Source organism: Marinobacter sp. LQ44, assembly GCF_001447155.2.
Classification (GTDB): domain Bacteria; phylum Pseudomonadota; class Gammaproteobacteria; order Pseudomonadales; family Oleiphilaceae; genus Marinobacter.
Map to the genome: position 1 here is coordinate 3260765 of NZ_CP014754.1, position 115343 is coordinate 3376107.

Annotated in this window: 96 protein-coding genes, 2 tRNA genes, 2 rRNA genes and 1 riboswitch (2 of these 101 running past the window's edge); of the genes, 71 read left to right on the forward strand and 29 right to left on the reverse strand. The window is 56.5% G+C overall.

All coding sequences use genetic code 11. From position 1 onward, the window contains the following. The 5 genes in view from ASQ50_RS15000 to ASQ50_RS15020 are tightly spaced (at most 35 nt apart) and all read left to right on the forward strand, a layout consistent with a single transcriptional unit that may run on beyond the window. Window positions 1-357: the final stretch of a DUF6492 family protein gene (locus tag ASQ50_RS15000; RefSeq protein ID WP_058090048.1), read on the forward strand. It extends 594 nt beyond the left edge of the window; only the last 357 of its 951 coding nucleotides appear in the window; the start codon falls outside the window, past its left edge; the stop codon is at window positions 355-357. A 24-nt stretch (window positions 358-381) separates the two neighbouring features. Next, window positions 382-1644 (forward strand): O-antigen ligase family protein, encoded by a 1263-nt coding sequence (locus ASQ50_RS15005; protein WP_197492696.1) that lies wholly within the window; start codon window positions 382-384, stop codon window positions 1642-1644. Next, a complete protein-coding gene (locus ASQ50_RS15010) occupies window positions 1634-2548 on the forward strand; it encodes a glycosyltransferase family 2 protein (protein ID WP_058090050.1) in 915 nt (304 codons plus the stop codon). Before ASQ50_RS15005 ends, ASQ50_RS15010 begins: the two co-directional genes overlap by 11 nt. 35 nt (window positions 2549-2583) lie before the next feature. Next, complete coding sequence (locus tag ASQ50_RS15015; RefSeq protein ID WP_082888500.1) at window positions 2584-3357, forward strand: glycosyltransferase family 25 protein; 774 nt, start codon at window positions 2584-2586, stop codon at window positions 3355-3357. Window positions 3358-3392: 35 nt separating this feature from the next. Continuing rightward, window positions 3393-4121 (forward strand): glycosyltransferase family 32 protein, encoded by a 729-nt coding sequence (locus tag ASQ50_RS15020; protein ID WP_156510026.1) that lies wholly within the window; start codon window positions 3393-3395, stop codon window positions 4119-4121. Here ASQ50_RS15020 and ASQ50_RS15025 read toward each other — a convergent pair. The 4 genes from ASQ50_RS15025 to ASQ50_RS15040 form a co-directional block, all read right to left on the reverse strand. Beyond that, window positions 4118-5032 carry a glycosyltransferase family 2 protein gene (locus tag ASQ50_RS15025; RefSeq protein ID WP_058090053.1) on the reverse strand — a complete coding sequence of 305 codons (915 nt, stop codon included), beginning with the start codon at window positions 5030-5032 and terminating at the stop codon, window positions 4118-4120. The two genes, ASQ50_RS15020 and ASQ50_RS15025, sit on opposite strands and share 4 nt — an antisense overlap. Then, window positions 5029-5859 carry a glycosyltransferase family 2 protein gene (locus ASQ50_RS15030; protein WP_264754022.1) on the reverse strand — a complete coding sequence of 277 codons (831 nt, stop codon included), beginning with the start codon at window positions 5857-5859 and terminating at the stop codon, window positions 5029-5031. Before ASQ50_RS15030 ends, ASQ50_RS15025 begins: the two co-directional genes overlap by 4 nt. A gap of 42 nt (window positions 5860-5901) precedes the next feature. Beyond that, the gene (locus ASQ50_RS15035; RefSeq protein ID WP_058090055.1) at window positions 5902-6408 is read right to left on the reverse strand and encodes a sulfatase-like hydrolase/transferase; all 507 of its coding nucleotides are present in this window, start codon (window positions 6406-6408) and stop codon (window positions 5902-5904) included. 175 nt (window positions 6409-6583) lie between these two features. Then, the gene (locus tag ASQ50_RS15040) at window positions 6584-8005 is read right to left on the reverse strand and encodes a mannose-1-phosphate guanylyltransferase/mannose-6-phosphate isomerase (protein ID WP_058090096.1); all 1422 of its coding nucleotides are present in this window, start codon (window positions 8003-8005) and stop codon (window positions 6584-6586) included. Window positions 8006-8127: 122 nt separating this feature from the next. On the opposite strand from ASQ50_RS15040, the gene ASQ50_RS15045 reads away from it, so the two are divergent. After that, window positions 8128-8937, forward strand: coding sequence for a glycosyltransferase family 2 protein (locus tag ASQ50_RS15045; RefSeq protein WP_058090056.1), 810 nt, complete (start codon window positions 8128-8130; stop codon window positions 8935-8937). Here the strand turns inward: ASQ50_RS15045 and ASQ50_RS15050 are convergent. From ASQ50_RS15050 to lpxL, 4 genes are read right to left on the reverse strand one after another with little or no spacing between them, the layout of a single operon-like run. Further along, window positions 8913-9920, reverse strand: a complete 1008-nt coding sequence (locus ASQ50_RS15050) for a glycosyltransferase (protein WP_058090057.1) — start codon at window positions 9918-9920, stop codon at window positions 8913-8915. The genes ASQ50_RS15045 and ASQ50_RS15050 overlap by 25 nt on opposite strands. Beyond that, a complete protein-coding gene (locus tag ASQ50_RS15055; protein ID WP_058090058.1) occupies window positions 9917-11032 on the reverse strand; it encodes a glycosyltransferase family 4 protein in 1116 nt (371 codons plus the stop codon). Before ASQ50_RS15055 ends, ASQ50_RS15050 begins: the two co-directional genes overlap by 4 nt. After that, window positions 11029-11991: a mitochondrial fission ELM1 family protein gene (locus ASQ50_RS15060; protein ID WP_058090059.1), complete on the reverse strand. Its 963-nt coding sequence runs from the start codon at window positions 11989-11991 to the stop codon at window positions 11029-11031. Before ASQ50_RS15060 ends, ASQ50_RS15055 begins: the two co-directional genes overlap by 4 nt. Before the next feature lie 3 nt (window positions 11992-11994). Beyond that, window positions 11995-12951, reverse strand: a complete 957-nt coding sequence (lpxL, locus tag ASQ50_RS15065; RefSeq protein ID WP_076657227.1) for an LpxL/LpxP family Kdo(2)-lipid IV(A) lauroyl/palmitoleoyl acyltransferase — start codon at window positions 12949-12951, stop codon at window positions 11995-11997. Between the two features lie 102 nt (window positions 12952-13053). Between lpxL and waaA the strand changes: the two genes are divergently transcribed. Then, window positions 13054-14307 (forward strand): lipid IV(A) 3-deoxy-D-manno-octulosonic acid transferase, encoded by a 1254-nt coding sequence (waaA, locus tag ASQ50_RS15070; RefSeq protein WP_058090060.1) that lies wholly within the window; start codon window positions 13054-13056, stop codon window positions 14305-14307. Between the two features lie 43 nt (window positions 14308-14350). Here the strand turns inward: waaA and ASQ50_RS15075 are convergent, their stop codons facing one another. Then, window positions 14351-15754 carry a TolC family outer membrane protein gene (locus ASQ50_RS15075; protein WP_058090061.1) on the reverse strand — a complete coding sequence of 468 codons (1404 nt, stop codon included), beginning with the start codon at window positions 15752-15754 and terminating at the stop codon, window positions 14351-14353. 138 nt (window positions 15755-15892) lie between these two features. After that, a riboswitch (TPP riboswitch) is annotated at window positions 15893-16006 on the forward strand. Window positions 16007-16087: 81 nt separating this feature from the next. Between ASQ50_RS15075 and thiC the strand changes: the two genes are divergently transcribed. The 4 genes from thiC (at window position 16088) to cpdA (ending at window position 20548) form a co-directional block, all read left to right on the forward strand. After that, a complete protein-coding gene (gene thiC, locus ASQ50_RS15080; RefSeq protein WP_058090062.1) occupies window positions 16088-17965 on the forward strand; it encodes a phosphomethylpyrimidine synthase ThiC in 1878 nt (625 codons plus the stop codon). Between the two features lie 459 nt (window positions 17966-18424). Next, a complete protein-coding gene (locus ASQ50_RS15085; RefSeq protein ID WP_058090063.1) occupies window positions 18425-19045 on the forward strand; it encodes an NUDIX domain-containing protein in 621 nt (206 codons plus the stop codon). Then, window positions 19042-19527 (forward strand): DUF1249 domain-containing protein, encoded by a 486-nt coding sequence (locus tag ASQ50_RS15090; RefSeq protein ID WP_058090064.1) that lies wholly within the window; start codon window positions 19042-19044, stop codon window positions 19525-19527. The genes ASQ50_RS15085 and ASQ50_RS15090 overlap by 4 nt, the downstream gene beginning before the upstream one ends. Window positions 19528-19741: 214 nt before the next feature. Next, window positions 19742-20548 (forward strand): 3',5'-cyclic-AMP phosphodiesterase, encoded by an 807-nt coding sequence (cpdA, locus tag ASQ50_RS15095; RefSeq protein ID WP_058090065.1) that lies wholly within the window; start codon window positions 19742-19744, stop codon window positions 20546-20548. An 84-nt stretch (window positions 20549-20632) separates the two neighbouring features. Here the strand turns inward: cpdA and metE are convergent, their stop codons facing one another. Next, window positions 20633-22903 (reverse strand): 5-methyltetrahydropteroyltriglutamate--homocysteine S-methyltransferase, encoded by a 2271-nt coding sequence (metE, locus tag ASQ50_RS15100; RefSeq protein WP_058090066.1) that lies wholly within the window; start codon window positions 22901-22903, stop codon window positions 20633-20635. A gap of 114 nt (window positions 22904-23017) precedes the next feature. On the opposite strand from metE, the gene ASQ50_RS15105 reads away from it, so the two are divergent. The 3 genes from ASQ50_RS15105 (at window position 23018) to ASQ50_RS15115 (ending at window position 25723) form a co-directional block, all read left to right on the forward strand. Further along, window positions 23018-23908 (forward strand): LysR family transcriptional regulator, encoded by an 891-nt coding sequence (locus tag ASQ50_RS15105; RefSeq protein ID WP_058090067.1) that lies wholly within the window; start codon window positions 23018-23020, stop codon window positions 23906-23908. A gap of 48 nt (window positions 23909-23956) precedes the next feature. After that, window positions 23957-24349, forward strand: a complete 393-nt coding sequence (gene gcvH / locus ASQ50_RS15110) for a glycine cleavage system protein GcvH (protein WP_058090068.1) — start codon at window positions 23957-23959, stop codon at window positions 24347-24349. A gap of 177 nt (window positions 24350-24526) precedes the next feature. Then, window positions 24527-25723 carry a class I SAM-dependent rRNA methyltransferase gene (locus ASQ50_RS15115; protein ID WP_058090069.1) on the forward strand — a complete coding sequence of 399 codons (1197 nt, stop codon included), beginning with the start codon at window positions 24527-24529 and terminating at the stop codon, window positions 25721-25723. 166 nt (window positions 25724-25889) lie between these two features. Here the strand turns inward: ASQ50_RS15115 and ASQ50_RS15120 are convergent, their stop codons facing one another. Further along, entirely contained in the window at window positions 25890-26546 is a 657-nt protein-coding gene (locus ASQ50_RS15120; RefSeq protein WP_058090070.1) for an HAD family hydrolase, read from the reverse strand. A gap of 170 nt (window positions 26547-26716) precedes the next feature. On the opposite strand from ASQ50_RS15120, the gene ASQ50_RS15125 reads away from it, so the two are divergent. The 3 genes from ASQ50_RS15125 to ASQ50_RS15135 all read left to right on the forward strand — a co-directional run bounded on the left by ASQ50_RS15125 (window position 26717) and on the right by ASQ50_RS15135 (window position 30898). Beyond that, complete coding sequence (locus tag ASQ50_RS15125) at window positions 26717-27247, forward strand: RNA pyrophosphohydrolase (protein WP_058090071.1); 531 nt, start codon at window positions 26717-26719, stop codon at window positions 27245-27247. Window positions 27248-27259: 12 nt separating this feature from the next. Then, window positions 27260-29566 (forward strand): phosphoenolpyruvate--protein phosphotransferase, encoded by a 2307-nt coding sequence (gene ptsP, locus ASQ50_RS15130; RefSeq protein ID WP_058090072.1) that lies wholly within the window; start codon window positions 27260-27262, stop codon window positions 29564-29566. A gap of 90 nt (window positions 29567-29656) precedes the next feature. Continuing rightward, window positions 29657-30898 carry a patatin-like phospholipase family protein gene (locus ASQ50_RS15135; RefSeq protein ID WP_058090073.1) on the forward strand — a complete coding sequence of 414 codons (1242 nt, stop codon included), beginning with the start codon at window positions 29657-29659 and terminating at the stop codon, window positions 30896-30898. Between the two features lie 72 nt (window positions 30899-30970). Here the strand turns inward: ASQ50_RS15135 and hslU are convergent, their stop codons facing one another. From hslU to ASQ50_RS15160, 5 genes are all read right to left on the reverse strand, one after another. Continuing rightward, on the reverse strand, window positions 30971-32302 hold the full coding sequence (gene hslU / locus ASQ50_RS15140; protein WP_058090074.1) for an HslU--HslV peptidase ATPase subunit: 1332 nt from the start codon (window positions 32300-32302) through the stop codon (window positions 30971-30973). Window positions 32303-32313: 11 nt separating this feature from the next. Further along, a complete protein-coding gene (gene hslV / locus ASQ50_RS15145; RefSeq protein ID WP_058090075.1) occupies window positions 32314-32844 on the reverse strand; it encodes an ATP-dependent protease subunit HslV in 531 nt (176 codons plus the stop codon). Between the two features lie 200 nt (window positions 32845-33044). Further along, complete coding sequence (locus ASQ50_RS15150; protein ID WP_058090076.1) at window positions 33045-33692, reverse strand: SPOR domain-containing protein; 648 nt, start codon at window positions 33690-33692, stop codon at window positions 33045-33047. A gap of 7 nt (window positions 33693-33699) precedes the next feature. Then, entirely contained in the window at window positions 33700-35385 is a 1686-nt protein-coding gene (argS, locus tag ASQ50_RS15155; protein WP_058090077.1) for an arginine--tRNA ligase, read from the reverse strand. A gap of 120 nt (window positions 35386-35505) precedes the next feature. Further along, the gene (locus ASQ50_RS15160; protein ID WP_058090078.1) at window positions 35506-37671 is read right to left on the reverse strand and encodes a primosomal protein N'; all 2166 of its coding nucleotides are present in this window, start codon (window positions 37669-37671) and stop codon (window positions 35506-35508) included. Between the two features lie 233 nt (window positions 37672-37904). Here ASQ50_RS15160 and rpmE point away from each other — a divergent pair, with 233 nt between their 5' ends. After that, complete coding sequence (gene rpmE, locus ASQ50_RS15165) at window positions 37905-38126, forward strand: 50S ribosomal protein L31 (protein WP_058090079.1); 222 nt, start codon at window positions 37905-37907, stop codon at window positions 38124-38126. A 216-nt stretch (window positions 38127-38342) separates the two neighbouring features. Further along, the gene (locus tag ASQ50_RS15170; protein WP_058090080.1) at window positions 38343-39608 is read left to right on the forward strand and encodes a malic enzyme-like NAD(P)-binding protein; all 1266 of its coding nucleotides are present in this window, start codon (window positions 38343-38345) and stop codon (window positions 39606-39608) included. A gap of 92 nt (window positions 39609-39700) precedes the next feature. Here the strand turns inward: ASQ50_RS15170 and ASQ50_RS15175 are convergent, their stop codons facing one another. Then, window positions 39701-42229: a penicillin-binding protein 1A gene (locus tag ASQ50_RS15175; RefSeq protein WP_058090081.1), complete on the reverse strand. Its 2529-nt coding sequence runs from the start codon at window positions 42227-42229 to the stop codon at window positions 39701-39703. A 238-nt stretch (window positions 42230-42467) separates the two neighbouring features. On the opposite strand from ASQ50_RS15175, the gene ASQ50_RS15180 reads away from it, so the two are divergent. From ASQ50_RS15180 to ASQ50_RS15235, 12 genes are all read left to right on the forward strand, one after another. Beyond that, complete coding sequence (locus ASQ50_RS15180; protein WP_058090082.1) at window positions 42468-43532, forward strand: pilus assembly protein PilM; 1065 nt, start codon at window positions 42468-42470, stop codon at window positions 43530-43532. Continuing rightward, complete coding sequence (locus ASQ50_RS15185; RefSeq protein WP_058090083.1) at window positions 43532-44095, forward strand: PilN domain-containing protein; 564 nt, start codon at window positions 43532-43534, stop codon at window positions 44093-44095. The genes ASQ50_RS15180 and ASQ50_RS15185 overlap by 1 nt, the downstream gene beginning before the upstream one ends. Beyond that, a complete protein-coding gene (locus tag ASQ50_RS15190; protein WP_058090084.1) occupies window positions 44095-44706 on the forward strand; it encodes a type 4a pilus biogenesis protein PilO in 612 nt (203 codons plus the stop codon). The genes ASQ50_RS15185 and ASQ50_RS15190 overlap by 1 nt, the downstream gene beginning before the upstream one ends. 2 nt (window positions 44707-44708) lie before the next feature. Beyond that, entirely contained in the window at window positions 44709-45251 is a 543-nt protein-coding gene (locus ASQ50_RS15195) for a pilus assembly protein PilP (RefSeq protein ID WP_058090085.1), read from the forward strand. Between the two features lie 69 nt (window positions 45252-45320). Beyond that, entirely contained in the window at window positions 45321-47375 is a 2055-nt protein-coding gene (gene pilQ, locus ASQ50_RS15200) for a type IV pilus secretin PilQ (RefSeq protein WP_227513186.1), read from the forward strand. A gap of 123 nt (window positions 47376-47498) precedes the next feature. Then, window positions 47499-48083: a shikimate kinase AroK gene (aroK, locus tag ASQ50_RS15205; RefSeq protein WP_058090087.1), complete on the forward strand. Its 585-nt coding sequence runs from the start codon at window positions 47499-47501 to the stop codon at window positions 48081-48083. Continuing rightward, window positions 48058-49146: a 3-dehydroquinate synthase gene (gene aroB, locus ASQ50_RS15210; RefSeq protein ID WP_058090088.1), complete on the forward strand. Its 1089-nt coding sequence runs from the start codon at window positions 48058-48060 to the stop codon at window positions 49144-49146. Before aroK ends, aroB begins: the two co-directional genes overlap by 26 nt. Window positions 49147-49189: 43 nt before the next feature. Then, window positions 49190-50701 (forward strand): AAA family ATPase, encoded by a 1512-nt coding sequence (locus ASQ50_RS15215; RefSeq protein WP_068351559.1) that lies wholly within the window; start codon window positions 49190-49192, stop codon window positions 50699-50701. A gap of 177 nt (window positions 50702-50878) precedes the next feature. After that, complete coding sequence (gene gltB, locus ASQ50_RS15220) at window positions 50879-55327, forward strand: glutamate synthase large subunit (protein ID WP_058091269.1); 4449 nt, start codon at window positions 50879-50881, stop codon at window positions 55325-55327. A 78-nt stretch (window positions 55328-55405) separates the two neighbouring features. After that, entirely contained in the window at window positions 55406-56824 is a 1419-nt protein-coding gene (locus ASQ50_RS15225; RefSeq protein WP_058091270.1) for an FAD-dependent oxidoreductase, read from the forward strand. A 125-nt stretch (window positions 56825-56949) separates the two neighbouring features. Continuing rightward, window positions 56950-58014: a uroporphyrinogen decarboxylase gene (gene hemE / locus ASQ50_RS15230; RefSeq protein ID WP_058091271.1), complete on the forward strand. Its 1065-nt coding sequence runs from the start codon at window positions 56950-56952 to the stop codon at window positions 58012-58014. A 313-nt stretch (window positions 58015-58327) separates the two neighbouring features. Continuing rightward, window positions 58328-58696 (forward strand): PilZ domain-containing protein, encoded by a 369-nt coding sequence (locus tag ASQ50_RS15235; protein WP_058091272.1) that lies wholly within the window; start codon window positions 58328-58330, stop codon window positions 58694-58696. 7 nt (window positions 58697-58703) lie between these two features. On the opposite strand, the gene radA is transcribed toward ASQ50_RS15235, so the two are convergent. Continuing rightward, window positions 58704-60080, reverse strand: a complete 1377-nt coding sequence (gene radA, locus ASQ50_RS15240; RefSeq protein WP_058091273.1) for a DNA repair protein RadA — start codon at window positions 60078-60080, stop codon at window positions 58704-58706. 72 nt (window positions 60081-60152) lie between these two features. After that, complete coding sequence (gene ettA, locus ASQ50_RS15245; RefSeq protein WP_058091274.1) at window positions 60153-61814, reverse strand: energy-dependent translational throttle protein EttA; 1662 nt, start codon at window positions 61812-61814, stop codon at window positions 60153-60155. Window positions 61815-62210: 396 nt separating this feature from the next. Between ettA and glyA the strand changes: the two genes are divergently transcribed. From glyA to ASQ50_RS15285, 8 genes are all read left to right on the forward strand, one after another. Beyond that, a complete protein-coding gene (gene glyA, locus ASQ50_RS15250; protein ID WP_058091275.1) occupies window positions 62211-63464 on the forward strand; it encodes a serine hydroxymethyltransferase in 1254 nt (417 codons plus the stop codon). Between the two features lie 75 nt (window positions 63465-63539). After that, a complete protein-coding gene (gene nrdR, locus ASQ50_RS15255; RefSeq protein ID WP_058091276.1) occupies window positions 63540-64058 on the forward strand; it encodes a transcriptional regulator NrdR in 519 nt (172 codons plus the stop codon). Then, the gene (ribD, locus tag ASQ50_RS15260; RefSeq protein WP_058091277.1) at window positions 64055-65170 is read left to right on the forward strand and encodes a bifunctional diaminohydroxyphosphoribosylaminopyrimidine deaminase/5-amino-6-(5-phosphoribosylamino)uracil reductase RibD; all 1116 of its coding nucleotides are present in this window, start codon (window positions 64055-64057) and stop codon (window positions 65168-65170) included. The genes nrdR and ribD overlap by 4 nt, the downstream gene beginning before the upstream one ends. A 62-nt stretch (window positions 65171-65232) precedes the next feature. Further along, the gene (ribBA, locus tag ASQ50_RS15265; RefSeq protein WP_058091278.1) at window positions 65233-66348 is read left to right on the forward strand and encodes a bifunctional 3,4-dihydroxy-2-butanone-4-phosphate synthase/GTP cyclohydrolase II; all 1116 of its coding nucleotides are present in this window, start codon (window positions 65233-65235) and stop codon (window positions 66346-66348) included. A 48-nt stretch (window positions 66349-66396) separates the two neighbouring features. Next, window positions 66397-66873, forward strand: coding sequence for a 6,7-dimethyl-8-ribityllumazine synthase (ribE, locus tag ASQ50_RS15270; protein ID WP_058091279.1), 477 nt, complete (start codon window positions 66397-66399; stop codon window positions 66871-66873). After that, a complete protein-coding gene (nusB, locus tag ASQ50_RS15275; protein ID WP_058091280.1) occupies window positions 66873-67349 on the forward strand; it encodes a transcription antitermination factor NusB in 477 nt (158 codons plus the stop codon). Before ribE ends, nusB begins: the two co-directional genes overlap by 1 nt. A 3-nt stretch (window positions 67350-67352) precedes the next feature. Then, window positions 67353-68303 carry a thiamine-phosphate kinase gene (gene thiL / locus ASQ50_RS15280; protein ID WP_058091281.1) on the forward strand — a complete coding sequence of 317 codons (951 nt, stop codon included), beginning with the start codon at window positions 67353-67355 and terminating at the stop codon, window positions 68301-68303. A 14-nt stretch (window positions 68304-68317) separates the two neighbouring features. Then, entirely contained in the window at window positions 68318-68827 is a 510-nt protein-coding gene (locus ASQ50_RS15285) for a phosphatidylglycerophosphatase A (protein WP_058091320.1), read from the forward strand. 49 nt (window positions 68828-68876) lie between these two features. Here ASQ50_RS15285 and ASQ50_RS15290 read toward each other — a convergent pair whose 3' ends face one another. Continuing rightward, a complete protein-coding gene (locus ASQ50_RS15290) occupies window positions 68877-69080 on the reverse strand; it encodes a DUF6316 family protein (protein WP_058091282.1) in 204 nt (67 codons plus the stop codon). 262 nt (window positions 69081-69342) lie between these two features. On the opposite strand from ASQ50_RS15290, the gene ASQ50_RS15295 reads away from it, so the two are divergent. After that, on the forward strand, window positions 69343-69993 hold the full coding sequence (locus tag ASQ50_RS15295) for a DUF2057 family protein (RefSeq protein ID WP_058091283.1): 651 nt from the start codon (window positions 69343-69345) through the stop codon (window positions 69991-69993). Between the two features lie 37 nt (window positions 69994-70030). Here the strand turns inward: ASQ50_RS15295 and ASQ50_RS15300 are convergent, their stop codons facing one another. Both ASQ50_RS15300 and ASQ50_RS15305 read right to left on the reverse strand, forming a co-directional pair. After that, complete coding sequence (locus ASQ50_RS15300) at window positions 70031-71557, reverse strand: WS/DGAT/MGAT family O-acyltransferase (protein ID WP_058091284.1); 1527 nt, start codon at window positions 71555-71557, stop codon at window positions 70031-70033. A 92-nt stretch (window positions 71558-71649) separates the two neighbouring features. Then, window positions 71650-72564 (reverse strand): LysR substrate-binding domain-containing protein, encoded by a 915-nt coding sequence (locus ASQ50_RS15305; RefSeq protein ID WP_058091285.1) that lies wholly within the window; start codon window positions 72562-72564, stop codon window positions 71650-71652. Between the two features lie 189 nt (window positions 72565-72753). On the opposite strand from ASQ50_RS15305, the gene ASQ50_RS15310 reads away from it, so the two are divergent. Next, window positions 72754-73740: a glutathione S-transferase family protein gene (locus ASQ50_RS15310; protein WP_058091286.1), complete on the forward strand. Its 987-nt coding sequence runs from the start codon at window positions 72754-72756 to the stop codon at window positions 73738-73740. 46 nt (window positions 73741-73786) lie between these two features. On the opposite strand, the gene ispB is transcribed toward ASQ50_RS15310, so the two are convergent. Beyond that, window positions 73787-74755: an octaprenyl diphosphate synthase gene (gene ispB, locus ASQ50_RS15315; RefSeq protein ID WP_058091287.1), complete on the reverse strand. Its 969-nt coding sequence runs from the start codon at window positions 74753-74755 to the stop codon at window positions 73787-73789. A 241-nt stretch (window positions 74756-74996) separates the two neighbouring features. On the opposite strand from ispB, the gene rplU reads away from it, so the two are divergent. The 4 genes from rplU (at window position 74997) to proB (ending at window position 78089) form a co-directional block, all read left to right on the forward strand. Beyond that, on the forward strand, window positions 74997-75308 hold the full coding sequence (gene rplU / locus ASQ50_RS15320) for a 50S ribosomal protein L21 (protein ID WP_058091288.1): 312 nt from the start codon (window positions 74997-74999) through the stop codon (window positions 75306-75308). A 35-nt stretch (window positions 75309-75343) separates the two neighbouring features. After that, window positions 75344-75604, forward strand: coding sequence for a 50S ribosomal protein L27 (gene rpmA / locus ASQ50_RS15325; RefSeq protein WP_058091289.1), 261 nt, complete (start codon window positions 75344-75346; stop codon window positions 75602-75604). Between the two features lie 136 nt (window positions 75605-75740). Continuing rightward, window positions 75741-76934, forward strand: coding sequence for an Obg family GTPase CgtA (gene cgtA / locus ASQ50_RS15330; protein WP_058091290.1), 1194 nt, complete (start codon window positions 75741-75743; stop codon window positions 76932-76934). A gap of 30 nt (window positions 76935-76964) precedes the next feature. After that, window positions 76965-78089: a glutamate 5-kinase gene (gene proB, locus ASQ50_RS15335; protein ID WP_058091291.1), complete on the forward strand. Its 1125-nt coding sequence runs from the start codon at window positions 76965-76967 to the stop codon at window positions 78087-78089. Window positions 78090-78158: 69 nt separating this feature from the next. Here the strand turns inward: proB and rpsT are convergent, their stop codons facing one another. Continuing rightward, window positions 78159-78428 carry a 30S ribosomal protein S20 gene (gene rpsT, locus ASQ50_RS15340; protein ID WP_058091292.1) on the reverse strand — a complete coding sequence of 90 codons (270 nt, stop codon included), beginning with the start codon at window positions 78426-78428 and terminating at the stop codon, window positions 78159-78161. 270 nt (window positions 78429-78698) lie between these two features. On the opposite strand from rpsT, the gene murJ reads away from it, so the two are divergent. The 12 genes from murJ to ASQ50_RS21670 all read left to right on the forward strand — a co-directional run bounded on the left by murJ (window position 78699) and on the right by ASQ50_RS21670 (window position 93382). Beyond that, window positions 78699-80288 (forward strand): murein biosynthesis integral membrane protein MurJ, encoded by a 1590-nt coding sequence (gene murJ / locus ASQ50_RS15345; RefSeq protein WP_076657229.1) that lies wholly within the window; start codon window positions 78699-78701, stop codon window positions 80286-80288. A gap of 122 nt (window positions 80289-80410) precedes the next feature. Continuing rightward, on the forward strand, window positions 80411-81379 hold the full coding sequence (ribF, locus tag ASQ50_RS15350) for a bifunctional riboflavin kinase/FAD synthetase (RefSeq protein WP_058091294.1): 969 nt from the start codon (window positions 80411-80413) through the stop codon (window positions 81377-81379). A gap of 34 nt (window positions 81380-81413) precedes the next feature. Beyond that, window positions 81414-84233, forward strand: a complete 2820-nt coding sequence (gene ileS / locus ASQ50_RS15355) for an isoleucine--tRNA ligase (protein WP_058091295.1) — start codon at window positions 81414-81416, stop codon at window positions 84231-84233. Next, window positions 84233-84757, forward strand: a complete 525-nt coding sequence (gene lspA / locus ASQ50_RS15360) for a signal peptidase II (protein WP_058091296.1) — start codon at window positions 84233-84235, stop codon at window positions 84755-84757. The genes ileS and lspA overlap by 1 nt, the downstream gene beginning before the upstream one ends. Window positions 84758-84762: 5 nt before the next feature. Continuing rightward, window positions 84763-85215, forward strand: a complete 453-nt coding sequence (fkpB, locus tag ASQ50_RS15365) for an FKBP-type peptidyl-prolyl cis-trans isomerase (protein WP_058091297.1) — start codon at window positions 84763-84765, stop codon at window positions 85213-85215. Window positions 85216-85405: 190 nt separating this feature from the next. Continuing rightward, complete coding sequence (gene ispH / locus ASQ50_RS15370) at window positions 85406-86356, forward strand: 4-hydroxy-3-methylbut-2-enyl diphosphate reductase (RefSeq protein ID WP_058091298.1); 951 nt, start codon at window positions 85406-85408, stop codon at window positions 86354-86356. A 128-nt stretch (window positions 86357-86484) separates the two neighbouring features. After that, window positions 86485-87003: a GspH/FimT family pseudopilin gene (locus tag ASQ50_RS15375; RefSeq protein WP_058091299.1), complete on the forward strand. Its 519-nt coding sequence runs from the start codon at window positions 86485-86487 to the stop codon at window positions 87001-87003. Window positions 87004-87015: 12 nt separating this feature from the next. After that, window positions 87016-87477, forward strand: coding sequence for a type IV pilus modification protein PilV (gene pilV / locus ASQ50_RS15380; RefSeq protein ID WP_058091300.1), 462 nt, complete (start codon window positions 87016-87018; stop codon window positions 87475-87477). Continuing rightward, a complete protein-coding gene (locus tag ASQ50_RS15385) occupies window positions 87477-88565 on the forward strand; it encodes a PilW family protein (protein WP_058091301.1) in 1089 nt (362 codons plus the stop codon). Before pilV ends, ASQ50_RS15385 begins: the two co-directional genes overlap by 1 nt. Next, window positions 88562-89161 carry a PilX N-terminal domain-containing pilus assembly protein gene (locus ASQ50_RS15390; RefSeq protein WP_058091302.1) on the forward strand — a complete coding sequence of 200 codons (600 nt, stop codon included), beginning with the start codon at window positions 88562-88564 and terminating at the stop codon, window positions 89159-89161. Before ASQ50_RS15385 ends, ASQ50_RS15390 begins: the two co-directional genes overlap by 4 nt. A gap of 32 nt (window positions 89162-89193) precedes the next feature. Continuing rightward, window positions 89194-92895, forward strand: a complete 3702-nt coding sequence (locus ASQ50_RS15395; RefSeq protein WP_058091303.1) for a pilus assembly protein — start codon at window positions 89194-89196, stop codon at window positions 92893-92895. Window positions 92896-92908: 13 nt separating this feature from the next. Next, the gene (locus tag ASQ50_RS21670; protein ID WP_058091304.1) at window positions 92909-93382 is read left to right on the forward strand and encodes a type IV pilin protein; all 474 of its coding nucleotides are present in this window, start codon (window positions 92909-92911) and stop codon (window positions 93380-93382) included. Window positions 93383-93392: 10 nt separating this feature from the next. Here the strand turns inward: ASQ50_RS21670 and ASQ50_RS15405 are convergent, their stop codons facing one another. Genes ASQ50_RS15405 through ASQ50_RS15415 form a run of 3 tightly spaced genes read right to left on the reverse strand, consistent with a single transcriptional unit; the run spans window position 93393 to window position 97097 of the window. After that, on the reverse strand, window positions 93393-93953 hold the full coding sequence (locus ASQ50_RS15405; RefSeq protein ID WP_058091305.1) for a GspH/FimT family protein: 561 nt from the start codon (window positions 93951-93953) through the stop codon (window positions 93393-93395). Between the two features lie 57 nt (window positions 93954-94010). Next, window positions 94011-95396, reverse strand: a complete 1386-nt coding sequence (locus ASQ50_RS15410) for a sigma-54-dependent transcriptional regulator (protein ID WP_058091306.1) — start codon at window positions 95394-95396, stop codon at window positions 94011-94013. A gap of 54 nt (window positions 95397-95450) precedes the next feature. Further along, window positions 95451-97097: a sensor histidine kinase gene (locus tag ASQ50_RS15415; protein WP_058091307.1), complete on the reverse strand. Its 1647-nt coding sequence runs from the start codon at window positions 97095-97097 to the stop codon at window positions 95451-95453. Window positions 97098-97190: 93 nt separating this feature from the next. Between ASQ50_RS15415 and ASQ50_RS15420 the strand changes: the two genes are divergently transcribed. Further along, window positions 97191-98855 (forward strand): NAD+ synthase, encoded by a 1665-nt coding sequence (locus ASQ50_RS15420; protein WP_058091308.1) that lies wholly within the window; start codon window positions 97191-97193, stop codon window positions 98853-98855. Between the two features lie 66 nt (window positions 98856-98921). Here ASQ50_RS15420 and ASQ50_RS15425 read toward each other — a convergent pair whose 3' ends face one another. Further along, window positions 98922-99755: an outer membrane protein assembly factor BamD gene (locus tag ASQ50_RS15425; protein ID WP_058091309.1), complete on the reverse strand. Its 834-nt coding sequence runs from the start codon at window positions 99753-99755 to the stop codon at window positions 98922-98924. A 63-nt stretch (window positions 99756-99818) separates the two neighbouring features. On the opposite strand from ASQ50_RS15425, the gene rluD reads away from it, so the two are divergent. The 3 genes from rluD (at window position 99819) to clpB (ending at window position 104461) form a co-directional block, all read left to right on the forward strand. Continuing rightward, the gene (rluD, locus tag ASQ50_RS15430) at window positions 99819-100796 is read left to right on the forward strand and encodes a 23S rRNA pseudouridine(1911/1915/1917) synthase RluD (RefSeq protein WP_058091310.1); all 978 of its coding nucleotides are present in this window, start codon (window positions 99819-99821) and stop codon (window positions 100794-100796) included. After that, window positions 100786-101544, forward strand: a complete 759-nt coding sequence (gene pgeF / locus ASQ50_RS15435; protein WP_058091311.1) for a peptidoglycan editing factor PgeF — start codon at window positions 100786-100788, stop codon at window positions 101542-101544. The genes rluD and pgeF overlap by 11 nt, the downstream gene beginning before the upstream one ends. 340 nt (window positions 101545-101884) lie before the next feature. After that, window positions 101885-104461 carry an ATP-dependent chaperone ClpB gene (gene clpB, locus ASQ50_RS15440; protein ID WP_058091312.1) on the forward strand — a complete coding sequence of 859 codons (2577 nt, stop codon included), beginning with the start codon at window positions 101885-101887 and terminating at the stop codon, window positions 104459-104461. Window positions 104462-104537: 76 nt separating this feature from the next. Here clpB and ASQ50_RS15445 read toward each other — a convergent pair whose 3' ends face one another. Beyond that, entirely contained in the window at window positions 104538-105017 is a 480-nt protein-coding gene (locus ASQ50_RS15445; protein ID WP_058091313.1) for a DUF4124 domain-containing protein, read from the reverse strand. A gap of 470 nt (window positions 105018-105487) precedes the next feature. On the opposite strand from ASQ50_RS15445, the gene ASQ50_RS15450 reads away from it, so the two are divergent. The 10 genes from ASQ50_RS15450 to ASQ50_RS15495 all read left to right on the forward strand — a co-directional run. After that, window positions 105488-107206, forward strand: a complete 1719-nt coding sequence (locus ASQ50_RS15450) for an acetolactate synthase 3 large subunit (protein ID WP_058091314.1) — start codon at window positions 105488-105490, stop codon at window positions 107204-107206. Window positions 107207-107208: 2 nt separating this feature from the next. Then, the gene (gene ilvN, locus ASQ50_RS15455) at window positions 107209-107700 is read left to right on the forward strand and encodes an acetolactate synthase small subunit (RefSeq protein ID WP_058091315.1); all 492 of its coding nucleotides are present in this window, start codon (window positions 107209-107211) and stop codon (window positions 107698-107700) included. A 63-nt stretch (window positions 107701-107763) separates the two neighbouring features. Next, a complete protein-coding gene (gene ilvC / locus ASQ50_RS15460) occupies window positions 107764-108780 on the forward strand; it encodes a ketol-acid reductoisomerase (protein ID WP_058091316.1) in 1017 nt (338 codons plus the stop codon). 91 nt (window positions 108781-108871) lie between these two features. Then, window positions 108872-109699 carry a CDP-diacylglycerol--serine O-phosphatidyltransferase gene (pssA, locus tag ASQ50_RS15465; protein WP_058091317.1) on the forward strand — a complete coding sequence of 276 codons (828 nt, stop codon included), beginning with the start codon at window positions 108872-108874 and terminating at the stop codon, window positions 109697-109699. Between the two features lie 84 nt (window positions 109700-109783). After that, window positions 109784-110755, forward strand: a complete 972-nt coding sequence (gene msrP, locus ASQ50_RS15470; RefSeq protein WP_058091318.1) for a protein-methionine-sulfoxide reductase catalytic subunit MsrP — start codon at window positions 109784-109786, stop codon at window positions 110753-110755. Next, the gene (locus ASQ50_RS15475) at window positions 110755-111378 is read left to right on the forward strand and encodes a sulfite oxidase heme-binding subunit YedZ (RefSeq protein ID WP_058091319.1); all 624 of its coding nucleotides are present in this window, start codon (window positions 110755-110757) and stop codon (window positions 111376-111378) included. Before msrP ends, ASQ50_RS15475 begins: the two co-directional genes overlap by 1 nt. Window positions 111379-111791: 413 nt before the next feature. Continuing rightward, window positions 111792-113332: ribosomal RNA gene (locus ASQ50_RS15480) — 16S ribosomal RNA — on the forward strand. 240 nt (window positions 113333-113572) lie between these two features. Beyond that, window positions 113573-113649, forward strand: a tRNA-Ile gene (locus ASQ50_RS15485). Window positions 113650-113773: 124 nt separating this feature from the next. Next, a tRNA-Ala gene (locus ASQ50_RS15490) sits at window positions 113774-113849 on the forward strand. Window positions 113850-114193: 344 nt separating this feature from the next. Beyond that, a 23S ribosomal RNA gene (locus ASQ50_RS15495) occupies window positions 114194-115343 on the forward strand (it continues 1742 nt past the right edge of the window). The 16S and 23S rRNA genes sit together here with 2 tRNA genes alongside, the layout of an rRNA operon.

Sequence of the window (115343 nt, forward strand, 5' to 3'; positions counted from 1 at the left end):
TTTGTTTTTGATCAGAGGCTTTTGCGTGCGGCCCTGAATTTTCTGGAGAGGGGTAGCAGAAAACGTTGGTGGCAGGTGCTTCTGGATCAACCTCCGAGAAGGTGGTCCGAATTCGGCTACTACAAAGCGTTTCTGGCGTGTCAGTGCGACGCCAGTGAGGTCGAATGGCGTAACCCAGTATCAAGTCGTTACATATTTGATACCAGCGATCCTGAAAAGGTTATTCACGCGGTGACCTCGATGCGTGGGGATCTAGGCGTGCACTACATTACGATTCATTCGCAGGCTAGTGGGCGAGAGAGTTGGGCGCCCAGTGCTTATATAGATCCTTTGATTCGTCAATTGCAGGCGGGCTGACGACCTATGCAGGGTGTTGTAGACATGGGACAGGTTTCAAGTGACCGTGAAATGACGGCTGTATGGTTTGGTCGATTGGGGTTTCTGTTCGGTATCTGGCTTTTCTTAAGCGTATCTGCGCCTGAGGTGGTATTCAGAACCTTTTTTCACGCTTTGATCTTACCTCTCACCGCATACCTGGCTTTGCAGAGGCGGGATCTGGTTGATCTGAAAGAGCCGTTTATCGCTGTTTTCGTCCTTTTCTGTACCTATATGTCTGTTTCTACATGGTTTGTGGGGAATGGTCCTGTTAAGGATGACTGGCAGGCGTCACGTTGGGGCGTTGAAGCGGCCTTTGGCATGCTCGCATTTCGCCTGTGGATGTCCAGTATCGTTCGTTACAGAAAGGTATGGGGATATGTATTTTTGTGTGCGGCACTACTCGGTTCTCTGGCAGGCCTGGCAACTCTTCCGTTGCCTGAGTTTGGGGGCTTGCGGACGAGTGGTTTGGGTATGTTGGAGCATCCTATTCAAGGTGCGTCGATAGCGATTGTGCTCATGGCAATTGGCTTGTTTATCTTGTTGCATAGAAATGAGCCAATACAGCCCGCCGAAGTGTTTTTCGCTGTTCTGGTGATCGTTGCTACCTGCGTCTTTGTGATAATGACCAAAAGTCGGGCTCCCATTCTGACAATGTGCGCCTATTTGACGTTTTTTGTTTTTGTCCTCGGGGCCAGATTCCGCCCGCACCTAACCGCATTTTGTGTTGTCTTTGCGGGAGCCCTAATCGTAGTAAGTGTTCAGTCACTCGTGGGATTTGAACTCTTGGTTGAACAACTATTCAAGAGAGGCGATGCACATCGCTTTGATATTTGGGAGGCTTACGCATCTTACCCGCCCGAGTCTCTCTGGTTTGGCAACGGTGCGGGAATGGACTTCAAGTTGATGGATGCCTCGCGTCAGTTTCTTGAACCTTTGGGGCTTGATATATCCCATCCGCACAATATCTGGCTTGGGGTTTGGGCTGAAACGGGTTTTATTGGCGTTGCATTCCAGCTTGCCTTATTGGGATTGCCGGCGCTTTGGGCTATTAAGGCGCCAATCAGTCCCCTGGTAAAAATGCATTTGTTGGCGCTTCTTGCACTCTTTGTGATGCTCACCTTCACGGATGAATACACCTTGCTGATTTCGATGCACCCAATCTGGTTGATTGGTTGGCTTCCTTTGGTTTTTGTGTGGTCATGGGCCTGTTCTGCTCATGCTGGGGTTAAGAAACATAACAGGGCTGGGGAGGCTTATGTCCAATAACCGAATAGCCGTGTGTATCTTTTCGTTCAATCGAGGGAAATTTCTCCGAAATTGTGTTGAGTCGATTCTACGATGCATCCCGGACGCAGACATTGCCATTTTTGATGACAACAGCACTGACTCCGAAACCTGCGAGTATCTGAACACTATTTCGGACGCCTGTGAGGTAATCAAACCGGAGAAAGAGGGCAGCATTAAGCATGGCGGTCTCTATCATAATATGAACTCGGCGCTTACACGGTTTCAGAGTCGTCGCCTTGTTTGTTTTCTTCAGGATGATACGCAAGTTGTTCGACCTATATCGCCAGAAGAATTGACCTCTCTGGATAAGCTGTTTGACGATACGGAAGGTCTTGGGTTTATTCATCCTTGCTTCATTCGAGGTGTCGACCTGACGAAACGGCCGATAACACCATTACAGGGGCCATCAGCCGAATTTTTCTTCAGGAAGGACACGGGGCAGAGTGCAGGTATCCACTACTCTGATCTGGTTGTTTTTCGTCCGGAGAGACTTATCGGGGCAGGCTGGCAATTCAAGCAGTCCGAACCTGCCAATGACCAACAGGCAAAGTCGCTTTTCGGGATGATGGCGTACATGTGGCTGCCTTTCGCAATGTGGCTGCCTGAAGTTCCTGCATATCGGGGAAAGAATAAAACCTTGGGACTGAAGCTCGCAGAGCGTAAGAAGCGTGTGGGTTTCTATCCATTTCGGATTTGGTCTGAGGGGCGGGCAAAAGAAATCAGATCTGTACCCGACCAAAAGTTGCCCGTGGCCGAGGAATTTCTTGAGTGTACTCCCAAAGATCCACCCAAGCCCTGGACCTATAATCCATTAACGGGATTGCGGTTTTATAAGCAGCTCAACAATCTTGAGGTTGCTCTTAGGCGATGGTTTAAGCACTAGTTTTTGGCGCGGGTTAGTTTCTCTTTAGGAATAGTATGATGAATGATCAGCCTGAAATAATTGTCATCAGCCTTCTCAGGGCGGTTGAGCGCCGAGAAGCGATTAAGGCACAGTTTTCGCACCTGGGCGTAGACTTTCGCTTCTTCGATGCTGTGGATGGCAAGAAAGGACATGAGCTGTTTTCAAGGTTCGATGCACGGAAGGCGAAGCGTATTGGAGAAATTCCGCTTACTGCAGGACATTTGGGCTGCTATGCCAGTCACTATCTGGTGTGGCAGCGCTGCTCTGAGTCCAACAAGCCGATCATTGTTCTGGAGGATGACGCACAAATTTTTGAGGAATCATTTCTGCGGTTTCTCGGTGTTTGCCCAGCTCTTCCAGAGACTATTGAGTGTGTCAGGCTGTTTGACAGCAGATCCAGGAACACGGAAAGGTTAAGAGTCTTTGATCAAAACGGCGTAACGGTTTGCAAGTTTCTCAGGGGGCATAAAAGCGCCACCGGATACTTTTTAAGGCCTTCTGCAGCAAGAAAATTTTTACAGTACGCGGACACCTGGGCCGAGCCAGTTGATATTGAAATGGATCAGTTTTGGGACAACGGTGTCGAATGCTTTGGTGTTGAGCAAGCGTGCGTGACCAACAACCCGGAATTTGAGTCTGCTATCGACACCGGCTTTAATACCAGAGACTTGAGAAAAGGTTTGATGCGGCTTCGCTGGCGTTGGTATTTGATCAAGGGGAAAATTCGTAGGGAGATTCATAATTTCAAATTCAGGAAATCGCTGAATTTGGGCCAGAAGAAATCTTAGCGGCAGGCTTGGCATGGCCGAGTAGGTGGTTTGAATTGTCTTATATTCCAAAATGCTTTCACTTTATTTGGGTGGGTGATGAAAGTCGTCGCCCAGATGCCTGTTTTGAAACGTGGCGGTCATTGAATCCCGAATTTTCATTGAAAGTGTGGGGGAATCGGGAATACGATGAATTTCCATGGCGAACCAAACGACACATGGATGCGATGTGGAAAACAGGGCAGCTTTTCGGCGTGGCAGACTTGATGCGATGGGAAATACTTTTTAATGAGGGAGGTTTTGCTCTGGATGCTGATTCAATAGCCCTTTCTCCTTTGCCAGACTGGTTGTTTGATTGCACCGCATTTGCGTGCTGGGAAAATGAACTGATTTCGCCGGGCCTAATTGCTAACGGTTATTTTGCCTCCCGCCCTGGTGATCGATTGATTGGGCAACTACTGGAAAAGTTCCTTTCCAGCAAGTACTTGGCAAGCAAGTTTGTCTGGTACAAGTTGAAACATAAACCAGTTGCTGCTTGGAAAACCGTTGGTCCGAGAGTTTTGACCGAGACGGTTCGAGAAATGGGTTATAGTGACTTAACGGTTCTTCCAAGCCATTTTTTTTGCCCGAGGCATCTAAGCGGAGAAACCTATAGAGGATCGGGACCTGTCTTCTGCGACCAACTATTTGCAAGTAGTCGGCCTAACGGTTATCAAGAGCTAAAGTTAAATCAAGAAACTGCAGAATCATTGATCGCCATGGCACGAGAGCGCTTGGGGCGCTAATCTAAATTTTGCCGGATTTGCTTGATGAAAGCCTCGATTTTCGCCAGTTTTCGGAGAAGCCGATACCGCCTTAAGGGATCATAAATCCATGGTGATTTAAGGCCTTTTACTCTCACTGTCAGGAAGTCTTCCGCGATTGGAACCTGATCTGTTGGCCTGCTACGCAACCTTTGTATTGCTGACTCATCCATTATGTTGAAGGGATAAAAACCCGCCTTATTGACGATTTCAGCAAGCCGGAATGTGAAGCTTTTTTTCTTGTTTCGGTAAGCAGGCGGATTGGGTAGCCACATAGCAAACGGTGCAAAAAGGTAACCCATTTCCAGGAAATTCTGTTTTGCCTGTTGTTCGTTCTCAAATTCCCCCGGCACAAATTTCCAGTCAACTGAACGCAAACGGTCGCTCCTGGTTACGGAGATGTCGGAATAGTAAACGCCTGCCACTTGTTTATTGCTGCGGTGCTCGCAGACGTAAACGTCACGATCATCGCGATATATAAATCGATCCAGCGTCCGCTGACGAGTAATTCGTTTCTGGAAGACGGGTGCAAGAAATCCTGCATTCGGGAATTGGTCAAACTGGTTGTTCAGAAATTCCAGATCCTGATCATCAATAGGTCGTATTAGCTGCGTATCATCCTGGAGAAAGCATATCAGTGTGACTTCTTCCAAGGAGTCAACAGCTCTCTGCATGTTCGTATAGAGAGCCCCGTGCTGGTCGCCGGATTTTTTATCATCTCTGGTGCGCACTTCGTGCTTTTCCGCAATCTCGCCAAGAATCTGAATAGTCTCAGGATCATTGCTGGCGTCGTCATAGATTATGATGCGATGTTTCGGGGCGCAGATTTCAATTGATTCGACACAGTTCCGTAGGTGAGGCCCGCGATTGTAGGAGAAAACGAAAAATATCAAGAGATGGCTCCTTTTCGGGGCTCGCTGATGTGTAAATTGATACCATGTGGCGTTTGAGTGATGCCTTGGTTTTCAACTCGGATTCTGTGCTCCTTGTTCGCCCTGACAGTATCAGGATCAACATACCCCCTTGCATGATCGAGATGAATAACAATTGCGTTATACCTCACATGTTTCGGTTTGATGCCCAGATTAACCAACCGAACTCCAAATTCTCTGTCTTCACCGCCATAGGCCATGGTTTCATCAAAGCCGTTAACTGCAAGCACATCTTTTTTCCACACCGATCCATTGGAGCCTTTGAAGCGGCAGCGTGTTGGGGTTAGGGTGTTGAACAATCGGGCCTTCCAGCCACGAGCAGTTAGCTTGCTGTTCTTGTACGTGGAACCAAGTCCATGCGCTTTGAGCCATTCGAGTTCGAAACACCGCCCGGCCAGAATGTCTTCACGCGTTATCGCTTTGCTCGTCTCCATGGGCAGCTTGTGGTAGCCGCCTGACAGGTAATAGCCAGGCGCAGCTTCGGTTGCATGTACCTCAAGAAAGTCTTTGCGAGGAATACAGTCGCCATCGGTGAATACCAGATATTCTGCCTGAGCTTTGAGTACCGCCTTATTCAGGATTCGGCACTTCTGAAAACCGTCATCCTCCTGCCATACATGGGTTATCGTGAGACCGGTTTCATCTCTCATGCGATCAATAAGCTGACGTGTTTCATCTTTTGAACCATCATCAGCAATGATGATCTCAAAATCCTTATGGGTTTGTGCGCTGTATCCCCACAGGACTTTTTCTAGCCACTCAGGTGAGTTGTAGGTGCTGATGATCACAGAAAGCTTCATAAGTAGTGTTCGCGTACCTTGATATGACAGTTATTCATAAAACCGAGATAACTCCTCCAGAACCCGAAGGGCTATAGAGGGCTTGAGCTCATAATTCCGGACCGGTTCCAAACTCCGGCTTACCACATCAACATTACCAGAAGCATGGGTAACGACGGCGAGCTCTTTCGTCAAAAGCGCATAGTCCATATAACTATGGGCTATGCTCCATGGACGTTCTTGAGGTTCGAACAAGCCATTTCCGGTTGCGTAATGGCTTGGGTCTGGGCTCTGACAACCCAGCAAGTCACCCATAAGCGTTGGGGCTATATCGAAATTCTCGGTTCTGTAATCAATTCGTTGTGCCGGTTTGCCGGGCCAGTGTACCACCATTGGCACCCTAAGCTGATAGTCGCCGAAGTTGCTGCCATGTCCCCAGTAATTTTTCCCATAGTCGTTAAACTCCTGGCCGTGGTCGCCGGTAATCATAACGACGGTGTCATCAAGCAGGTCTCGGCTCATAAGGTCGTCAAGAACGCGGCCGATCAAATTGTCCACAGGCCGCTCTTTGCGTGGAATGATTGATACGGCGCATGGTGTCTCGAACTCCGGTAATTTATGGGGTGGCATACCAAAAGCCCGATATTACCGATTTTTTGTTAGGTAGCTAAGTCAGTGCTTTCCGCTAACGCGCGCCTCTTCCCTTGGCAATCAATGTATGTGCAAAGTTGCGTTAGCCTCTGCCGTAAACATCTTCGAGTCGAACGATGTCATCTTCACCGAGGTAAGAGCCAGACTGCACTTCGATTAGGTCAAGATCGATCACGCCGGGATTTTCCAGTGAGTGGATCTGGCCTACCGGAATGTAGGTAGACTGGTTTTCGGTCACCAGGTAGGTTTTTTCCCCATTGGTGACTTTGGCCGTGCCACTAACGACAATCCAGTGTTCAGCCCGGTGGTGATGCATCTGTACCGAAAGCTTGGCGCCTGGTTTAACGGTGATGCGTTTTACTTGAAAGCGCTTGCCGTTGTCGATGGAGTCGTAAACGCCCCAGGGACGGTAAACCTCCCGGTGATTCAGATGTTCGTGTCGCCCATCGCCTTTGATGCGCTCGACCACCTTTTTAACGTCCTGAACTTTGTCTTTATGGGCGACCAGCAGGGCATCTTTAGTTTCGATGATCACCAGATCCTTTACCCCGACGGTTGCAACCAGTCGGCTTTCTGCCCTCACCAGGGTGCTCTCGGTATCGTGAGCGATGACATCGCCGCCAAAGCTGTTGCCGTTGGTGTCTTTCTCTGACACTTCCCAGAGTGCAGACCATGAGCCAATGTCGCTCCAGCCTGCATCCAGCGAGACTACTACGGCGTTGCTGGTTTTTTCCATGACCGCGTAATCAATAGAGTCCTCCGGGCACTCCCCAAATATGCTCTCGTTAATACGGGTGAAGTGGAGGTCTTCATTGGCGTCATCTACCGCCGCCTGGCAGATGGCGAGAATCTCCGGGCGATACTTCTGGAGCTCCGCGAGATATTGACGCGCACCGAACATGAACATACCGCTGTTCCAGAGGTAGTCGCCAGAAGCAAAGTAGCCCTGGGCAGTATCCAGGACGGGTTTTTCAACAAACCGGTTAACGCTGTAGCTACCTGATTCGAGTGCCTGACCTTGCTGAATGTAGCCGTAACCGGTTTCGGCATGGCTTGGCACAATTCCGAAGGTGACAAGATTGCCTTGTTGCGCCAGCGGAACCGCTTTTTGTATACCTTGCTGAAAGGCGGTGACATCCTGGATCAGGTGGTCAGCCGCAAGCACCAGCATTAGCGGGTCGGCAGAGTCGTCACCAACAGCTTTGGTAAGTTGCAGGGCAGCCAGAGCAATGGCTGGCGCGGTGTTGCGCCCGCATGGTTCCAGGATGATTCGCGCATCTTTATAGCCTGCCTGGCGCATTTGTTCTGCAGCGAGAAAGCGATGTTCTTCGTTGCATATCAATAACGGATCTGCTGACTCCATACCGTCCAGTCGGGTAACCGTGAGTTGCAGCATGGACAAACGATCATCCGTCAGTTTCAGAAACTGTTTTGGGTTCAGTTGCCTGGACAGCGGCCAAAGGCGAGAGCCGGTGCCTCCGGCCATAATGACGGGATGAATCATGTAATTGCTCCAAACGAAGGTTTCGGTCAGCATTGGCCCTTATAATTCGCAAAATACTATCACAAGAGTTTTCGCTCTGTAGTGTTTCGGTCTGAGTGGAATCAACCTTACAGGCATTATTGATGAAGCTACCGTTATCGGTTTATTACATCACACTCAATGAGGAGCAGAGGCTGCCGGAATCTCTTGAGAAGGTTCGGGGTTGGGTCGATGAGATTATTGTTGTTGATTCAGGTAGCACGGACCATACGCGGGAAGTAGCGGAGGCTGCTGGCGCTCGTGTTGTCCATAGAGAATGGGAAGGGTTTGCTGTTCAGAAATCGTTTGCCGAATCTTTGTGCAGCAATGACTGGGTGCTCAACCTGGACGCTGATGAAGTGCTCTCTGATAAACTCGTTGGGTCAATCAAAAAGCAGTTTTCTGACTCGATTCCTTCGGACATCGCCGGGTTCAGCTTTCGTTGGAAGGTTCGTCCGCCAATGCCTGGGCACCCCTTTCGCCATGACAAGACGCACCTTTTACTGCGCCTTTACCATACAAGCAGGGCGGGCTTTGTTTCCGAAAAACACAGTATCCATGACCGGCCAAAGCCCCATACAGGTCGCGTTGTTCGCCTTAAGGGCGATGTCTATCACAAGACGCTGATATCACTTGAGCAGTTGGAAAAGAAGTATTGCAAGATGTCGTCGGACCAAGCTTGCCATCTCGTGGTCAAGGGGCGGAATATATCCGCCATCCGGCTGTATTCGGAATTCCCGGTCAAATTCCTCCGATATTATTTCTTGCACCGCCAGATTCTGAATGGCTGGTTTGGCTTCAGTGTTTCGATTACGGCAGCCAATCGCAATTTTATGCGATTGGCCAAGGCAAAGGAGTTGCAGATGATTGAACGCCTGGAAGGTAAGGCTCAAGGCTCCAGACAGTCACGGTAGACCCTGACAGTATTTTTTGTCATTGCGTCTACGGACAGTTCTGCCTGGGCCCGTGTTCTGGCCGATGCCTGAGCGTTGTAAGCGCTGGCTAGGTTGATATTGAGGTGATCGGCAAATTCCTCGGATGATGCATTAGTTGGAATCACGAAATCGCCTGGAAGAAATTCGTTTGCAATGGGTACATCCGTTGCCACAACGGGTTTATCAGACTGCAATGCTTCTGCAAAGACGTAGGAAAAACCTTCCCGCCGTGACGAAATGACGACGGCGTCTACAGCGCTCATTAATTCCGGAATGTTTGTAACGTGGCCGAGAAGCTTGACTCTTCCGCTCAGGTTCAGGCGGTGGATTTGTTCGTCGAGGTTTTTGAAATTTGGGCCAGAACCGGCGATCAGCAACGTTCCTTTAACGTGCTGAAAGGCTTCAATTAGCCGGTCGAAGCCCTTTGCAGCGACCAATCTTCCGACTGAGAGCCACACTGGCTTAACATCGCCCGAGCTAATTGCACCGGCTGGTGAAGCGTGTGCCTGAGTGTCGAGGCCGTTGTATACGACCGTAACATTTGAATGGCCAATGTCGCGGGCGAGCGCGTTGCTAACGGCGATCATACGGCAAAAACGCAAAGGGTTGGGGTACCTTTTTTTGAAATTATGGATGGTTGCTATAAAGACTGTTTTCTTGAAGAGGGGGCTGATTCGCTGAACGATGTGGGCTGCCTTGCTACCTTGTGCATGCACGACATCAAACCGATATTCCCGGAGGATACGAGCAACCCGAAAGTAAGTTGCTACGGAGTGCCTGGATAAACGAGAGTTGATTGGCAACCGGGTAATATTGGCGTCCAGAGCCTGAAGATGTTCCGGAGCTGCCATGCAAAACACCTGAATGCCAGAGCTGGCGAGCCCGTTTGCAAGTTCTGAATAATGTTTTTCCATTCCGCCTTTTGCAGTCCCGGGCGATACCATGAACAACAATACCTTCACGATTGATTACCCTTGAGCTGGATTGTATGCTCATAAATCCCCAAAGTCCCCTCCGTCTGCGCCCTCAACAAAAACCGCTCTGGCAACTCAATCTCCGGCCGGGGCTTATCCAGCAATCCCAGCACCGCACTGGCAAACGCGCCGGTGTCGTCCGGCGTCACCAGTCCGTCCCGAAAGCATGCCTGCAGCGTTTCCGCCGCACCGCCCCGGTTGTAGGCCACCACTGGCGTGCCGGACGCCAGGGCTTCGGTCACCGTGCGTCCGAAGGGTTCCGGCTTGGTGGACATGTGGCAAACCACATCAGCGAACAGATACAGGTTGGTCATGTCGTTGCGCTGGCCGAGGAATGTGACTTTATCGGTCAGGCCTAGCCGGCTGCGCTCTTTTTCAAGCTCCTGCAGGAATCGTTCTTTTCCCGGTTCGGCCCCGCCCACGATGATGCCGTGACAATCCGGTCGCTGGCGCACAATGCGGGCCATGGCTTCAAGGTAGTCCAGTTGGCCTTTCCAGCGGGAAATGCGGCCGGGCATCATAATGATTTTCTTGCCGGCCAGCTGGGGGAAGCGGGACAGGAGGATGTCCAGCCACTGGTCGTTGATGGCCCGGTTACGAAAGGCGTCGATGTCGACGCCGCGCTGGATCACCGTCAGCTTGTCTTCCGCTACCTCGAAATTCTTCAACACGTAATCCCGCACGCAATTGGAGACGGCAATGATCTGGTTCGCCCTGGTCATGATGGCGCTGTAGGGATTGACGGAATACATACCGTGAAAGGTCGAGACAACGGCGGGCTGTTGGTCGGCAGGCAGGGTCTTCAGGGCCAGGTGGATAATCCATGCGGGCATGCGTGAGCGGACATGAACAATGTCAGGCCGCAGCTCCTGCAACAGCTTGCGCATGGGCAGAATCTGCCCGAAAGACGCGGGCGTTTTCCGGTGGATTGGCATGTGGATGTGGGTTGACCCCTGGCCGCGAACCTGTTCCGCCATCGGGCCGCCGTTGGAAACTACATAGGATTGATGACCACGCTTGACCAGTTCTGCGGCGAACTCCACGGTGCCTCGCTCCACGCCGCCACTGTAGAGTGCCGGAAGAGCCTGGAGAATCTTCATTGCTTGGCCTCCTTTCCTGATTTTTGAAAAGCAGCCAAATAGTTACCCGCCACCCATCGGGCGGCCCGGTCGGCTTCCCAGAGTCGTTCATGCCTTTCTGCCTGTTCGGCCATCACGCTGGCATGGTCTGCCCAGTGGGCAATCAGCCCCCGCTCTGTCAGGCGTTTTACTCCGTTCGCCACGCGGCTGTTGGCACGCGCATTCAGGTTCAGCAGGCCGGTGGGCACGCCGGAAGTGGCGGCTTCGCACACCATGGAAATGCTGTCCGGCGTTACCCAGACCGCGCGGGAAGCAGCGAGCTGGTGGCTGAGCCAGTCATCGTGGGTACGGGTGTGATGCACTACGGAGATTTTCGGGCTCTGCAATTCGGCCAGCCGATCGGTGGTGCTTTCTGGTGTGCGCCGGGAATCGGTGATGGTCCAGCGCCACTGAGGGTAGCGGGCTATCAGGTCGCTTATCTGATTCAGAATGGCATCTTCGTCCCAATCGAAATGTTCCGAATGCCCACCCACCAGGATCAGGGCTTCCGGTTTGCGGGTTAGCCGGGCGAGGGGTGTGATGGTGTTGATCACGCCTTCGGTGTGCAGGATGTTGTTAGCAGGCTTTACCTCGTCATGGGCCGGGATAATCGCGCCATCTACCCAGCCCAGTGGGAAGGCCGGTTTCATCAGTACCAGGGTTTTGGCCTTGCCCAGGCGCCGAAGTGCCAGTAATAAACGGTGAGTGCCGGTGCCTGCGGCGACCATCAGGTCTGGTTTGGGCAGTGCCGTATCCATGGCAGGGGCCACACCCAGAAGGGCTCGCCAAAGAGGTACCGGGTATTCGTCGGCACTGACCCAGTAGAGCGCCGCGCCAGTCAGCACCCGCAGGCGGTTGCCCAGCCCTTTGAGCTGGTTCTTGTGGCCGGGCTTGTTGTCTGTCAGCAGCCAGACAACCGGTGCTTGCGCTTGATTGCTCACGGGTTATTCCTTGCGCTTGCGCCCGTAAAAGCCGGGGTCGTCGCGGTCGGGGCGGGTTTTAAAGCGCCGGTGCATCCACAGGTATTGGTCCGGCGCTTTGCGAATCTCCTGCTCGATGATGGCGTTGATCCGGGTTGCATCGTCCAGGTCGTCACCGCTTGGGAAGTTCTCAAGGGCGGGGTGGAAATAGATGTCATAGCCGGGCTTGTCATCGCGGCGAAAATGGCTGAAGGGCACGACTTTGCAGCCGCTGCGTTCGGCAATTCGCGAAGTGGCTGTGATGGTACCGGTGGGAATGCCGAAGAACGGGGCAAACACGATGTCCTTACGGCCGTAGTCCTGATCTGTCGCATACCACACGGCGCGATTTTTCTTGAGGCTACGGAACAGGCCGCGCAGGTCGCGGGCACCTAGCACGGTGCCATAGCGCCGGCCCCGGGCCCTGGTCATCACGGCATTCATCAAAGGGTTGTTGTGATCACGCTGCATAACGTCAGCTTCTATGTATTCGGTGACCAGGCTGCCACCCAGGTCGAGCGTGCTGTAATGGCCGCCCAATAGCAGCACGCCCTTGCCGGCTTCCAGCGCTTTCTCGAAATGCTCGATGCCGTGAATGCGGGTCATGCCGGTCAGCTTGGCCGGGTCCCGGAACCAGGCAATGCCCAGTTCCATCAGACCAATACCATTGGCGATAAAGGCATTACGTACCAGGGCCGCCTGTTGCTGTTCATTCAACTCCGGAAAGCACAGGCGAATGTTGACCTCGGTGATATGCCGGCGGCTCTTGGCCAGTTTCCAGGCCAGCAATCCCACCATCTTGCCCAGCCACCATTGAAACCGGATGGGCAGTTGGGCAACCAGCCACATCACGCCAATACCCAGCCAGGTTGGCCACCAGCGAGGATGACGGTAAGCTGAGTAGTCGGTATTCCTTGGAAGTTTGCGGTACTTCTTTTTCAAAATCGTGAATCCTGCATCGACAAACGTTTAGCCCGGGGGCAAGATGCAACCCCTCGACATTTTTCGTCCTATGATAACGCACTGTTTTGCCGGGAGTCCTGCGTGTTCCAGTTTATCTATTCCCTGCTGATTCGCCTGGCGCTGCCGTTTATTCTCATCCGGCTTTGGTGGCAGGGCCGCAAGGCGCCGGCGCTCAGGCAGGACTGGCAGCATCGCCTGGGCCATGTGCCTTCCATACCCGGGCCCGTCATCTGGGTGCATGCGGTCTCCGTGGGCGAGACCATCGCCGCCGGCCCCATGGTGCGTCGACTGCTGGCGCGCAATCTCGGTGCCACCATTCTAATGACGGCCATGACGGACACAGGCCTGGCCCAGGCCCGGAAAATGTTCGGTAACAGGGTAACCTATGCCTACGCGCCATACGACACACCCGGCGCTATTCGTCGATTTCTTGGCAATATCAATCCGCGCATCCTGGTCATTATGGAAACCGAGATCTGGCCCAACATGATCAGCCAGTGCCGCCGCAAAAACGTGCCGGTGTTTCTGATCAATGCCAGGCTGTCGGAGCGCTCTGCCCGGGGGTACGAGCGGGTCAGGGGGTTGGCGGCGCCGATCATGAAAAGCATCACCTGGGTGGCGGCCCAGGCAGAACCGGATGCAGAACGCTTTCGGCGCATTGGTGTTGCCGCAAGCCACGTCGAGGTGACGGGCAGTGTGAAGTTCGATGTCGACATTCCGGAGGATGTCCGGCTTGCCTCTGAACGTTTTCGTACCACGCTTGGCCCCCGCCCGGTCTGGATCGCCGGCAGCACACACAGCGGTGAGGATGAACAGCTGCTTCAGGCTCACCGATTGGTGCTTGACGCACACCCTGATGCCCTGTTGATTATTGTACCGCGCCACCCGGAACGCTTTGACACCGTAGCGGTCATGGCGCAGGAGCTGGGCTTTCAGGTTGCACGGCGATCTCAGGGGCAGGGGGTCGGGGGCGTGCAGGTTTATCTGGCCGATACCATGGGGGAGCTGATGATGCTCTACGGAGCCAGCGACCTTGCCTTTGTAGGTGGTTCACTGATCGAACGGGGCGGTCACAATCCGCTGGAGCCGGCAGCCTGGGGGATTCCATTGTTTTCCGGGCCTCATGTGTTCAATTTTGAGACCATCTACGAACGGTTGTTGGCAGACCAGGGGGTGCAGTTGGTTCAGGGGGCAGACGACCTGGCTCGGGCGATCAATCTATTGTTTGCCAACCCGGTGGAACGCAAAGCCTATGGAGAGCGGGCGCTGGCGGTGGTTAACAAAAACCGGGGCGCATTAGACCGGGTGGTTGAGGGGATTATCGAAAGGCTGTGATTCCGGGGCAGTCGCCACCGGAATCACACGGACGACGGCGCCATTACTGCGTTGGGTCGTCCAGAGTCAGATCTTCTTCTGCCAGAGCTTCGATGCCCCTGGCGTTGGCGCTGAGCCAGTTGTTCAGTTCAATCAGGTCTTGCGGGCTCAGAGTGCCTGCCGCCTGTTTCAGCTGTAACGTGTTGATCACGTAATCGTAACGGGCATTGGCATAATCCCGAAGGGCCACGTAATACGCCCGCTCGGCATCCAGCACTTCCACAATGTTCCGGGTTCCCACATCGTAACCGGCACGGGTCGCGTCCAGCGCACTGCGGCGGGAGATGATGGTCTGCTCCAGAGCCGAGGCGGTTTCAACGTTATTGTTTACGGTCAGGTACAGGCTGCGTGTATTTACCCGAACATCCCGGCGCGTTGTGTTCAGGTCTTCCTGAGCGGCGGTAACCAGCGAGCGCTGCTGGCGCACGCCGGCTTGTGTGCCACCGCCCATGTAGAGTGGAACATTCAGCTCAAGGCCAATCACGCCTTGTGTGCCTTCCTGCTGAGTATTCTTGGCTCCATCCAGTTCAGACTTGCCATAAGACGCAAACAGGTCAAGCGTGGGGAGGTGGCCGGATTTCGCAACCTTCAGGTTGGCTTCATTGGCATTCAGCTGATACAGCGCAGACTGGATAACCCAGTTCTGCTCGAGCGCGGTGTTTTCCCAGGCGGAAGGGTCCATCGGCTCCGGTCGGCCAAGCGGGAAGTTCTCGCGCAGGTTTTCCAGATCCTCTGCATATTCGCCAGTCAAACGCGCCAGTTGTTCACGGGCAACGTTGAGCTGGTTTTCAGCGGCGATGCGCTGACTTTTACTGTCATCGTAACTGGCGCGGGCCTCATAGACCTCGGTGATGGCAATCAGGCCGACATCAAAGCGTTCCTGAGCCTGCTCGTATTGCCGCTGAATGGCTGCTTCGGTGGCGCGTGCGGTTGTCACCGTATCCTGGGCACGCAGCACGTTGAAGTAAGCGGTGGCGACGTCCAGAATCAGCTGCTGTTGGGCCAGGTTGTACTGAGCCTGGGCGGCTTCGGTCTGGAACTGGCTGGCTTCGTAGCTGAACCAGTCTTGAGCCCGGAACAGTGGCTGGGTCAGCTCGACGCCGTAGCGGTAGGTTCGATAACTGTCTCCCGCGAAGAGTTGCCGCGTCAGCTCATCGGCGTTTGCCCCCCCGGGTATATTCCTGGGCTTGAAACGTGTGTAGCTTGCTGACCCAACCGCCGAGATTTTGGGCAGCAGGGCGCTCTTGCTGACATCGCTGGTTGCCTGCTGGGCCTGGAACTGTGCCATGGCAGAGGCAATGCCCGAATCGTAAGATAGCGCTTTCTCGTAGGTTTCCATCAGATCCAGAGAAAAGGCAGGCTGGGCTGCGAGCAGGGTGATCAATCCTGGAAGTAGACGTTTCTTCATTGTTTCTCCTGAAAAACTAACTCCGGGAATCTGCCCGGCAATGACCCAAAGGTATTGGTTGACCATTATGGACAATAATCAGTCCGGCCTCTACACTTGCATAGCTCAACCATTTTGTGAGCAAAACAAAATACTTATCGCGTCTTGACGGGGTGCCGAATTGCCAGAATATGGCGATCGGCTGAGATTGCAACGCAGAACCCGCGACCTGATCCGGATAATACCGGCGTAGGAATTAAGACCATATGAACCGCGTCAACATGCCTTTGGTGGCATCTTGTCGTAACTCCGTCATACGCGACCCGACACCATCAGCCTCAACGGGAGCAGATCATGACGGACTTGCCAGCTTACCTCAGCGACTCCGCGAAAGTGGACTCCGCAGCAATCAAACCATTACCAAGCTCACGAAAAATATACGTGCAGGGTAGCCGACCCGATCTGCGCGTGCCTATGCGGGAAATTACTGTGGGAGACACTCCCACGGAAATGGGCGGCGAAAAGAACCCGCCGGTCGTTGTGTACGACACTTCCGGGCCTTACACCGACCCTGAGGCCTCCATTGACCTGAGAAAAGGCCTGCCGCCGGTTCGCGCCAACTGGATTGCCGAGAGGGGCGATGTGGAGCAGCTGGACGGTTACACCTCCGAATTCACCCGTCGCCGGATGAAAGACCCGCAGCTCGACCCGTTGCGTTTTATGGATGAGCGTAAACCCCTGCGGGCGAAGCCGGGTAAAAACGTGTCCCAGATGCACTACGCCCGCCAGGGCATCATCACCCCGGAGATGGAATACATCGCCATCCGGGAGAACATGAAATTGCAGGAAGCCCGCGAAAATGGCCTGCTGGCGGACCAGCACCCAGGCCAGTCTTTCGGTGCCAATCTGCCACCAGAGATCACCCCCGAGTTTGTTCGCGACGAAGTGGCCCGGGGCCGGGCGATTATTCCCGCCAACATCAACCACCCGGAAACAGAGCCGATGATCATCGGCCGTAACTTCCTGGTGAAGATCAACGGTAATATCGGCAACTCGGCGGTCACCTCGTCCATCGAAGACGAAGTCGAGAAACTGACCTGGGGTATCCGCTGGGGTTCCGACACGGTGATGGACCTGTCCACCGGCAAGAATATCCACGAAACCCGCGAGTGGATTATCCGCAACTCGCCGGTTCCCATCGGAACCGTGCCGATATACCAGGCCTTGGAAAAAGTCGGCGGCGTGGCCGAAGACCTGACCTGGGAAATCTTCCGGGACACGTTAATTGAACAGGCAGAGCAGGGCGTGGACTACTTCACCATCCACGCCGGCGTGCGGCTCCATCACGTGCCACTGACCGCGAAACGCACTACGGGGATCGTGTCGCGCGGCGGCTCAATCATGGCCAAATGGTGCCTGGCTCACCATAAAGAAAGCTTCCTGTATGAGCACTTTGAAGACATTTGCGAAATCATGAAGGCCTATGACGTGTCCTTCAGCCTCGGCGACGGACTGCGCCCCGGTTCTATCGCGGATGCCAACGACGCCGCCCAGTTCGGCGAACTGGAAACCCTGGGCGAGCTCACCAAAATTGCCTGGAAGCACGACGTCCAGTGCATGATCGAAGGCCCGGGCCATGTGCCCATGCATCTGATCAAAGAGAACATGGATAAGCAGCTGGAATGCTGTGACGAGGCTCCGTTCTATACCCTTGGGCCGCTGATCACCGACATTGCTCCGGGCTATGATCACATTACCTCTGGCATTGGCGCGGCCATGATCGGCTGGTTCGGCTGTGCCATGCTTTGCTACGTCACCCCGAAGGAGCACCTGGGGCTGCCGAACAAGGATGATGTAAAAACCGGCATCATCACCTACAAAATTGCCGCCCACGCTGCCGATCTGGCCAAGGGCCATCCGGGGGCCCAGATCCGCGATAACGCCTTGTCCAAGGCCCGTTTCGAGTTCCGTTGGGAAGACCAGTTCAACCTCGGCCTGGACCCGGATACCGCCCGCGCTTTCCACGACGAGACCCTGCCCAAGGAATCGGCGAAAGTGGCTCACTTCTGCTCCATGTGTGGGCCGAAGTTCTGTTCCATGAAAATCTCGCAGGAAGTAAGGGATTACGCGGCAGAGCAGGGAATCGACGAAGTTTCGGCGATTGATGCCGGGATGCAGGCCAAATCGCGGGAGTTCGTGGAGTCCGGCTCCAAGCTTTACGACAAGGTCTGACTTTGGCGCTCTAGATCGCCTTAGCCTGCTGGTTAGGCGTTGTGAGTCGGGGTGGGGGTGCCGTTCAGGAGACGCCTCAAGACGTCCCTGTGCGGCTTGGGCTCCGCCATCCCTGGCTCCGCACACTCCTGAACGGCACCCCCACCCCAACTCTCTTGGGCTTTGGCAGTAATCGCTCCCAAGAGGGCGTCAGGCAATGTTGGGGCGTGTCGCACAAGCGTCGGCTGCAGGCGTTGGGTATTGCTTTCCAAAACTGTGCGGAGCCAGGGATGGCGGAGCCCAAGCGCCCCATGGATGGGCCGAAGGAGCGTGTTTTGGAAAGCAATACCCAACGACTGCGATGCACCAACCTGAGCAGGCTAGGGCCAGAACCAAACCATTACGCCAGCCGTAAGACACTTGCACCCAAGCAACCCCAAAGGCTATCGTTCCAAGCCGAACACCAAACCGGAAACACGAATGCCGAAGCCGTTCCAGTTCAACGCCAGCGACGTCACCGTCGAAAAACGCGAAACCGTCTTTCAGGGCTTTTTCCGCATGGACAAGCTCTGGCTGACCCACCCGCGCTTTGACGGCCGCGACATGCCCACCTTCACCCGCGAACTTTTCGTTCGGGGCGACGCCACCTGCGTGCTCCCCTACGACCCGGAACGGGACGAAGTCGTGCTGCTGGAACAGTTTCGCCTCGGCGCTCTGGGCCGTAACCAGTCGCCCTGGTTGCTGGAGCTCGTGGCCGGCATGAACGAAGACGGCGAAAGCCCGGAAGACGTGGCCCAACGCGAAGGGCAGGAAGAAGCCGGGCTGAGTTTCAGCCGGCTGGACAAAATTTGCGATTACCTGGTCTCGCCTGGCGGCACCACCGAAATGATTCACCTCTACTGTGGCCAGGTCAGTACGGCCGAGGCGGGTGGAGTTTTCGGCGTGGAGCATGAACATGAAGACATTCTCAGCCACGTGGTCAGCGCTGAAGAGTGCTTCGCCATGATTGCCGATGGCCGCATCAACAACGCTGCCGCCATCATCGCTATCCAATGGCTGCAGCTGAACCGGGACAGGCTGCGCCGGGAGTGGCGGGCATGACCGAGTGGGTAAAACGGCCCAAGCCGTATGTGCCGGATCTGCGTCAGTTGGGTGCGCTGTGTGATGGCAACTACCAGCGCCTGCGCAAACTGCGCCAGTTGGAGGCTGGTGGTAAGCCCGTTTGCGAGTTTGAGCTGCACCGGGAAAACCAGTATTTGGGCCGGGTGCGCATCGAAGTGCTGCAAACCGCAAAGTTCACCGAAACCCTGTTACTCGAGCAAGTGCATAACAGTGGCCGGTGGCTGAACAACCCGCAAATGACGGTGCGTGTATACCATGACGCGCTCATGGCTGAAGTGATCAGTTGCTACCGGCAGCGCCAGATTGCGCCGGTAAACGACTACCCGAACCGGTTCATGCACCATCCGGATGAGAAAATTCAGGTGAACGGTTTCCTGGCCGACTGGCTGGATTACTGCTTGCGCTTTGGTCACTTGCCCTTGGAGCATGCCGCCTGGTCTGCAGGCGAAGGTTGCGACTGAGTTCGTTGTCTCTGTCATGAACTGCGCCACAGTGCGCTGAAAGTCTGACTTGCTCCCGGCTTTGCCTGCGCCATAGTTGTCAAAAACTGCAAAATCTTTGTGGTGGCGGGCCAGAATGTGACCTACCTTCCATTTAAAACTGATAAAACGGAACGCAGCCGTCGTACACTTGTATGAAATATCAAACGGTTGCACTCAAGACAACAGGCCCTGAATGACCATTGCGCATACTGCTCACCCCCTGAAGGTATTGCAGCTGACCGACCCGCACCTGATGGCGTCGGCAGATGGCGCGTTGCTTGGGGTCAATACCCGGGACAGCCTGGCGGCGGTCATTAATGAAGTATTGCGCAACCACGGCCAGCCGGACCTGATTCTCGCGACCGGTGACCTTACCCAAGACGCTTCGCCTGAGGCGTATCGTTATTTCGGCGAGCAACTAAAAGCGTTTAACTGTCCCGCGCTCTGGATTGCCGGCAATCACGACGACTCCGAATTGTTGGCCTCTATCGCAGCGGAGTTTCAGGCGGACCGAAAACAGGTCGTGGAGGGCGGCTGGCATTTTGTCATGCTGGACTCTTCCGTCCACGGCAAGGTGTTCGGTGAACTTTCGCAGGCGGAGCTTTCCTTTCTGGATGATGCGCTGTCGCAGCAACCGGAACTACCCACCATGGTGTGCCTGCACCACCATCCAGTAGACATTGGTTCCGACTGGATGGAAAAAATAGGCCTGAAAAACCGCGATGCCTTCTGGCGGGTGATCGACAGGCACCCGCACGTGAAAGTTGTACTCTGGGGTCATATTCATCAGGATCTCCAACAGCAGCGCAATGGTGTGCAGTTGCTGGCGACCCCTTCCACGTGCATTCAGTTCGCCACTGGCTCCAGCAAATTTGCCGTGGAGCCACTGGCGCCCGGTTACCGCTGGCTCGAACTTGAGGCTTCCGGGGACTACTCCACGGAAGTATGCCGGGCCAATGAGTTCAAGTTCGATCTGGACGAGAAGAGTACCGGTTACTAGCCATTCAATATGTCCCTATATATTCCCAATGGCCGGCACGTTGGCCGGTTTTCGAATATATAGGGACAACACAGTGCGCGAATGTCAGGCCCGCAAAGCCTGGGCCGCTGCCACCATCGTCTCCAGCGCTGGCGTCACTTCCTCCCATTTCCGGGTTTTCAAGCCGCAGTCCGGGTTGATCCACAATCTGTCTGCCGGGATGCGCTCTGCCGCCAGGGTCATCAGATTGATGATATGTTGCTTGTCCGGAATGTTGGGGGAGTGAATATCGTACACGCCCGGGCCAATGTCGTTCGGGTATTCAAAGTTCCGGAAAGCATCCAGCAACTCCATGTCAGACCGCGAGGTCTCGATGGTGATCACGTCGGCATCCATGTGGGCGATGGCCTCGATGATGTCGTTGAACTCCGAATAACACATGTGGGTGTGAATCTGGGTGCTGTCGTCCACGCCATTGGCGGCGATGCGGAAGCTGTTAATCGCCCAGTCCAGGTACGTTGCCCAGTCTGATTGGCGCAGGGGCAAGCCTTCCCGCAACGCGGCTTCGTCTATCTGGATGATGTTCACGCCGGCCTTTTCCAGGTCCTGTACCTCTTCACGAATGGCCAGGGCCAGTTGCAGGCAGGAGTCTTTCCTTGGCTGATCGTCCCGCACGAAGGACCAGTTCAGAATGGTCACCGGGCCGGTCAGCATGCCTTTTACCGGCTTGTCGGTGAGGGATTGGGCAAAACGAATCCAGTCCACCGTCATCGCCGCTGGCCGGCGGATATCCCCAAACAGGATGGGCGGTTTTACACAGCGGGAGCCGTAGGATTGCACCCAGCCGAAGCGGGTAAAGGCATAGCCTTCCAGCTGCTCACCGAAGTATTCCACCATGTCGTTACGCTCTGGCTCACCATGAACCAGCACGTCCAGTCCCAGCTTTTCCTGCTCTTCGATGCAGCGAGCAATTTCTGCCTGCATCTGCTCGGTGTACTGTGTGTTGCTTAACTCACCCTTGCGGAACTGCAACCGCGCCTGGCGGATTTCCGGGGTTTGCGGGAAGGAGCCAATGGTGGTGGTCGGGAAGGCCGGCAAGTTCAGAATCTGCCGTTGCCTGGCGATGCGCTGGGGGTAGGGGCTTTGACGGTTGCCCAGTTCCTGCGTCACTGCGGCGATGGCACGGCGAACCTCCGGGTTGATAACACGGTCGGAGTTCTGGCGGCTGTCAATGGCCCGCTGGTTTGCGGCCAGCTCGGCGCGAACGCTGGCGCGGCCTTCGTTCAGGGCCTTCGCCAGCGTGCTCAGCTCATCAAGTTTTTGCACGGCAAAGGCCAGCCAGCTGCGGATTTCAGTATCCAGCTCCTGCTCACGATCCAGGTCTACCGGTACATGCAGCAGCGAGCAGGACGGCGCCAGCCACAGGCGGTCGGCCAGTTTCTCACTCAGCGGCTCCAGCCACTCCAATATGGCGTTCAGGTCGGATTTCCAGATGTTACGGCCGTTGATGACACCAAGGGAAAGCACCTTATGGCTGGGCAGCCAATCTGCCACGCGGCTGACTTCAGCAGGGGCGCTCACAGCATCGATGTGCAGCCCGGCCACCGGCAATTCGCAAGCCAGTTGCAGGTTATCCCGGAGCTCTCCGAAATAGGTAGCCAGCAGCAGCTTCGGGCGATTGGCCTTTAACTGGTGATAGGCCAGGTTGAACGCATAGCGCCAGTTGGCGTCCAAATCGGTCACCAGGGCCGGTTCATCAATCTGCACCCATTCGGCACCGGCATCGGCCAGGGCTTCCAGTAGCTGCGAGTAGACTGGCAGCAGGCGCTCCAGCAAATCCAGGCGATTACTTCCATCGGAGGTTTTGCCCAACCACAGGTAAGTAACGGGCCCAATGATCACTGGCTTGGCATTAACGCCCTGTTCCCGTGCTTCAGCCAATTGGGCCAGAAGGCGTTCGGGATTCAGCTCGAACCGGGTGTTGGCATGCAGCTCCGGAACGATGTAGTGGTAGTTGGTATCGAACCACTTAGTCATTTCGCCAGCGGCAGTGGCGCAGCAGGGGCTATCGTTGGCGCCCCGGCCCCGGGCGGCACGGAAGTAGGCGTCCAGTTCCGAGCCTTCTTTGTCTTTGGCCCGTGCTGGCAGGTTGCCGAGGGTGACGGACATATCCAATACCTGGTCGTAAAGGGAAAATTCGCCTATCGGCGCATAGTCCAGCCCGGCTTGCTGCTGCCAGTGGCGCCGGCGCAGGTCGGCGGCTGTGATGGCTAATTCTTGCTCGGTCTGCCGGCCAGCCCAGCAGGCTTCCAGTGCGAATTTCAGCTCCCTCTGGCCGCCAATGCGGGGGAAGCCCAGGTTGTGAGTGATTGCCATGATTGAATCCTTGAATTCCGTGGTTTGTTAAAGGCCTTCAAGATTAGGTGGGTGATGGCATGAATAAAAATGGTATTATTTCACCTATTCATGAGAATAATTCACGGGTTGGCCATGATTGAACGACATCACCTGGAGATATTGCGAGCGGTGGAGCGCCATGGCTCGTTGACGGCGGCAGCGGAACAGTTGCACCTGACTCAATCCGCGCTGTCCCATGCGGTTCGCAAGTTGGAGCAGCAACTTGGCACGCCGGTCTGGCTGAGGGAGGGCCGGCAACTGAGGTTTACCCAGGCGGGCAGTCAGCTATTGGGATTGGCGAACCGCCTGTTGCCTCAGTTTGAACATGCGGAAATGCAGGTTCGCCAGATTGCCAGGGGCCAGCGCGGGAGCCTTCGTGTGGGAATGGAGTGCCATCCTTGCTATCAATGGCTTCTGAAGGTAGTGGGTCCTTACTTAAAGCATTGGCCGGATGTGGATGTGGATGTAAAGCAGGAATTCCAGTTCGGCGGTATGGGGGCGCTGTTCGGCCATGACATCGATCTTCTGGTAACACCAGATCCGCTGCACAAGCCGGGGGTATGTTTTGAGCCGGTGTTCGACTACGAGCAGGTGTTGGTGGTGCCGGAAGGTCACGCGCTGGCGGGCAAGGCGTGGGTAGAGCCTCACCAATTGGAGAAAGAAACCCTGATTACCTACCCGGTGGCGGTGGAGCGGCTGGATATTTTTACCCGGTTCTTCCTGCCGGCCCACTGCGCGCCCGCCCGGCACAAGACCATCGAAACCACTGATATCATGTTGCAGATGGTGGCTGCGGGCCGGGGAGTGAGTGCGTTGCCACGCTGGCTGGTGGACGAATACGCCAGAAACCTGCCAATCACTGCGCTGAAACTGGGTAAAGAAGGTATGCCCAAGCAGATTTTTCTGGGCTTCCGGGAGCGGGATGAATCGGTGGATTACCTTGCCGAGTTTGTGAAGTTGGCGCGTGAGGTTCGCTGGGGCTAGGATCTTCGGTTAAACTGCGCGAAAAATTTCAACAGGACACACAAAATCATGAGCGATATTCCTGCAGATCTGAAATACATCGAAACTCATCAGTGGGTTCGGGTGGATGCCGATGGCACAGCCACCGTGGGGATTACCGATTTTGCCCAGGAGCAGTTGGGTGATGTGGTTTATATCGGTGTGCCGGAGGTTGGTGCGACGGTGAACGGTGGCGAGGAGGCCGGTGTGGCTGAATCGGTGAAGTCGGCTTCGGATGTGTTTAGTCCGGTGACTGGTGAGGTTATCGAGATTAATGAGAAGCTTGAAGACGAGCCGGAGATTGTGAACGAAGATCCTTATGGCGATGGTTGGATGTTCAAGGTGAAGCTGGCCGACAAAGGCGAGCTGGATGGCCTGATGGATGCCGCAGCTTACGGTGAGCACGTCGCTGCTGCCGAGTGATTTTTGCAGTAGTGCAAGTCGCGGTTCCGGGGGCGCTTCCCGAAACACGCTGTGAATACGTCCTTGTACGCTCTGCTCCGCCATCCATGGCTCCGCAAGGTTTCGGGAAGCGCCCCCGGAACCGCGCCCCCAACGCTGTGCAAATGGCCCTACCGACAAAATTCAGGTGATTAATTGATGGATTTTCCTGTTCTCTACCTGCGCAAGGGCGCAGAACGCCGTCTCCGTGCCGGCCACTTGTGGGTCTACAGTAACGAGGTGGATACCCAGCGTAGCCCGCTGCCAGGGTTTGAGCCCGGTTCGCAGGTGCAGGTGCGTGCTTCGAACGACAAGCCCATGGGTGTCGCCTTTGTGAACCCCCATGCCCTGATCTGTGGGCGTTTGATCAGTCGGGATGCGGACCATGGCATGACGCCTAAGCGGTTGACTGACCGTATGGAGGCAGCGCTGAGTCTTCGGGAGCGGTTGTTTGCCAAGCCTTTCTATCGCTGGGTGTTTGGTGACAGTGACGGGTTGTCTGGCCTGGTGGTGGATCGGTTTGATGATGTCGTGGTGGTGCAGATTTCCACCGCGGGCATGGAGCAGATGAAGGATGCCATTGTGCGTGCCGTTCAGCGGTTGGCTCATGCCCGGGTTATTGTGCTGAAGAACGACGGCAAGATGCGCAAGGTTGAGGGGCTGGATGCTTACGTGGAATTTGCCCATGGTCCGGAAGCGGACACGCTGCTGGTGGAGGAGAACGGTGCTCGCTTTGAGGTGCCGTTGGCCGGTGGTCAGAAAACCGGCTGGTTCTATGATCATCGTATGAATCGGCAACGCCTGCAGGCCTACGCGCCCGGCAAGAAAGTGCTGGATGTGTTCAGTTACGTGGGCGGTTGGGGGATTCAGGCCGCCTGTGCCGGGGCATGCCAGGTGACCTGTGTGGATGCTTCATCATCGGCGGTGGATGCAGTGCATCACAACGCCAAGCTGAACGGGCTGGAGAATGTGGACACCATTGAAGGCGATGCCTTTGATGCCCTGAAAGCCCTGGCGGACGAGAAAGAGAAGTTCGACATTGTGGTGCTGGACCCACCGGCACTCATTCCCCGCCGTCGTGACCAGAAAGCGGGGGAACAAGCTTATGCCCGGTTAAATCAGCTGGGTTTGCGGTTGCTTGAGCGGGACGGCCTGCTGGTGTCGGCGTCTTGCTCCATGCATTTGTCCCAGGAAAAGTTGATCGACATTATCCGTGGCAGCGGCCGCAAGATTGACCGGTTTGTGCAGCTACTGGAGCAGGGGCACCAGGCACCGGATCATCCGATCGTGCCGGGGATTCCGGAGACGGACTACATTAAGTCCTGCTTTGTACGGTCGCTGACCGGGTTTTTCTGAGGGTCTTAAAGGGTCTGTCCCCGAATGGGGACTGACCCATCTTGGACTCCAGCACCATTGTTTAAGGGTCTGTCCCCGCATGGGGACTGACCCATCTTGGACTCCAGTACCAAGGTTCGATCTGGGTGCCGAAGACGGGCAAAAGTGGGTCAGACCCCGTTCGGGGTCAGACCCTTAAAGACATAACCTTCCAGCCATTCTCCAAAGCCGTCTTCTCCAGCGTCGGATCCGGATCGACCGCCACCGGGTTCTCCACCCTCCGCAGCAGCGGCAAGTCGTTATGTGAGTCGCTGTAGAACCAGGCGCCCTCCAGGCTCTCACCGTGCGCGGCCAGCCAGTCGTTCAGTCGTTCCACTTTGCCGTCCTGAAAACTCGGTGTGCCCGCCACTTCACCGGTGAACTTGCCGTTGACCAGCTCGGGTTCGGTGGCAATCAGGTGCTCAATGCCCAGCAGTTCGGCGATTGGCTCGGTGATGAAGCGGTTGGTGGCGGTGATGATCATCAGGGTATGGCCTTGCTCGCGGTGATCATCCAGCAGTTTCTTGGCTTTTTCCTGCATCATGGGCTGCACTTTCTTGGCCATGAAGGCTTCGCGCCAGCGTTCCAGTTCGTCCATGTTGTGCCGGGTCAGTGGCGCCAGGACAAAGCGCTGATAGTGGAATACGTCGAGCTCTCCGTTCAGATACTCTTCGTAAAAGCGGTCATTGGCGCGCTTGTACTCTTCGGCGTCCACCATGCCCTCTTCCACCAGAAATTCACCCCAGGCGTGGTCGCTGTCACCGTTCAGCAAGGTGTTGTCCAGATCAAATATTGCGAGCGTCAAGCCGTTTCCTCCCATTGTGACGGGCTCTGAAGCAGGAGCCACAGTCTACCATGACCTGCCGCTAACGGCTCCGTTTGCCGAAGCCTTGGGATTCTGTAAGAATGAGAGCAACTTGGACAATTTTCGCCGGTTAAAACTTAACCGGTGCCGACTTTAATGAGGACTGTGCCGTGATCGACTCAGACGGTTTCAGACCCAACGTCGGAATCATTCTGGCCAACCACAGGGGAGAGGTTCTCTGGGCAAAGCGAATAGGGCAGGACTCCTGGCAGTTTCCACAAGGTGGTATCAAGCACGACGAATCACCGGAGGATGCGCTTTATCGGGAGCTTGGAGAGGAAATCGGCCTGAGTGCCAGCGATGTGGAAATCATCAGCTGCACCCGGGGCTGGCTGCGTTACCGGCTTCCGAGGAGGATGGTACGCCATAACTCGCACCCCGTTTGTGTGGGGCAAAAACAGAAATGGTTCCTGCTGAGGATGATGTCGCCAGACGCGCATGTGCGCGTGGATGATACCGATTCACCGGAATTCGACGGGTGGCAGTGGGTAAACTACTGGTATCCGTTAGGACAAGTAGTTTCATTCAAGAGAGAAGTGTATAGGCGCGCGCTGAGAGAACTGGCTCCCAGACTGTTCCACAACATGGAACAGTGGCAACGGAGTGAGCAGAACCGGCGTTTGAAGGAACACCAGAAATGACGGACTGACTCCATGCTGAGCATCCTGCGAAGTCTAGTACAAGAGGTAAACAGCGCCCGCGATTTGCAGGAGGCGCTGGATATCATTGTCTCGCGGGTGCAGAAAGCCATGAATACCGAGGTCTGCTCCGTCTATCTGTTAGATCCGGCGTCCAACCGCTACATCCTGATGGCTACCGAGGGTCTTTACAAAGACTCTGTTGGCAAGGTCAGTCTTGCTTATTCTGAGGGCCTGGTGGGCCTGGTGGGCTCCCGTGAGGAGCCTATCAACCTTGAAGATGCCCCTGCCCATCCCCGCTATCGTTACTTCCCGGAGACGGGTGAGGAACGCTTCCGTTCATTTCTGGGTGTGCCCATCATTCACCACCGCCGGGTGCTGGGCGTGCTGGTGGTTCAGCAGCGGGAGAGCTCCCGCTGTTTTGACGAGGGCGAAGAAGCCTTTCTGGTCACGGTCTCGGCCCAGCTGGCGGGTGTCATTGCCCACAGTGAGGCCACCGGGGTCATCAGTGGCTTGTCGTTGACCGGGGAAGAAACCCAGGATGTCAGTTTCAATGGTGTGCCGGGCTCGCCTGGTGTTGCTATTGGTACGGGTGTGGTGGTGTATCCGTCCGCCGATCTGGACGTGGTGCCGGAGAAACCGACCGAGAACATCGAGCAGGAACTGGCGCTGTTCCAGTCTGCCGTGCAGGCCGTTCGGGAAGACATCGAGCGGGTAGCGAGCCGCCTGGCCTCGCAACTGCGCCCCGAAGAACAGGCCCTGTTTGACGTTTACCTGCGGATGCTGGATGACGGTGCCCTGCCAGGCGAAGTGGCCATCAAAATTCGCGAAGGCATCTGGGCTCAGGGTGCTTTGAAACAGGTGGTGCAACAGTACATCCGTCATTTCGAGATGATGGATGATCTTTACCTGCAAGAGCGGGTGGTGGATATCCGGGATCTCGGCCGGCGGCTGCTGTCCCACATGCAGGAAGGCGAGCAAAAGCTTCAGGAATACCCGGAACACACGGTACTGGTCAGTGAAGAACTGACGCCGGCCATGCTGGGCGAAGTGCCAAAAGGGCAGCTGGTGGGCCTGGTGTCCGTCAAAGGGTCCAGTAACTCCCATGTGGCCATACTGGCCCGCGCCATGGGTGTGCCCACGGTGATGGGGCTGGTGGATATTCCGGTCAACCAGCTGGATGGCCGCGAACTGGTGGTGGACGGCTTTGAAGGGCAGATTTTTGCGTCGCCGTCATCGGATCTTCGCGCTTTCTACCAGGCCATCTGTGAGGAAGAAGACGAACTGATCCGTGGGCTTGAGGTGCTGCGGGACAAGCCCTGCGAAACCACCGATGGCCATCGGGTATCACTGCTGGTAAATACCGGCCTGATGACCGATGTGGTGCGCTCGCTGTCTCACGGGGCCGAGGGCATTGGCCTGTATCGCACCGAAGTGCCGTTCATGATCAAGGACCGCTTCCCCTCCGAGCAGGAGCAGCGGGAGTATTACCGGGAACAACTGGAAGCCTTTGCGCCCAACCCGGTGACCATGCGTACTCTGGACATCGGTGGTGACAAAGCCCTGACCTATTTCCCGATTGAGGAGGAAAACCCCTTCCTTGGTTGGCGGGGCATCCGGGTTACTCTGGACCACCCCGAGATCTTTCTTGTTCAGGTGCGGGCCATGCTGAAGGCCAGCGAAGGCCTGAACAATCTGCAGATCATGCTGCCGATGATCAGCAACATTTCCGAGGTGGAGGAATCCCTGCACCTGATTTACCGGGTTTATCACGAAGTGCGCGAAGAGGGCTACGACATCCACATGCCCAAAGTGGGCGTGATGGTGGAAGTGCCGGCGGCCGTTTACCAGATTCGTGAACTGGCTGAGCGCGTGGACTTTCTCTCGGTGGGTTCCAACGACCTGACGCAATACCTGTTGGCGGTAGATCGCAACAACCCACGTGTTGCCCAGCTTTACCATTCCTATCATCCAGCCGTGTTGCAGGCGTTGGTGCGCATTGCCCAGGATGCCCACTCCGTGGGTAAGCCGGTGGGCATCTGTGGCGAGCTGGCCGGCGACCCGGGTGGCGCGTTGCTGTTAATGGCGATGGGCTATGATTCCCTGTCGATGAACGCGGCCAGTCTGCCGAAGGTGAAATCCGTTATCCGCAGCATTGATAGGGAGTGGGCTGTCCAGTTGCTGGAAGATGTTCTGCTGCTGGATTCCCCCCACGTGATCAAGAGCTGTGTCGACCTGGCCCTGCGTAATGCAGGGTTTGGCCGGTATTTGCGACCGGTGAAGTCCTCCAGCGCTGCGATGGCAGAGCAGGCGGTGTCCTGAGCGACTGTGACAGTAATAGGGTGCGTACTCTAAAATCCGTTGATAGGTTAGTAACGTAATTCTTACTGCAGTACCTACGAAGGACAGGCTATGACCAAAGCGACCGAGCTCAAGCCAGCACCGCGCATTGGCCTCGCCCTTGGGGGCGGTGGGCCACTGGGTGGCATTTATGAGATCGGAGCGCTAAGGGCGCTTGATGAAGCCCTGGATGGCCTGGATTTCAATAACATCGATGTTTATGTTGGGGTTAACTCCGGTTCTTTTGTGGCCGCCAACCTGGCCAATCAGATGACCACGGCCCAGTTGTGTCGTATCTTCGTGCGCAATGAAGCCGAGGTTCACCCGTTCCACCCGGAAGTCTTTTATCGCCCTGCGTTTCGGGAGATTGGTCGTCGCTTGCTGGCGGTTCCGGGTTTGCTGTCTTCCGCTGTCAGCCGTTTTATCAATAACCCCTACGACCAGAGCCTGCTGGAAGCCTTGACCATTCTGGCCCAGGCCGCGCCAGCCGGGTTGTTTGATAATGAGGGGCTGCACGAATACCTGCGGCGGGCGTTTACCATGCTTGGCCGCACCAACGATTTCCGTCAGCTAAAGCGTAGCCTGTACGTGGTGGCTGCGGATGTGGAGAGCACGGAAGCGGTGTGCTTTGGCGCACCGGGGTACGACCACGTACCCATTTCCAAGGCGGTCCAGGCCAGCACGGCTTCGCCGGGGCTGTATGTGCCAGTCGACATCGATGGTCGATACTATGTAGACGGCACCTTACGTAAGGGGCTGCATGCCTCGGTTGCCTTCGAAGACGGCGCCGATATGGTGCTGGCGGTGAACCCTCAGGTGCCTATTGATGCCAGTGCAGCGGTGCGTGCAGGCACCATGAAGCCGGGCGACCTCACACGTTCCGGCATGCCCAACCTGTTGTCCCAGACGTACCGCACCATGGTTTACTCACGGATGCAGTCCGGCATTGCCCAGTACGGCCGTGACTACCCGGACAAAGACATCCTGCTGTTCGAGCCCACCCGGGACGACGCCAAACTGTTCTTCTCCAATGTGTTCAGCTTCCAGAGCCGGCGGATGGTGTGTGAGCACGCCTATCAGATGACCCGCCGAGACCTGCTGAACCGGGCCGATGAGCTGGAGCCAAAGCTGCTCAAGTATGGCATTAAGCTGCGCCGGGATCGCCTGGAAGACGAACAGCGCACCATCAGTACCAGCCTGTATGGCGAAATGCTGCCTCTTTATGTGGCCAAGGGGCGCAAGAAGCAGGCGGAGAAGGGCAAGTTAGCCGCAAGTATCGGCAGTGTGACTCATTTGTTCTCGAAAGCCCAGTAAGTAAACGCCAGGGTACAAAAAAGGCCGGATGCGTTAAACACATCCGGCCTTTTCAGTGTCGGGCGAAGCCGGTTACAGAATATACCGGCTCAGGTCCTCGTCTTCAGACAATTCGCCCAGCTTCTCATCTACGTACTCCGCAGTAATCTCGAAGCCATCCGTTACCTTGTCACCGGCATCGAACGACAGGCTTTCAAGCAAGCGTTCCAGCACCGTATGCAGGCGACGGGCACCGATATTCTCGGTGGTTTCGTTCACCTTGAACGCCACCTCCGCGATCCGCGCGATAGCATCTTCGCTGAAGTTGAGCTTCACACCTTCGGTGCCCATCAGGGCTTCGTATTGCTGTACCAGAGAGGCATCTGGTTCGGTCAGGATGCGTTTGAAGTCGTCCGGTGTCAGCGCCTGGAGTTCAACCCGGATTGGCAAGCGGCCCTGCAGTTCCGGGATCAGGTCTGAAGGCTTGGACAGGTGGAAGGCGCCGGAGGCGATAAACAGAATGTGATCGGTGCGCACCGCGCCATACTTGGTGCTGACGGTACTGCCTTCAATCAACGGCAGCAAATCCCGCTGCACGCCCTCGCGGGAGACATCCGATGAGGTGTTCTCCGAGCGCTTGGCGACTTTGTCGATCTCATCAATGAACACAATGCCATTCTGCTCGACCGCATCAATGGCCTTGTGCTTGATTTCTTCCTCATTGACCAGCTTGGCGGCTTCCTCGTCCTTGACCTGCTTCATGGCATCCGCCACTTTCATCTTGCGTGTCTTGCGCTTGTCAGATGACAGGTTGGAGAACATGCTCTGAAGTTGATTGGTCATCTCCTCCATGCCAGGAGGGGCCATGATCTCAACGCCGGCGCCGCCACTGCGCACTTCAATCTCGATTTCCTTGTCATCCAGCTCACCTTCCCGCAATTTCTTGCGGAACATCTGGCGGGTGGCGGAATCGTTACTGGCGCGCTGGCTGTTTTCGTTGAAATCCCGGGCTGGTGGCAGCAAGGCATCCAGAATACGGTCCTCGGCGGCATCCAGGGCACGGTTCTCGTGGCGTTTCATCTCCTTCTCGCGGAGCAGTTTCACCGCCATATCCGCCAGGTCCCGGATGATGGATTCCACATCCCGGCCCACGTAGCCCACCTCGGTGAACTTGGTGGCTTCCACCTTCAGGAAGGGCGCATCCGCCAGCTTGGCCAGGCGTCGGGCAATCTCAGTTTTACCCACGCCGGTGGGGCCAATCATCAAAATGTTCTTGGGGGTGATTTCGTCACGCAGGCTGCTGTCCAGCTGCATACGGCGCCAGCGGTTGCGCAGGGCAATGGCTACGGCACGCTTGGCTTCATCCTGACCCACGATGTGTTTATTGAGCTCGTGGACAATCTCACGGGGAGTCATTGCAGACATGGTCGCTCCGGTCAGTCTTTGAAGGACAGCACTTCCAGAGTGCGGTTCTGATTGGTGTAAATGCAGATATCACCGGCGATCTCGAGCGCCTTTTCGGCGATTTCATGCGCACTCAGGTCGGTATTTTCAAGCAGCGCACGAGCCGAGGCCTGGGCAAACGGGCCACCGGAGCCAATGGCAATCAGTCCTTGTTCAGGCTCGATGACATCGCCATTGCCTGTAATGATCAGCGAGGCGGTTTTATCGGCCACGGCCAGCAGGGCTTCCAGCTTTCGCAGTGCGCGATCGGTACGCCAGTCTTTGGCAAGCTCTACCGCAGCGCGGGTCAGATTACCCTGGTGCTTCTCCAGCTGCGCTTCAAAGCGTTCAAACAGGGTAAACGCATCGGCGGTACCACCGGCAAACCCGGCAATCACCTGACCGTTATAGAGCCGGCGAACTTTACGGGCATTGCCTTTCATGACGGTATTGCCCAGAGAAACCTGGCCATCGCCGCCCATGGCGACTTCATCGTCCCTACGGACGGAAACTATGGTGGTCATTTTGGCTCCAGTTGCCTGATGTAAAAGTGTCTTGGAGCTTTATGGAGGCTTCTGGCGGGAATTCAAGAGGGCTGGCTTGAGGTGGAGGACAGGTTTGCGGGGGTGCTTTTCAAAACACGCTGTGAGTTAGGGGTCTGACCCCTTGGGGTCAGACCCCACTTTGGAATCCAAGGGAGTTATATCTGGATGGGCTCAGTAGCCTAACCTTCTTTCGGTATCTTCCGAACCAGCGGCTGAATATTGATGGTAACCAGCTTATCCACCGCCGCATTCATCTGGCTGCGAGACTCAAACGGCCCCACATTCACTCGATACCACACGCTGCCACTTTCCAGATCAATACGCTGAACCTGCGCCCGCAAACCCTGGAATGCGATCTGAGCCCGCTGCCGTTCGGCATCCGCCTGACTGCGGAAAGACCCGGACTGAACAATGTAGTTGAAGTCCTGCTGAGCAGGGTTAGGGGAGTACTCCTGAACGGTGGGGGGCACCACTTCCGATTCCGGCAACATATCGTAGAACCGGAAATTCTGCTCCCGGGGCCGGCTTTGCTCCTGCTTGGCGGTGCTGGGCGCGGGTGTTTTTGGCTCGGCAGACTGCTGTGCGGGTTGGCTCGGCCTGGCGGATTCCTGGCCTGTAGGCAGCGTGTTGAGATACACGATAAAGCCGACAAAACCACCCACCGCAGCCAGAGACAGAATCCATTTGAACGACAGCGCCCCATGCTGGGAGTGCGATGGCGCACTCCGCTTGGCGGGAGAAGCTTTACGGGGCTTCGGCGCGGGCTTTCTGGACGAGGCCGCTCCTTTTCCCGCGGGCCGGTCTTTCTTGGCGTAGTCTCTGGCCATGGTCTGTTTACATCTCCTCTGGCGCGCTAACGCCCAGCAAATCCAGGCCGTTGGCAATTACCTGGCGCACGGCTAGATAAAGGCTGACACGGGCATCCCGCAGGGCGGTGTCTTCAATCAACACCTTGTGGGCGTTGTAATAGGTGTGGAACTGGCCGGCCAGCTCACGCAGGTAATGGGTGAGGTGGTGCGGCTCCCGCTGGGCGGCGGAGTTGGCAATCAGCTCCGGGTATTTTGCCAGTTGGTTGGCCAGCTCTTTCTCTTCGTCCAGGGTTAACAGGCTGAGATCGCCAACACATTCGTTCATGCCCCGCTGTACGCCTTCCGCTGCCAGCTTACGCAATACGCTGCAAATACGGGCATGGGCATACTGAATGTAATACACCGGGTTTTCATTGGTCTGGGAGCGGGCCAGGTCGATATCGAAGGTCAACTGGGAATCGACACGGCGCGCAGCCAGGAAGAAACGGGTGGCATCGCGGCCGACTTCGTCGATCAGGTCCCGTACGGTGACGTAGCTGCCGGCGCGCTTGGAGATTTTCACTTCCTGGCCGGAGCGGGTCACCATCACCATCTGGTGCAGAACGTAGTCCGGCCAGCCCTGGGGGATGCCGGCTTTCAGTGCCTGCAGGCCGGCACGCACGCGGGTGACGGTGGAGTGGTGATCTGCACCCTGTTCGTTGATCACGGTGGTAAAGCCACGTTGCCACTTGTCCAGATGGTAGGCCACATCCGGCAGGAAGTAGGTATAGCCGCCATCCTTTTTACGCATAACGCGGTCTTTGTCATCGCCGAACTCGGTGGTTTTTAGCCACATGGCGCCATCTTGCTCGTAGGTGTAGCCGTTGGCTTTCAGGCGCTCAACGGTGGCTTCCACCTTGCCGTCCTCGTAAAGGGACGATTCCAGGAAATACACATCGAACTGAACGCCAAAGGCTTTCAGGTCCAGGTCCTGCTCCCGGCGCAGGTAGGCGACCGCGAATTCGCGGATGGCGTCCTGGTCTTCCGGATCGGCCTTGGCGGTCACTTCCCGGTCGTCGGCAATCACGGTTTCGCCGGCCAGGTAGGCGTTGGCCACATCGACAATGTAATCGCCCCGGTAGCCGTCTTCCGGCCAGCTTTCGTGCTCAGGTGTCAGGCCTTTCACCCGGGCCTGAACCGACAGCGCCAGGTTGTTGATCTGGGCGCCGGCATCGTTGTAGTAAAACTCCCGGGTAACGTCGTAGCCGTTGGCTTCCAGCAGGCGGCACAGGCAGTCGCCAATGGCGGCACCGCGGCCGTGGCCCACGTGCAGCGGGCCGGTGGGGTTGGCGGAAACAAACTCCACCTGCACCTTTTCACCCTTGCCCGAGTTGTTGCGGCCAAACTGCTCTGCTTCATCCAGGATGGTGTTCACAATGCCGAAGGCGCTGGCGGTGCTCATGAAAAAGTTAATAAAGCCCGGCCCGGCAATCTCTACCTTCTCCACGGCCGCGCTTTCCGGCAACGCCGCTACCAGTGCTTCCGCCAGTTTTCGCGGCGGGCAGCCGGCAGCTTTCGAGGCCACCAGGGCAATGTTGCAGGCGTAGTCGCCGTGGGATTTGTCCTTGGTGTTGCCCACCTGCGGGGTAAAGGCCTGGTCTGCCGGCAGGGTGCCTTCAGACTGCAGGGCCGCCAGTGCGGACTGGAGAAGCTCGGATACGGTCTCTTTCATGCGTCAGATGACTCGGTTTTCAGGAGAATGGGTACAGGGCAGGGCGCCCGTTGAAATCAGAAGAGGCGTATTATCGCGGAAAGTTTGGGTGTAAGCAAAAAGCTAGCCTGTGTGAACTGATCAGCCGGTTTCCTGCGGATCTACATCAACCACCCATCGGGTACTGGAGGGCAGTTTGGTTTGGTCCAGGTATTGGCAGAGCTGTGTCAGCACGCGGTTCAGGTGGCCACGGCTATCGCTGCACAGGATCAGCTGAGCCCGGTGGCGGTCGGCTTTGCGGGCGATAACGGCAGGTAACGGGCCCCAGATGTCGATGCCGGGGCTCTGCGCCATGGGTTTCAGGGTGTCCAGAAGTTGCAGGCTGTTCTGCATGGTGTCGGCTTCCGCCCGTACGATCGCCATAGCGCGGTAGGGTGGCAGGGCGCCGGTTTCTCGCTCGGCCAGGAGTTGGTCTGCGATTGCAGCGTAGTTACCCCGGCACAAGTTGGTGAGAAGCGGGTGGTCGCTGTGGCAGGTCTGGATCAGCACTTTTCCCGGTTTGTCGCCCCGACCGGCGCGGCCACTGACCTGCAGCAGAGTCTGGATCATCTGTTCCGGCGCCCGGAAATCAACACTGAACAGGCCACCGTCGGCGTTTACCACGCACACCAGTGTGACGTTGGGAAAGTCGTGGCCTTTTGCCAGCATTTGGGTGCCCACAAGAATGCACGGCTCACCAGTGTTCACTCTTTTAAGGATGGCTTGAATGCTGCCTTTACGCTGGGTGCTGTCCCGGTCGACCCGCACGATGGGGGTGTCCGGGAACTGTTCGGCCAAGGTGTCTTCGGTGCGCTCGGTGCCCTGGCCCACGGGCTTGAGGTTTTCGCTCTGGCATTTCGGGCAGGTGTGGCTGGCGGCCATCTGGAAGTCGCAGTGGTGGCAGCGCATGGCCCTGTCCCGCCGGTGGTAGGTCAGGCGGGTGTCGCAGCGGGGGCATTCTTCCAGGTGGCCACAGTCGAAGCACATCATCACCGGGGCAAAGCCGCGCCGGTTTACAAACACTAGGGCCTGTTCACCTTTTTCCAGTGTTTCCTTTATAGCGTTCAGGGCGGGGCGGGAAAGCCCGGCTTCCAGCGGCCGGCTGCGGATGTCCAGAAGCTCCAATGCTGGCGGTTTGGCGTTGCCGGCGCGTTCTTCCAGACGGATCAGCTGATACTTGCCCTGGCAGGCGTTATGCCAGGACTCCAGCGAGGGCGTGGCCGAGCCGAGAATCACCGGGCACCGGTTCAGGTGAGCGCGGTAGACGGCAACATCCCGCCCGGAATATCGGAAGCCTTCGCCCTGTTTGTAGGAGCTGTCGTGCTCCTCATCGACGATGATGGTGCGAAGGTGGCTAAAAGGAAGCAGCACTGCCGAGCGGGTGCCGATCAGGATGACCGGTTCGCCATTGCGGATTTTCAGCCAGGTGCTGAGGCGCTCGCCATCATTGAGGGCGGAATGCCATACCTGAATGCGGTCGCCAAAGTAGCGGCGGAAGCGAGCCAGGGTTTGAGGTGTCAGGTTGATTTCGGGCACCAGCACCAGTGCCTGTTCGTTCGTTTCAAGGTGCGTTTTTAAATAATGCAGGTAGAGCTCGGTTTTGCCGCTACCGGTGATGCCGTAGAGCAGGGTGGCGGAGAATTCGTGGGTGTGCTCCGGCATTTGAGCTGACGCTGCCTGTTGGGCGGCGGACAGGGTCGGGGCCGGCAGGTCTTCGGTGGCCGGCGTAGTTAAGGCTTTGGCGCCCTCGGTGATCAACTCTTTTTGTTGCAGGTTACGAATCTGAGCCCGGCTGAAGCCGGATTTCACCAGCGCGCTGGAGCTAATGCCAGGTGATTCCTTGATGGCATTGAACAGGGCGACCTGCCGATGTGCGTTGGCTGGTAAGGCGGCCTCTGTTGTCGCCGGATGCCAGCTTTCATCCGCTTTCTCCTGAGCGGGCCGGCCTCGTCGCAAGGCTGGGGGGAGGGCGGTAAACAGGCATTCCCCCAGCGGATGCTGGTAATAGTCGCTGGCCCAGGTGAGCAGGTTAAAGGTGTTGTCTGGCAGGGCTGGCCAGGCTTCCAGTGTGCCTTTGATGGCCTTCAGGTTGACGCCGGGCGGGGGCTCAACGCCAATCTCTACTACCAGGCCAGTCAAAGTCTGGCGGCCGAAAGGCACGGTAACCCGCTGGCCGGGGGCGAGCTCAAGGCCGTCGGGAATCAGGTAGTCAAACAGGCGCCTGAGGGGGCGGTTCAGGGCGATGCGGGCGATAGCTGGCCGTGTCACGGTATCTGCGTATCCTGATGGCGGGCCGTTTGGCGCCGGGCGTTGTGTTCTGGAGTCTTGTGAGGAGTCAAGATACTTGCCTGTGGCCGGGTTTGTCAGTAAGATTCGCGGTCTGTTTCTGGCCGGGCATGATTGTGCACGGTCTTTCCAATTGATTCAAACATGCGGTGCCTGGCATGTAGGCCGTTTCTCGGCGGGTGATCAGGTAGCGGCATGACCGACAGAGGTTCGCCATGAAAGAAGGTATTCACCCGAAGTACGAAGACATTACCGCCACCTGTTCTTGCGGTAACGTGATCAAGACCCGTTCCACCGTGGGTAACGATCTGCAGCTGGACGTATGCTCCCAGTGCCACCCGTTCTACACCGGTAAGCAGAAGGTTATGGACACCGGCGGTCGTATCGATCGGTTCCAGAAGCGTTTCGGCAGCCGTATCGGTGGCAAGAAAGCCTGATCTGCACCGAAATGTTGCAAAAAAGCGCCTGAGGGCGCTTTTTTTGTGTCCGGACGTCGGTTTTTTCGATGTCTTATACGCAAAATGCACTATTGACTGGTCATAAAATATTCGGTTACGGCTTGTCGTTTCGGGGCGGTCGCGCCATAATGTCGCGCTCCGTTGGGCGAGCCCCGGCGGTTATTACCTTTAAACGTGACAAACGGAACAGTGGCAATGTCTCAAGATCTGAAAGAAGCAGCCCTTGAATATCACGCCAAACCGCGGCCGGGTAAGCTGAGTGTTGAAATCACCAAGCCAACCCAGACTTCCCGCGACCTTTCCCTGGCGTACAGCCCCGGGGTTGCCGAACCGGTCCGCGAGATCGCGAAGGACCCCGAGAACGCATACAAGTACACGGCCAAGGGCAACCTGGTAGCTGTGATTTCTGATGGTACTGCGATCCTGGGTCTGGGTAATCTCGGCCCCCTGGCAAGCAAGCCGGTAATGGAAGGCAAGGGCGTACTGTTCAAGCGCTTTGCTGGTATTGACGTGTTCGATATCGAAGTCAATTCCGAAAGCCCGCAAGCGTTTATTGAAACTGTAGAGCGTATCGCGGATACCTTCGGTGGTATCAACCTCGAAGACATCAAGGCACCGGAGTGCTTCGAGATTGAGCGTGCGCTGATCGAAAAGTGCAACGTGCCCATCTTCCATGATGACCAGCACGGCACTGCCATCGTGACTGCAGCTGGCATGATCAACGCCCTTGAGCTGCAGGGTAAGAAAATTGAAGAGGCAAAGGTGGTTTGTCTGGGCGCCGGTGCGGCTGCCATTGCCTGCATGAAGTTGTTGATCAGCTGCGGTATTCGCTCTGAAAACATTTTCATGCTCGACCGCAAGGGTGTGATCCACTCTGGTCGTGACGATCTGAACCAGTACAAAGCGATGTTCGCCAACGAGACAGACAAGCGCACACTGGATGACGCCATTGATGGCGCCGACGTGTTCCTGGGTCTGTCTGGTCCGGACCTGTTGAGTGCTGAGCAGCTGGCGAAGATGGCTCCGAACCCGGTGGTGTTTGCCTGTTCCAACCCGGATCCGGAAATCAGCCCGGAAGTGGCTCTGGCTACCCGCGATGATCTGATCATGGCAACCGGCCGTTCGGACTATCCGAACCAGGTGAACAACGTGCTTGGCTTCCCGTTCATTTTCCGTGGCGCGCTGGACGTTCGTGCAACCGCTATCAACGAGGAAATGAAGGTTGCCGCGGTTAACGCAATCCGTGAGCTGGCCAAAGAGCCGGTGCCGCAGGAAATCTGTGAAGCCTACGGTGTTGATTCGTTCGAATTCGGTAAGGAATACATCATTCCAAAGCCGATGGATGTTCGTCTGCTGGAAGTGGTGCCGGCTGCCGTGGCCCGTGCTGCGGTAGATTCCGGTGTTGCGCGCAATCCGTACCCTGCGCATTACCCGCTGAAGTCTATGGACGACATCATCTGATCTGGATGTAGTTGTTCGGCTTCAACAAAAAACCGGCGGAGATCCCGCCGGTTTTTTTGTGTCTGGCCATTGCTGGGCTCGCCTGCACTGGATCAGAAAATCTGTCCGGGCAGGCTGTCAGAGTCATTGGCGCCTGATCCGTTGCCGTTGGTGTCCTGTGATAGCGGCGCTGGGGCATCTTCCTCTTTGAAGATTTCAAACGTGCCATCTTCTCCAGGGCGCGCCCGTTCGCCGGTTCTGGGGTTAATGCGGATGTTCACAATCCCGTTGGGTCTTGCCATGGTAGATTCGGGTGCGCCTTGCATGGCGGTTTTCATGTAATCAACCCAGATTGGCAGGGCTGTGCTTGCGCCAAACTCCCGTCGGCCGAGGGGGGCTGGCTGGTCGAAGCCCACCCATACGGTTGTTGCCACGTCGTGATTGAAGCCGGCAAACCAGGTGTCTTTCTGTTCGTTTGTGGTGCCGGTTTTGCCAGCCAGGTCTTGGCGATTCAGCGCCAGTGCGCGGCGACCGGTGCCGCGACGGACCACGTCCTGAAGAATCGTGTGCATGATATAAACCGAGCGTTCGTCGGCCAGGCGTTTCATCACGCGTTTTTCCGCAGACTGCTGGGCGCTTGCCGGCAACAGAATGCCATCCGTTTCCGGTGTGTCGCTGTTGCTCTCTGTGAGCGGGCCTTCACTGGCGTTATCTGTCAGTTGCTGTTCGCAGTCGTCGTCACACAGCACGGTTTCCGGTGCCTCGTAGACAACCGTGCCATCCGGCTCCCGAATCGTCTTGATAAGATACGGTTCCACGTCGTAGCCGCCATTGGCAATAACGGCAAAGCCCCGCGCCAGTTCCATTGGCGTGAGCTGGCCAGCCCCCAGAGAAAGTGACAGGTTGGCTGGCATGTTGGCGGTCGGGATCTTCAGCTGATCCAGGTAACTCAGGGTCTGACGAATGCCTAGATCCCTCAGCAGTCGAATCGAAACCAGGTTGCGCGAGCGATAGAGGCCTTCCCTGAGTGTGGTTGGGCCATAAAACTGACCTGATGAATTCTGGGGACGCCAGGCGCCTTCGAGCTCTGAGTCCTCAAATACGATGGGTGCATCGTTGTAAATGGTTGCGGGTGTGCGGCCGTTCTCCAGGGCAGAGAGGTATAGGAAAGGTTTGAACGTGGAACCTGGCTGGCGGTTAGCCTGGGTTGCCCGGTTGTATTTGCTCTGGCTAAAGCTGTAACCGCCGGCAAGGGCCTCAATGGCGCCGGTTTTTGCCGACAGAGAAATCACTGCGCCTTCCACTCTTGGGGCCTGAGAGAGCGCAACCTGTAGTTCAAGCCGGGGCTCGTTGCTGTCTGCTTCGCCGTCCTGTTCCTGAATCTGTGGCAGTTGTGCCACCTTGACGTAGACCACATCGCCAGCGCTGACCACGTCCGAAGGTTTTTCGGGGGTTGGGCCTGTCAGGTTCTCGGTGCGGTATCGCTTGGCCCAGGTCATGGTGTCGAAGTCCATCTTGCCGGGGCCGAGATGGCGGGTGTGCACCCGCGCCGCGCCTTCGTCATCATTCACTGCGGTGATTACTGCCGGGATCAGGCTTTCTACCCTTGGGTAATTAAGTAATTGGCTGGATAAATCCGACGCAGACATGCCGGCAATGTCAAGCTGGCCGATGGGGCCGCGGAAACCGTGCCGCCGATCGTAGTTTTCAAGACCGGTGCGGAGGGTTTCCGTTGCCGCTTGTTGTTTGGTTCCGTCAACGGTCAGCGTCACGCTGTAGCCATCATTGTAGGCAGCTTCACCAAAACGGCGAACCATCTCCGTTCGTGCCATCTCGGCGACGTAATCGGCGTCTACCTCAGCTTCCCGCATGTTATAGGTGGCGGTGAGCGGGGCTTTGGTTGCTTCTGACCAGTCTTCCTGTGTGATGTAGCCGAGATCCCGCATTCTTCCAAGAATCCAGTTTCGGCGTATCAGTGCTCGCTCAGGGTTGGCCAGAGGGTTGTAGGCAGAAGGCGCCTTTGGTAGTCCAGCCAGCATGGCCATCTGGGCAAGGGTGAGCTCGTCGACGGGTTTGTCGTAATAGACCTGGGCGGCGGCGGCGATGCCGTAGGCGCGGTTGCCCAGGTAGATCTTGTTCAGGTACAGCTCCAGGATCTTGTCTTTATCAAGTTCACGTTCGATCTGAAGAGCCAGAAGTATCTCGTTGAACTTACGAATAAAGGTGCGGTCGCGTGACAAAAAGTAATTTTTTGCAACCTGCATGGTGATCGTACTGCCGCCGGACTGGATACTGCCGGTGGACACCAGTTCGATGGCAGCCCGCGTCAACCCTTTGATGTCGACTCCGAAATGGTCGTGGAATCGGGCGTCTTCCGCGGCCAGAAAGGCTTGTAACTGAATTGTAGGGATCTGTTCGATTGTGATCGGTGCCCTTCTCTTTTCGCCGAATTCTGCTATTAATCTGTTGTCTGCACTGTATACCCGAAGCGGCGTCTGAAGTTTTACGTCCAGCAGTTGGTGAACAGGAGGCAGACTGGGCCGAAGGTATAAATAGAAGGCCGAGGCGATAATAATGGCGACACTCAGGCCGGTGAGCAGGAACCAGGCGAAAACACGAGATGTGCGCAGCAAATGAGACATTTTTTTCTGACAACAGTTGGATATAGGTCTATTATTTGAGAAATTGCTTTAGGAAGGTTGAGTTGCTTCACTGAATGCAAGATCTCTTGAATAACAAAGAGCCTGCATTGTAGACGGAAAACTTGAAGAATTCTCTTACATAAAAAACACATAAAGCGTCTCTGTCATGATTGCCGTATCAGGGATTGGTTCAGAGGCGCCTTAGCCGGGTGCATTAAACCAGGTATAGGGTGAGCGCGTGTTCGGATTGCTAGGAAAAAAATCCAGTGCAGTGCTGGGGGTGGATGTCAGCTCCAGCTCGGTCAAACTTCTGGAACTGTCAAGGCATGGCGACCGTTACAAGGTTGAAAGCTATGCGGTTGAGCCGTTGCCGGCCAACGCAGTTGTCGAGAAAAACATCACTGATGTAGAAGCGGTGGGTGAGGTGCTCAAGCGAGTCGCCTCCAAATCCCGTACCGGCGTCAAGCAGGTGGCCGTGGCCGTATCAGGTTCTGCGGTTATCACCAAGGTTATCCAAATGGATGGCGGCCTCAACGAATTCGAGATGGAAGACCAGATCACCCTTGAGGCCGATCAGTACATCCCGTATCCGTTGGATGAAGTAGCCATCGACTTTGAGGTGCAGGGGCCGTCTGAATCGAATCCGGACCAGGTCGACGTGTTGCTGGCCGCGTGCAGAAAAGAGAACGTGGATATCCGTGAGGACGCTCTCGAGATTGCCGGCCTGACCACCAAGATTGTGGATGTCGAAGCCTACGCGCTGGAAAGGGCATACAAGTTGATTGAGCCCCAGCTTGAATCCCAGGGCGAAGAGCTGGTGGTTGCCATCGTCGATATCGGCGCAACCATGACCACCCTGAGCGTGCTGGCCGAGGGCAAGACGGTTTATACCCGTGAGCAGATTTTCGGTGGTAAGCAACTGACTGAGGAGATTCAGCGTCGCTACGGCCTGTCCCTTGAGGAGGCCGGTCTCGCCAAGAAACAGGGTGGGCTTCCGGACGATTATGATCCGGAAGTGTTGACACCTTTCCGTGAGGCAGTCGTGCAGCAAGTCGCGCGCGCCCTCCAGTTCTTCTTTGGTGCCAGCCAGTACAATGCCGTTGATTACGTCGTTCTTGCCGGCGGCACGGCATCCATTCAGGGCCTGACCGAGATGGTCGAAGAGAAAACCGGTACGCCAACCCTGGTTGCGAATCCATTCGCCGACATGGCCGTGGGTTCCAGAGTGAATGCATCAGCCCTGAGCAATGATGCTCCATCGTTGATGATTGCCTGCGGCCTGGCAATGAGGAGTTTCGACTGATGGCAAAGATTAACCTCAGACCATGGCGTGAGGAACTGCGAGCTGAGAAGCAGAAGCAGTTCGTGGTCATGATCCTTGGCGCAGCTATTGTTGCTGCCGGCCTGGCGTTTCTTTGGAAATCCGATCTGGACAGCCGGATTGCCTATCAGCAATCCCGTAATGCCTACATTGAAACCGCCACAAAACAGCTTGATCAGCAGATCAGGGAAATCGAGAACCTCAAGCGTCAGCGCGATGAATTGCTGGCGAGAATGCAGGTAATCCAGGATCTGCAGGGTACTCGCCCGGTCATCGTTCGGGTGTTTGATGAGTTGGTTCGCACCTTGCCTGATGGCCTCTTCTACACCGATCTGAAGCGGACGGGAGAACGCATCGAAATCGTGGGTATGGCGGAGTCGAACAGCCGCATATCCAACCTGATGCGTCAGTTTGATGACTCTGACTGGTTCACCAATCCCAACCTTACCAATGTGGCTGCAGCCGACGCTCGTCGTGCAGGTTACAGCCAGTTCAACCTGTCTGTTCAGCAGCAGACGCCAGAGCCCGAAGGGGAGGATAATTAATGAGCCTCGCGGACTCACTCAAAAGCTTGAACGAATTTGATATCAACGACCTCGATATCAATAACGCCGGTATCTGGCCTGCACCGATAAAAGCCATTGTTGCTCTGATTATTTTTGGCCTGATTCTTGGCGGCGGATACTGGTTCTTTATCAAAGATCAGTATGCTCAGTTGGAAAGGGTCGAGCGCACCGAGCAGGAGCTCAAGCAACAATATGAGCGTAAGGCCTATCAGGTGGCTAACCTTGACGTGTTCAAAGCTCAAATGGCTGAGATGGAAGAGACGTTTGGCGCGTTGGTACGCCAGTTGCCCAGTGAGACTGAGGTGCCGGGGTTGTTGGAGGATATCACCAATACCGCATTGGGTAGTGGTCTGTCTCTGCAGCAAGTGGCGCTACAGCCTGAGCAGCGGCGGGATTTTTACTCGGAGTTGCCGATCAATATCCGGGTATCCGGTGCGTATCACGAACTTGCGACGTTTGTTAGCAGTGTGGCAAGTCTGCCGCGGATTGTGACATTGCACGATTTAACCATAAAACCAATTGGCGGAGATGGTGAGCGGCTTGATATGCAAGTTGTTGCACGTACCTACCGCTACCGGGCTGGAGAGTGAGCATGACAGGAAAGCATGCGGGAAAAGCCTGGCTGGGTGTGTGTCTGGCGTCTTTGCTGACGGCTTGTTCCCAGGGCAACGGTTTCTCGGATCTGGACAAGTTCATGGCCGATACCCGGGCGAAGCCCCGGGGGCACGTGGAGCCCCTGCCAGAATTCAAGGCTTATGAGGCGTTCAGTTATTCAGCAGCCGATCGTCGTGCCCCCTTTGAGCCGCCTGTTGACGTTCAGTTGACCATGGTGGACGACGAACCGGTCAGTGACGTCGAGCCAGATCTGGACCGGCCGAGAGAAGTGCTTGAGAACTTTGATCTTAAGTCGCTGACCATGGTCGGCACGCTGCAGGGTGTCGACGGCGGCCTGTTTGCGCTTATCCGGGATGGTAACAACGGCATTCACCGGGTACGAAACGGAAATTATATGGGGCAGAACTACGGTCGGATTGTCGGCATCAGTGAAACCCGCATTGAATTGATTGAAATCGTTCCAAATGGCCGGGGTGGCTGGGTCGAGCGCCCACGTTCCCTGTCTTTGGATGAAGGATAAGGCCGGGAGCGATAAAGGATGAACGAAAAAAACATGCACGAACAAAATGGTTTAAGGTCGAGGCTAGCGATGTTCAAAAAACTCAATGTCTGCGTGGGCGTGATCGCCATCGGGTTATGGACCAGCCTGGCCAGCGCGGTCACGCTGGAAGACGTGTCGTTTTCGTCGCTGCCGGGAGAGCGCCTGGAAGTGACCATGAAATTCGACGGACCGCCGCCAGAGCCAACCGGTTACACGATTGAGCGCCCGGCGCGGATTGCCGTGGACCTCAAAGACACCACCAGTGGGCTTAACCAGCGGAGCATTCCGCTTGGGTCCGGCAATGCGCAAAGCGTGACCGTGGTGGAAACCAAAGATCGCACGCGGCTGATCTTCAATCTGGTGGAATTGACTCCCCACGAGACAGTTCGCCAGAACAATTCGCTGGTCATGACTATTGGCGGTGCCAGTGGTGCCCCGGCAACTGCTGCTACTTCCCAGCAACGCCAGTCAGGATCGACGGCCGCAGCTTCCTCGAGTGCCTTGGCAGGCGTTGATTTTCGCCGGAGCAAGGAAGGTGAGGGGCGAGTGATTGTTGATCTCGGTAACGCCTCCGCGGCGGTAAATCTGTCTGAGCAGGCGGGTCGCATCCGGCTCACGATGCCGGGACTGGATGTCCCTTCGGAACTTCGTCGTCGTCTTGATGTGACCGACTTTGCGACACCCGTTACCCGGATCGATACTTTCGTTGAGGACGGCAATGCGGTGGTTGAGATTCGCCCTGAAGGCAATTATGACTATATCGCCTATCAGTCAGGTCGTGAATTTACGGTTAGTGTCGAGCAACTCACTGAAGAAGAGGCGGAGACCCGTCGCGAAGAGAAGTTCCCATACACCGGCGACAAGCTCTCACTTAACTTCCAGGACATTGAAGTCCGCTCGGTGCTCCAGTTGATTGCCGACTTTACCGGACTGAATCTGGTGGCCAGTGACACAGTGGGCGGTAGCATTACCCTGCGCCTGCAGAATGTGCCTTGGGATCAGGCGCTTGACCTTATCCTTAAAACTAAAGGTCTGGATAAGCGTCAGATTGGTAACGTTCTTCTGGTGGCCCCTGCGGAGGAAATCGCAGCGCGAGAGAGGCTTGAGCTGGAGACAAACAAGCAAATTGCTGAGCTGGCCCCCGTGCGTCTGGACATCATTCAGGTGAACTACGCGAAGGCTGGAGATATCGTGGCACTGATTCGTGCAGACGAAGAGCTTATTTCCTCCAGGGGTTTTGTTTCCTCGGATGTTCGTACCAACACGATCAGTGTGCGTGAGACGCAGCAAAAGCTGGAAGAGATTCGCCGATTGGTTGGCACTTGGGATGTGCCAGTTCGCCAGGTATCGATCGAAGCTAGAATCGTACGCGCTCAGAATAACGTTTCCGAAGAGCTCGGTGTGCGTTGGGGCGCGCAAGGCCGTGCTACTGCCGATGGTGGTTCCGATAACATAATTATCGGTGGTTCTCAGGGGGGGCTGGCAGGTATCTCTCCGAGTGGTCCGTTGAGTCTGCCATCCGATCTCAATGTTGATTTGGGTGTTACTCGCGCTGGTTCCTCTTCTGTCGCGCTGGGGTATATTGGCACCGACTTCCTCCTGGATCTTGAGTTGTCAGCATTTGAAACAGACGGTCGTGCAGAGGTGGTTTCGCAGCCGAGGGTTGTCACCGCAGATCGTCAGAGTGCTTCGATCAAATCTGGTGAAGAAATCCCTTACCAGGAAGCAACTTCCAGTGGTGCAACCAATGTTGAGTTCAAGGAAGCGGTTCTATCTCTGGAAGTAACCCCCCAGATCACTCCGGATGACAAAATCATCATGGATTTGGTGGTAAACCAGGATTCCCGAGGCGAGGTAACGGCCGGTATCCCCTCTATAAATACCAATTCCGTGACCACTCAGGTTCTGGTAGCGAACGGGGAGACAGTTGTGCTAGGCGGTATCTTCCAGTCTGAGGTGGCCACCCAAACCACGAAGACTCCGTTCCTGGGCGATATTCCTTACCTAGGTCGCCTTTTCAAACGCACTGAGCACATTGACGAGCGAAGCGAGTTGTTGATCTTTGTAACTCCGAAGATCATCAAAAACGACCTGATTCAGTAATCGCTCCGCACATAAAAAGCCGCCGCTAACCCCGGCGGCTTTTTTCTTTGTATCGGCCTCCGGCTTATGGAATGTCTTGCCCTGTGCTATTCTCACGCGCTTGAACCCTGTTGAGCGGAAATTATGTCTTTGCCCGAACGTGTTGTCCTGGTCGGCCCTATGGGAGCCGGAAAAAGTACGATTGGCCGTATGCTCGCCAAAGAGCTGGGTTATCGTTTTCTTGATTCAGACCGGATAATCGAAGAGCGGTGCGGAGCCAATATTCCCTGGATATTCGATGTCGAGGGAGAAGACGGATTCCGGCAGCGCGAAACCGCCATGCTGGATGAGCTTTCAGAAACGCAGGGAACGGTATTGGCGACCGGAGGTGGTGCGGTCATGCGCCCGGAAAACCATGCATTGTTGCGGAAAAATGCAGTGGTGATCTATCTCAAAACGTCGATTGAGCAGCAGGTAGAGCGCACCCGAAAAGATCGAAATCGCCCCCTGCTTCAGAACGATGACCCCGAGGGTGTGTTGAGAAGGCTGTTCGCAGTCCGGGACCCGCTATACACCAAGCTCGCTGATATCGTGATGTTCACCGATCGCAAGAGTCCACGATTGGTGGTGCGCCAGCTGGTGAATCGAATCAATCCCAAAACCCCAAGACACAAACGGCAGAGACGTAAAGAAGGTCGTCAACATGTACCAGGTACTCAAAGAGCTTAAAGTAGAGCTGGGTGACCGCAGCTATCCCATCGTTATTGGTCAGGGGTTGCTGGGGGCTTATGATCTGACACCCTGGGTGTCCGGCAGTCAGGTGATGATTGTCACCAACGAGACGGTTGCACCTTTATACCTTGAGCGCGCGAAGGCTTGCTTCCCAGGAAAATCGGTTGATGTGGTCACGCTTCCGGATGGCGAGAAGTTCAAGGATTGGCAGACCCTTAACCTGATTTTCGACCGGCTGCTGGAGCGCCGGCACTCCAGAAAAACAACGCTTGCTGCCCTGGGCGGCGGCGTCATCGGGGATGTGGCGGGGTTTGCAGCGGCCTGCTATCAGCGGGGCGTACCATTTATCCAGATGCCCACAACCCTGCTTTCCCAGGTGGATTCATCCGTTGGTGGTAAAACCGGAATCAATCATCCATTGGGCAAGAACATGGTTGGCGCTTTTCATCAGCCGAACATCGTCCTGATTGATACCGATTCCCTGACCACACTTCCCCCCAGGGAGGTGTCGGCTGGGCTTGCGGAAGTTATCAAGTACGGCCTGATTCGTGACGTGCCTTTTCTGGAGTGGCTGGAAGCTAACATGGATGCGTTGGTCCGGCTGGAGCCCGAAGCAGTAGGAGAGGCCATTTTTCGTTCCTGCCAGTGCAAGGCAGACGTTGTGGCCTTCGATGAGAGGGAAGGGGGCTTGCGGGCCATCCTGAATCTTGGCCATACCTTTGGTCATGCGATCGAAACCTACGCGGGTTACGGCAACTGGCTCCACGGCGAGGCGGTTGGAACCGGGATGATGATGGCATCTGACTTGTCTTTGAGAGAAGGTATGATCAGTGCCGACGATCATAAGAGAGCGTTGGCCTTGATTCGCCGGGCTGGGCTACCGGAGCGGGCCCCCAAAGGCATGACGCCCGATGATTTCATGTCTCTGATGGCCGTTGATAAGAAGAATGTGGATGGCAAGCTCCGGCTGGTGTTGATGCGGGCCTTGGGGGATGCTTTTGTAACCGCTGACGCCCAGCCGGACAACCTCAGAAAGACCTTATTGGAATTTATCGATTAAGCGTCGTATCACGCAGTGATTGAGCAACGGGCAGGGATGAGTTGTGACCCAGGATAACCTGAACGCGATAGACAGTGGCGGATTGTTTCCCCGCCTCCAGCAACGCTACGGCTTGCGCGATAATCCGCTGGACATGGAGACGCCGTTCTTCCCGGACGCCATGCGCCACCATGCACTGGAGTCACTGCGTCATCTCTGCGGTTTCGGGGATATGGCGCTGCTGGTAACGGGTGCGCCAGGTGCTGGCAAAACGCGGATACTCACGGAGTTGGTTCGCAGCGAATCATCCCGGCTCGATTTTCATCGTATCCCCACGGCAGCTCTGACGAGTGCCCAGGCATTGGCCAGGGATCTCCGTAAAATCGCCCGTTCAGGTGTACCGGCGGACTCGGAGCCTCGAGAGCTGGTTTACCAATTTTTCCGGTGGTCCCAGGCGCGTGCTCAACGTGGGCAGCGGCTGGTGTTGATTCTGGATGATGCCGATCGGGTAGCTCCGGAGTTATTGAATCTTTTACTCTCCGGATTTCTTGCGGCTGACCGGTCGCTGGCCGCTGCTTTGGTGTTCTCTGGTGCCGAAGGTTTGCAGGATCAGTTTCGGGCGGAAGATCTTGCCGTTCACATCCACCATATCAGCCTTCCCCCGTTAAGCCGAGACGAGATTTTCGCCTTCCTTGAGCCCCGGGTTCACCGCGCTGGTGGCCGAAAGGAAGAGTTGCTTTCTTCATCACGGCTAAAGCAGCTTCATGCTTTGAGTCAGGGCAGTTTCGGCCGACTGAAACGCGTTGCACCAGGTATCTGGCTCGACATGGTTGCGCCACAAAGCCGAGCCGCAGCCCGTAGCTGGCCACCCCTTGCTTCAATGCGTTGGCCCGCCTTGGCACTGGTGATATTGCTGGTGTCATGGTGGTTCGTGGCGCGGCAATACGATGACTCGGTCGCTGGTTCTGCGGGTATGGAGACCCCGAGAGAGACTGTTCGAAGGAGCATTACCGTCGGGCCTGAGGCAGGGCGAGGGGCGGGTGAAACACTTCCCGTTGATGCACTGCCGTCGCCGGAGTTGGCACGCCAGCAGGAACCGGAAAACCCCGCGTTGACGGACCTGGATGCGGTGACCGAAGCTGAGCCAGAGCCAGAGCCAGAGCCAGAGCCAGAGCCAGAGCCAGAGCCAGAGCCAGAGCCAGAGCCAGAGCCAGAGCCAGAGCCAGAGCCAGAACCAGAACCAGAGCCAGAGCCAGAGCCAGAACCAGAACCAGAACCAGCCTTCGCTCCGGCAAGACCGGAGAACTTTGTGGCTTTGGCGCAACTGAAACAACGTAAAGGTTGGACGCTTCAGCTCGTGGCTGGTAATCAGGAGCGTACGATTCTGAGCGTTATTGATCGCCAGCCAGATAACCCTCAGTTGAGCTATACCGTCGGAGAGCGCCAGGGGCAGCCTTGGTTTATGCTGGTGTATGGCCAGTATCCCAGCCTCGAATCCGCCCGGGAGGCAGCCGGACAATTGCCCGCCGCGCTCGGGATATCTGAGCCTTGGGTGCGATCCTTCGAAAGTTACTAGGTGCACCGTTATGGTGCATTTCCGTCCTGTTCTAGCGGTAAAACAGCGAAAAAAATTGTATACGTAGTTTCACGTGTGTAAAATCGCTTCCCCTTTTTTTCGGTGTCAGTACGTTTTGCGCACTAATTTGGTGCGCTTCGGGCTGGCGAGAAAGCATTTACACGCGAGAGAACGCTTATGACAACAGGCTTGTATCATCCCGATGAGTTCAGGGACAACTGTGGTTTTGGCCTGATTGCCCACATGAAGGGCGAGGCGAGCCATAAGCTGTTGCAAACGGCCATCGAGTCATTGACTTGCATGACCCACCGTGGAGGCATCGCAGCCGATGGCAAAACCGGTGATGGTTGTGGGCTTCTTATTCAAAGTCCCAAGGCCTTCCTCTACAAAGCTGCTCAGGCGGCGTTCGGGAAAAAACCTGGAGACTTATTTGCAGTCGGCCAGGTTTTTTTAGCCCGGGACGAAAGCCAGGCGGCCGCCGGTCGTGCTGCGGTTGAGAAAAACCTCGTCGATCAGGGGTTGGAAATCATGGGCTGGCGAGAAGTGCCCGTGGACGACAGTTGCCTGGGGCCAATGGCGCTGGATTGTCTGCCCAGGATTGAACAGGTTTTTGTTGAGCCGGGCGGAAAAACCGAGCAGGAATTTGCCGTTGCGCTGTTTGTTGGTCGCCGCCATGCTGAGCGGGAGATGGCGGACGACTCTGAGTTTTATATCTGCAGCTTGTCGCATCGCACCCTTGCATACAAAGGCCTGATGATGCCGGCGGATCTCGCCAACTTTTATAAGGATCTGGGTGATCCGGATCTGCAAACCGCCATCTGTGTGTTCCACCAGCGGTTCTCCACCAACACCATGCCCAAGTGGCCGCTGGCCCAGCCGTTCCGGTTCCTGGCCCACAACGGTGAGATCAACACCATCGACGGCAACCGTAACTGGGCGATTGCACGCGCGGCCAAGTTCAGCTCACCGGACCTGCCAGATCTGCAAACCCTGCAGCCGCTGGTTAATCTGACTGGCTCGGATTCCTCCAGCATGGATAACATGCTGGAGATATTGCTGGCCGGTGGAGTTGACCTTTTCCGTGCCGTTCGGATGATGATCCCACCGGCCTGGCAGAATGTAGACACCATGGATTCCCAGTTGCGGGCGTTCTATGAATACAACTCCATGCATATGGAGCCCTGGGATGGCCCTGCCGGCCTGGTTATGTCTGATGGTCGTTACGCCCTGTGTATGCTCGACCGTAACGGCTTGCGCCCGGCTCGCTGGGTCATCACCAAGGACGACTTTATCACCCTGGCGTCGGAAGTGGGCACCTACGGCTACTCGCCCGACGATGTGGTTGCCAAGGGCCGCGTGGGGCCCGGGCAGATGCTGGCCATCGATACCGAGTCAGGGGAGGTGTTGCACACAGCGGATATCGATCAGCGCCTGAAAACCGCGCAGCCTTATAAGCGCTGGTTGAAAGACAACGCCCTGCGGGTAGAAACCACGCTGAACCAGGCCACCCCTGAGTTCAAACTGATGGAGCCGGACGAACTTCTGGTTCATCAGAAGATGTTCAATATCTCCTTTGAAGAGCGCGACCAGGTGTTGCGTCCGCTGGCTGAAAGCGCGCAAGAAGCTGTGGGCTCCATGGGTGACGATACGCCGATGGCCGTGCTGTCCAGCAAGGTGCGGCATGCGGCGGATTATTTCCGCCAGAAGTTTGCCCAGGTCACCAACCCGCCTATCGACCCGCTGCGCGAAACCATCGTGATGTCGCTGGAAACCTGCTTGGGTGCGGAGCAAAACGTCTTTGAGGAGACCCCGGAACACGCCAACCGGATTATTCTGACAACCCCGGTGTTGTCGCCGGCCAAGTTCCTCAAGCTCAGCAATAACGATCGCCCGGGCTTTGAAGTGGCCAGAATTGCCATGAGCTACCGCCCGGAGGAAGGCCTTCAGGAGGCGGTTCGCCGGATGTGCGATGAGGCTGAAAAGTCGGTCCGCGACGGTAAGGTACTGCTGATTCTAAGCGACAAGGACCTGGTGGAAGGCGAGTTGCCTGTCAACGCCATGATGGTGACCGGTGCTGTGCACCACCACCTGGTTGAGCGGGGTCTGCGCTGCGATTCCAACATCATTGTGGAAACCGGCTGGGCCCGGGATCCCCATCACTTCGCCGTACTGTTCGGCTTTGGTGCCACTGCGGTTTATCCGTACCTGGCCTATCAGGTCCTTAACGATCTGATCCGGACCGGCGAGTTGCTGATGGATCCGATTGAAGCCAAGAACAACTACCGTAAGGGCATCAACAAAGGCTTGCTGAAGATCCTGTCGAAGATGGGGATCTCCACCATCACCTCCTACCGCGGTGCCCAGCTGTTTGAAGCCATCGGTCTGGCCGATAACGTTGTGGATCTCTGCTTCAAGGGTGTGCCCAGCCGTATTCAAGGCGCGGACTTCTTCGACTTCCAGCAGGATCAGGAGCAGCTCGCAGCCGTTGCCTGGAAGCCCCGTAAGCCGCTGTCTCAAGGTGGCTTGCTCAAGTACGTTCACGGTCAGGAATATCACGCTTTTAACCCGGACGTGGTTGCCAAGCTCCAGGATGCGGTTATCAGTGGTGATTACGGCCATTACCAGGAATACGCTGGCTTGGTGAACGAGCGCCCGGTGGCCACTCTGCGTGACCTCCTGGTATTCAAGAAAGATCTCAAGCCGATTGATATCTCCGAGGTTGAGCCGGTTGAGAATATCTTCCCCCGGTTTGATTCGGCGGCCATGTCGTTGGGCGCTTTGTCTCCCGAGGCCCACGAGGCGCTGGCAGTAGCCATGAATACTCTGGGTGGCCGTTCTAACTCTGGTGAGGGTGGTGAAGACCCTGCCCGCCATGGCACCAATCGCCGTTCGAAGATCAAGCAGGTTGCCTCTGGCCGATTCGGTGTAACCGCAGAATACCTGCGAAGCGCCGATGTCATGCAGATTAAAGTCGCCCAGGGTGCCAAGCCCGGTGAGGGTGGCCAGTTGCCTGGTGGCAAGGTGAATGATCTGATCGCTCGCCTGCGTTATTCCGTGCCGGGTGTGACCCTGATTTCGCCACCACCGCACCACGATATCTATTCTATCGAGGATCTGGCGCAGCTGATTTTCGATCTGAAGCAGGTGAACCCGGAAGCCCTGGTGTCGGTGAAGCTGGTGTCCGAACCTGGAGTGGGTACTATCGCCGCCGGTGTGGCAAAGGCCTATGCCGACCTGATTACTGTATCTGGTTACGATGGCGGTACTGCGGCCAGCCCGCTGACATCGATTCGCTATGCCGGCTCGCCGTGGGAGCTGGGTCTGACCGAAACCCAGCAGGCGCTGAGAGCAAATGACCTGCGGGGCAAGATTCGCCTGCAGACTGACGGTGGTATCAAGACTGGCTTGGATGTTGTTAAAGCAGCCATTCTGGGCGCCGAAAGCTTCGGCTTCGGCACTACGCCAATGGTGGCCCTGGGTTGTAAATACCTGCGTATCTGTCACCTGAATAACTGTGCCACCGGTGTTGCTACCCAGAACGATTACCTGCGGGAAGAGCACTTCAAGGGCACTGTTGAGATGGCCATGAACTTCTTCCGTTTTGTCGCGGAAGAAACCCGCGAGTGGATGGCCAAGCTGGGTGTTCGCAGTCTTGAGGAACTGGTTGGCCGTGTCGATCTGCTTGAGCGCCTGCCGGGCAATACCGAGCGCCAGAAAAAGCTGGACCTGACGCGTCTGCTGCAGAATGACCACATCCCGGCGGACAAGCCCCAGACTTGTCAGGTTGAGCGCAACCATCCGTTCGACGAAGGCCGCCTGGCGGAGCAGATGGTGAAAGACACCGCTGCAGCTATCGCAGAGAAGTCCGGCGGCGCCTGGAGCTACAAGGTTACCAACTGCGATCGCTCCATTGGTGCGCGGCTGTCTGGCGAAATTGCAGCGCAGTACGGTAACCAGGGAATGGTGGATGCACCGATCACTCTGGATCTTACCGGGACCGCAGGCCAGAGCTTTGGTGTGTGGAACGTGGGTGGTCTGAACCTGATTCTTGAAGGCGATGCCAACGACTATGTGGGCAAGGGTATGACTGGCGGCAAGCTGGTTGTTAAACCGCCCCGTGGCAGCGACTTCAAAACCCAGGAAACATCCATCGTGGGTAATACCTGCCTGTACGGCGCGACAGGGGGCAAGCTGTTTGCCGCTGGCACAGCCGGTGAACGCTTTGCCGTTCGTAACTCTGGTGCCCATGCGGTTGTAGAAGGGGCCGGGGACCACTGTTGTGAATACATGACCGGCGGCCTGGTGACCGTTCTCGGTTCCACCGGATATAACTTCGGTGCCGGCATGACCGGCGGCTTCGCCTATGTGCTGGATCTGGACAACACCTTCGTGGACAAGTACAACCATGAACTGGTTGAGATCCAGCGCATTTCGCGGGAAGACATGGAAGCCTACCGGAACCACCTGCGTGGTGTGATCCGGGAGCATATTTCCGAAACCGGAAGCGCCTGGGCGGAGCACCTACTTGAAGATTTCGACGATTACATCGGCCGCTTCTGGCTGGTGAAGCCAAAGGCTGCGAACCTGCGCAGCCTGCTGGCCAGCACCCGTGCCCGCCCGGAATAAGGCTGGGCAACGCAAAGGTTGATGGGCTGCGCCAACGGGCGCAGCCCCCGTCGAAATTGAGCTGATGAGAGTAGCAACATGAAAGAACGTCTCAACAATGACTTTCAGTTTGTGGAAGTTGGGCGGGTAGACCCAAAGAAGGTGCCTGCCAAAAAGCGGAAGAAAGAATTCGGTGAGATCTATCACCCGTTTACCGAAACCCATGCAGCATCTCAGTCTCACCGCTGCCTGGCTTGCGGTAACCCCTATTGCGAGTGGAAATGCCCGGTACACAACTATATTCCGAACTGGCTGAAGCTGGTGTCTGAGGGCAACATCATGAAGGCCGTGGAGTTGTGCCACCAGACCAACTCCCTGCCGGAAGTGTGCGGCAGGGTGTGCCCACAGGATCGCCTGTGTGAAGGTGCCTGTACCCTGAACGATGGCTACGGCGCGGTAACCATCGGTTCGGTGGAAAAATACATTACCGACACGGCCTTCGCGCTGGGTTGGAAGCCTGATATGTCCAATGTTAAATGGACAGACAAAAAAGTTGCCGTTATCGGCGCCGGGCCCGCTGGTCTCGGCTGTGCCGATATCCTGGTGCGTAATGGCGTCAAGGCGGTGGTTTTCGATCGTTACCCTGAAATTGGCGGCCTGCTGACCTTCGGTATTCCCGAGTTCAAGCTGGAAAAGTCCGTGATGTCCCGGCGCCGTAAGGTGTTCGAGGAGATGGGCGTGGAATTCCGTCTGAACACCGAGGTGGGTAAAGACGTCCAGTTGAAGAGCATCATGGAAGAATTCGATGCGGTGTTCATGGGCATGGGCACCTACACCTACATGAAAGGCGGCTTCCCGGGAGAAGAATTGCCGGGTGTTTATGATGCTCTGCCGTTCCTGATTTCCAACGTGAATCGCCGTCTTGGGTTCGAGAAAAAAGCGTCAGACTTCATCGATATGAAGGGTAAGCGCGTGGTGGTGCTGGGTGGTGGTGATACCGCCATGGACTGCAACCGTACGTCTATCCGTCAGCAGGCGGAGAGCGTTACCTGTGCCTACCGTCGGGACGAGGCCAACATGCCGGGGTCGCGCCGGGAAGTCGCAAACGCCAAGGAAGAAGGTGTGAAGTTCCTGTTTAACCGGCAGCCTATCGCCATCATCGGTGAAGACCGTGTTGAGGGCGTCAAGGTTGTGTCTACCCAGTTGGGAGAACCGGACGAAAATGGCCGTCGCCGCCCTGAAGTCGTGCCGGGCAGTGAGGAAGTCATTCCTGCGGATGCGGTGCTGGTGGCGTTTGGTTTCCGGCCGAGCCCCGCTGACTGGTTCGGTGAACACAAGGTGAACACCGATGATTCCGGTCGTGTTGCAGCGCCGGAGGAAGCCGAGTTCCCGTTCCAGACCAGCAACCCGAAGATCTTCGCCGGTGGCGATATGGTGCGCGGCTCAGATCTGGTGGTCACTGCCATCTGGGAAGGTCGCCAGGCTGCGGAAGGCATTCTGGACTACCTCGACGTATAACTCTGAGTTGATCAGAGTCAGAAGGGCGGCTTGCTACGGGTAAGCCGCCCTTTTTTATTCGTATAAACGGGGTATCATTGCTCCCCATTATCTCTGACTATTTACCGACGAGAACGGGATACCATATGACCGAGCTGAAGAATGACCGCTTCCTGCGCGCCCTGATGCGCCAGCCTGTAGACCGCACCCCGGTGTGGATGATGCGCCAGGCGGGCCGCTACCTGCCGGAGTACCGCGCAACCCGGGCAAAAGCCGGTGATTTTCTCAGCCTGTGCAAGAACACGCCGCTGGCCTGCGAAGTTACCCTGCAGCCGCTCGAGCGCTATCCGCTGGACGCTGCCATCCTGTTCTCCGATATTTTGACCATTCCTGATGCCCTGGGCCTGGGCCTGTATTTCGAGACTGGCGAAGGTCCGAAATTCCGCAAGGTGATTCGCACCGAAGCCGACGTCGACGCCCTGCCGAAGATGAATGCCGAGTCGGATCTGGACTACGTGATGAACGCCGTCTCCACCATCCGCCGCGAACTCAGCGGCCGGGTGCCGCTGATCGGTTTCTCCGGCAGCCCCTGGACCCTGGCCACTTACATGATTGAGGGTGGCTCCTCCAAGACTTTCTCCGAAGCCAAGAAGCTGATGTATGGCCAGCCGGAAGTGATGCACCGCTTGCTGGACCACCTGGCGGATTCGGTGATTGATTACCTGAACGGTCAGATCAAGGCCGGTGCCCAGGCTGTGCAGATTTTCGATACCTGGGGTGGGGTGCTGAGCAGCTGGGCGTATGAGGAGTTCTCGCTGCGTTACATGAAGAAGATTGTGGGTGGTCTGATTCGCGAGAGCGAGGGTCGCAGGGTGCCGGCGATTGTGTTCACCAAGAACGGTGGCCAGTGGCTGGAGTCTATTGCCGATTGTGGTGCCGATGCGGTGGGCCTGGACTGGACCACGGACATTGGTAATGCCCGCGCCCGCGTGGGCGACAAGGTGGCGTTGCAGGGCAATATGGACCCGGCGATGCTGTATGCGCCGAAGGCGCGGATTCGCCAGGAAGTGGCGGATATCCTGAAGCGTTATGGTTCTGGTTCCGGGCATATCTTCAACCTGGGGCATGGGATTACGCCGGATGTGGATCCGGAGCATGCTGGGGCGTTTATTGAGGCGGTCGTTGAGCTTAGCGGGCAGTATCACCAGTAGTCTGGTTTTTGAGATAGCCGTCTTTTGGCAGCCTGCGAGTTCCGTGTTTGCGGACTGGTGGGACGGCCTCCGAAAAAACGCTACGAGCTCATCCCTGAGCGCTTCGCTCCGGCCATCCATGGCCTCCGAGATTTTTCGGAGGCCGTCCCACCAGTCCGCTTTTGAACACTCTGGAACTATCCTCTTTGGAATCGAAGCAGTGTTGTGGGGCGTTGGTATGACTGCTCCCTCTCTCTGGTGGGTCTGAGCTGTACTCCCTTTTGTGTCCGGTCTATAGTCATAGGAAGTAAGAACTTCTGGCCGGAGCTTTCCATTGTCTACCAAAACATCCGAAAAACGCCGTTTCCACCGAATAAGTTTTGACGCGCCGTGTGAGCTGCATTGTCAGGATCAGGTGTGGTCAACCGAGGTGCTGGATATTTCCCTGAAGGGCGTTCTGGTCCAGCGGCCGGAAGGTTGGAAGGTTCCGCTCAACAAGCCTTGTGAGGTAGTGATTCACCTGAATGAACATGAAGCCGCGATTGTGATGGCGGTGGAGTTGAAGCACGTGGAGGATCATCGGCTGGGATTTCGGTGTCAGTATATTGATCTTGAAAGTGCCACGCATTTGAAGCGGCTGGTTGAGTTAAATCTTGGGGATCAGGCGCTTTTGGAGCGGGAGTTTGCGCATCTGATTGATTAGCCAGAGCTCAAAGCTCCTCCAAGGCCGAAAGGGCATCAGAAAGCTTGGTCACTGGAATCACTTTCATGCCTTCAACAGGCTTACGCGGAACGTTAGCCCTGGGCACCAAAGCCCGTGTGAAGCCGTGCTTGGCTGCCTCGTAAATCCGCTCCTGACCATTCGGCACCGGCCGGATCTCGCCAGACAGGCCTACTTCTCCGAAAATCACCAGATCCTGCGGCAGCGCCCGATTGCGGAACGATGACACCACTGCCGACAACAGCGCAAGGTCCGCACTGGTTTCATTGACCTTCACGCCCGCTACCACGTTCACAAAGACATCCTGATCGGCTACATGCATGCCGCCATGCCGGTGCAGCACGGCCAGAAGCATTGCCAACCGGTTCTGGTCGGTACCCACGGCCACCCGTCTCGGATAACTGCCCTGAGCCATATCCACCAGTGCCTGGATCTCCACCAGCATTGGCCGGGTGCCTTCCCAGACCACCATCACCACACTGCCGGGAGCAGCCTCTTCGCCCCGGTTCAGGAAAATGGCGCTGGGGTTTTTCACTTCCTTCAGGCCCTGTTCCAGCATGGCAAATACGCCCAGCTCATTCACCGCACCAAAGCGGTTCTTGATGCCCCGTAGGGTGCGGTAGCGGCTGTCGCTGGAACCTTCCAGCAGGATGGAGCAATCGATCATGTGCTCCAGCACCTTCGGTCCGGCCAGGCTGCCGTCTTTGGTGACGTGGCCAACCAGCAGCAAAATCGTGCCGGTTTGCTTGGCAAAGCGTGTCAGGAACGCGGCGCTCTCCCTTACCTGAGAAACCGAACCCGGGGCGGATTCGATATCGGCCACGTGCATTACCTGAATACTGTCAATGACCAGGATACGGGGCTTCTCCATTTCCGCTACCTGCATCAACCGCTCTACGGAGGTTTCCGAAAGCATTTTCAGGTCTTTGGTAGGCAAACCAAGGCGTTTGGCGCGCATGGCCACCTGTTGCAGGGATTCTTCACCGGTAACGTAAAGCGCCGGGTGCTGCTCAGCCAGTTGGCAGACCGCCTGCAGCAGCAGGGTACTCTTGCCGGCGCCGGGGTGGCCACCCATCAGTACCGCAGAGCCTTCCACAAGACCGCCGCCGAGCACCCGGTCGAATTCCTGCATGCCGGTACTGATGCGGGCCTGTTCTGCCAGGCTGACTTCGTCCAGGCTCTTGACCTCAGACAGGCTGCCGGCGTAGCCCTCAAAGCGGGCGCTGCGCGCGCCCTTACCGGGGCCGGAAACGCCGCGTACTTCGCTGATCGTGTTCCAGGCCTGGCAGGCCGTACACTGGCCCTGCCACTTGGAGTAATCCGCACCGCACTCGGTGCATACAAAGGCGGTTTTGGCTTTGGCCATGGGCAGAATTCCGTATCGGGCAAATCGGGGCGGGAAGGAGCGAGCCGGCGCACAGGCCGGCTCAGTACACAGTTACGCCAGTTTCTTGTATTTCATACGCTTAGGCTGCATGGCAGATTCCCCTTTGCGCTTTTTGAAGTCAGCGTCGTAGTCGGTGAAGTTGCCTTCGAAATACACCACCTCGCCGTCATCCTCGAACGCCAGAATGTGGCTGGCGACCCGGTCCAGGAACCAGCGGTCGTGCGAGATGATCAGTGCAGAGCCGGGGAAGTTCAGGATGGCTTCTTCCAGGGCACGCAAGGTCTCCACGTCCAGATCGTTGGTGGGTTCGTCCAGCAGCAACACGTTGCCACCTTGCTTTAACAGCTTGGCCAGATGCAGGCGGTTACGTTCACCGCCGGAGAGGTCGCCTACTCGTTTTTGCTGGTCGGTGCCCTTGAAGTTAAAGCGGCCAACGTAAGCGCGGGAAGGTGTTTCGTAGTTGCCGACCTTGATGATGTCGTTGCCGTCGGACAGCTCTTCCCAGACGGTTTTACTGCCGTCCAGATCGCGCATCTGATCTACATAAGCGAGCTCAACGGTTTCGCCCACAGTGATGGTGCCGGAGTTGGGATGGTCCATACCGGCAATCATTTTGAACAGCGTGGATTTACCAGCACCGTTACCACCGATGATACCGACAATGGCGCCCGGGGGTACGCTGAAAGAAACGTTTTCATAAAGCAGGCGATCATCGAAAGCCTTGCTAATGCCTTCCACTTCGATCACTTTGCCACCCAGGCGCGGTCCAGGCGGGATATACAGTTCGTTGGTTTCGTTGCGCTTCTGGAATTCCTGAGAGCTCATCTCTTCGAAGCGAGCCAGGCGAGCCTTGCTCTTGGACTGACGGCCCTTGGCGTTGGAGCGCACCCACTCAAGTTCCTGCTTGATGGCTTTCTGGTGCGAGGCTTCCTGTTTGGATTCCATTTCCAGGCGCTTCTCTTTGTTCTCCAGCCACTGGCTGTAGTTGCCCTCGAACGGAATGCCGTGGCCTCGGTCCAGCTCCAGAATCCAGCCAGCGACGTTGTCGAGGAAGTAACGGTCGTGGGTGATAGCGACCACCGTGCCGTCGTAATCGTGCAGGAAGCGCTCCAGCCAGGCCACGGATTCCGCGTCCAGGTGGTTGGTCGGCTCGTCCAGGAGCAGCATGTCCGGGCCAGACAGCAGCAGGCGGCACAGGGCCACACGGCGGCGCTCGCCCCCGGACAGCACTTTGACTTTCTGATCCCAGGCTGGCAGGCGCAGGGCATCGGCGGCCACTTCCATCTTGCGTTCGATATCGTGCCCGTCAGTGGCCTGGATGATGGCTTCCAATTCGCCCTGTTTCTTGGCCAGGGCGTCGAAATCGGCATCCGGCTCTGCGTACGCGGCGTATACCTGGTCCAGTTCGGCCAGGGCGTTGTGCACGTGGGCAACGGATTCGTCGACGATTTCCTTGACGGTTTTTTCTTCGTCCAGCTCCGGCTCCTGGGGCAGGTAGCCGACATTGATGCCGGGCTGGGGCCGGGCTTCGCCGATGTAATCCTGATCGACACCCGCCATAATACGGAGCAGGGTGGATTTACCGGAGCCGTTAAGGCCCAGTACGCCGATTTTGGCGCCCGGGAAGAAGCTCAGGGAAATGTCTTTCAGAATCTCCCGCTTGGGTGGTACCACCTTGCCCACGCGGTTCATGGTGTATACGTACTGGGCCATATTGGCAGAATCCTTATCCGAAATTCGCGTAGATAACAGAAAACACGACAGGTGTCTGGCTAAGGCCTTTGGGGTGGGCGATTCGGGATCCTCAAAAACAGGGATGTTTTTGCGGAGCGTACAGGGACGTATTCACAGCGTATCCCGAATCGCCCACCCCGAAGGCCGTCACTGCCAAAGTCGACACCATTGAATGTTGATCGGCTAAGGTATCTAAACCTATCCGGGATAGCAATTGAGTGAAAATCGGGATCCTCGGTGTGCCGGTATCTGCGGACGGCATAAAGGATGATTTTTAACCCGCTTTCGGGATAGAATAGCGGCCCAATTTTTCAGGGGTTACGGCATGCACAGAGGCAGCGCCGGGCCAGCCATACAGACAGGGGCAGCACATCCATGTTTAATCGTGATATGAAAATCGCCGGTTTCGATGATGAACTCTGGAACGCCATGCAGGCGGAGGAGAAACGTCAGGAAGCGCACATCGAACTGATCGCGTCTGAAAACTACACCAGCCCGCGGGTGATGGAAGCTCAGGGCAGTGTGCTGACCAACAAATACGCCGAGGGTTATCCCGGCAAGCGCTACTACGGTGGCTGTGAGTTTGTCGATATTGCCGAAGACCTGGCCATTGCCCGCGCCAAGGAACTGTTTGGTGCTGCCTATGCTAACGTGCAGCCGCACTCTGGCTCCCAGGCCAACTCTGCCGTGTTCATGGCCTTGCTCAAGCCGGGCGATACCGTTCTGGGCATGAGCCTGGCCCACGGTGGCCACCTGACTCATGGTGCCAGCGTCAACTTCTCCGGCAAGATCTATAACGCTGTTCAGTACGGTATCAACACGGACACCGGCCTGCTGGACTACGACGAAATTGAGGCCCTGGCCGTTGAGCACAAGCCCAAGATGATTATTGCCGGCTTCTCTGCCTACTCCCAGGAGCTGGACTTTGCCCGTTTCCGCGCCATTGCGGATAAAGTGGGCGCTTACCTGTTTGTGGATATGGCCCACGTGGCCGGTCTGGTGGCTGCGGGCGTGTATCCGGACCCGGTTCCGCACGCCCACGTAGTGGCAACCACCACTCACAAAACCCTGCGAGGCCCTCGCGGTGGCCTGATCCTGGCCTGTGATGATGAAGATCTGCAGAAGAAACTGAACTCTGCCGTCTTTCCGGGTGGCCAGGGTGGCCCACTGATGCACGTGATTGCGGCCAAGGCGGTGTGCTTTAAAGAAGCCATGAGCGACGAATTCAAGGCTTACCAGCAGCAGGTGGTTAAGAACGCTGCGGCCATGGCCGAGGTGTTTGTTGAACGTGGTTTTGACGTGGTTTCCGGTGGTACCAAGAACCACCTGTTCCTGGTCAGTCTGATCAAGCAGGACATTACCGGTAAAGACGCTGACGCCGCTTTGGGCAAAGCGCACATCACGGTGAACAAGAACGCGGTGCCGAACGATCCGCGCTCACCGTTTGTGACCTCCGGTCTGCGTATTGGTACCCCGGCTGTCACCACTCGTGGTTTCAAGGAAGAGGAGTGCCGTGATCTGGCTGGCTGGATGTGTGACATCCTCGATAATCTTGAAGACGAAGCAACCATCAGCCGGGTGCGTGAGCAGGTAGAGGCTGTTTGTGGCCGCTTCCCGGTATACGGCTGAGCCCTAGCGTAACAAGACTGCCCGGGTGTCTCCTCAGGGAGAACCCGGGTTCTTCCTTTCCGGAGCATCTGAATTATGCATTGTCCTTTCTGTGGTGAAGCCGATACCAAGGTGATTGATTCGCGCCTGGTGGCTGAAGGTGATCAGGTTCGCCGCCGCAGGGAGTGTTTGTCCTGCCGCGAGCGGTTTACAACGTTTGAAAACGCCGAGCTGGTGATGCCGCGTGTGGTCAAACAGGATGGCACCCGCCAGCCGTTTGACGAAGAAAAGCTGCGGGCAGGCCTGATGAAGGCGTTGGAAAAACGGCCGGTCAGCATCGAGGAAATCGACGCTGCCCTGAATCGTATCAAGTATCGGTTGCGCTCTACCGGCGAGCGCGAAGTGAAATCGATGCAATTGGGCGAGGAAGTCATGACCGAGTTGCGTCAGCTAGACAAGGTGGCCTACGTTCGCTTTGCGTCGGTGTATCGCAGCTTTCAGGACATCAATGAGTTCAAGGAAGAGATTGAACGACTGTCTCAGGGCAATGGTGAAACTGCGGCCGATGTGGCAAGGGCTTTGGCCGACAAGCAGTCCGGAAAAGGCAAGGCATGATTGCAGACCGTGACAGGGCGATGATGGCCCGGGCCATTCAGTTGGCCTGGCGTGGTCGCTACTCTACCCACCCCAACCCCCGGGTTGGTTGCGTGATCGCCAAGGGCAACCGCATCGTCGGGGAAGGCTGGCACGAACGTGCCGGTGAGGCTCACGCAGAAGTTCGCGCTCTGAGCCAGGCAGGACAGGATGCCCGTGGGGCGATCGCGTATGTCACCCTTGAGCCCTGTAGCCACTACGGCCGAACGCCACCTTGTGCCAGGGCGCTGATTGATGCCGGTGTGGCGCAGGTATTTGCCGCGACCACAGATCCCAATCCGTCAGTCTCTGGCCGGGGGCTGGACATGCTCCGGGATGCCGGCATCAAGGTGACCGAGGGTTTGATGGCGGATCAAGCGGTTCGCCTGAATCCGGGCTTTATGAAACGCATGAATACAGGCCGGCCCTGGGTTCGCCTGAAAATGGCCGCCAGCCTGGATGGACGCACCGCCATGGCCTCTGGCGAAAGCCAGTGGATCACCGGGCCTGAAGCCCGAAGAGACGTGCAGCGGCTGCGCGCCATCAGTGATGCTATTCTGACCGGAGTAGGCACGGTTCTGGCTGACGATCCATCGTTGACGGTCCGTCGGGATGAAATGGGGGAGATTGGGGATGCTACGGACCCCTCACGTCAGCCTCTGCGGGTTATTGCTGACCGAGACGCGCGTACACCGGCGACGGCGCGTATCCTGCAGGGGGGCAATGTTCAGGTGTTTTGTGCCAGTTCGGCGCTGGCATCGGCACCGGCGCAGGATCTGGCCGCGTTGGGCGTTAGCCTGACCGGTGTGGCTTGGAAAGATAATGGTGTTGACCTTGCGGAACTGCTGGATGCCCTGGGCGAGCTTGGTATCAACGAATTATTGGTAGAGGCGGGGCCAACCCTGGCCGGAACGTTCATTCGGGAAAACCTTGTGGATGAACTCTGGCTGTATCAGGCGCCGGTATTTCTGGGCAGCACGGGGCGACCAACCGCTCATCTGCCGCTTGAAACAATGGCTGACAAGGTGCAATGGAAAGTGCTGGATCGGCGTCAGGTGGGTGAGGATCAGAGGCTGATCCTGGCCCGCCGCTAATCATTCAATTCATTCCCTTCGGTCGCAGTAGGTGCGGCCTGGGTGACAGGGTGCAGAACCGTATGGCACTGAACAGCATTGAAGAGATCATCGAAGACATCCGTCAGGGCAAAATGGTGATCCTGATGGACGATGAGGATCGCGAGAACGAGGGCGATCTGGTCATGGCTGCCGAACATTGTACGCCGGAAGCGATCAATTTCATGGCTCGCTTCGGCCGGGGCCTGATCTGTATGCCGATGACCCGCGACCGTTGTGAGCAGCTTGGTTTACCATTGATGGTGCAACAGAACGCCTCCGGTTTTGGTACCAAGTTCACACTGTCTATTGAGGCACGCGAAGGTGTGACCACCGGTATCTCTGCGGCTGATCGCGCCCGCACGGTACAAGCGGCGGTTGCCCGCAACGCCAAAGCATCAGACCTGGTTCAGCCGGGCCACATCTTCCCGTTGATGTCTGATCCCGGCGGCGTATTGAGCCGGGCCGGACACACCGAAGCCTCCTGTGACCTGGCGGCTCTTGCAGGGTGTGAGCCTGCCGGTGTGATCTGTGAAATCATGAATGACGACGGTTCCATGGCGCGCCGCGAAGACCTGGAAAAGTTTGCAGAAGAACATGACCTGAAAATCGGCACCATCGCAGACCTGATTCACTACCGCACCATGAATGAAAAAACCGTGGAGTGCGTGGAAGAGCACGATCTGGATACCGAGTATGGGCTTTTCAAGTTGCGTACCTATCGAGACAACATTCAGGGTGCTACCCACCTGGCCATGGTGATGGGCGATATTGCCCCTGAAGAGCCCGTGTTTGTGCGCGTGCACATCACCGATACCCTCCGGGATCTGCTGGGTGCGCGCCGCAAGGATTCGCGCAGTTGGCCGTTGCACCATGCCCTTGAAAAAGTGGCTGAGGAAGGGCGTGGCGTTGTGGTGTTGCTGAACAGCGCCGAAGACAGCTACAACCTGGAAGACCGAATTCAGGAATTCTATGACGAGGGCACGGCGTCTGCCGGGAAGGGCAGTTCTGGCGTGTACTTCACCGTCGGAACCGGCTCCCAGATTCTGCGGGATATCGGCGTAGGCAAAATGCGCCTGTTGAGCCCGCCGGTAAAATTCTCCGCTATTTCCGGTTTCGATCTGGAAGTTGTGGAATACGTACCCTACACCCCCGAATGATAAACCCGGCTGCGGCGCTGAGTGCCGTAGCTCGCGAAGGAGCCCAAGATGGCAGATATCAAAGTAATTGAAGGTGATTTTACCCAGTGCAGCGGTCGTTACGCTCTAGTGGTTGGCCGGTTTAACGGTTTTGTGGTTGAAAGCCTGGTAGACGGGGCTGTAGACACTCTGTTGCGTCACGGTATTTCCAAAGACGACATCGCCATCATCCGGGTACCGGGTGCCTATGAAATGCCACTTGCGGTCAAGCGCGTGGCGGAAACCTCCGATTACGACGCGATCATCGCCCTGGGTGCGGTTATTCGTGGTGGTACGCCGCACTTCGAATACGTCGCCGGTGAAGCCTCCAGTGGTTTGGGCGCGGTCAGCCTGGAAACTGACGTACCGGTTACCTTTGGTGTATTGACCGTCGATTCGATCGAACAGGCCATTGAGCGCTCCGGCACCAAGGCCGGCAATAAAGGTGCGGAAGCGGCCATTACTGCCCTGGAAATGGTCAGTCTGTTCAAAAAGTTGGGTGAGTAATGAACGAAGCGGGTGATACCTCCCCCCAGCCGGGGAAAACCGGCCAGCCCAAGGCTGGTGATCGTCGCAGGGCAAGGGCCCTTGCCATGCAGGGCCTGTACCAGCGGCACTTCAGCAAAACGCCGATCTCTGACATTGAAGCCGAGTTCATGGTTGATAATGACATGAGCAAAGTGGACGTCATGTATTTCCGCGATCTGTTGCGGGGCATCCATCGGGAACAAGCCGAGCTGGACAAACTGATCGAGCCTTTCCTTGATCGGCCCCTGAAAGAGGTGGACCCGGTTGAGCTGGCGATTGTCCGCCTGGGCACCTACGAGCTGAAGCATCGGATTGATGTTCCCTACAAGGTGGTGATTAACGAAGGCATTGAGATGGCCAAGCGTTTCGGCGGTACCGAAGGCCACAAGTTTGTGAACAGTATTCTGGATAAACTGAGCCAACGCCTGCGTCTGGCAGAGACTCGCCCGCGTTGATTCATGGGTGAATTTGAGCTGATCCGTCGCTTCTTTATGCCCCTGGCCAACAAGGCCATGACAGATCAGCTTGTGCTCGGCCCCGGGGATGATTGCGCTATCCAGCGTGTTCCCGAGGGTCGGGACCTGGTCTTCTCCGTCGATACATTGGTTGAAGGCGTTCATTTCCCTGAAAACTATTCTCCTTACTACCTGGGATGGCGAGCGCTGGCCGTAGCCACCAGCGATTTGGCTGCCATGGGCGCGACCCCCGTCTGCTTTACCCTTGCGCTGACCATGCCTGAGGCGCAGCCAGAATGGTTGGCCGATTTTGCCCACGGGCTTGCCAAGGCCAGCGATGCATTTGGAATTGCGCTGGCCGGTGGCGATACCACCCGGGGCCCGTTGGCGGTTTCCGTCCAGGTACACGGGACGGTGGCACAAGGCTCCGCTATCCGGCGCTCCGGCGCCCGCCCGGGCGATCTTATCTGCGTCTCCGGGCCCCTGGGCGCAGCAGGCGCCGCACTTGATTTTCTGGGGGCCACTCATCCCGGTGCAGACCAGCAGGCCGTTCTGGCGCGTTATCACTTTCCAGAACCTAGGTTCGTGCTGGGGCAACAGCTGATTGGCAAGGCCTCGGCGGCGATCGATATCTCTGACGGGTTGCTGGCGGATCTTGACCACATCCTCGAACAGTCAGGTGTGGGCGCTGAGCTGGACGCCAAAAACATTCCAATGTTGCCGGCGTTGCACCGACTCAAAGGAGATGCTGCGCTCAGTCTGGCGTTGACCGCAGGCGACGACTACGAACTGTGCGTGACCATCGCGCCTGATCAGTACGCGGCACTGGCACCCGAGGTGCAAGGTGCGTTGATCATTATTGGGTGTATTCAGCAGGAGTTAGGGCTGCGCATGAGAGGCGCGGAGATGACGGAAGCCCCCGTTGGATTCGACCATTTTGGGAGATCGGTTTGAAGGACGAAGATCTGATGCAAGAACCAGAAAGCCCGGCGGCCTTGCTGCCGCCCGGCTTTCTGCGAAACCCGGTGCATTTTCTGGCCTTTGGCCTGGGCAGTGGCACCATGCCAAAGGCGCCCGGCACCTGGGGGAGTCTGGCGGCGATACCGGTATGGTACACTTTCGCCTGGTTGCCGCCGGTTGCCTATTGGCTGGTGGTGCTGGCAGCTTTCCTGGTGGGCATCTGGTTGTGTGGGAAAACCGCAGACGCGCTAAAGGTGCATGACCATGGCGGTATCGTCTGGGACGAGTTTGTGGGTATGTGGATCGCGCTTGGCCTGTTCCCAGACCAGATCTACGGCGTATTGATGGCGTTTCTGCTGTTCCGGCTGTTCGATGTGGTCAAACCTTGGCCCATCAGTTGGCTGGATGCCCGGATGCCGGGTGGCCTTGGGATTATGGTGGATGACGTGGTGGCCGGCATGATGGCGCTGGTGTGCTTGTGGGGTATTGATGTCTGGATAATGCCCTTCATTGTCTGAAGGGCATTATCCGACGGGTGAGCCAGCCGGAGCTTCCGTTCGGCCAGGTTTAGTGGAGTTGCTGTTCTTCCGGTAGCATCCTGACCACGTGCAGAAATCGTTTGAGGCCGATCTCAGCACGCTCCCGGGACGCAAAGGGACCGCTGTCAAAGCCTTCCCGGGTGGTGAAATACCATTTGCTGCCTACACAGAAAAAACGACTGCTGCGAAAGGGGGCCGGGCCTTGTTCCCCGGTCCTGCGCTGAGTGTCCATGGTTGCTCCTGAGCCCGCTTATTCTTTTCTTCTCGGGCAACGCGTTTTGTTTGCCGACCTGATTAAAATTAATCCAATTGCGGCTTAATTCAACATTTTTTTACATTCTTGTGATGGGCGTTGCATGGGCTCGGTAAGAATCTCCGGTGCTTGGCGCCCGCATATCAAAGCTTTGCTTGCTCCCCACGGCCTCGATGGTCAGAATGCGAGAGCGTGTGATCCCGTCATGGCCGCCCAGGCCTCTCAAGGAAAAGGAGATGAAATGAGTATGTGTTACGTTTTCAGGGTTTTCAAGCTGGTTGCCCTGATGCTGAGCGTTACCCTGGTTGGTTGTGCGTCATCACTGACGCGAGTGGATGCCTGGCAGGGCGACCCCGAGGGCGCAGCGAATCCGGCCGTGTTGAAAGCCCCGGGTGAAATTCAGGTGGCTGCCATCAATGGCAGAAGCATGACCCGCTTCATGCTGGATGACTTGGCGTTGGATTATGGCTTACTGCCTGGTGAAACCGAGGTAGTCTTTACCTACAAGACCATCTGGGCCAGAACCGGGGTAGTTCGAGATGGCGAATCCAAGGTGCATACCGTTGAAAGCGAGCAGCAAGTTGTGCGCTTCGATGCCCAGTCGGGGGCAGAGTATCGCTTCCGTTTTGACAAGCCGTCGTCTCGGCAGCAGGCAGAAGCCATGATGGCAGACTTCTCTGTGGCTATTATCGATAGTAACGGAACGCTGGTTGCTGAATCCAGCAAATGGGATGGGGCGTCACAGGCCAGCGCTCCGCGCACACCTTTGGCTGCATCTGGCGGTAGTACCGGCAGCGAATCTGGCTCGACTACGCTGGAGCGCCTGAAAGCGCTGTGGGAAGACGCTACCGAGGAAGAAAAGCGAACCTTCCTGCGCTGGGCGTTTGAGTAATACTGGCCTCGGGTCGGGCGTTGGTGCCCGGCCCGGGCTATCGGCGAAACCGCTGAAGCCCGCCTTTTATCATGGTTTCAAGAGCTCCTAATACTTCATCCGTCAGGTTCTGGCCATTGCCATGCGGAGTCTCCAGCCCTTGATCGGGGCCGAGGTCATGCAGACATTCCTCGATACCCGTCAGGCTACCCTCAATCAAATCTTTCAGACTGTCTCCATCGGGAACCACATCCGGGCACAGGGTAAAGTTCAGTGTCAGTTGTCCCTGATAGCTTACAGCGACAATGACCAGCCCAAGGCTGTCGAACAGTGGGGCCGTGTTGTATTGCCGGATCAGTCGCGCGCCTTGAAGGAACAACGGAACTTGTGGTCCGGGTACATTGGTGATCGGCAAGTTAAATAGCGGGTGATAACGCTGCGCTACCTGCAGCTCGGAATACAGCCGGGCAGACAGCGCCAACAGGGTGGAAGGTAATAATTCAGTCAGCCGGTCGGCAGCAATAGCTTCGCGGTAGGGTTCTGACTCTACCGCGTTCTGATGGATCCGCCGGATACGAGCCGCGGGATTGGGTTCGTTGGTGGCAAGATCCAGCAGCATCGCAGACATCTGGTTGCCGGTGGCCTTTCGCAGGCTGCTGGAGCGCACGGAAATCGGTGTCATTGCCACCAGTGATTTGTCTGTGTCGCCCCCCTGTTGCTCGAGGTAACGGCGCAGGGTCTCCGCGCATAATCCGAGCACAACGTCGTTCAGGGTGACATCCCCGAGGCTTGCCTTGATCGCTTTGAGTCGGGATAGACTGACACTGGCGGACACAATGCGTCGGTTGGCGGTAATCTGCCGGTTAAACGGGCTGTGGGGAGCGGTGAACAGGGGGAAGGGTACCGGCAGCTTCTGCAGCTGTTTCTTGATCAGGCCCCGGGCGGTGGCTTCTGCCGCGTTGTAAGCGAGTGAAGCAACCTGCATAGGAGTCTTGAGCATATTAGCGCCGGCCTGAAGAAAGACGCGCTCTTCGGATGGCTCTGGTCGTGCCAGCCATGGGCGTGGCGGTGCAATGGGACGGGGCTCCGGCGTATATTCCAGTAACTTGCCCATGATTTCCTCGCCACTGAAGGCATCAATGGCGGCATGGTGCAGTTTGACGATCAGCGCAAACCCTTGTTTGTCACCTTCCGGGTCGTCAATGCGAAAGCCGTCGACAAACGTAATGTGCCACAGGGGGCGGTCACGTTTGAGCGGCTCCTCCATGATTTTTGATGTCAGCGACATCAGGCTTGCCTGTTTACCGTGTTCACCCAGGTTAACGTAGGCGAGGTGCCGCTCAATGCTGAAGCTGGGGTCATCAATCCAGTACGGGCGCCCGAGGCGCAGGGGGATTTCCTTGAGCTTTTGCCGAAACAGGGGCACCACGTGCAGGCGGCTGCGCAGGTAGGACACAAACGTGCTGAATGCCAGGGGATCGCTCAGGCCGCTGGCGTCGAACAGGTACACACCGCCAATGTGCATGGGGGTGGTTTCTGACTCCAGGTACAGAAACGAGGCATCCAGTTCCGACAGCTGACGCATCCAGTGCACTCCCTGTGTGTCACGGTTAAGGTTGCGGGCTACGGAGTATAGCCCATGGCATGACGGAGCCTATTGGCCCCGGTGCCTCGATTTTATTCCGGTTGAAGCCATTTGTGGATGGTCTCATCCTGGCTGAGTCTGTCCCAGAACCACATCAATGCCTTGCCTTTGTCTTCGCTATGGCGGGCCAGATGTACGCTGATGGCGGAGCGGGGTTCACTCGTCTCTTTGGCAATCAGCGAGCCCCTGGCGAGCTGGTTCCGGATTCTCGGGTAGGGCAGCCAGCCAACCCCCAGTCCTGCCTCCTGGGCCAGAATCTTTTGGTCAATGTTGCTGACGGTGAGGGTTCTCTGGCGCCGGAATATTCCCGCATGGCCGGGTGGCAGCGAGCGCGACGTATCTGCCGCTACCGCTGCCGGATACTGTGCAATATCCGCTTCGGCCAGGGGTGCGGTCACGCTGGCCAGAGGGTGCTCTGAGCCCACCGCAAACACAAACGGCACCTCCCCTAGCGATTTGGTCGTGAAAGCTCCGGCAGGTTTGCTCAGCAGGTCTGCTCCGACAACCATGTCAACGCGGCGGCTTTGCAGGGCATCCCAGGCACCGGCGAAGACTTCTTCGATAATCTGCACGTCAACCGGAACCCCAAGCTGATGAAAATCCTGAATGGCCGGAAACAGGCACTCAGCCGGCAGTAGCGAGTTGAATCCAATACGCAGCCGGGTTTCCCAGCCTTGGGCCACCTGGCGCGTGGTATGGGCAAGGTTCTCTGCGGCCTCCAGCAGTGAGCGCCCTTCGTCTAGCAGATAACGCCCCGCCGAGGTCAGCACGGCCTTGTGGCCACTGCGGTCAAAGATACTGACGTTCAGATCCTCTTCCAGTTTCTGAACGGTGTAACTGATGGCCGAAGGCACCCGGAACAACTCCGAGGCGGCTCCGGCAAAACTGCCCTTGCGGTCAATGGCGTCCAGCACTTTGAGTGCGTCAATCGTAATGGCTGTATGCATGTTCGAATAATCTGAAAGTGTTTGCCAGAAATGCTTGCTATCAGCCTACCAGCCCACCCGGTAACCTGTCTCTAACATTTGTAAACGGGGTCAGACCCCTGTGAATGAGTGTGGACAAATAAATTGGGGTCAGACCCCTGTTGATAAGTCTGCAGTTATGCACAGGGGCCTGACCCCAGAGGAGGTATGATGGGTTTATTGGTGGATGGTCAGTGGCATGATGAGTGGTACGACACCGAAAAAACCGGTGGCAAGTTCGAGCGTGAAGCGGCGCGGTTTCGCAACTGGGTGACCGCGGACGGTTCGCCCGGCCCGGCCGGGGAGGGCGGTTTTGCAGCGGAGAGTGGGCGCTACCACCTGTATGTGTCGATGGCCTGCCCCTGGGCGCACCGGACACTGATTTTCCGGAAGCTTAAGGGGCTTGAGCAACACATTGGGGTGTCGGTTGTGCATCCGGATATGGTGGAGAATGGCTGGGAGTTCCGGGAGGATGACCCGGCTCACCATGATCACCTCTACCAGTCGCAGTTTATGCATCAGATTTACACACGGGCCGCGCCAGACTATTCCGGGAGGGTGACCGTACCGGTGTTGTGGGATAAGCGGCAGGAAACCATTGTCAGCAATGAATCTGCCGATATTATCCGGATGTTCAATTCCGCGTTTAACGGCCTGGAAGGTGTGAGTTCCGGTCTGGACCTATACCCGGAGCAGTTGCGCCAGCAGATCGATTCGGTGAACGAGCGGGTTTATGACACTGTTAACAATGGTGTTTACAAAGCCGGCTTCGCGACTGCGCAGGACAAATACGAAGAAGCCTACAGCGCGCTGTTTGATTCTCTGGACTGGCTTGAGCAGATTCTGGCGGGGCAGCGTTATCTGACCGGCAGTCAGCTCACCGAAGCAGACTGGCGCTTGTTCACCACGTTGATTCGGTTTGATGCGGTGTATTACAGCCACTTCAAATGCAATCGCCGGCAGATCCGGGACTATCCGAACCTGTCAGGTTATGTGCGGGAGTTGTTCCAGGTGCCTGGAGTGGCCGAGACGGTGGATATTCGGCAGATCAAGCGGCATTACTATGTCAGCCAGCGCACGATCAACCCGACACAGGTGGTGCCGGTGGGGCCAGAGCTGGACTTCGATGCGCCTCATGGTCGCGAGCAGGTTGGCTAGGATAGAAAGCGGGCGGCGCCTGATGGGTTGCCGCCCGCGGATGTAATCAACTGACGCGGGCTACGGCCACGTCAGTCAGCAACTCCAGAGCCTGCCGGTGCTCGGACTCTGGCAGGCAGGTGAGCAGGTCGCGGGCGATCCGGGCCTGCTTCTTTGCCTTGGCCATGGTGTATTCAATGGCGCCGGAGGCTTTGACGATCGCCAGTACCCTCGGCAGGTCGTCCAGCCCGCCTTTGCGGATGGCCTGGCGAATAAGCTGGCGTTCTTCGTCGCTCCCTTTGGCCATGGCGTAAATCAGCGGCAGTGTGGTTTTGCCCTCGGCCAGGTCATCGCCCACATTCTTGCCCATGGTCTCGGCATCGCCCTGGTAGTCCAGAACATCGTCCACCAGCTGGAAGGCCAGGCCCAGGTGTTTGCCGTAGTCTTTCAGGGCGGCTTCCTGTTCCGGGTCGGCACCCGCGAGCAAGGCGCCGGTGTGGGAGGAGGCCTCGAACAGCATGGCGGTCTTGTTGTGGATAACCACCATGTACTGTTCTTCGGTAAGATCCGGGTTTTTTACATTCATTAGCTGCATTACTTCGCCTTCGGCAATCACCGCCGTGGCGTGGGACAGCACGTTCATGATCGGCAGACTTTCCAGTTCCACCATCATCTCGAAGGCCCGGGCGTAGAGGAAATCGCCTACCAAAACACTGGGGGCATTGCCCCATTTGGCGTTGGCGGTACTCCGGCCACGGCGCATGTCAGAGGTATCGACCACATCGTCGTGAAGCAGGGTGGCGGTGTGCAGGAACTCAATGACGGCGGCCAGTTTCAGGTGTTCGTTTTCGCGGTATCCTGCAGCCCGGCTGGATAGCAGCACCAGTAGCGGCCTCAGGCGCTTGCCGCCGCTTTCAATGATGTACTGGGCGATCTTCTCAACCATCGGGACGTCAGAGGCAAGCCGCTGGATTATCAGATCATTGACGCGGCTGAAGTCTTCCGCCACGGTGTCGTGGATGCGCTGGGCTGTCATCGGGCTGGTACGTCCCTTGCTGGTGTTTTCGTTGAGTTTTCGGGCAGGACGCGGCAATGCTAGGTATTGCTGCCTACAGTGTCAACTTGCCCGGGAATCTGACTTGTATTGCCCGGCGGCTTTTCGTACAATCACGCGCCCAACTCATCCCAACCTGCGCTCCCTGCAATAGGGTCGCCAGAGCGCTTCCCTTAGAACCAGGTGGATAAGAGCAGGGATGGGTCAATCGCGGAGACTATGAATGTACGCAGTTATTGTTAGCGGTGGTAAGCAGCACCGTGTAAAGGAAGGCGAAACTCTGAAGCTGGAAAAGCTGGAAGTTGAAACCGGCGGCTCAGTTGAGTTCGATCGTGTTCTTCTGGTTGCCAACGGCGACGACGTTAAAGTTGGCGCTCCGGTTGTTGAAGGCGCCAAGGTGACCGCCGAAGTGGTTAGCCACGGCCGTCACGACAAGATCAACATCATCAAGTTCCGTCGTCGTAAGCACCACATGAAGCGTCAGGGCCACCGTCAGTGGTTTACTGAAGTCAAGATCACGGGTATCAAGGGCTAAGCCCTCGAATAACCCCTTAATGAAGGAGGCTGGTAATGGCTCATAAAAAGGCAGCAGGTAGTACCCGTAACGGTCGCGATTCCGAGTCGAAACGACTTGGTGTCAAGCGCTACGGCGGTGAGAATGTCACTGCAGGCAGCATCATCATTCGTCAGCGTGGCACCCGTTTTCACGCTGGCAGCAACGTAGGCATTGGCAAGGACCACACCCTGTTCGCGAAAGCGGAAGGTCAGGTGAAGTTCGAGACCAAAGGCCCGCAGAACCGTAAGTTCGTGAGCATCGTTCCGGCTGCGTAAGCAGCGGCGATCCGGTTCTGTCGAACCTTGGGTGAGCCTGATATGCTGATCTGATCAGCCCTCAGGTGAATCCGGAGCCCCGCAAAGCTTCCATGAGGCTGCGGGGCTTTTTAGTTTATGCAAAGGCATCAGGCGTATGAAATTTGTAGACGAAGCCACCATCATTGTTGAAGCCGGTAAAGGCGGCCATGGCTGCCTGAGTTTCCGGCGGGAAAAGTATGTACCCAAGGGTGGCCCCGACGGCGGTGACGGCGGGGATGGCGGTTCCGTTTACCTGGAAGCAGACAGCGCTCTGAACACGCTCATCGATTATCGCTTCCAGCGCAAACACAAGGCCCAGAATGGCGAGCCGGGTGCTGGCCGTAACTGCACGGGTAACAAGGGTGAAGACCTTGTTCTGCCGGTACCGGTGGGCACCACCGTTGTCGATATGGATACCCACGAAGTGCTGGGCGATCTCACCAAGGAAGGCCAGCGCCTGAAAGTGGCCCAGGGTGGTTTTCATGGCCTGGGGAATACCCGTTTCAAGTCATCAGTCAATCGTGCCCCACGACAGACCAGCAAAGGCTCGGAAGGTGAGACCCGTAATTTGCGCCTGGAGCTGAAGGTTCTGGCGGATGTCGGTTTGCTGGGTATGCCCAATGCCGGCAAGTCCACCTTCATTCGCTCCGTGTCTGCGGCAAAACCAAAGGTGGCTGACTACCCGTTTACCACATTGGTACCAAATCTGGGTGTGGTTAGTGTTCAGGCTCATCAGAGCTTTGTCATTGCCGACATTCCCGGGCTGATTGAAGGCGCGGCAGAGGGCGCAGGCTTGGGTATTCGCTTCTTGAAACATCTGGTGCGTACCCGCCTGCTGCTGCACCTGGTGGATGTGGCGCCTTACGATGGCTCGTCACCCGTCGAAGCGATAAAGGCCATTGCCCACGAGCTGGAGAAGTTCAGTGAAACCCTGGCCAGCCGCCCCCGGTGGCTGGTGTTGAACAAGGTCGACATGGTGGCAGAAGAGGACCGCGAAGCCCGTTGCCAGGCCATCGTGGACGAGCTGGGATGGGATGGCCCAGTATTCCGAATCTCCGCGCTCAGCGGTGAAGGCACCAAGCCGTTGGTTCAGGCGGTTATGCGCTGGATTGAGGAGCAGGCGGAGCAGGAAGCTGAGAACCCGGAAGTTGCCGAGCAGGAGGCCGCCCGTCGCCGCCGGATGGACGAAGAAGCCCGCGCCAGAATTGAAGCTGATCGACAGGCTCGCAGGGCTGCTCGAGAAGCCGATGACGATGATGATTTTGACGACGACGATTACGACGTCGAAGTCGTCTACGCCCCTGAGTAAACCGCAACCCCAAGGGACAGAAATACAATCATGAGTGAACGCCTCCAGCTCCGAAAGGCTCGACGTCTGGTTATCAAAATTGGTAGTGCCTTGCTCACCGATGATGGTAAGGGCCTGGATGTCGCCGCCCTGGGGTTGTGGGTAGATCAGATTGCTGAGCTGATCGCCGAAGGTGTGGAAGTGGTGGTGGTGTCCTCAGGCTCGGTGGCTGAGGGCATGAGTCGCTTGGGTTGGAATGCCCGGCCCCAGCACCTGCACGAATTGCAGGCTGCCGCTGCGGTCGGCCAGATGGGTCTGGTGCAAACCTGGGAGGCGCAGTTCAAGCGTCATGATATTCACACCGCCCAGATCCTGCTTACTCACGATGACCTCTCCGATCGTAAACGTTACCTGAACGGCCGTAGCACTCTGCGCACACTTCTGGATTACGGTGTGGTGCCCATCGTCAATGAAAACGACACGGTGGTGACTGACGAAATCCGTTTCGGTGACAACGATACTCTGGGCGCGCTGGTGGCCAACCTGATCGAAGCGGATGGTCTGATCATCCTGACCGACCAGTTGGGTCTGTTCAATAAAGATCCCCGTAAGCACCAGGACGCCGAACTGGTTACCGAGCGCAGAGCTGAGGATCGTGATTTGGATGCGATGGCCGGCGGTGGCGCCGGGGCGCTCGGCCGCGGCGGTATGCTGACCAAACTTCGGGCCGCCCGGTTGGCTGCCCGTTCCGGAGCGTTCACGGTGATTGTCGGCGGGCGTATTGAGCATGCGATTTCCCGTTTGCGGCAGGGTGATGTGATTGGCACGTTGTTGCTTCCGGAGCAGGGCAGAATGGCGGCCCGCAAACAGTGGATTGCCAGCCATCTGCAAACCCGGGGAACCCTGACGCTGGACGACGGTGCGGTAAAGGTGTTGCGCCAGGGTGGTCGCAGTTTGTTGCCGGTAGGCGTGAAGGCGATTGCCGGCCAGTTCCGGCGGGGCGAGATGGTGTCTTGTGTAGATCTCAACGGTAAAGAGATTGCCCGTGGGCTGGTCAATTACGATGCGGACGAAGCGAGGGCGATTGCTGGCCGTTCAAGTGATCGCATTGCCGATGTGCTGGGTTATGTCTCTGACGAAGAGATGATCCATCGGGATAATCTGGTGGTGGTGTAGTTTTGTCTTTCACCCGGTTCGGGCACAAAAAAACCGGCTCGCAAGCCGGTTTTTTTATGAGCGCAAGAATCAGGCAGCTTTCAGGGCCTTGATCTTGGCGTTCAGGCGGCTCTTGTGGCGAGCAACCTTGTTCTTGGCGAAGATGCCTTTGTTGACCATGCTGTCCAGAATCGGCTGAGCGGTCTTCAGGGCTTCTTGAGCGCCTTCGTAGCTGCCAGCTTTGATCTGGGCGTCTACTTTCTTCATGTAAGTACGTGCCATGGAACGCAGGCTGGCGTTGTGCTTGCGGTTTTTCTCGTTCTGACGAGCGCGCTTCTTGGCTTGCGGGGAATTTGCCACCGTAAAACTCCTGAAATTCGTTGCTGTAACTACTGAATATGTTTACATCGCAGGCGCGCCAAAACCAGCGCGTCGGAATAAATGACGCGGAACTATGCCGCCGAAAGCCCCAAATGTCAAGGCCGGCGGCGCAGTAATCCCCGCGTTGAAAAGGCCTGTGATACACTCCCGCATCGCCTGCATGGGGCCTGATCCGGTTGTGGCTGGCACCTTGCGGATTACCGAAACGCCGTTCCGGCCTGAACCCTGGATTTCTGGAAGCCCATAACCATGTCATCGGAACCTCGACCAATAGATTCTCAGCCCCCAGTTCAGCAGCCGCCGAAAGCGCCCGGCTTGCTGCGTTCATCCGGGGTGGTTGGCGTGATGACTATGCTCTCGCGGGTGCTGGGGTTGGTGCGGGATATGGTGATAGCCCGCTATTTCGGGGCCGGCACCGCGGCGGATGCCTTTTTCGTGGCGTTCAAGATTCCCAACTTCCTGCGCCGCCTGTTTGCGGAAGGGGCCTTTTCCCAGGCCTTTGTGCCGGTGCTCTCCTCTTACCGGGAAAAACGCGACATCTCCGAGGTCAAGCGGCTGGTGGATGCGGTGGCTGGATCTCTTGGCCTGGTGCTGCTGGCGGTTACGCTGGTCGCCATGCTGGGTGCGCCGGTGCTGACCACCATCTTTGCCCCGGGCTTTCTTGGTGATGACGTCAAGTTTGCACTGGCCAGCGATATGCTGCGCATCACGTTTCCATACCTGCTGCTGATCTCTCTCACGGCATTCGCCGGTGGTATTCTGAACAGCTACGATCGATTTGCGATTCCGGCGTTCACCCCTGTCTTGCTGAATCTATCCATGATCGGGGCGGCTATTTTTCTGGCCCCGTTAATGAATGAGCCTGTCATGGCGCTGGCCTGGGGCGTGTTTATTGCCGGGGCCCTACAGTTGTTTTTCCAACTGCCTTTCCTGATGCGCCTGGGGCTGCTGCCCAGGCCGAGGGTGGACTACAAGCACGAAGGGGTCAGTCGGATTCTCAAGCTGATGGCGCCGGCGCTGTTCGGCGTGTCGGTAAGTCAGATCAACCTGCTGCTGGATACCGTGCTGGCCTCTTTCCTGCAAACGGGCAGCGTGTCCTGGCTGTACTACTCTGATCGTTTGTCGGAATTGCCGCTTGGGGTGTTCGGTATCGCAATTGCCACGGTGATTCTGCCCAGCCTGTCGCGCAAGCATGCGGCGGCTTCCAAGGATCAGTTTGCAGCCACCCTGGACTGGGCTGTGCGCGCGGTGCTTTTGATTGGTGTGCCGGCAGCGCTGGCACTGGCGCTGTTGGCGGAACCGCTGATTGCCACCCTGTTCCATTATGGTGAGGTGACCGATCGGGATGTGGCCATGTCGGCCCAAAGTCTTCGGGCTTATTCCGCCGGTTTGCTGGCGTTTATGTTGATTAAAGTGCTGGCGCCGGGATTTTTCTCCCGGGAGGACACCAAAACGCCGGTCAAGATCGGTGTCATTGCCATGGTGGCCAACATGGCCTTCAATCTGGCGTTAATTGTGCCCCTGGCTCATGCGGGCCTGGCGCTGGCGACGTCCATCTCCGCTTGGCTGAACGGCTACCTGCTCTGGCGTGGATTGCGCAAAGAGGGTGTCTGGAAAAGCCAGCCGGGCTGGCCCAGGTTCCTGGTGCAGTTGTTGGTGGCCAATTCTGCCCTGGCGGCGGTGGTGTTGTGGCTAAATGCCCCGGTGGCAAACTGGCTTGCAGCCAGCGGGCTGCAGCGGGCGACCGATATGGGGATTCTGGTGGTTGCCGGGGTGGCGGCCTATTTTGTGGCTCTGGCCCTGGTAGGTGTGCGGGTTCGCCAGTTCCGCCAGAAGTAAGCAGCCTCAAGATTTCTACCACACCTCTGCATGGGGTATAATCGCGCGTTTTCTCACCAGCGCATCTGGCTTTTCGGACAGGTGCGCCACAAAGCCAGCTGGCAAGTTAAGGTTCGCAGTACATGCGTCTGATTCGAGGCCTGACCAATCTTAAGCGCCTGTCCGGGCAAGCGGATTCGCCGCTGGCCGATGGCTGTGTGGCAACCATCGGCAACTTTGATGGCGTGCACCTGGGTCACAAAACCATTATTGACCAGGTGAAGCAGAAAGCCACTGAGCTGGATGTGCCCTCAGTGGTGATGATTTTCGAACCCCAGCCCAGGGAGTTCTTTCAGGGTGCTGATGCGCCACCCCGACTCATGCCATTCCGCCAGAAATTCGAAGCATTGTTGGCAGAGGGCGTGGATGTGGTGCTGTGCATCCGTTTCGACGAGCGGTTTCGCAGCTATTCTGCCATGGGTTTTGTGGAAGATGTGCTGATCCAGGGTTTGGCGGTACGCCATCTTGTGGTGGGTGATGACTTCCGTTTTGGCTGCGACCGGGCCGGGGACTTCAGATTGCTGGAGCAGGTGGGCCGGGAGCATGATTTTACGGTCGAAAATACCCGCACAGTGACGGTAGATGGCGAGCGGGTCAGCAGCACCCGCGTGCGCAATGCTCTGAATGTAAACGGCCTTGAGGAAGCGGAACGGCTGCTCGGGCACCCTTACCGCATCCATGGCCGGATTGTGTACGGGCGCCAGTTGGGCCGGCAGATCGGTGCCCCCACAGCCAACATTCTGCTGCATAAGATGCCGGCCCTGCGTGGCGTGTACGTGGTGCGGGCCCGGCTTGAAACCGGTGAATGGCGCGATGGCGTGGCCAATATCGGCCTGCGGCCCACGGTAGACGGCAAACGGCCATCACTGGAAGTGCACCTGTTTGACTTTGCTGGCACACTTTATGGCCAGCACCTGGAAGTGGTGTTCCGCCATGGCCTGCGGGACGAAGTGAAATTCGACTCTGTTGACGAACTGAGGCAACAGATCGCCCGGGATTTTGAGCATGCCCGGGCCTGGCTGGCGAATAACCCCGCCACGCCGGAAATCTGATTCAACTGACCAACCAAAGAGTGCGCACAAAAACATGAGCGACTACAAGCATACCCTGAATCTGCCGGAAACCGCGTTTCCCATGCGCGGTAACCTGGCCAATCGCGAGCCGGAGATGCTCAAGCGGTGGCAGGACCTGAACGTCTACGGCAACCTGCGCAAGCAGCGTGAAGGCCGGGAAAAGTTCATCCTGCACGATGGCCCTCCCTACGCCAACGGCAGCATTCACATCGGGCATGCGGTCAACAAGATTCTCAAAGACATGATCGTGAAGTCCCGCAGTTTCATGGGCTATGACGCACCTTACGTGCCCGGCTGGGATTGCCACGGCCTGCCCATCGAGCACAAGGTGGAGCAGGAAATCGGCAAGGCCGGCGTGAAGGTGGATTACAAAACCTTCCGCCAGGCCTGTCGCGATTACGCGATCAAGCAGGTTGAAGGTCAGAAAGCCGACTTTATTCGCCTGGGTGTGATGGGCGAATGGGACAAGCCCTACCTGACCATGGACCCGAAAGTCGAAGCGGGTATTGTGCGGGCGCTGGGCAAGATCGTGGCCAAGGGCCACTTGGTGCGCGGATTCAAGCCGGTTTACTGGAGTGTGGTTGGTCAGTCCGCACTGGCAGAGGCTGAAGTTGAATACCAGGACAAAACCTCTACCCAGATCGACGTGCGCTTCACCGCCGTGGATCAGGACGCAGTCCTTAAAGCCTTCGGAACCGACGGCGGCCAGGGCGATGTATCCCTGGTGATCTGGACCACCACCCCCTGGACCATTCCCGCCAACCAGGCCGTGTCCATCGGCGCGGATCTGGAATACGCTCTGGTGCAGCTGGATGCCGGCAACGGCCCGGAGCGCATGATCCTGGCCACCGATATGGTGCAGGGCATCATGGCCCGCTGGGGCGTGGAAGATTATCAGGTGCTGGCCAACGTGGCGGGTTCCTCCCTGGAAAACCAGCTGCTCTACCACCCGGTGTACGACAAGCAGGTGCCGGTACTGCTGGGCGACCACGTCTCTCTGGATGCCGGTACCGGTGCCGTGCACACCGCACCAGACCACGGTATAGAAGACTTTGAAGTAGGCAAGGCCTACGGCATTGGTACCATCAACCTGGTGAAAGCCGACGGCACCTACACCGAAGCCGCTGGCGAGTTTTCCGGCGTGCACGTATACAAAGCCGACGAGCCGGTATGCAGCGCGCTGGAGCGTGAAGGTAAACTGGTGCGTTCGGAGAAATTCCGCCACAGCTACCCGCACTGCTGGCGCACCAAAACCCCGCTGATCTACCGGGCCACGCCCCAGTGGTTCATCAGCATGGACAAACTCAACCTACGCGCCGACGCCCTGGAGGCCATCAAAGGCGTTCGTTGGGTGCCTGGCTGGGGCCAGAACCGCATTGAAGCCATGTTCGAGCAAAGCCCGGACTGGTGTATCTCCCGTCAGCGTACCTGGGGTGTGCCGATTACCCTGTTTATCCACAAGGAAACCCAGGAACTGCACCCCAACACCCAGGAGCTGTTCGAGAAAGTCGCCCAGGCGGTTGAGGCCGGCGGCATCGACGCCTGGTATGAGTTGGACCAGAACGAACTGCTGGGCGCAGACGCCGACCAGTACGAAAAAGTGCTGGATACCCTGGACGTCTGGTTCGATTCCGGCGTCACCCACGACTCGGTTTTGCGGGTACGTGAAGAGCTGGGCCAGTTCCCGGCCGATATGTACCTAGAAGGCTCTGACCAGCACCGTGGCTGGTTCCAGTCGTCCCTGAAAACCTCCATTGCCATGAACGGTGTGGCCCCGTATAAGCAGGTGCTGACCCACGGCTTCACCGTGGACGCCAAAGGTTACAAGATGTCCAAATCCATGGGCAACGTCATCGCACCCCAGGAAGTGATGAACGAACTGGGTGCCGATATACTGCGTTTGTGGGTCTCGGCCACTGACTACAGCGGCGAGATGAGCGTCTCCAAGGACATCCTGCGCCAGACGGCAGACGGCTATCGCCGTATCCGTAACACCGCCCGCTTCCTGCTCAGTAACCTGACCGGCTTTGATCCGGAGCAGCACATGGTAGAGCCGGACGACATGATTGCCCTGGACCGCTGGATGGTGGACCGTGCCCTGCAGCTGCAGAACGAACTGCACGAAGACTACGGCAACTACGCCTTCCTGAAGATTTACCAGAAAGTGTACAATTTCTGTGAAGCTACCCTGGGCGGTTTCTATCTGGATATCATCAAAGACCGCCAGTACACCACCCAGGCTGACAGCCTGGCCCGGCGCTCCTGTCAGACCGCGCTTTATCACGTAGCCGAAGCCCTGGTGCGCTGGATTGCTCCGATTCTCAGTTTCACTGCCGATGAAATCTGGCAGCACCTGCCGGGCAAGCGTGGCGACACCGTGTTTTACGAAACTTGGTACCAAGGCCTGACTGCACTGCCGGAAGACTTCGAGCTGGGCCGCGACTACTGGCGTGAAATCTATGCAGTAAAAGAGGCCGTCAACAAATGCCTGGAAGAAGCCCGGGCCCGTGGCGAAATCAAAGGCTCTTTGAGTGCCGAAGTTACTTTGTACTGCGAAGGTAGCCTGGCCGAGCGCCTGAACCACCTGGGCGAAGAGCTGCGCTTTGTGCTGATTACCTCCGAAGCCACCGTGAAACCGGTTAGCCAAGCGGCGGGTGCCGAGCAAACGAACCTGGAAGGCCTGCTGGTGAAAGTGCAGCCGGCTGCCCACGCCAAGTGCGAACGCTGCTGGCACCACCGCGAAGACGTGGGCGAGAACGAGCAACACAGCGATCTGTGCGGCCGCTGCGTCGCCAACGTGGAAGGCCCGGGCGAAACCCGCGCCTACGCCTGATGGACGCTGTGATGACTGAAGCCCGTGTGGGTAGCAAATTAAAATGGTTGTGGCTGGCGGTGCTGGTGATAGCCCTGGACCTGGGCACCAAAGCCCTCGCCACCGCCATGCTCACATACGGCAACCCCGTACCGGTGATGCCCAGCTTCAACCTGACCCTGCTGCACAACACCGGCGCTGCTTTCAGCTTTCTGGCGGATGCCGCTGGCTGGCAGCGCTGGTTCTTCGTAACCCTGGCCATCGTGGTCAGCGTGGTGCTGGTGGTTTGGCTCAGAAAACTCCAGAACCACGAAACCTGGATGGCCATCGCCATCGTACTCATCCTTGGTGGCGCCCTCGGTAACGTCTACGACCGGGTAGTGCATGGCTACGTGGTGGACTTCCTGCACTTCTACTGGCAGGACTGGCACTTCCCGGCGTTCAACCTGGCCGACACCGCCATCACCATCGGTGCCGCCATGATGATACTCGACGCATTCCGCAAACCCGCTGACGACAGCGGCGATGCCAACCGGAGCAACTGATTCCCATGAAAGAACTGCCTATCGATAAGGGAACCCGCGTAAAACTCCACTTCGCCCTGAAATTTGAAGACGGCGAAACCGTGGACTCCACCTTCGATAAAGAACCGGCCACCCTGGAAATCGGCGACGAAAACCTGCCGGAGAACTTCGAGGCCTACTTAATGGGCCTGAAAGCCGGCGATCACCAAACGTTCCAAGTGCCACCGGAAAAAGCCTTTGGCCAGCACAATCCCAGCAACGTACAGACCTTCAAGCGCCACGAATTCAGCGCCGACATGGTGTTGGAGCCCGGCGTGGTGGTGTCCTTCGCCGACGCGCGCCAGCAGGAGCTGCCCGGTGTGATCAAACGGGTGGAAGGTGATCAGGTGGATGTGGACTTTAATCACCCGCTGTCAGGGCATACACTGAACTTTGAAGTAAAGATCATTGATGTGGAGCCGGTTGGGCCGACTCATTGAAGGCTCGAATTCAGCCTTGAACACCTGATCCGAATTTAGCGGGGTGCGGGGAGGTGCTTTCAGGGACTGTCTGCAGCAGGGATGCTGCAGTCAAGCGTACACGGATGTATTCACAGCGTGTCCCTGAAAGCACCTCCCCGCAGCACGCGGGCGACCAACTCCACCAGGCGGAAACTCTAAAGGCAAGATGATGCAAATCCGACTCGCTAACCCCCGTGGCTTCTGTGCCGGCGTAGACCGCGCCATAGAAATCGTAAACCGCGCCCTCGACGTATTCGGCGCCCCCATCTACGTACGCCACGAAGTCGTCCACAACAAATTCGTCGTCGACAACCTCCGCAACCGCGGGGCCATCTTTGTTGACGAACTGCACGAAGTGCCAGACGACAAGCTGGTCATCTTCAGCGCCCACGGCGTGTCCCAGGCAGTGCAGAACGAAGCCGCCCGCCGCGGCCTGAAAGTTTTCGATGCCACCTGCCCACTGGTCACCAAAGTCCACATGGAAGTCATGCGCTACAGCCGCGACGGCCGTGAGTGCATCCTCATCGGCCACCACGGCCACCCGGAAGTCGAAGGCACCATGGGCCAATACGACCACAGCAACGGCGGCGACATCTACCTGGTAGAAGACGAAGCCGACGTACAGAAACTGGAAGTGAAAGACGCCAGCCGGCTCGCCTACGTCACCCAGACCACCCTCTCCATGGACGACACTGCCCGGGTCATCGACGCCCTGCGCGCCAAGTTCCCGGAAATTGAAGGCCCCCGCAAAGACGACATTTGCTACGCCACCCAGAACCGCCAGGATGCCGTCAAGCAACTGGCCGGCGACTGCGACCTGATGCTGGTTGTCGGCTCCCCGAACAGTTCCAACTCCAACCGCCTGCGGGAATTGGCCGAGCGTATGGGGACCCCGGCGTACCTGATCGACGAAGCCGCTCAGATTGATCCCCAGTGGCTGGAAGGCAAGTCTGCTGTGGGCGTTACCGCTGGTGCCTCGGCACCCGAAGTTCTGGTGGCAGATGTGATCAACCGGCTGAGGGAGCTGGGAGGGGAAGAGCCTCAGGAAGTGACGGGTAGGGAGGAGAATATTGTGTTCTCTATGCCTAAGGAATTGCGGATCGATGCTATTAATGTGTGAGCTGCGTCAGATTACAAAAGACTGATTTCCGCTCGTCAGCCCTAAACCGCCATTTGTCGATGACATCTGGCGGTTTTTTTTTGCCACTTTATTCTGTAAACATGAAAAATTGTTCAGGGAGCTGGCTTATGCGCAGTATCAACGCGCAGCGAGGATTCACATTAATTGAGTTGTTGGTTGTGATCATATTAGTCGGCATAACTGCGGCGATCGCTGTGCCTAATTTCGGCCGGTTGATCGATTCCAGTCAGCGCTCGGCAGCCGCAAACGACATGTCTGGCTTGCTTAATTTTGCGCGATCAGAGGCGATTCGTCGTGGAAATCGGGTCGCGGTTTATGCAAGAGATACCAGCGATACAAGTGCGGGGTACGCTGTGTGTGTTCAGGCTGCCATAGCGGCCTGTAAAGCGGGCACGGCTGGTCCGGATCAGCTGTTAAGAACCACCAACTCTCTTTCTGGCAGCGTGTCCATAAGTCAGATTACGCCCTCCACAGCTGCCGATCTTATTTTTAGTGGTCGCGGTATGGCCAGTCAGCAGTTCGATTATCGCGTATGTGGTCAGTCTGGTACTGAAGCAGTTGATCTTGAAGTGAATGTCGGTGGTCAGGTTCGAATCAACAATAACACCAACATAAGCTGCCCTTAAGGAATGGATGTTGTGAAACGCAAAAATACCCAATTGCCGGTTAATGAACAGGGATTCTCCCTGATTGAGGTTTTGGTGGCCGTACTGGTTCTGGGGATCGGACTACTGGGAGCGGCAGCTCTGCAGTTGTTGTCTTTGCAGAATATCAGCAATGCCGAGCTTCGAACCCAGGCCACTTTGTTTGCTCAGGAACTGACCGAACTGGCCAGAACGACCAATACCCCGTCTGACTTCGCGCAATCCGGCGGCAGCACGGCTTCTTGCTCATCGCTGTCTGGACAGTTTCAAGTCTGGTGTGAAGCTATGTCACACACTATGCCCGGAGCGACGTTCGACTCTAGCTGGGATGGCACGACAAATGAATTTACGGTTCAGGTGCTCTGGCCAGAGCGCATCATGTATCCGGATGCAACGGCAACACCCGGTGCCGGTGAAGCCACATCAGACTACACATTAGTCACGAGGTTCCAGTGATGAAGGACTTGGGTAAACAGGCAGGTTTGACGCTCGTTGAGCTACTTATTGCGTCGGTGCTGGGCTTACTTTTGACACTGGGTGTGGCTCAACTCTTTGTTAGCGGGAGCGATACGTTCCGTTTGGCGGAGTCGATCGGGCGCATGCAGGAATCTGGTCGACTGGCTCAGGATATTTTAGGTAGAAGTGTTCGGAATGCGGATTACTGGGGATGTCTCAATTTTGCCGAGGTTGACAGCATTCTGGATGAAACCCACACAAATTATGACCCCGATTTGCATGACTTTTCCAGTCCAGAGGCTCTTCAGTTCGATATCGGTGACGGCACGCAAGCAGCTACGGGCACTGTCATGTTGCAGCTCAAGGGAGCGCGCAGCCCGGGGATCAGCATGACCGGTATGAACCCTTCGTCTGCTGTGGTTGATGTTTCAACGATACCCTCTGGCTTACTTGGAGCTGGCGGTGTCGTTCTACTGACTGACTGCACCAATGGAGTGGTTTTTCAGCTCTCAGGTGTAAATGAGACATCCTTGAAACTGCAGCATAACACTGGTGCATCTATCGTTCCCGGTAATATCAAGAGTGGTGGTGGTTGCCCTAATGGCAGTAGCTCGGCCAATTGCTTTCCTGATACCTATACCTCAGGAGACATTTTTGTGCCCTTCTCGGAGCGCTATTACATCCGGGAAGATAACGGACGACGTTCTTTGGTGTTCGATGGATTGGGGGGTAATGGAGTTGTTAACCAGCAGGAGATAGTTTCGGATGTTATTGATATGCAGGTGCAAGTGGGTTCAGGCCCACAGGGAGACAACGTTATCAATAACTGGCAAGTCGTCAATGCCGCCAACCTGGCAACGATCAACGATACCTCGGTCACTTACGTGAAAGCGATACGCATCAGCCTTCTAGTGCGCAGCCAGGAGGATGGTGTGGCTGGGTCATTGCAGGATGTCTGTTATCCGGCCTGGTCAAATTGTACGGCTGGTAATAACTGGACGCCCGCCAACACGGCTGACCGCCACTATTATCGGGTTTACACGTCAACTTACAGCATTCGCAACCGTCTTTTGGATACATCGCCATGAGTCATTTGAAAACTTGGATGCCAGCTAATCGATTCCCGAAGCAGCAGCGCGGCGCGGCACTACTTGTAAGTCTGGTCATCTTGCTGGTTTTGACGGTGCTTGCTCTTTCGAGCATGCAGGGTACGTCCACCCAGGAACGGATGGTTTCGGCTCAGCGAGACGCTCAGATCGCCCTCGAGGGCGCAGAAGCGGCGCTGTTGGCAGCTGAAGCGGAGTTGAGCGGTGGTACGCTCCCCACATTTAGTGCCGGTGCCGGTCTTTACGATGAGAATACCGCCGCACCGACAGATTTACTGAACCCCCAAACCTGGGCTGCGCCGTCTGGAGGTGGAAATGGAAATGGCACAAGACAGGCTCCGATGCCTCAGCTAGACGGGGTGGATCTTCTGGCGGAGCCGCCGAGATATTTTATCAAGGAAACGCCTGCAACCGGCTCAACTACCAATAGTGGGTTTGGTCTGGGCACCGGAGGCGTGGCCGATGGGGTTCAGCAGTCGACATCGAACGGACGGGTTTTTCGGGTAGTCGCTTACAGCAGCGGGGCATCTGGCGAGGCTGGTCGAGCGGTTGAAGCCTACGTTATCCGAGCCCAATAAACATTGCGTGACAGATCACGTGGAGAGTAAATATGAACGTTAAAAATTTCTTTCGACAAGGCCTGAAGAGCAGTCTGGTCGCAATGTTTGTGGCTTGGCCAGCGATCGGCTGGTCGGCGACTGTCGCAGACCGTCCTCTGTTTATTGACGCTGCGGTTGATCACAATCTGATGTTTGTGATCGACGATTCAGGGAGTATGGATTACGAGGTCATTGCTCCCAGTGTTGGTGTGCAGGGAGACATAACCAATTACTATCTGTTCGATCCGGGTTACGACCGGCCCTATAAAGATGGTGATCGCCTGTATAATAGCTGGTACAGCTTTCAGAAGCGTTATTATTATCTTCGGTCTGGCACCTACAATCTGCAGTATTATGATCCAGGCGCAGAGTACAAACCGTGGCCGTCTGGCGCAAATAACACTTTTGCGGACGCAGATATCACAGACGCCAGAATGGATGCTGGTTTTGGTAGTCGATCTGAAAGCTACGACCTGACAGCGACGAATACGCTCGGCCTTGGATCAGATAATATTCCAGCGACCTTTTTTGTGGTTAACAAAACCGCAGAAGTTTTTGAAACTTCATCAGAATTCGAGGAGTGCTCCTCCGAATGGGAAGGGATTACAAGCGACGGATACTGTGGTAAACGGGTCTATGTTTGTACTCGGTATCGTGGCAACGGCAGTTGTCGTGAGGGTTACTGGGATCTTCAACTTGCCTCTAACCCTCAGCCTGTTATTGTCTCTGAAACGAAGCTTCTATCGTGCTCTTCAGTTGAGTCGAACCAATACAACGACTGGAGACAGGAAAACAAGACCTACCTTTTCAAGGATGCTTCCGGAAACGTTATCCCTTCACGAAAGATGGGGTTTGCCCCGGATGGAACCTGCATTCAGAGGCTCGAGTTGGTTGATGACACCAACGGTGCCAACAAAGCCGAGGTTTATGCCGCTTTGAATGGCACCGGTTCTGTGGATGACTTTTTCGCAGAACAACAGCAAAACTTCGCCAACTGGTTTTCGTATTATCGCCGTCGCCATCAGGTAATACGCGGCGCGGTCGCAGAGTCGGTAAAAAGCTTGGAAAATATGCGTCTGGGGATTTTCTGGATTAATGACAGCTCTCCAAGTGTAACTATGTACGACTCAGACTCGAGTGTGGGATCGTTCTTGGATGCCAACTACGGTCGATTTGTCGATGGTACATACACGGCGCTGGGCACCCCGAATCGGCAAGCCCTTGATCGCGCGGGTAAGTTGTTTGCTGACGAGAATGTTCGAGGGACACTCGAGTGCAGAAAGAACTTTGCACTTTTGTTTACCGATGGATACTCCTCGAATCCGGGCAGTAGCTGGAATTTCGGCAATGCCGATAAAGATGCGGATGCGCCATTTGCCAATAGCAAGTATTCCGGAACCCTTGGCGACGTAGCTTACTACTACAACCAGGGGTTGAGAACGGCAGCTGGAGCTATTCTTCCGGGTGGCGAAATGCGTGTGGATGCGGCCTGTGGAACAGGTGCAGAAAAGCCGTGGATGGATTGTAACCGGGACTTCCACATGAACACCTTCACTGTCGCTTTGGGAATGAAGGGGGATAAGTTTGCGGGGCGCGGCTATTCCAAGGTAATTGATGCCCACAACAATCCGCCCGATTGGGGCAGCACGAACATGAACAGCTTCGGTGGCGAGTCGCAGATTGATGACTTGTACCATGCGGCGGTTAACGGCAAAGGCGAATATTATGATGCCCAGTCAACAACAGAACTTGTGAAGGCTCTGGAAGCCGCAATTGATGATGTCCAGCAGCAACAGGGAAGCGGTTCGAACGTCAGCTTTAATACGACGTCGTTAAAAAGTGGTGGCTATATTTTCAGTGCTCAGTTTACCTCCCAGATCTGGACCGGAACGCTGAAAGCCGAGGCTATTGACAAGGATGGTGTTGTGTCTAGCGAAAAATGGGATGCAGCGACGATTCTGAATGCCAGAGATCTTTCAACCGACCCGCGCCTTATTCTGACCAACAATGGGAGTGGCGTTACCTTTGATTGGGCAAACCTGACCACCACCCAAAAAGCAGATCTTAAGGCGGGTGGCTCAGATGCACTGGGGCAAGCGCGTTTGTCTTTCATCAAGGGCAATAAGGTTACCAGCGCGGAGGGTGTAACCTTCCGGGATCGCAAGAGCCGCTTGGGCGCCATCATCAATTCGGCACCGGTGTATGTCGGTGAGCCTAACCGTATCTGGCCGGATAAAACGATGTTTGGCGCGACGCCATACAGTGCGTTCAAGACAAGCAAGAAGAGTCGCACGAAAGCGGTCTATGTTGGCGCGAACGATGGCATGTTGCATGGTTTTGATGCCGACACCGGCGAAGAGTTGTTGGCCTACATACCGGGTTTCCTGTACTCGACGAATGCAAACAAAGGTCTGAGTGCCCTGACTGATCCTAACCTGGATTTCCAGAGCTATGTGGATCTGCCGCTTAACACCTCTGATGTGTACGCTAATGGTGCCTGGCGCTCTATTGTTATCGGTGGCTCGCGGGGCGCCACGCCGGGTATTTTCGCTCTGGACGTCACGGATCCATCCAGTTTCTCGGCGGCCAATGCCGGATCCACAGTTATGTGGGAATTCTCCGGTAACAACAACCTCGGTAATATGACGGAGGCTGTTCAGATTGCACTACTTAAGTGGGCAGACGGTGATTATCGATGGAGTGCCGTATTCAGTAATGGCTACGGCGCACCAAGCGGAAAGAACGGGCTGTTCGTGCTCGATATTGAAAACCCGGGTAACTATGAATTCATCGAGGTTGCAAATGGTGCCGGCCTGTCGGCGCCGCGTCTGGTTGATTTCATGGATGTGAATGGTGATCCGAATAGTGATGGTGTTGCCGATCGTGTCTATGCCGGCGATCTTGAGGGCCGTTTGTGGGCCATTGACCTCAGTGGTGGCAAAAATAGCTGGGGCGTTCTTTATAATGGGGACCCACTGTTTGTGGCTAAGGATAATCTGGGCAATGCACAGCCGATTACCGCGCAGCCTGATATTGCCCGGAATACCTACAAGAAAGACTTGAATGACCCCAACTTGTTGGTCTTCTTTGGTACCGGTAAGTATCTGGACGCATCAGATATCCCGGCTGCGGGAGCTACGTCGCAAACCCAGACATTCTATGGCATCAGCGATCGTGGAACGTCTGTTGATAGTAATGGCAACCCTTTAGCCAGAGATGACCTGGCCATTCGGACGTTTACCGGTGGTAGCATAATGGTTGATGGAGAACCGCGGCCGGTCCGCAAGACGGACGGTGCCGCCCTGGATTGGGCAACCAAATTCGGCTGGTATGTGGATTTACCAAGCTCTGGTGAGCGGCTTTCGGAGGCTCCTGTAGTGCGCGGTAATTACGTTGTCTTCGCATCCACCATTCCGGTGGGCGGTGATCCGTGTGGCGGCGGCGGAAGCTCCTTCCTGACGGCGCTCCAACTGGACGGATCAACAGATTCCAGCAAGTCGATCATCGATGTGAATAATGATGGCAAGCTCGACGGCGATGATCAGGGTTGGGCTGGAGTGTACTACGGAGATGGTATTATTACCGGCCTTTCGTTCATCGATAACTTGTTGATTGCCCCTGACACGGCCGCAAACAAAACACCGTTTTTGACTGACTTCGGCGCCGGTCTCAGTGGTACCCGGCGAGTAGGTTGGCATGAGCTCATTGACTAAAACAGGATCAACTATGAACGATGCATTAAACACAGGACCGGGCTATGCCCGGCCTGCTGATGAGCGCGGTTTTACGTTAATTGAGCTTATGATCGTGGTTGCCATTGTTGGTATCCTTGCAGCCATTGCGTATCCCTCCTATCAAAGCTCGGTTGAGAAAAGCCGCCGTTCCGATGCGCAGGCTGCGTTAACTGCGTTCAGCGCTGCTATGGAGCGCCATTACACGGATAACGGAAATAGCTATCTCGGAGCCGCGGCTTCGGGCGCTGATACTGGCGCTCCCGAGATCTTTCCCACACAGGCCCCGCTCGATGGTTCCACCAAGTTTTACGACCTGACTATCGGTGCCGCGACTCGAAATACCTATACTTTGGTTGCCACACCCAAGGGAGCGCAGGCCGGCGATGGTGCACTGCGCTTGTTGTCAAATGGCGTTCGTCAATGGAATAAGGATGGTGCTGGTTCCTGGGTGGAGTGGAATCAATAACCCTTTGCGCCTATGGGCATTTTATGTTCCGCCCATAGGCGTCTTCGACTATACCATCATGGTCACTATCCCTTGCCAGAATTGGCCTTCCCCCCATATTGATTCTGATCTGGAAGGCTTGTCTCGGGTCGCCATCTGGGGGACACCAGAGTAGATGTCCGATACTTTCCCGCGCCATTCCCGTCGATCTGAACCCAAAGTGCTTTCTGATTCCTGTTCTCCCGTAGAGGTAGCCTTGGGAGGGAGAGGGCAGCACCCGAAGGATGGCTTCTGATGAAGTAAGATGCCGGGATCGTGATGGGTCGACAAATATTGTGATGGGCTTGTTCCAGTCTGTAGAACATTTACCGTTTGTATCCAGTGGGCACAAGGTAATATTCGCGCTTCTGGTGATGGCCTCAGTTCTGGCGTAGCTTATGGCAGTCAGTAGCTGGTGCAGAGTGTCCTTACGATGGCTATCCTCGATGAGTTTGCCAAACGAGGGGAGGCCAATACCGAGCGCGATGATCAGTATGGCGATAGTAAGCAGCAACTCTATAAGGGTGAATCCCTGATAATGTCGTTTTTTCATTTTTACGTCCTTGTGATTGGTAGTTTAGCTCTCGTCCTGAGAGTCGCGTGAAATTATCTACTCCATCCCCAACTTCTTCAACCGATACCGCAACGCCCGAAAACTGATCCCCAATCTCTTGGCCGCCGCCGTCTTGTTCCATCGCGTCGCCTCCAGCGCCTTCTCAATCGCCTGCCGCTCGATGTTCTCCAGAAAGCCTTCCAGGTCTATCTCCCCCTCGGGCACAGGAGCAGGAGCCTCTGATGTGCCAGTGTCAGAGCTGCGCTCCGATACCGGGGTTCCGGGAATAGCACCGCCACCCAGATGCAAATCAGCCGCATCAATAAAATCTTCATCACACAGCGTAAACGCCCGCTCCAGAATATTTTCCAGTTCCCGCACGTTGCCGGGGAAATCGTATCCCTGCAGGCGATCTATTGCGGCTGGCGTTAGTTTGGCCGGATCGCATTCGTACTCTCGGGCGATGCGCTGCAGAATATGGTCGGCCAGCAGGGAAATGTCTTCCGCCCGCTCGCGCAGAGGCGGTACCGCCAGTTCAATCACGTTAATGCGGTAGAACAGGTCCTGACGGAAGCTGCCTTCCTGCACCAGTTCAGGCAGGTTTTTGTGGGTGGCGCTGAGTACGCGGATATCTACTGGCACTTCCTTGGTGTCGCCCACCGGCCGCACGGCTTTTTCCTGAATGGCGCGCAGCAGCTTTACCTGCATGGCCAGGGGCAGGTCGGCGACTTCGTCCAGGAACAGGGTGCCGCCGTTGGCGCTTCGGAACAGGCCCTCCTTGTTTTCGACCGCACCGGTAAAACTGCCTTTCTTGTGGCCAAAGAATTCGCTTTCCATCAGTTCCGAAGGGATGGCGCCGCAGTTAACGGCGATAAAGGGGCCATCGGCCCGCGGGCCCTGCATGTGGATCATGCGGGCGACCAGCTCTTTTCCACTGCCGGATTCGCCGCTGATAAACACTGGCGCCTGGCTGCGGGCCAGCTTGCGGGTCTGGTTTCGCAGCTTGCGGATTTGTGGGGACTTACCGAGCAGAAGGCCGGGTTCATCGGATTCTGCGGTGTCCTGGATTTTCGGTTCGCTCAGCTTCAGGGCGCTGTTTACCAGTTCCCTCAGGCGGGGCAGTTCCACGGGCTTGGATACAAAATCGAAGGCGCCGGCCTTGAGTGATTCGATGGCGGTGTCCATGTTGCCGTAGGCAGTGATGACGGCAACCGGCGTGCAGGGGGTGTGCTGCTGAATCCAATGCACTAGGTCTATACCGTTGCCGTCCGGCAGGTTCATGTCGGTCAGGCACAGTTGGGGCTTGTACTGTTCAAGCAAGGTCCGTGCTGTAGTCAGGTCCGGTGCGGTGTAGGTGGTAATCCCCATGCGGGTGAGGGTGATTTCCAGTAAGTCCCGGATATCCGGTTCGTCGTCAACAATCAGCGCTGTTTGGTGTGTCATTATTGGTATTCGGTTCCCTGTTGAATTTCAAACGCCCGATGGCCCGCGCCCGGTTTAGATCATCCGCCCGGGATGCGCAAAGGTAATGCGAAAGCGACAGCCAGGCTGTTCATCTTCCACCAGCGACAAATGCGCCTGGTTGGCCTCGCATAACTCGCGGGCCAGGTACAGGCCAAGACCGGTGCCGCCCTTGTCGGTGGTGAAAAAGGGCTCAAATACCGAGTGTCGGTGTTCCCGTGCAATGCCGGGGCCAAAATCCCGTACGTCCACGTAAGCCCGCTCTCCATCGGCGGTGGCGCCAACCACTAATTGTATCCTGTTTTGGCCGGTCTGCTGTTTGCTGTATCGCAAACCATTGTCACACAGATTCACCATGACCTGCTCAATCTGGCTCTTGTCAAAGCGGGCAGGCGGCACGGCATCGTCTGCCAATAGCTCAATAATGGCTTTGGAGCCGTCGTCCCGGGTCTGTTGGAAGTCCCGGGTGAATTCGGTCAGCCAATCCCTGACATCCACTTGTTCTGAATTAGCGGCCCTGCGCCGGGACAGGTCGAGCACATTCTCAATAATGCCGTTCACTCGCTTCGAGTGCCGGCGAATGATATCCAGCATCTGTTTATCGCCTTTGTCCAAATTAGGCGACTCCTCCATCAGTTGCGCTGCGTGGCTGATGGCCCCAAGGGGGTTGCGGATCTCATGGGCGGTGCCTGCGGTCAGGCGCCCCAGCGAGGCCAGCTTCATTTGCTGGGCTTGCTGGGTGACTTTGCTCATATCCTCGATGAATACCAGAATCTGGTCGCCCCGCTCCTGATCCAGTTGGGTAAAGTTGGCCTGTAGCAGGGGGGAGGTGGGCGACGCCTGAAACGGTTCGATGCGCATGTTGGGGTTTTTCAGCCAGGCTTCCAAACCTTTGCGCAACGGTTTGGGCAGTAATCGGTTTGGGTGCTCTGCGCTACTTTGGCTGGTGACCGACCCGAAAAGCAGCTCTTCCGCCGCTGCGTTAGCCAGTCGGACCTGGCCAAAACGGTCCAGTACCAGAATGCCCGTTCGCATGCGCTGGATGATCTGCTGGTTGATCTGCTCCAACTCCGCAATGCTTCGGGCCCGGCTGGTGGCAAGAGCCTCGCTGCGCATCATGCGCTTCGAGATGCCTTGCAAAACGAAGGCAGCGGCAAAATAGAGGATGCCCTGTGAGCCGGCGCGAACAATATCGTCCGCGGATTCGTTGATCACCAGCACCGCCCAGCCGGAGATGCCCAGGGAACAGATGGCTGCGAGCGCAGCGTAGAAAGTGCCCATGCGGCTGGGATTGAGGATGTTCCCAGCGGCAACGGAGACAATGACCAGATTGGCAAGGCCGTTGGTGATGCCGGTGCTGGCCAGCAACAGCCCATGCATTATCAGGATATCGATCAGAATAGACAGGGTAATGTGCCGCTGCCGTGGCTGCAGCCCGGCCAGCAGCATTAGACCAACAAAGGCGTTGATGGCGAGATAAGACACCGCGCCTGCCTGGTAATAATCCAGCCAGCGAAATTTGGAATCGGTGGTGAATGGGTCCACAAACAGCAGGCCGACCAGCATCAGGCTGATCACCAGCCGGTAATGATTGTAGATGCGGAACAGTCTCACCTGCTGATGGTGTGCTCGTGGCCCGAAAGGAGAGCGCGCGGCTGTGGCTGAAGATGCGTCGGTTACCATGGGTATGGTTATCTGCCTTTGGTCAGGAGAAATCCTTGTCTATGGAGGGTTATAATAGCCTTTTAACGGCAATAAGTTACAGGAGCCCTGATCATGACGGTAACCGGTACAACCACCGAAGACACTGCTGCGCCCCGTAAGCTACGGGTGGTGATGGCCCAGCTGGATTTTCTGGTGGGGGATATTCCTGGCAATACCGACTTGATCATTCAGGCTACCCGTGAGGCAGAGGAGCAGCATCAGGCCGATATCGTGTTGTTCCCGGAACTTTGCCTGACAGGGTACCCGCCGGAAGACCTGTTGCTTCGGCCGAGCCTGGATTTGCGAGTACAAGAAGCGCTTGAGCGTTTGAAGCAGGCGAATCTGGCCCCCGCCATGATCATTGGCGCGCCTCTCCGCGCGGCGGGCCTGCTCTACAACGCGGCAGTGGTCATCGAAGCGGGGGAAATCCGGGGCAGGTATTTCAAACGCTGCCCACCGAACTACCAGGTATTCGATGAAAAACGCTACTTTGCTGAAGGCTCCCAGAGCCTGGTCGTCGACATCAAAGGGGTTCCGGTGGGCATCACCGTGTGTGAAGACCTCTGGAAAGACGGCCCCCTGGAAGATGCCGCAGCCGCTGGCGCCCAGTTGGTCCTGAATCTGAACGCGTCTCCCTACGACATCGACAAGCAGGCCCGTCGCAAGGCATTGCTGGAGCGCAAAGCCACGGAAAATCGTGTCAGTATCGTCTACGTCAACCTGGTGGGTGGGCAGGACGAACTGGTGTTTGACGGAGGTTCGATGGTTTATGACCACTCCGGCACGTTAAAAGTAGAGATTCCCCAGTTCACCAACGGCCTGTTCCCGGTGGATTTTCTGTGTGAACACCACTGCCAGCCGGTGTCTCAGCCACTGCCTCCGGAGCCGTCACTGGAAGCGAATGTTTATAATGCGCTAGTCACCGGTGTTCGGGACTATGTTAATAAAAACGGCTTCAAGTCTGTGGTGCTTGGCTTGTCCGGCGGCATTGATTCCGCGGTGACTCTGGCAGTGGCGGCGGATGCCCTGGGCAAGGAGCGGGTGCGGGCGGTGATGATGCCATTCCGTTACACGTCCAGCGCCAGCCTGGAAGACGCGGAAGCCCAGGCGAGGGCTATGGGCGTTCAGTACGATGTGTTCTCCATTGAGCCCATGTACGACACCTTTATGGCGACCTTGGCGAAACCCTTTGAGGGCACGCGCCCGGACACCACGGAAGAAAACCTTCAGGCGCGCCTGCGCGGTGTGTTGCTGATGTCCCTGTCCAACAAGTTTGGTTCGCTGGTTTTGACCACCGGTAACAAGAGCGAGATGGCCGTGGGCTACTCCACGCTCTATGGTGACATGGCCGGCGGGTTCGATGTGCTCAAGGATGTGCCGAAAACCCTGGTGTTCCGTCTGGCCTGGTACCGAAACAGCGTGTCACCGGTGATTCCCGAGCGAGTGATTACCCGCCCGCCGTCGGCCGAGCTGGCGCCAGACCAGAAAGACGAAGACAGCCTACCCGGCTATGATATTCTTGACCAGATTCTGCATTTTTACGTAGAGCGGGATTACAGTGCCGAGGCCATTGTCGCGGAGGGATTTGCCCGTGCGGATGTCGAGCGGGTGGTGCGTCTGGTGGACATCAATGAGTATAAGCGCCGCCAGGCGCCTATCGGCGTGCGTATTACCGAGCGGGGCTTCGGGAAAGATCGTCGCTATCCGATCACCAATGGCTGGAAGCTTGGTTTCTGATTGTTTCCCTTGAAAGAAATTAAGGGCCGGTAGCGAATGCTCCCGGCCCTTTTGACATCTGGACGGTTATTCGTCGCCCATCAGGCCAAAGGTGACCACATTGGTGAGCGAACGATTCTGGCGGCGCAGGCGGTCAGACTGGAATTCGCCGTTCTCATCAAACGCCTCGCTATTGGGGAAGTTGGTGCGCAGGGTGGCAATGGCATCGCTGGCGCCTTTTTTCAGGTCCATTAACCGGAAGGTATCGGCCAGCAGAATCAGGGCCTCTTCAACGGCTGGTGAGGACGGGTAGTTCTCCACAACAAAACGGGCCCGGTTGTTTGCCGCGATGTATGCCTCACGTTTGATGTAATAGTGGGCTGCATGTAACTCCAGTTCCGCCATCCGGTTGCGCACAGCGATCATGCGTTGGCGGGCATCCAGGGCGTATTCACTGTCCGGGAAGCGGTTCAGCAGTTGGGAGAAATCCCGGAAGGCCTGCAGTTGCTCGCCAGGGTTTCGGGCGGCAACATCAATGGCGAAGTATCGCGCCGCCAGACCGATATCGAGATTATAGGAAGCAAGGCCGCGCATATAGAGAGCGTAGTCCAGATGCTCGCTCTGCGGATTCAACCGCATGAAACGATCCGCCGCTGCCCGAGATCCCTCAAGGTCAAGATTCTGGTAGCGAGCGTAGATCAGGTCCAACTGGGCCTGCTCGGCATAACGGCCGAACGGGTAGTAGGTTTCCAGGGCTTCCAGGTTCTGCTCGGCTTCATTGAAGTTGCCGGAGTTCATTGCCTTGCGGGCATTGTCGTAATAGGTCTTCTCCGGCAGCACTTCCACGTCTTTTTTGGAGGCGCAGCCGGTGGCCAGCGCTATCATTGTGGAAAGTAGCAGTAATCGGACAACTGATCTCATGCCGGAATCCCGTATAATGGTCACAACTTGAATGAATTTCGCATTGTAGCAAAAAGAGGCTGAATGTCTTCCAATAACCGGATTACCGGACATTACATAGTACCCCCGCAGCTCAGCGACAAGCGCCTGGACCAGGCCGCCGCCGAGTTGATGCCCGAGCATTCCCGCTCGCGCCTGCAGTCCTGGATCAAAAGTGGCGCCCTGACCGTTAACGGCGCCGTTCGCAAGCCCAGAGACAAGGTGATGCTGGATGACGTTCTCGACCTGGATGCCGAGCCGGAAGTGCAGGTGACCTGGGAAGCCGAGCCCATCAGCCTGGGCATCGTCTACGAAGACGAACACCTGCTGGTGATCAACAAGCCGGCGGGCCTGGTGGTACATCCTGCCGCCGGCCACGCCGATGGCACCCTGGTCAATGCGCTTTTGAATCACGCGCCGGAGGTGGAAAACCTGCCCCGGGCCGGCATTGTGCACCGCCTGGATAAGGACACTTCCGGCATCATGGTGGTGGCTCGCAGCCTGATAGCCCACACCTCCCTGGTGGACCAGCTGCAAACCCGTACCATGGGGCGGGAATACGAAGCGGTTGTGGTCGGCTCATTGACCGGCGGCGCCACCGTAGACGCACCCATCGGCCGGCACCCCCAGGACCGCAAGCGCATGGCGGTGGTTTCCTCCGGTAAACCGGCAGTTACCCATTACCGTTTGCTGGAACGTTTCGCCGCCCACACCCATATCCAGTGCAAACTCGAAAGCGGCCGAACTCACCAGATCCGCGTGCACATGACCCACGTGCGCCACCCCTTGGTGGGCGACCCGGCATACGGCGGCCGCCTGCGCCTGCCCAAAGGCACCACGGAAGAGCTTCGCCAGGCCCTGGCCGCATTCAACCGACAGGCCCTGCATGCCAGAAGGCTGACTCTGGAACATCCGGCAACCGGCGAAACCCTCAGTTGGGAAGTGCCATTGCCGGACGATATGGTCCAACTCATCGAAGCCCTGCGCAAGCACGCCCGGGAGCTGGAAAACAGTGATTTCTGACAACAACACCCTGACCCCGAGCTGGCGCGCGCCAGCTCATGTGCGAGCTCTGTGCACAACCCGAAAGGGTGGTGTAAGCCTGCCCCCCTGGGAAGCCCTGAACCTGGGCGGGCACGTCAACGACAACCCGGACCACGTAGCGGAAAACCGCAGCCGCCTGGCCGCCTTCACCGGCCTGGACGCCAACAACATCGGCTGGCTCAACCAGGTACACGGCACCGGCGTGGTAGAACTCACGCCAGATAACGTTGGGGCGATCCCCGAAGCCGATGCCAGCCACACCCGGCAACCCGGAATCGCCTGCGCCATACTCACCGCCGACTGCCTGCCCGTCATCCTGGCAGACACCGACGGCACCGTCATAGGCGCCGCCCACGCCGGCTGGCGTAGCCTTTGCGGCGGCGTACTCGAAAACCTGATCACCGCCATGGCCGTACCCCCGTCCAACCTCCAGGCCTGGCTCGGCCCCGCCATAGGCCCCGACAGCTTCGAAGTCGGCCCCGAAGTCCGTCAGGCCTTCCTCGACCACAACCCCGAAGCCGATCAGGCCTTCACCCCCTCAAAACAACGCCCCGACCACTACCTGGCCAGCATCTACCAACTCGCAAGCCAGCGTTTGAGAGCAGCCGGCGTTACGTCCATCTCTGGCGGCAGCTTGTGCACCGTCAACGACAGCGACTGGTTCTTCTCGTATCGACGAGACGGTGAAACCGGAAGAATGGCGACGTTGATCTGGATGAGGACATAACCGAGCTTTAGGCCTCCAGGCGAAAAACTCTAAAGTATCGGGCTGGGGCAGGGAGAGCTTTCCAGAACTGTCTGCAGCAGGGATGCTGCAGTCAAGCCTACAGGGAAGTATTCACGGCGTGTTCTGGAAAGCTCTCCCTGCCCCAGCCCCGACTACGTAATAGCATGCCCGTAACGAACCAAACTCCACGCGAAGACTGACCGCCGTCAAATTTCTGACGAAATAGCCCCAAGCCAACTTGAAGTCCCCCAGGTTGCCCCTACACTAATTCTCAAAGCAACACGAATACCCATCACCAACCACCAACTGGTATTCGCACAAAATTCGGGGAAACGAACACATGAGAATCGACAAACTCACCAGCAAACTGCAAAGCGCCCTGGCCGACGCCCAGTCCATTGCCGTCGGCAAAGACCACAACTTCATCGAGCCGGTTCACCTGATGCAGGCCCTGCTCGACCAGCAAGGCGGGTCCATCAAACCCCTGCTCAAACAGGTGTCTGTGGAGCCCGGCCGCGTGCGCCAGGCCATCGCCAAAGAAATTGAAAACCTGCCGGAAGTGCAGGGCAACGCCGGCGACGTCTCCATGTCCAACGACATGGGCCGGCTGTTCAACATGGCAGACAAGCTGGCCCAGAAGCGCGGCGACCAGTTCATCTCCAGCGAGCTGATCCTGCTGGCGGCCGTCGAAGACCGAGGCTCCCTCGGCCGCGTGCTGAGAGAGCAAGGTGTAGATAAGGCTGCCCTGGAAAAAGCCATTGATGCCGTGCGCGGCGGCGAAACCGTCAACGACGCCAGTGCCGAAGAAAACCGTCAGGCGTTGTCCAAATACACCATCGACCTCACCGAGCGGGCCGAAGCCGGCAAACTGGACCCGGTCATCGGCCGTGATGACGAAATTCGTCGCACCATCCAGGTACTCCAGCGCCGCCGCAAGAACAACCCGGTGCTGATTGGTGAGCCGGGTGTGGGTAAAACGGCCATCGTTGAAGGCCTGGCCCAACGCATCGTCAACGGTGAAGTGCCGGACGGCCTCAAAGATAAAAAGGTGCTGTCTCTGGACATGGGTGCCCTCATCGCCGGCGCCAAGTTCCGCGGTGAGTTCGAGGAGCGCCTGAAAGCCGTGCTCAACGAATTGTCCAAACAGGAAGGTCAGATCATCCTGTTCATCGATGAGATCCATACCATGGTCGGCGCCGGCAAAGCCGAAGGCTCCATGGACGCCGGTAACATGCTCAAGCCTGCGCTGGCACGGGGAGAGTTGCACTGCGTAGGCGCCACCACCCTGAACGAATACCGGGAAAACATCGAGAAAGACGCAGCGCTCGAGCGCCGTTTCCAGAAAGTACTGGTGACTGAGCCCAGTGAGGAAGACACCATTGCGATTCTTCGTGGCCTCAAAGAGCGCTACGAAGTTCACCACGGTGTGGAAGTGACTGATGGCGCGATCATCGCCGCCGCGAAACTGTCCCATCGTTATATCACCGATCGCCAACTGCCAGATAAGGCCATTGATCTCGTAGACGAAGCGGCGAGCCAGATTCGTATGGAAATGGATTCCAAGCCCGAGGCGTTGGATCGCCTGGAGCGGCGCCTGATTCAGCTCAAGATTGAACGCGAGGCCCTGAAGAAAGAAACCGATGCTGCTTCCAAAAAGCGGTTGGAAGAGTTGTCTTCGGTGATTGCCAATGTCGAACGCGAATACGCCGATCTGGAAGAAGTCTGGAACACCGAGAAAGCGGCGCTGCATGGCTCCCAGAAGATCAAGAGCCAGCTGGAGCAGGCCCGGATTGACCTGGAAAACGCCCGCCGCGCTGGCGATCTGGGCAAGATGTCCGAGCTTCAGTACGGCACCATTCCGGAGCTGGAGCGCCAGCTGGATATGGCCAGCCAGGCTGAAATGATGGAAATGAAGCTGTTGCGTAACCGGGTCACCGACGAGGAAATCGCCGAGATCGTCTCCAAGTGGACAGGCATCCCGGTATCGAAGATGCTGGAGGGCGAGCGGGATAAACTGATGCGCATGGAAGACGCCCTGCACGACCGGGTGATCGGCCAGCATGAAGCGGTCGAGGCGGTCTCCAATGCCGTGCGTCGGTCCCGGGCCGGGTTGTCTGATCCCAACCGGCCGAATGGCTCGTTCCTGTTCCTCGGGCCGACCGGTGTGGGCAAGACCGAGCTTTGTAAGGCTCTGGCATCGTTCCTGTTTGATACCGAAGAGGCCATGGTGCGGATCGATATGTCCGAGTTTATGGAGAAGCACTCCGTTGCTCGTCTGATCGGCGCGCCTCCCGGTTACGTGGGCTACGAAGAGGGGGGCTACCTGACCGAGGCGGTGCGCCGCCGGCCTTACTCGGTGCTGCTGCTGGATGAGGTGGAAAAGGCCCATCCTGATGTCTTCAACATCTTGTTGCAGGTGCTGGATGATGGTCGCCTGACCGACGGCCAGGGCCGTACGGTCGATTTCCGGAATACTGTGATCGTGATGACCTCCAACCTAGGTTCTCACATCATTCAGGAAAAGGCGGGCGAGGAAAACTACGACGCCATGAAGGCGGCAGTCATGGAGGAGGTTGGAACGCACTTCCGCCCTGAGTTCATCAACCGGGTGGACGAAGTGGTGGTGTTCCATCCGCTGGCGGAAAGCCAGATTCAAGGTATTGCCCGTATCCAGATCGAGAATCTGGCGCGGCGATTGAAGGATCAGGATATGAAGCTTGAGCTGGACGATGCGGTTATGCAACTGCTGGCGGAAGTGGGCTACGACCCGGTCTACGGTGCACGTCCTCTCAAACGTGCGATTCAGCGGATGATTGAAAACCCGCTGGCGCAGAAGCTACTGCAGGGCAGCTTTGTGCCCGGCGACACTATTCGTGCCGCCGTAGAGAACGACCAGGTGGTGTTCTCGAAGGCCTGACAAAGCCGGGCGTCAGCTAATAAAAAAGGCCGGGCAACCCACGTTTGGTTGCCCGGCCTTTTTGATGGTGAGAAAACTAGCGTTGGGCGGGTGCCGAGCCTTCCGGCCCGCAGTTTTCTTCCATAATCTCCCGGAACCGGCGACGTTGCTCTTCGATTTCGTCCGGCGCCAGATAGCGCATCTCGCCGTTCTCCTCAACCCGGATTCGCGCGTTGCTGTTCAGCACGTCCAGGTTGGATCGGGCGGTCGCACAATTGGCTTCCCGCTGCTTGCGGCGAGCTTCCTCAACAGCGGTCTCTTGACGGCGCTGTTCCTGGGAGCGCTGCTGCTCCTGCAGTTCTCCCAGCTGTTCCTGGGCACTTTGGCGCTGGCCAGACTGGCTTCTGCTGGTCGTGCCGGAGCGGACATTCACCTGCTCCGAGTTCGCGCCCGTTGGCTGGCGGTCGCCAAAGTGGGTTACCCCGTTTTCGTCTGTCCATTTATACACTGAAGCGCCGGCCGCAATGCCCGGTGTCATCGCCATCAGAAGTGTCAGCATCAGGATTTTTCGATTCATGTCTCTGCCCGTTTCTTGTCTACTGCCTGGGGATATCATGCCACCGAAACGATGGGTTTTCCCTTGCCTGGTTCAAATCTCTTGCGCGTTATATCCGGTCAGTATGGCAGAGTGTAGAGTAAAATGGTCGCAATTAAGCCACAGCGCCTATTGACAGTGAGTTTCCCGCTGTCAGAATTACCGATTGCCTGAAGACTGGGGTCAATACGGCAGGCAATCCCGAGCAAGTATCCCCCGTTAATCACCACACTGAGTTCGCCACGCGCTGGCGGGCGCTGGTTGTTGCTTACGTGCAACCCGTTGATTGGTCGTTCTCCGCAACCCTCAGGAGGGCGGCTGGCCAGGAGACAACCTCTTATTCATGGTGTGGAGGAGTGCCGGTTCCGCTTTCAAAAGAAGCAGGGAAACCGAAAATCCAGGCAACCGGGGCGAAACCCGGCTCATTCACTCGTAGAAGAGGGTAGAAAATCGTGGAGTTATTGTCTGGCGCCGATATGCTGATCCGCTCCCTGCAGGATGAAGGGATCGAATACATATACGGCTATCCGGGTGGTGCAGCCCTTCATATTTATGATGCGCTGTTCAGGCAGGACAAAGTCAAGCATATTCTGGTGCGGCACGAGCAGGCGGCGGTCCACATGGCCGACGGCTACGCCCGTGCAACCGGAAAACCAGGTACCGTACTGGTGACCTCGGGTCCTGGAGCCACCAACACTATTACCGGCATTGCCACCGCCTTTATGGATTCCATCCCCATGGTGGTTCTGTGCGGCCAGGTTGCATCCACCCTGATTGGTGAAGATGCTTTCCAGGAAACCGATATGATGGGGGTTTCCCGTCCGGTGGTTAAGCACAACCTCAGTGTGCGCCATCCGGAAGAGATTCCCGAAGTCATTCGCAAGGCTTACTACATTGCTGCGACTGGCCGCCCAGGCCCAGTGGTGGTGGATATCCCCAAGGATATGACCACCCCGAACGAGCGCTATGAGTACTCCTATCCCAAGAAAGTGAAACTGCGCTCCTATAACCCGGCGGTTCGTGGCCACGCAGGCCAGATCAAGAAAGCCGTGGATATGTTGATGGCCGCCAAGCGCCCGATGATTTACGCCGGTGGCGGGGTGATTCTGGGTAAGGCCTCCAGCCAGTTGACTGAGCTGACCAAGACGCTGGGATTCCCGATCACCAATACCCTGATGGGCATAGGCTGTTATCCGGCGACTGACAAACAACACCTTGGCTGGCTGGGCATGCATGGCACCTACGAAGCCAACATGGCGATGCACCACTCAGACTTGATTCTCTGCGTCGGCGCGCGTTTTGATGACCGGGTAACCAACGCCACCGAGAAATTCTGCCCTGGTGCTCGCATCATTCATATCGACATTGACCCCGCGTCTATTTCCAAAACGATTGATGCCGATGTGCCCATTGTGGGTCCGGTGGATGCGGTCCTGAAGGAAATGCTGTCACTGGTCAAAGAGTCGAAAGACAAGCCGGATGCGGATGCGCTGGCGGCCTGGTGGAAGCAGATTGAAGAGTGGCGAGCATTCCACGGTATGCGTTACGAGACCAGTCCGGACGTCATCAAGCCGCAGGAAGTGGTTGAGATGCTCTGGAAGCTCACCAATGGCGACGCCTTTGTGAGCAGCGATGTTGGCCAGCACCAGATGTTCGCGGCCCAGTACTACAAGTTTGACAAGCCCAACCGCTGGATCAACTCCGGTGGCCTTGGCACCATGGGCTTCGGCTTGCCGGCAGCCATGGGCATCAAGCTGACTCACCCGGATGACGAAGTCCTGTGCTTCACCGGTGAAGGTAGTATCCAGATGAACATTCAGGAGCTGTCTACCTGCAAGCAATACAATCTGCCTGTGAAGATCATCAACCTGAACAACCAGGCACTGGGTATGGTCAAGCAGTGGCAGGACATGAACTATGAGTCCCGGCACGCAGAATCCTACATGGAGTCATTGCCCGATTTCATCAAGCTGGCGGAAGCCTACGGTCACGTCGGTGTTCGCATTGAGCGCAAGGAAGATCTTGAGCCCAAGCTCAAGGAAGTTCTGGCGATGAAAGACAAGCTGGTGTTTGTGGACATCTACGTTGACCGCTTCGAGCATGTGTACCCGATGCAGGTGGCCCGTGGTTCCATGAAAGACATGTGGCTCAGCAAAACGGAGAGGGTGTGATCATGCGTCGAATCATTTCTGTTTTGCTTGAAAACGAACCCGGCGCCCTGTCTCGGGTAGTTGGTCTGTTCTCGCAGCGCAACTACAACATCGAGACCCTGACCGTGGCCCCGACGGAAGATGAGACGCTGTCCCGCCTGACCGTCACCACCACCGGTTCCGACAAGGTCATCGAACAGATCACCAAACAGCTGAACAAGCTGATTGAAGTGGTCAAGCTGGTCGACCTCACCGAAGGTTCGCACATTGAGCGCGAACTGATGCTGGTCAAGCTCAAGGCGACCGGCTCCCAGCGTGCGGAAATCAAGCGCACGGTGGATATCTTCCGAGGCCAGATCGTGGACGTGACCAGTTCTGTGTACACCGTGCAGTTGGCGGGTGACAGCGAAAAGCTGGATGGTTTTATCCAGGCAGTGGGTACCTCCGGAATCCTTGAAGTGGTGCGTACCGGCGTCTCAGGTATCGCTCGTGGCGAAAAGGTGCTCAGCCTCTGAGGCTGCTTTGCAAATTTGAACATCATGGCCCGGCAGGGCCATTACCTATAATAGAGGTTTCTCATGCAGGTTTATTACGATAAAGATTGTGATCTTTCCATCATCCAGGGCAAGAAAGTTGCCATTCTGGGTTTCGGTTCTCAGGGCCACGCCCACGCGTGCAACCTGAAAGACTCTGGCGTTGACGTAGTGGTTGGCCTGCGTGCCGGCTCTTCCTCCATCGCTAAAGCCGAAGCCTACGGCCTGAAGACCAGCGACGTGGCTTCGGCCGTTGCTGCCGCTGATGTGGTTATGGTTCTGACTCCGGACGAGTTCCAGGCCCAGTTGTACCGTGAGGAAATCGAGCCGAACCTGAAGCAGGGCGCTACTCTGGCCTTCGCTCACGGCTTCGCAATCCACTACAACCAGATCGTTCCCCGTAAAGATCTGGACGTGATCATGGTTGCCCCGAAGGCGCCGGGCCACACGGTGCGCACCGAGTTCACCAAGGGCGGTGGTATTCCTGATCTGATCGCCATCTTCCAGGACGCGTCCGGCAACGCCAAGAACGTTGCTCTGTCCTACGCCAGCGGCATCGGCGGCGGCCGTACCGGTATCATCGAAACCACCTTCAAAGACGAAACCGAAACCGACCTGTTCGGTGAACAGGCGGTTCTGTGTGGTGGCGCGGTTGAGCTGGTGAAAGCTGGCTTCGAAACCCTGACCGAGGCAGGCTACGCTCCGGAAATGGCCTACTTCGAGTGTCTGCACGAGCTGAAGCTGATTGTTGACCTGATGTACGAAGGCGGCATCGCCAACATGAATTACTCCATCTCCAACAACGCCGAGTACGGTGAGTACGTAACCGGCCCGGAGGTGATCAACGAGCAGTCCCGCGAAGCTATGCGCAACGCACTGAAGCGCATCCAGAGCGGCGAATACGCCAAGATGTTCATCTCTGAAGGTGCCCTGAACTATCCGTCCATGACTGCTCGTCGTCGCCAGAACGCGGCCCACGAGATCGAGACTGTGGGCGAGAAGCTTCGCTCCATGATGCCGTGGATCTCCGCGAACAAGATCGTGGACAAAGAAAAGAACTGATCCGGAATTTCCGGTACGGTTTTGAAAGCGCGGCCCTGGTGGCCGCGTTTTTCGTATATACTCCGCCCATATGCTTTCCGGAGTTTATGGAATGACTGAAGACAAAAAATCTGTTGAACATCCAGAGTCCCACGGTGCACACGAGTCAGAAGTGGCGGCCGGAGAGGTTATTGAGGAAGAAGTCGTAGGTGGTGCAAAGGTTCGTCGAAAAGGTATCTATCTACTGCCAAATGCCCTGACAACGGCATCGCTGTTTTCCGGGTTCTATGCGATTGTTTCAGCAGCCAACGGCGTTTTCGATAATGCAGCTATAGCAATATTCGTCTCCATGATTCTCGACGGCCTTGATGGCCGGGTAGCGCGGATGACCAATACCCAGAGCAAGTTTGGGGAAGAATACGATAGCCTTGCCGACATGGTGGCGTTCGGCGTTGCGCCCGGCATGGTGGCTTTTTTCTGGGCTCTGAACGGCCTCGACAAGGTTGGTTGGGCTATTACGTTCATCTACGTTGCCGGCGCGGCCCTGCGCCTCGCCCGTTTCAACACCCAGATTGGATCGGTGGACAAAAAGTACTTTGTCGGGTTGCCAAGCCCGGCTGCTGCAGCCTGTGTGGCGGGGCTGGTCTGGTGCTTCCATCAGTATGAGCCAGCCACCTGGCTGACCTTGCTGTCTATCATTGTTGTAGGCGGCGCGGGCGTGCTGATGGTCAGTAATGTGCTTTACCGAAGCTTCAAGGATATCGACATGCGGGGGCGGGTGCCATTCGCGGCCATCCTGCTGGTCGTGCTGATTCTTGTGGTGATCGCCCTTGATCCGGCCACCGTACTGTTTACAGCATTCCTGATTTATGCACTGTCTGGTCCGGTGCGGGCCTTGTTTAGGCAAAAGGCTAAAGGCAAAACGCGCCTGAAGCTATAGTGCACCCGTCCGGGGAAGTCCGGGCGGGAATTTCTCCGGGAATCTACGGTCACTTATTCAAACCGCTTCCTGTGGAGTCAGCCCATGCTTATCAAACGGCGCCCTTCCTGGTCTTTGCCCGAATCCGAAGTCACTCCCCGGTCTGTCTACCTGAACCGACGTAAATTCATGACCGGTGCCATTGCCTCTGCTGCAGCTCTCACTGCGCCCGGCCTTTTGCGGGCAGGTGACAGCCCGACAACCACACCGCTGACTTTCCGTGAAGCGCCGGAGTACTCGACCGACGAGAAGAAAACGCCCTTTGATGCAGTAGCCAAGTACAATAATTTCTATGAGTTTGGCACCGGCAAGGGCGATCCTGCCAAGTATGCCCACGAGATGTCTGTGGACCCCTGGTCTGTGGAGGTTGATGGGGAGTGTGCCCGGCCAGGTCGTTACGCCCTGGAAGATCTGCTGAAGCCCCACGACTATGAAGAGCGAATTTACCGGCTCCGCTGTGTTGAGGCCTGGTCGATGGTGATTCCCTGGGTTGGCGTGCCGTTAGCGGCAGTGTTGAACCGCCTGGAGCCGAATTCGCGAGCGAAGTATGTGTACTTCGAAACCCTGCATGACCCAAAACAGATGCGAGGGCAACGCTCCCTGTTCAGTACCATAGATTGGCCGTACAGGGAGGGGCTACGTATGGATGAGGCGATGAACGAGCTTTCTTTCCTGGCTATTGGTCTCTATGGCGAAACCCTGCCTAACCAGAATGGCGCCCCGATCCGCCTCGTGGTTCCCTGGAAGTACGGATTCAAGAGTATTAAATCGATAGTTCGGATTCGGTTTCTGGAAGAGCAGCCTAAAACGACCTGGGAATTGCTCGCGCCAAGTGAGTACGGATTCTATGCCAACGTAAACCCTGAGGTGGATCATCCGCGCTGGAGTCAGAAGAGAGAACGGCGTTTGCCCTCAGGTGTGCTCCGTCCGAACTGGATGGAAACCCGAATGTTTAATGGTTACCAAGAGCAGGTTGCCCATCTCTACAAAGGGATGGACCTGGCCAAGTTCTACTGATGTTACCTGCAGCTGAGCGAATGGTATCAAGCGTTTTGGCAAAAGTTATCGTCTTTTGCGTCGCCTTGATGCCGCTGATATGGCTGGTGTCCGATGTTGTGCTTGGCCGAATAGGGCCGGATCCTGGCCAGGAGATAACAGAGCGGCTGGGTATTGCGGCCTTCCAGCTATTGCTTGTGACGCTTCTGATAACGCCTTTGAAGAAAATGACCGGCTGGCCCGGTTGGTTGCGCCACCGGCGCATGTTGGGTTTGTTTGCCTTCTTTTACGCAGTGTTGCATGTATTTGCGTTCTTGCAGTTGATTCTCGGTTGGGGTGATTTGTGGGCGACTTTCACACGCCGGCCTTACATTGCCCTGGGTGCAGTCGCCTTCGTCCTCATGATTCCGCTCGCATTAACTTCAACAAAAGCGATGATGAGGCGGATGGGTCGTCGCTGGAAGCCGGTCCACCGCTTGATCTACCTGTCGGCCATTTTCGCCTGGCTGCATTTTTTGTGGCAGGCAAGGAGCGATGTGACCGAAATGGTGGTATACGGGCTGTTGCTTCTGGCTTTGCTGTTTATCAGGGCATACTGGCTTGGTGTTTCTTCGTTGGTTCCCTTGCGAAAGTCCAGAGTTTGATTGGAAAGTAAGCGTTTTGGTCGCGTATTGAACAGTGACATAGGTGGAAACCGAATGAGGGGAAAGTTTTTCGAAAAAGGGCGTTGACAGTTTTCGTGGCGCCTGTAGAATGCGCACCACTTCTGAGGGACAAGCCGCTGACGGCAACCTCCCAGACGATAGCAACTGTTTGAAAGTATTCGAAAATTTGATCTGAAAATTCTTCGAAATAAACGGTTGACAGGGCAGCGGAACGATGTAGAATACGCGGCCTTGATTGAGCAACAGCTCAAACGCTCTTTAAAAAGTTAACCAAGTAATTCGTGTGGGCGCTGGCCGAGGTATTTCGGATACGAAATATCAGGACAGTGACTCGTCGAAATTGAGTTTTGTCTTGAGCAAGAATTAAGAGCTTACGGGTTCTTGTATGATTTAAACTGAAGAGTTTGATCATGGCTCAGATTGAACGCTGGCGGCAGGCTTAACACATGCAAGTCGAGCGGTAACAGGGGGTGCTTGCACCCCGCTGACGAGCGGCGGACGGGTGAGTAATGCTTAGGAATCTGCCCAGTAGTGGGGGATAGCCCGGGGAAACCCGGATTAATACCGCATACGTCCTACGGGAGAAAGCAGGGGATCTTCGGACCTTGCGCTACTGGATGAGCCTAAGTCGGATTAGCTAGTTGGTGGGGTAAAGGCCTACCAAGGCGACGATCCGTAGCTGGTCTGAGAGGATGATCAGCCACATCGGGACTGAGACACGGCCCGAACTCCTACGGGAGGCAGCAGTGGGGAATATTGGACAATGGGGGCAACCCTGATCCAGCCATGCCGCGTGTGTGAAGAAGGCTTTCGGGTTGTAAAGCACTTTCAGTGAGGAGGAAGGCTCAAAGGTTAATACCCTTTGGGATTGACGTTACTCACAGAAGAAGCACCGGCTAACTCCGTGCCAGCAGCCGCGGTAATACGGAGGGTGCAAGCGTTAATCGGAATTACTGGGCGTAAAGCGCGCGTAGGTGGTTTGATAAGCGAGATGTGAAAGCCCCGGGCTTAACCTGGGAACGGCATTTCGAACTGTCTGACTAGAGTGTGGTAGAGGGTAGTGGAATTTCCTGTGTAGCGGTGAAATGCGTAGATATAGGAAGGAACACCAGTGGCGAAGGCGGCTACCTGGACCAACACTGACACTGAGGTGCGAAAGCGTGGGGAGCAAACAGGATTAGATACCCTGGTAGTCCACGCCGTAAACGATGTCAACTAGCCGTTGGGACTCTTGAAGTCTTAGTGGCGCAGCTAACGCACTAAGTTGACCGCCTGGGGAGTACGGCCGCAAGGTTAAAACTCAAATGAATTGACGGGGGCCCGCACAAGCGGTGGAGCATGTGGTTTAATTCGACGCAACGCGAAGAACCTTACCTGGCCTTGACATCCAGAGAACTTTCCAGAGATGGATTGGTGCCTTCGGGAACTCTGAGACAGGTGCTGCATGGCCGTCGTCAGCTCGTGTCGTGAGATGTTGGGTTAAGTCCCGTAACGAGCGCAACCCCTATCCCTGGTTGCTAGCAGGTAATGCTGAGAACTCCAGGGAGACTGCCGGTGACAAACCGGAGGAAGGTGGGGATGACGTCAGGTCATCATGGCCCTTACGGCCAGGGCTACACACGTGCTACAATGGCGCGTACAGAGGGCTGCCAACTCGCGAGAGTGCGCCAATCCCTTAAAACGCGTCGTAGTCCGGATCGGAGTCTGCAACTCGACTCCGTGAAGTCGGAATCGCTAGTAATCGCGAATCAGAATGTCGCGGTGAATACGTTCCCGGGCCTTGTACACACCGCCCGTCACACCATGGGAGTGGATTGCACCAGAAGTAGTTAGTCTAACCTTCGGGAGGACGATTACCACGGTGTGGTTCATGACTGGGGTGAAGTCGTAACAAGGTAGCCGTAGGGGAACCTGCGGCTGGATCACCTCCTTAAACGAAGCCGAATGCTTCGGTCAGAGTCCACACGAATTACTTGGTTGGCTAATAAAGAGAGCAAAAGGGTCTATGCAGGCCCGATGACTGTGTCACGTTAACGTGAAGCAGGCATTAGCGCTGTAGATTGTGACAGCTGACAAGGCGCAGGCTGAGAGAGCGAGGGAGCGTACATGAGTACGTGACCGAGTGAACGAAGGCTGCAACGCAGCTCAGGTGGCACAAGATGCAGTGATAATTGGGTCTGTAGCTCAGGTGGTTAGAGCGCACCCCTGATAAGGGTGAGGTCGGTGGTTCAAGTCCACCCAGACCCACCAAAATCGCTCAGCTCGTCGTTGCTTCCAGGCTCACGTGCTACTCGCACGCTACACCTGAAAGCGCCTAGATCTGAACGATTTTCCGAGTACGGCATCTGGTCGGCTTGGTGAGTGGTTTCGATGAGGGGCTGTAGCTCAGTTGGGAGAGCGCCTGCCTTGCACGCAGGAGGTCAGCGGTTCGATCCCGCTCAGCTCCACCAAAAAAGCCCAAAAGATCGATGCGTAACTAACTGACTAACTCCGGTTAGCAGTGTGCAGAAACAAGTATTTCGATTTAATGACATCGGTTGTTAAGCGAAGTCCTTCTTTCTGATCACTGGGTCAGATTTGCTCTTTAACAAATTGGACGAGATAGAACACGAATAGATTTCTCTCATTATCTCCGAGAGAAACTGTTCAAAGTGATAGCGATTTCAAGCGTTATCCGGTGTTGTCGTTGAAGTGGTTGTTCTATTGCTTCAAGTGGCTGTCTCGAAACAGGGTTCTTTATCAGGCTTGCCTGGTGAAGGATGTTGAATCGTGATCAGTTGTCTTGGGGTTATATAGTCAAGCAACTAAGCGCATACGGTGGATGCCTTGGCAGTCAGAGGCGATGAAAGACGTGGAAGCCTGCGATAAGGTTCGGGGAGCTGGCAAACGAGCTGTGATCCGGACATCTCTGAATGGGGAAACCCACCTAGTTTCGGCTAGGTATCTTACACTGAATCCATAGGTGTAAGAGGCGAACCGGGGGAACTGAAACATCTAAGTACCCCGAGGAAAAGAAATCAACCGAGATTCCCTAAGTAGCGGCGAGCGAACGGGGACCAGCCCTTAAGCTGGACAACTGGTAGGAGAAGGCTCTGGAAAGTGCCGCCATAGTGGGTGATAGCCCCGTATCCGAAACCTGAGTCCAGTGAAATCGAGTAGGTCGGCGCACGAGAAACGTTGACTGAACATGGGGGGACCATCCTCCAAGGCTAAATACTCCTGACTGACCGATAGTGAACCAGTACCGTGAGGGAAAGGCGAAAAGAACCCCTGTGAGGGGAGTGAAATAGACCCTGAAACCGTATGCGTACAAGCAGTCGGAGCAGACTTGTTCTGTGACGGCGTACCTTTTGTATAATGGGTCAGCGACTTATGTTCAGTGGCGAGGTTAACCGTTTAGGGGAGCCGTAGGGAAACCGAGTCTGAATAGGGCGAATTAGTCGCTGGGCATAGACCCGAAACCGGGCGATCTATCCATGAGCAGGTTGAAGGTGCCGTAACAGGCACTGGAGGACCGAACCCACTGTCGTTGAAAAGCCAGGGGATGACTTGTGGATCGGAGTGAAAGGCTAATCAAGCCCGGAGATAGCTGGTTCTCCCCGAAAGCTATTTAGGTAGCGCCTCGGACGAATACCACAGGGGGTAGAGCACTGTTTCGGCTAGGGGGTCATCTCGACTTACCAACCCGATGCAAACTCCGAATACCTGTGAGTACTATCCGGGAGACACACGGCGGGTGCTAACGTCCGTCGTGAAGAGGGAAACAACCCAGACCGCCAGCTAAGGTCCCAAAGTACCAGTTAAGTGGGAAACGATGTGGGAAGGCTCAGACAGCTAGGAGGTTGGCTTAGAAGCAGCCATCCTTTAAAGAAAGCGTAATAGCTCACTAGTCGAGTCGGCCTGCGCGGAAGATGTAACGGGGCTCAAACTGGTCACCGAAGCTG

What these genes read in the sequence shown, in the direction of transcription:
- ASQ50_RS15310 (WP_058091286.1), top strand. Translation starts at nt 72,754, where the DNA reads ATGGGTTTATTGGTGGATGGTCAGTGGCATGATGAGTGGTACGACACC.
- ASQ50_RS15300 (WP_058091284.1), bottom strand. Translation starts at nt 71,557, where the DNA reads ATGCGTCAGCTGTCGGAACTGGATGCCTCGTTTCTGTACCTGGAGTCA.
- ASQ50_RS15420 (WP_058091308.1), top strand. Translation starts at nt 97,191, where the DNA reads ATGACGGTAACCGGTACAACCACCGAAGACACTGCTGCGCCCCGTAAG.
- nrdR (WP_058091276.1), top strand. Translation starts at nt 63,540, where the DNA reads ATGCATTGTCCTTTCTGTGGTGAAGCCGATACCAAGGTGATTGATTCG.
- ASQ50_RS15150 (WP_058090076.1), bottom strand. Translation starts at nt 33,692, where the DNA reads ATGGCCAGAGACTACGCCAAGAAAGACCGGCCCGCGGGAAAAGGAGCG.
- ASQ50_RS15395 (WP_058091303.1), top strand. Translation starts at nt 89,194, where the DNA reads ATGAACGTTAAAAATTTCTTTCGACAAGGCCTGAAGAGCAGTCTGGTC.
- ASQ50_RS15190 (WP_058090084.1), top strand. Translation starts at nt 44,095, where the DNA reads ATGAGCCTCGCGGACTCACTCAAAAGCTTGAACGAATTTGATATCAAC.
- gcvH (WP_058090068.1), top strand. Translation starts at nt 23,957, where the DNA reads ATGAGCGATATTCCTGCAGATCTGAAATACATCGAAACTCATCAGTGG.
- ASQ50_RS15195 (WP_058090085.1), top strand. Translation starts at nt 44,709, where the DNA reads ATGACAGGAAAGCATGCGGGAAAAGCCTGGCTGGGTGTGTGTCTGGCG.
- metE (WP_058090066.1), bottom strand. Translation starts at nt 22,903, where the DNA reads ATGGCAATCACTCACAACCTGGGCTTCCCCCGCATTGGCGGCCAGAGG.
- ASQ50_RS15410 (WP_058091306.1), bottom strand. Translation starts at nt 95,396, where the DNA reads ATGACACACCAAACAGCGCTGATTGTTGACGACGAACCGGATATCCGG.
- rpmE (WP_058090079.1), top strand. Translation starts at nt 37,905, where the DNA reads ATGAAAGAAGGTATTCACCCGAAGTACGAAGACATTACCGCCACCTGT.
- ettA (WP_058091274.1), bottom strand. Translation starts at nt 61,814, where the DNA reads ATGGCCCAGTACGTATACACCATGAACCGCGTGGGCAAGGTGGTACCA.
- ASQ50_RS15290 (WP_058091282.1), bottom strand. Translation starts at nt 69,080, where the DNA reads ATGGACACTCAGCGCAGGACCGGGGAACAAGGCCCGGCCCCCTTTCGC.
- ASQ50_RS15375 (WP_058091299.1), top strand. Translation starts at nt 86,485, where the DNA reads ATGCGCAGTATCAACGCGCAGCGAGGATTCACATTAATTGAGTTGTTG.
- ispH (WP_058091298.1), top strand. Translation starts at nt 85,406, where the DNA reads ATGCAAATCCGACTCGCTAACCCCCGTGGCTTCTGTGCCGGCGTAGAC.
- ASQ50_RS15105 (WP_058090067.1), top strand. Translation starts at nt 23,018, where the DNA reads ATGATTGAACGACATCACCTGGAGATATTGCGAGCGGTGGAGCGCCAT.
- aroB (WP_058090088.1), top strand. Translation starts at nt 48,058, where the DNA reads ATGTACCAGGTACTCAAAGAGCTTAAAGTAGAGCTGGGTGACCGCAGC.
- rluD (WP_058091310.1), top strand. Translation starts at nt 99,819, where the DNA reads ATGTCTTCCAATAACCGGATTACCGGACATTACATAGTACCCCCGCAG.
- ribD (WP_058091277.1), top strand. Translation starts at nt 64,055, where the DNA reads ATGATTGCAGACCGTGACAGGGCGATGATGGCCCGGGCCATTCAGTTG.
- proB (WP_058091291.1), top strand. Translation starts at nt 76,965, where the DNA reads ATGAGTGAACGCCTCCAGCTCCGAAAGGCTCGACGTCTGGTTATCAAA.
- hemE (WP_058091271.1), top strand. Translation starts at nt 56,950, where the DNA reads ATGACCGAGCTGAAGAATGACCGCTTCCTGCGCGCCCTGATGCGCCAG.
- ASQ50_RS15475 (WP_058091319.1), top strand. Translation starts at nt 110,755, where the DNA reads ATGTTACCTGCAGCTGAGCGAATGGTATCAAGCGTTTTGGCAAAAGTT.
- ASQ50_RS15225 (WP_058091270.1), top strand. Translation starts at nt 55,406, where the DNA reads ATGAAAGAACGTCTCAACAATGACTTTCAGTTTGTGGAAGTTGGGCGG.
- fkpB (WP_058091297.1), top strand. Translation starts at nt 84,763, where the DNA reads ATGAAAGAACTGCCTATCGATAAGGGAACCCGCGTAAAACTCCACTTC.
- ispB (WP_058091287.1), bottom strand. Translation starts at nt 74,755, where the DNA reads ATGACAGCCCAGCGCATCCACGACACCGTGGCGGAAGACTTCAGCCGC.
- ASQ50_RS15005 (WP_197492696.1), top strand. Translation starts at nt 382, where the DNA reads ATGGGACAGGTTTCAAGTGACCGTGAAATGACGGCTGTATGGTTTGGT.
- clpB (WP_058091312.1), top strand. Translation starts at nt 101,885, where the DNA reads ATGAGAATCGACAAACTCACCAGCAAACTGCAAAGCGCCCTGGCCGAC.
- radA (WP_058091273.1), bottom strand. Translation starts at nt 60,080, where the DNA reads ATGGCCAAAGCCAAAACCGCCTTTGTATGCACCGAGTGCGGTGCGGAT.
- ASQ50_RS15415 (WP_058091307.1), bottom strand. Translation starts at nt 97,097, where the DNA reads ATGGTAACCGACGCATCTTCAGCCACAGCCGCGCGCTCTCCTTTCGGG.
- cgtA (WP_058091290.1), top strand. Translation starts at nt 75,741, where the DNA reads ATGAAATTTGTAGACGAAGCCACCATCATTGTTGAAGCCGGTAAAGGC.
- lspA (WP_058091296.1), top strand. Translation starts at nt 84,233, where the DNA reads ATGGACGCTGTGATGACTGAAGCCCGTGTGGGTAGCAAATTAAAATGG.
- ASQ50_RS15135 (WP_058090073.1), top strand. Translation starts at nt 29,657, where the DNA reads ATGACCAAAGCGACCGAGCTCAAGCCAGCACCGCGCATTGGCCTCGCC.
- ASQ50_RS15090 (WP_058090064.1), top strand. Translation starts at nt 19,042, where the DNA reads ATGACCGAGTGGGTAAAACGGCCCAAGCCGTATGTGCCGGATCTGCGT.
- ASQ50_RS15385 (WP_058091301.1), top strand. Translation starts at nt 87,477, where the DNA reads ATGAAGGACTTGGGTAAACAGGCAGGTTTGACGCTCGTTGAGCTACTT.
- ASQ50_RS15075 (WP_058090061.1), bottom strand. Translation starts at nt 15,754, where the DNA reads ATGAAGAAACGTCTACTTCCAGGATTGATCACCCTGCTCGCAGCCCAG.
- ASQ50_RS15405 (WP_058091305.1), bottom strand. Translation starts at nt 93,953, where the DNA reads ATGAAAAAACGACATTATCAGGGATTCACCCTTATAGAGTTGCTGCTT.
- ASQ50_RS15305 (WP_058091285.1), bottom strand. Translation starts at nt 72,564, where the DNA reads ATGCATACAGCCATTACGATTGACGCACTCAAAGTGCTGGACGCCATT.
- ASQ50_RS15390 (WP_058091302.1), top strand. Translation starts at nt 88,562, where the DNA reads ATGAGTCATTTGAAAACTTGGATGCCAGCTAATCGATTCCCGAAGCAG.
- ilvN (WP_058091315.1), top strand. Translation starts at nt 107,209, where the DNA reads ATGCGTCGAATCATTTCTGTTTTGCTTGAAAACGAACCCGGCGCCCTG.
- pssA (WP_058091317.1), top strand. Translation starts at nt 108,872, where the DNA reads ATGACTGAAGACAAAAAATCTGTTGAACATCCAGAGTCCCACGGTGCA.
- hslU (WP_058090074.1), bottom strand. Translation starts at nt 32,302, where the DNA reads ATGTCTGCAATGACTCCCCGTGAGATTGTCCACGAGCTCAATAAACAC.
- ASQ50_RS15015 (WP_082888500.1), top strand. Translation starts at nt 2,584, where the DNA reads ATGATGAATGATCAGCCTGAAATAATTGTCATCAGCCTTCTCAGGGCG.
- msrP (WP_058091318.1), top strand. Translation starts at nt 109,784, where the DNA reads ATGCTTATCAAACGGCGCCCTTCCTGGTCTTTGCCCGAATCCGAAGTC.
- rpmA (WP_058091289.1), top strand. Translation starts at nt 75,344, where the DNA reads ATGGCTCATAAAAAGGCAGCAGGTAGTACCCGTAACGGTCGCGATTCC.
- ASQ50_RS15285 (WP_058091320.1), top strand. Translation starts at nt 68,318, where the DNA reads ATGCAAGAACCAGAAAGCCCGGCGGCCTTGCTGCCGCCCGGCTTTCTG.
- ileS (WP_058091295.1), top strand. Translation starts at nt 81,414, where the DNA reads ATGAGCGACTACAAGCATACCCTGAATCTGCCGGAAACCGCGTTTCCC.
- ilvC (WP_058091316.1), top strand. Translation starts at nt 107,764, where the DNA reads ATGCAGGTTTATTACGATAAAGATTGTGATCTTTCCATCATCCAGGGC.
- ribE (WP_058091279.1), top strand. Translation starts at nt 66,397, where the DNA reads ATGGCAGATATCAAAGTAATTGAAGGTGATTTTACCCAGTGCAGCGGT.
- ASQ50_RS15055 (WP_058090058.1), bottom strand. Translation starts at nt 11,032, where the DNA reads ATGAAGATTCTCCAGGCTCTTCCGGCACTCTACAGTGGCGGCGTGGAG.
- aroK (WP_058090087.1), top strand. Translation starts at nt 47,499, where the DNA reads ATGTCTTTGCCCGAACGTGTTGTCCTGGTCGGCCCTATGGGAGCCGGA.
- ptsP (WP_058090072.1), top strand. Translation starts at nt 27,260, where the DNA reads ATGCTGAGCATCCTGCGAAGTCTAGTACAAGAGGTAAACAGCGCCCGC.
- ASQ50_RS15445 (WP_058091313.1), bottom strand. Translation starts at nt 105,017, where the DNA reads ATGAATCGAAAAATCCTGATGCTGACACTTCTGATGGCGATGACACCG.
- ASQ50_RS15040 (WP_058090096.1), bottom strand. Translation starts at nt 8,005, where the DNA reads ATGATTCATCCCGTCATTATGGCCGGAGGCACCGGCTCTCGCCTTTGG.
- ribF (WP_058091294.1), top strand. Translation starts at nt 80,411, where the DNA reads ATGCGTCTGATTCGAGGCCTGACCAATCTTAAGCGCCTGTCCGGGCAA.
- pilQ (WP_227513186.1), top strand. Translation starts at nt 45,321, where the DNA reads ATGTTCAAAAAACTCAATGTCTGCGTGGGCGTGATCGCCATCGGGTTA.
- ASQ50_RS15115 (WP_058090069.1), top strand. Translation starts at nt 24,527, where the DNA reads ATGGATTTTCCTGTTCTCTACCTGCGCAAGGGCGCAGAACGCCGTCTC.
- thiL (WP_058091281.1), top strand. Translation starts at nt 67,353, where the DNA reads ATGGGTGAATTTGAGCTGATCCGTCGCTTCTTTATGCCCCTGGCCAAC.
- ASQ50_RS15170 (WP_058090080.1), top strand. Translation starts at nt 38,343, where the DNA reads ATGTCTCAAGATCTGAAAGAAGCAGCCCTTGAATATCACGCCAAACCG.
- rplU (WP_058091288.1), top strand. Translation starts at nt 74,997, where the DNA reads ATGTACGCAGTTATTGTTAGCGGTGGTAAGCAGCACCGTGTAAAGGAA.
- ribBA (WP_058091278.1), top strand. Translation starts at nt 65,233, where the DNA reads ATGGCACTGAACAGCATTGAAGAGATCATCGAAGACATCCGTCAGGGC.
- cpdA (WP_058090065.1), top strand. Translation starts at nt 19,742, where the DNA reads ATGACCATTGCGCATACTGCTCACCCCCTGAAGGTATTGCAGCTGACC.
- ASQ50_RS15085 (WP_058090063.1), top strand. Translation starts at nt 18,425, where the DNA reads ATGCCGAAGCCGTTCCAGTTCAACGCCAGCGACGTCACCGTCGAAAAA.
- murJ (WP_076657229.1), top strand. Translation starts at nt 78,699, where the DNA reads ATGTCATCGGAACCTCGACCAATAGATTCTCAGCCCCCAGTTCAGCAG.
- ASQ50_RS15045 (WP_058090056.1), top strand. Translation starts at nt 8,128, where the DNA reads ATGAAGCTACCGTTATCGGTTTATTACATCACACTCAATGAGGAGCAG.
- gltB (WP_058091269.1), top strand. Translation starts at nt 50,879, where the DNA reads ATGACAACAGGCTTGTATCATCCCGATGAGTTCAGGGACAACTGTGGT.
- nusB (WP_058091280.1), top strand. Translation starts at nt 66,873, where the DNA reads ATGAACGAAGCGGGTGATACCTCCCCCCAGCCGGGGAAAACCGGCCAG.
- ASQ50_RS21670 (WP_058091304.1), top strand. Translation starts at nt 92,909, where the DNA reads ATGAACGATGCATTAAACACAGGACCGGGCTATGCCCGGCCTGCTGAT.
- hslV (WP_058090075.1), bottom strand. Translation starts at nt 32,844, where the DNA reads ATGACCACCATAGTTTCCGTCCGTAGGGACGATGAAGTCGCCATGGGC.
- ASQ50_RS15010 (WP_058090050.1), top strand. Translation starts at nt 1,634, where the DNA reads ATGTCCAATAACCGAATAGCCGTGTGTATCTTTTCGTTCAATCGAGGG.
- argS (WP_058090077.1), bottom strand. Translation starts at nt 35,385, where the DNA reads ATGAAAGAGACCGTATCCGAGCTTCTCCAGTCCGCACTGGCGGCCCTG.
- ASQ50_RS15295 (WP_058091283.1), top strand. Translation starts at nt 69,343, where the DNA reads ATGAGTATGTGTTACGTTTTCAGGGTTTTCAAGCTGGTTGCCCTGATG.
- ASQ50_RS15425 (WP_058091309.1), bottom strand. Translation starts at nt 99,755, where the DNA reads ATGAGATCAGTTGTCCGATTACTGCTACTTTCCACAATGATAGCGCTG.
- ASQ50_RS15185 (WP_058090083.1), top strand. Translation starts at nt 43,532, where the DNA reads ATGGCAAAGATTAACCTCAGACCATGGCGTGAGGAACTGCGAGCTGAG.
- ASQ50_RS15175 (WP_058090081.1), bottom strand. Translation starts at nt 42,229, where the DNA reads ATGTCTCATTTGCTGCGCACATCTCGTGTTTTCGCCTGGTTCCTGCTC.
- glyA (WP_058091275.1), top strand. Translation starts at nt 62,211, where the DNA reads ATGTTTAATCGTGATATGAAAATCGCCGGTTTCGATGATGAACTCTGG.
- thiC (WP_058090062.1), top strand. Translation starts at nt 16,088, where the DNA reads ATGACGGACTTGCCAGCTTACCTCAGCGACTCCGCGAAAGTGGACTCC.